97 protein-coding genes, 1 tRNA gene and 1 other RNA gene (2 of these 99 only partly in view) are annotated in these 113,957 nt (G+C 67.7%); 42 read left to right on the plus strand and 57 right to left on the minus strand.

All coding sequences use genetic code 11. The annotated features are described in order from the left end of the window. The 5 genes from ACZLIF_RS16455 to ACZLIF_RS16475 all read right to left on the minus strand — a co-directional run. Positions 1–341 carry the beginning of an alanine/glycine:cation symporter family protein gene (locus ACZLIF_RS16455; protein WP_053517082.1) on the minus strand. The gene continues 1,168 nt to the left of window position 1, outside the view, so the window shows 341 of its 1,509 coding nt (coding positions 1–341); the start codon lies at positions 339–341; the stop codon falls past the left edge of the window. A gap of 252 nt (positions 342–593) precedes the next feature. Then, a complete protein-coding gene (locus ACZLIF_RS16460) occupies positions 594–1,178 on the minus strand; it encodes a GNAT family N-acetyltransferase (RefSeq protein ID WP_128988465.1) in 585 nt (194 codons plus the stop codon). Next, the gene (locus ACZLIF_RS16465; protein WP_065181659.1) at positions 1,171–4,296 is read right to left on the minus strand and encodes an efflux RND transporter permease subunit; all 3,126 of its coding nucleotides are present in this window, start codon (positions 4,294–4,296) and stop codon (positions 1,171–1,173) included. Before ACZLIF_RS16465 ends, ACZLIF_RS16460 begins: the two co-directional genes overlap by 8 nt. Then, the gene (locus tag ACZLIF_RS16470) at positions 4,293–5,399 is read right to left on the minus strand and encodes an efflux RND transporter periplasmic adaptor subunit (protein WP_053517087.1); all 1,107 of its coding nucleotides are present in this window, start codon (positions 5,397–5,399) and stop codon (positions 4,293–4,295) included. The genes ACZLIF_RS16465 and ACZLIF_RS16470 overlap by 4 nt, the downstream gene beginning before the upstream one ends. 351 nt (positions 5,400–5,750) lie before the next feature. Next, positions 5,751–6,734 carry a LysR family transcriptional regulator gene (locus tag ACZLIF_RS16475; RefSeq protein WP_053517088.1) on the minus strand — a complete coding sequence of 328 codons (984 nt, stop codon included), beginning with the start codon at positions 6,732–6,734 and terminating at the stop codon, positions 5,751–5,753. A gap of 206 nt (positions 6,735–6,940) precedes the next feature. Here ACZLIF_RS16475 and cysK point away from each other — a divergent pair, with 206 nt between their 5' ends. Both cysK and ACZLIF_RS16485 read left to right on the plus strand, forming a co-directional pair. Next, positions 6,941–7,900, plus strand: a complete 960-nt coding sequence (cysK, locus tag ACZLIF_RS16480; RefSeq protein WP_065175759.1) for a cysteine synthase A — start codon at positions 6,941–6,943, stop codon at positions 7,898–7,900. Positions 7,901–8,172: 272 nt separating this feature from the next. Then, a complete protein-coding gene (locus ACZLIF_RS16485; RefSeq protein ID WP_053517092.1) occupies positions 8,173–8,772 on the plus strand; it encodes an O-acetyl-ADP-ribose deacetylase in 600 nt (199 codons plus the stop codon). 76 nt (positions 8,773–8,848) lie between these two features. On the opposite strand, the gene ACZLIF_RS16490 is transcribed toward ACZLIF_RS16485, so the two are convergent. From ACZLIF_RS16490 to gap, 8 genes are all read right to left on the minus strand, one after another. Then, on the minus strand, positions 8,849–9,988 hold the full coding sequence (locus ACZLIF_RS16490; protein ID WP_128988467.1) for an ABC transporter substrate-binding protein: 1,140 nt from the start codon (positions 9,986–9,988) through the stop codon (positions 8,849–8,851). A gap of 129 nt (positions 9,989–10,117) precedes the next feature. Then, entirely contained in the window at positions 10,118–11,122 is a 1,005-nt protein-coding gene (locus tag ACZLIF_RS16495; protein WP_053518502.1) for a class I fructose-bisphosphate aldolase, read from the minus strand. 166 nt (positions 11,123–11,288) lie between these two features. Beyond that, positions 11,289–12,755, minus strand: coding sequence for a pyruvate kinase (gene pyk / locus ACZLIF_RS16500; RefSeq protein WP_065175757.1), 1,467 nt, complete (start codon positions 12,753–12,755; stop codon positions 11,289–11,291). Between the two features lie 143 nt (positions 12,756–12,898). After that, positions 12,899–13,585 carry an HAD hydrolase-like protein gene (locus ACZLIF_RS16505; RefSeq protein WP_128988469.1) on the minus strand — a complete coding sequence of 229 codons (687 nt, stop codon included), beginning with the start codon at positions 13,583–13,585 and terminating at the stop codon, positions 12,899–12,901. Further along, positions 13,582–14,757 carry a phosphoglycerate kinase gene (locus tag ACZLIF_RS16510; protein ID WP_053518495.1) on the minus strand — a complete coding sequence of 392 codons (1,176 nt, stop codon included), beginning with the start codon at positions 14,755–14,757 and terminating at the stop codon, positions 13,582–13,584. The genes ACZLIF_RS16505 and ACZLIF_RS16510 overlap by 4 nt, the downstream gene beginning before the upstream one ends. Before the next feature lie 123 nt (positions 14,758–14,880). Next, positions 14,881–16,254 (minus strand): DUF3999 domain-containing protein, encoded by a 1,374-nt coding sequence (locus ACZLIF_RS16515; RefSeq protein WP_128988471.1) that lies wholly within the window; start codon positions 16,252–16,254, stop codon positions 14,881–14,883. Beyond that, positions 16,251–18,905 (minus strand): DUF2339 domain-containing protein, encoded by a 2,655-nt coding sequence (locus tag ACZLIF_RS16520; RefSeq protein WP_128988473.1) that lies wholly within the window; start codon positions 18,903–18,905, stop codon positions 16,251–16,253. The genes ACZLIF_RS16515 and ACZLIF_RS16520 overlap by 4 nt, the downstream gene beginning before the upstream one ends. A gap of 127 nt (positions 18,906–19,032) precedes the next feature. After that, complete coding sequence (gene gap / locus ACZLIF_RS16525; protein ID WP_128988475.1) at positions 19,033–20,037, minus strand: type I glyceraldehyde-3-phosphate dehydrogenase; 1,005 nt, start codon at positions 20,035–20,037, stop codon at positions 19,033–19,035. Between the two features lie 192 nt (positions 20,038–20,229). Between gap and ACZLIF_RS16530 the strand changes: the two genes are divergently transcribed. Then, positions 20,230–20,859: an OmpW/AlkL family protein gene (locus ACZLIF_RS16530; protein ID WP_053518487.1), complete on the plus strand. Its 630-nt coding sequence runs from the start codon at positions 20,230–20,232 to the stop codon at positions 20,857–20,859. Between the two features lie 97 nt (positions 20,860–20,956). On the opposite strand, the gene ACZLIF_RS16535 is transcribed toward ACZLIF_RS16530, so the two are convergent. Continuing rightward, on the minus strand, positions 20,957–22,081 hold the full coding sequence (locus ACZLIF_RS16535) for a GGDEF domain-containing protein (RefSeq protein WP_053518485.1): 1,125 nt from the start codon (positions 22,079–22,081) through the stop codon (positions 20,957–20,959). Between the two features lie 114 nt (positions 22,082–22,195). Here ACZLIF_RS16535 and ACZLIF_RS16540 point away from each other — a divergent pair, with 114 nt between their 5' ends. Both ACZLIF_RS16540 and ACZLIF_RS16545 read left to right on the plus strand, forming a co-directional pair. Continuing rightward, positions 22,196–23,014: a S1/P1 nuclease gene (locus tag ACZLIF_RS16540; RefSeq protein ID WP_128988477.1), complete on the plus strand. Its 819-nt coding sequence runs from the start codon at positions 22,196–22,198 to the stop codon at positions 23,012–23,014. A gap of 11 nt (positions 23,015–23,025) precedes the next feature. Next, complete coding sequence (locus tag ACZLIF_RS16545) at positions 23,026–23,826, plus strand: MBL fold metallo-hydrolase (RefSeq protein ID WP_053518482.1); 801 nt, start codon at positions 23,026–23,028, stop codon at positions 23,824–23,826. Between the two features lie 55 nt (positions 23,827–23,881). On the opposite strand, the gene ACZLIF_RS16550 is transcribed toward ACZLIF_RS16545, so the two are convergent. The 3 genes from ACZLIF_RS16550 to ACZLIF_RS16560 are packed head-to-tail and all read right to left on the minus strand — an operon-like array spanning position 23,882 to position 26,050. After that, positions 23,882–24,442 (minus strand): hypothetical protein, encoded by a 561-nt coding sequence (locus tag ACZLIF_RS16550; RefSeq protein ID WP_128988479.1) that lies wholly within the window; start codon positions 24,440–24,442, stop codon positions 23,882–23,884. After that, entirely contained in the window at positions 24,439–25,692 is a 1,254-nt protein-coding gene (locus tag ACZLIF_RS16555) for a M56 family metallopeptidase (protein ID WP_128988481.1), read from the minus strand. The genes ACZLIF_RS16550 and ACZLIF_RS16555 overlap by 4 nt, the downstream gene beginning before the upstream one ends. Continuing rightward, a complete protein-coding gene (locus ACZLIF_RS16560; protein ID WP_065181668.1) occupies positions 25,685–26,050 on the minus strand; it encodes a BlaI/MecI/CopY family transcriptional regulator in 366 nt (121 codons plus the stop codon). Before ACZLIF_RS16560 ends, ACZLIF_RS16555 begins: the two co-directional genes overlap by 8 nt. Positions 26,051–26,171: 121 nt before the next feature. Between ACZLIF_RS16560 and ACZLIF_RS16565 the strand changes: the two genes are divergently transcribed. Both ACZLIF_RS16565 and ACZLIF_RS16570 read left to right on the plus strand, forming a co-directional pair. Further along, positions 26,172–26,729 carry a flavin reductase family protein gene (locus ACZLIF_RS16565; RefSeq protein ID WP_128988483.1) on the plus strand — a complete coding sequence of 186 codons (558 nt, stop codon included), beginning with the start codon at positions 26,172–26,174 and terminating at the stop codon, positions 26,727–26,729. Between the two features lie 33 nt (positions 26,730–26,762). Then, positions 26,763–28,715, plus strand: a complete 1,953-nt coding sequence (locus ACZLIF_RS16570) for an acetyl-CoA hydrolase/transferase C-terminal domain-containing protein (RefSeq protein ID WP_128988485.1) — start codon at positions 26,763–26,765, stop codon at positions 28,713–28,715. 118 nt (positions 28,716–28,833) lie between these two features. Here the strand turns inward: ACZLIF_RS16570 and tkt are convergent, their stop codons facing one another. The 13 genes from tkt to ACZLIF_RS16635 form a co-directional block, all read right to left on the minus strand. Beyond that, complete coding sequence (tkt, locus tag ACZLIF_RS16575; RefSeq protein ID WP_128988487.1) at positions 28,834–30,831, minus strand: transketolase; 1,998 nt, start codon at positions 30,829–30,831, stop codon at positions 28,834–28,836. A 202-nt stretch (positions 30,832–31,033) separates the two neighbouring features. After that, positions 31,034–32,353, minus strand: a complete 1,320-nt coding sequence (locus tag ACZLIF_RS16580) for a dicarboxylate/amino acid:cation symporter (RefSeq protein WP_128988489.1) — start codon at positions 32,351–32,353, stop codon at positions 31,034–31,036. Between the two features lie 57 nt (positions 32,354–32,410). Next, positions 32,411–34,102, minus strand: coding sequence for a BatD family protein (locus tag ACZLIF_RS16585; RefSeq protein ID WP_128988491.1), 1,692 nt, complete (start codon positions 34,100–34,102; stop codon positions 32,411–32,413). After that, positions 34,099–35,898 carry a tetratricopeptide repeat protein gene (locus ACZLIF_RS16590; protein WP_128988493.1) on the minus strand — a complete coding sequence of 600 codons (1,800 nt, stop codon included), beginning with the start codon at positions 35,896–35,898 and terminating at the stop codon, positions 34,099–34,101. The genes ACZLIF_RS16585 and ACZLIF_RS16590 overlap by 4 nt, the downstream gene beginning before the upstream one ends. Further along, complete coding sequence (locus ACZLIF_RS16595) at positions 35,895–36,899, minus strand: vWA domain-containing protein (protein ID WP_128988495.1); 1,005 nt, start codon at positions 36,897–36,899, stop codon at positions 35,895–35,897. The genes ACZLIF_RS16590 and ACZLIF_RS16595 overlap by 4 nt, the downstream gene beginning before the upstream one ends. Further along, positions 36,896–37,360, minus strand: a complete 465-nt coding sequence (locus ACZLIF_RS16600) for a DUF4381 family protein (RefSeq protein WP_478462120.1) — start codon at positions 37,358–37,360, stop codon at positions 36,896–36,898. Before ACZLIF_RS16600 ends, ACZLIF_RS16595 begins: the two co-directional genes overlap by 4 nt. After that, positions 37,357–38,286 carry a DUF58 domain-containing protein gene (locus ACZLIF_RS16605; RefSeq protein ID WP_128988500.1) on the minus strand — a complete coding sequence of 310 codons (930 nt, stop codon included), beginning with the start codon at positions 38,284–38,286 and terminating at the stop codon, positions 37,357–37,359. Before ACZLIF_RS16605 ends, ACZLIF_RS16600 begins: the two co-directional genes overlap by 4 nt. Positions 38,287–38,294: 8 nt before the next feature. After that, the gene (locus ACZLIF_RS16610) at positions 38,295–39,320 is read right to left on the minus strand and encodes an AAA family ATPase (RefSeq protein ID WP_065175742.1); all 1,026 of its coding nucleotides are present in this window, start codon (positions 39,318–39,320) and stop codon (positions 38,295–38,297) included. A 172-nt stretch (positions 39,321–39,492) separates the two neighbouring features. Beyond that, on the minus strand, positions 39,493–41,463 hold the full coding sequence (locus ACZLIF_RS16615; RefSeq protein WP_053518459.1) for a type IV pilus secretin PilQ: 1,971 nt from the start codon (positions 41,461–41,463) through the stop codon (positions 39,493–39,495). A 21-nt stretch (positions 41,464–41,484) separates the two neighbouring features. Continuing rightward, entirely contained in the window at positions 41,485–42,018 is a 534-nt protein-coding gene (locus tag ACZLIF_RS16620; RefSeq protein ID WP_053518457.1) for a pilus assembly protein PilP, read from the minus strand. Further along, positions 42,018–42,674 (minus strand): type IV pilus inner membrane component PilO, encoded by a 657-nt coding sequence (locus tag ACZLIF_RS16625; RefSeq protein WP_053518455.1) that lies wholly within the window; start codon positions 42,672–42,674, stop codon positions 42,018–42,020. The genes ACZLIF_RS16620 and ACZLIF_RS16625 overlap by 1 nt, the downstream gene beginning before the upstream one ends. After that, positions 42,671–43,507 carry a PilN domain-containing protein gene (locus ACZLIF_RS16630; protein ID WP_128988502.1) on the minus strand — a complete coding sequence of 279 codons (837 nt, stop codon included), beginning with the start codon at positions 43,505–43,507 and terminating at the stop codon, positions 42,671–42,673. The genes ACZLIF_RS16625 and ACZLIF_RS16630 overlap by 4 nt, the downstream gene beginning before the upstream one ends. Further along, positions 43,507–44,565: a pilus assembly protein PilM gene (locus ACZLIF_RS16635; RefSeq protein ID WP_053518451.1), complete on the minus strand. Its 1,059-nt coding sequence runs from the start codon at positions 44,563–44,565 to the stop codon at positions 43,507–43,509. The genes ACZLIF_RS16630 and ACZLIF_RS16635 overlap by 1 nt, the downstream gene beginning before the upstream one ends. 219 nt (positions 44,566–44,784) lie before the next feature. On the opposite strand from ACZLIF_RS16635, the gene ACZLIF_RS16640 reads away from it, so the two are divergent. Both ACZLIF_RS16640 and ACZLIF_RS16645 read left to right on the plus strand, forming a co-directional pair. Then, complete coding sequence (locus ACZLIF_RS16640; protein ID WP_053518448.1) at positions 44,785–47,205, plus strand: penicillin-binding protein 1A; 2,421 nt, start codon at positions 44,785–44,787, stop codon at positions 47,203–47,205. Between the two features lie 155 nt (positions 47,206–47,360). Further along, positions 47,361–48,008: a hypothetical protein gene (locus ACZLIF_RS16645; RefSeq protein ID WP_065175739.1), complete on the plus strand. Its 648-nt coding sequence runs from the start codon at positions 47,361–47,363 to the stop codon at positions 48,006–48,008. 84 nt (positions 48,009–48,092) lie between these two features. On the opposite strand, the gene ACZLIF_RS16650 is transcribed toward ACZLIF_RS16645, so the two are convergent. The 13 genes from ACZLIF_RS16650 to gmk form a co-directional block, all read right to left on the minus strand. Beyond that, positions 48,093–53,792, minus strand: coding sequence for an ESPR-type extended signal peptide-containing protein (locus ACZLIF_RS16650; protein ID WP_164972367.1), 5,700 nt, complete (start codon positions 53,790–53,792; stop codon positions 48,093–48,095). Between the two features lie 57 nt (positions 53,793–53,849). Then, entirely contained in the window at positions 53,850–54,557 is a 708-nt protein-coding gene (locus ACZLIF_RS16655) for a pilus assembly protein (RefSeq protein WP_128988506.1), read from the minus strand. 22 nt (positions 54,558–54,579) lie between these two features. Continuing rightward, positions 54,580–55,710 carry a CfaE/CblD family pilus tip adhesin gene (locus ACZLIF_RS16660; protein WP_128988508.1) on the minus strand — a complete coding sequence of 377 codons (1,131 nt, stop codon included), beginning with the start codon at positions 55,708–55,710 and terminating at the stop codon, positions 54,580–54,582. Next, positions 55,707–58,466 carry a TcfC E-set like domain-containing protein gene (locus tag ACZLIF_RS16665; RefSeq protein WP_128988510.1) on the minus strand — a complete coding sequence of 920 codons (2,760 nt, stop codon included), beginning with the start codon at positions 58,464–58,466 and terminating at the stop codon, positions 55,707–55,709. The genes ACZLIF_RS16660 and ACZLIF_RS16665 overlap by 4 nt, the downstream gene beginning before the upstream one ends. A gap of 52 nt (positions 58,467–58,518) precedes the next feature. Beyond that, positions 58,519–59,037, minus strand: a complete 519-nt coding sequence (locus ACZLIF_RS16670; protein ID WP_053520042.1) for a CS1 type fimbrial major subunit — start codon at positions 59,035–59,037, stop codon at positions 58,519–58,521. Positions 59,038–59,327: 290 nt separating this feature from the next. Continuing rightward, a complete protein-coding gene (locus ACZLIF_RS16675; RefSeq protein ID WP_053520043.1) occupies positions 59,328–60,605 on the minus strand; it encodes a citrate synthase in 1,278 nt (425 codons plus the stop codon). A gap of 296 nt (positions 60,606–60,901) precedes the next feature. Beyond that, the gene (locus tag ACZLIF_RS16680) at positions 60,902–61,144 is read right to left on the minus strand and encodes a type B 50S ribosomal protein L31 (RefSeq protein ID WP_005410871.1); all 243 of its coding nucleotides are present in this window, start codon (positions 61,142–61,144) and stop codon (positions 60,902–60,904) included. Between the two features lie 88 nt (positions 61,145–61,232). Continuing rightward, on the minus strand, positions 61,233–62,171 hold the full coding sequence (locus ACZLIF_RS16685; RefSeq protein WP_128988512.1) for a nucleoside hydrolase: 939 nt from the start codon (positions 62,169–62,171) through the stop codon (positions 61,233–61,235). Between the two features lie 325 nt (positions 62,172–62,496). Further along, entirely contained in the window at positions 62,497–64,548 is a 2,052-nt protein-coding gene (recG, locus tag ACZLIF_RS16690) for an ATP-dependent DNA helicase RecG (RefSeq protein ID WP_478462648.1), read from the minus strand. A gap of 67 nt (positions 64,549–64,615) precedes the next feature. Continuing rightward, positions 64,616–65,002 carry a RidA family protein gene (locus tag ACZLIF_RS16695; RefSeq protein WP_053519454.1) on the minus strand — a complete coding sequence of 129 codons (387 nt, stop codon included), beginning with the start codon at positions 65,000–65,002 and terminating at the stop codon, positions 64,616–64,618. Positions 65,003–65,210: 208 nt separating this feature from the next. After that, on the minus strand, positions 65,211–67,373 hold the full coding sequence (locus ACZLIF_RS16700) for a RelA/SpoT family protein (RefSeq protein ID WP_053519455.1): 2,163 nt from the start codon (positions 67,371–67,373) through the stop codon (positions 65,211–65,213). Between the two features lie 106 nt (positions 67,374–67,479). Continuing rightward, on the minus strand, positions 67,480–67,779 hold the full coding sequence (rpoZ, locus tag ACZLIF_RS16705; RefSeq protein WP_005410877.1) for a DNA-directed RNA polymerase subunit omega: 300 nt from the start codon (positions 67,777–67,779) through the stop codon (positions 67,480–67,482). A 110-nt stretch (positions 67,780–67,889) separates the two neighbouring features. After that, positions 67,890–68,555, minus strand: coding sequence for a guanylate kinase (gene gmk, locus ACZLIF_RS16710; protein ID WP_053519456.1), 666 nt, complete (start codon positions 68,553–68,555; stop codon positions 67,890–67,892). A gap of 351 nt (positions 68,556–68,906) precedes the next feature. Here gmk and fdnG point away from each other — a divergent pair, with 351 nt between their 5' ends. From fdnG to selD, 9 genes are all read left to right on the plus strand, one after another. Beyond that, positions 68,907–71,975 carry a formate dehydrogenase-N subunit alpha gene (gene fdnG / locus ACZLIF_RS16715; RefSeq protein WP_146256248.1) on the plus strand — a complete coding sequence of 1,023 codons (3,069 nt, stop codon included), beginning with the start codon at positions 68,907–68,909 and terminating at the stop codon, positions 71,973–71,975. A 10-nt stretch (positions 71,976–71,985) separates the two neighbouring features. After that, the gene (gene fdxH, locus ACZLIF_RS16720; RefSeq protein ID WP_065175731.1) at positions 71,986–72,903 is read left to right on the plus strand and encodes a formate dehydrogenase subunit beta; all 918 of its coding nucleotides are present in this window, start codon (positions 71,986–71,988) and stop codon (positions 72,901–72,903) included. Continuing rightward, a complete protein-coding gene (locus ACZLIF_RS16725; protein ID WP_053519460.1) occupies positions 72,900–73,547 on the plus strand; it encodes a formate dehydrogenase subunit gamma in 648 nt (215 codons plus the stop codon). Before fdxH ends, ACZLIF_RS16725 begins: the two co-directional genes overlap by 4 nt. Before the next feature lie 110 nt (positions 73,548–73,657). Continuing rightward, positions 73,658–73,834: a hypothetical protein gene (locus tag ACZLIF_RS16730; RefSeq protein WP_164972365.1), complete on the plus strand. Its 177-nt coding sequence runs from the start codon at positions 73,658–73,660 to the stop codon at positions 73,832–73,834. Then, positions 73,815–74,798 carry a formate dehydrogenase accessory protein FdhE gene (gene fdhE / locus ACZLIF_RS16735; RefSeq protein ID WP_128988518.1) on the plus strand — a complete coding sequence of 328 codons (984 nt, stop codon included), beginning with the start codon at positions 73,815–73,817 and terminating at the stop codon, positions 74,796–74,798. The genes ACZLIF_RS16730 and fdhE overlap by 20 nt, the downstream gene beginning before the upstream one ends. 4 nt (positions 74,799–74,802) lie before the next feature. After that, positions 74,803–76,227: an L-seryl-tRNA(Sec) selenium transferase gene (gene selA, locus ACZLIF_RS16740; RefSeq protein WP_128988520.1), complete on the plus strand. Its 1,425-nt coding sequence runs from the start codon at positions 74,803–74,805 to the stop codon at positions 76,225–76,227. After that, on the plus strand, positions 76,224–78,155 hold the full coding sequence (gene selB, locus ACZLIF_RS16745; protein WP_128988522.1) for a selenocysteine-specific translation elongation factor: 1,932 nt from the start codon (positions 76,224–76,226) through the stop codon (positions 78,153–78,155). The genes selA and selB overlap by 4 nt, the downstream gene beginning before the upstream one ends. Before the next feature lie 24 nt (positions 78,156–78,179). Then, positions 78,180–78,275 (plus strand) — tRNA-Sec (locus ACZLIF_RS16750). 26 nt (positions 78,276–78,301) lie between these two features. Further along, a complete protein-coding gene (gene selD, locus ACZLIF_RS16755) occupies positions 78,302–79,381 on the plus strand; it encodes a selenide, water dikinase SelD (protein ID WP_065181687.1) in 1,080 nt (359 codons plus the stop codon). A 33-nt stretch (positions 79,382–79,414) separates the two neighbouring features. Here the strand turns inward: selD and ACZLIF_RS16760 are convergent, their stop codons facing one another. Beyond that, complete coding sequence (locus ACZLIF_RS16760) at positions 79,415–80,275, minus strand: YicC/YloC family endoribonuclease (protein WP_053519464.1); 861 nt, start codon at positions 80,273–80,275, stop codon at positions 79,415–79,417. Between the two features lie 123 nt (positions 80,276–80,398). Between ACZLIF_RS16760 and rph the strand changes: the two genes are divergently transcribed. The 7 genes from rph (at position 80,399) to pepQ (ending at position 87,682) form a co-directional block, all read left to right on the plus strand. Next, complete coding sequence (rph, locus tag ACZLIF_RS16765) at positions 80,399–81,124, plus strand: ribonuclease PH (RefSeq protein WP_053519465.1); 726 nt, start codon at positions 80,399–80,401, stop codon at positions 81,122–81,124. Then, positions 81,121–81,510: a VOC family protein gene (locus tag ACZLIF_RS16770; RefSeq protein ID WP_053519466.1), complete on the plus strand. Its 390-nt coding sequence runs from the start codon at positions 81,121–81,123 to the stop codon at positions 81,508–81,510. The genes rph and ACZLIF_RS16770 overlap by 4 nt, the downstream gene beginning before the upstream one ends. Further along, positions 81,507–82,103, plus strand: coding sequence for an RdgB/HAM1 family non-canonical purine NTP pyrophosphatase (gene rdgB / locus ACZLIF_RS16775; RefSeq protein ID WP_053519467.1), 597 nt, complete (start codon positions 81,507–81,509; stop codon positions 82,101–82,103). Before ACZLIF_RS16770 ends, rdgB begins: the two co-directional genes overlap by 4 nt. A 56-nt stretch (positions 82,104–82,159) precedes the next feature. Next, a complete protein-coding gene (gene hemW / locus ACZLIF_RS16780) occupies positions 82,160–83,386 on the plus strand; it encodes a radical SAM family heme chaperone HemW (protein ID WP_128988524.1) in 1,227 nt (408 codons plus the stop codon). 248 nt (positions 83,387–83,634) lie between these two features. Next, complete coding sequence (locus ACZLIF_RS16785; RefSeq protein ID WP_128988526.1) at positions 83,635–85,905, plus strand: DUF1631 family protein; 2,271 nt, start codon at positions 83,635–83,637, stop codon at positions 85,903–85,905. After that, entirely contained in the window at positions 85,902–86,276 is a 375-nt protein-coding gene (locus ACZLIF_RS16790; RefSeq protein WP_065175725.1) for a PilZ domain-containing protein, read from the plus strand. The genes ACZLIF_RS16785 and ACZLIF_RS16790 overlap by 4 nt, the downstream gene beginning before the upstream one ends. A gap of 74 nt (positions 86,277–86,350) precedes the next feature. Further along, a complete protein-coding gene (gene pepQ / locus ACZLIF_RS16795; protein WP_128988528.1) occupies positions 86,351–87,682 on the plus strand; it encodes a Xaa-Pro dipeptidase in 1,332 nt (443 codons plus the stop codon). A gap of 582 nt (positions 87,683–88,264) precedes the next feature. Here the strand turns inward: pepQ and ACZLIF_RS16800 are convergent. Beyond that, positions 88,265–89,587 carry an aminopeptidase P N-terminal domain-containing protein gene (locus ACZLIF_RS16800; RefSeq protein WP_111186809.1) on the minus strand — a complete coding sequence of 441 codons (1,323 nt, stop codon included), beginning with the start codon at positions 89,585–89,587 and terminating at the stop codon, positions 88,265–88,267. 5 nt (positions 89,588–89,592) lie between these two features. Continuing rightward, a complete protein-coding gene (locus ACZLIF_RS16805; protein WP_053519828.1) occupies positions 89,593–90,141 on the minus strand; it encodes a UPF0149 family protein in 549 nt (182 codons plus the stop codon). A gap of 153 nt (positions 90,142–90,294) precedes the next feature. Here ACZLIF_RS16805 and ACZLIF_RS16810 point away from each other — a divergent pair, with 153 nt between their 5' ends. The 8 genes from ACZLIF_RS16810 (at position 90,295) to ACZLIF_RS16845 (ending at position 94,365) form a co-directional block, all read left to right on the plus strand. Beyond that, the gene (locus ACZLIF_RS16810; protein WP_005410898.1) at positions 90,295–90,516 is read left to right on the plus strand and encodes a TIGR02449 family protein; all 222 of its coding nucleotides are present in this window, start codon (positions 90,295–90,297) and stop codon (positions 90,514–90,516) included. Then, a complete protein-coding gene (locus tag ACZLIF_RS16815; protein WP_053519829.1) occupies positions 90,513–90,809 on the plus strand; it encodes a cell division protein ZapA in 297 nt (98 codons plus the stop codon). Before ACZLIF_RS16810 ends, ACZLIF_RS16815 begins: the two co-directional genes overlap by 4 nt. 98 nt (positions 90,810–90,907) lie before the next feature. Then, a non-coding RNA gene (ssrS, locus tag ACZLIF_RS16820) (6S RNA) lies at positions 90,908–91,093 on the plus strand. A gap of 83 nt (positions 91,094–91,176) precedes the next feature. After that, positions 91,177–91,770, plus strand: coding sequence for a 5-formyltetrahydrofolate cyclo-ligase (locus ACZLIF_RS16825; protein ID WP_128988532.1), 594 nt, complete (start codon positions 91,177–91,179; stop codon positions 91,768–91,770). Further along, positions 91,767–92,246, plus strand: a complete 480-nt coding sequence (locus tag ACZLIF_RS16830) for an EVE domain-containing protein (protein WP_053519831.1) — start codon at positions 91,767–91,769, stop codon at positions 92,244–92,246. Before ACZLIF_RS16825 ends, ACZLIF_RS16830 begins: the two co-directional genes overlap by 4 nt. A gap of 22 nt (positions 92,247–92,268) precedes the next feature. After that, a complete protein-coding gene (gene rpiA / locus ACZLIF_RS16835) occupies positions 92,269–92,916 on the plus strand; it encodes a ribose-5-phosphate isomerase RpiA (RefSeq protein ID WP_065175077.1) in 648 nt (215 codons plus the stop codon). Between the two features lie 23 nt (positions 92,917–92,939). Further along, positions 92,940–93,386: a DUF192 domain-containing protein gene (locus ACZLIF_RS16840; RefSeq protein WP_053519833.1), complete on the plus strand. Its 447-nt coding sequence runs from the start codon at positions 92,940–92,942 to the stop codon at positions 93,384–93,386. Between the two features lie 133 nt (positions 93,387–93,519). Beyond that, positions 93,520–94,365, plus strand: coding sequence for a SirB1 family protein (locus ACZLIF_RS16845; protein WP_053519834.1), 846 nt, complete (start codon positions 93,520–93,522; stop codon positions 94,363–94,365). 39 nt (positions 94,366–94,404) lie between these two features. Here the strand turns inward: ACZLIF_RS16845 and ACZLIF_RS16850 are convergent, their stop codons facing one another. Then, positions 94,405–94,629, minus strand: coding sequence for a rubredoxin (locus ACZLIF_RS16850; protein WP_053519835.1), 225 nt, complete (start codon positions 94,627–94,629; stop codon positions 94,405–94,407). A 34-nt stretch (positions 94,630–94,663) separates the two neighbouring features. Between ACZLIF_RS16850 and thiE the strand changes: the two genes are divergently transcribed. Beyond that, positions 94,664–95,290 (plus strand): thiamine phosphate synthase, encoded by a 627-nt coding sequence (gene thiE / locus ACZLIF_RS16855; protein WP_128988533.1) that lies wholly within the window; start codon positions 94,664–94,666, stop codon positions 95,288–95,290. A gap of 15 nt (positions 95,291–95,305) precedes the next feature. Further along, positions 95,306–96,595, plus strand: a complete 1,290-nt coding sequence (gene hemL, locus ACZLIF_RS16860; RefSeq protein ID WP_128988535.1) for a glutamate-1-semialdehyde 2,1-aminomutase — start codon at positions 95,306–95,308, stop codon at positions 96,593–96,595. 159 nt (positions 96,596–96,754) lie between these two features. Here hemL and azu read toward each other — a convergent pair whose 3' ends face one another. After that, positions 96,755–97,204, minus strand: coding sequence for an azurin (gene azu / locus ACZLIF_RS16865; RefSeq protein WP_128988537.1), 450 nt, complete (start codon positions 97,202–97,204; stop codon positions 96,755–96,757). A gap of 123 nt (positions 97,205–97,327) precedes the next feature. Between azu and ACZLIF_RS16870 the strand changes: the two genes are divergently transcribed. Continuing rightward, positions 97,328–97,930, plus strand: a complete 603-nt coding sequence (locus ACZLIF_RS16870) for an HAD-IA family hydrolase (protein WP_128988539.1) — start codon at positions 97,328–97,330, stop codon at positions 97,928–97,930. A 110-nt stretch (positions 97,931–98,040) separates the two neighbouring features. Here ACZLIF_RS16870 and ACZLIF_RS16875 read toward each other — a convergent pair whose 3' ends face one another. Continuing rightward, positions 98,041–99,267, minus strand: coding sequence for an acetylornithine transaminase (locus ACZLIF_RS16875; protein WP_065175082.1), 1,227 nt, complete (start codon positions 99,265–99,267; stop codon positions 98,041–98,043). Between the two features lie 63 nt (positions 99,268–99,330). Here ACZLIF_RS16875 and ACZLIF_RS16880 point away from each other — a divergent pair, with 63 nt between their 5' ends. Continuing rightward, a complete protein-coding gene (locus ACZLIF_RS16880; protein WP_128988551.1) occupies positions 99,331–100,203 on the plus strand; it encodes an ion transporter in 873 nt (290 codons plus the stop codon). A 105-nt stretch (positions 100,204–100,308) separates the two neighbouring features. On the opposite strand, the gene ACZLIF_RS16885 is transcribed toward ACZLIF_RS16880, so the two are convergent. Both ACZLIF_RS16885 and ACZLIF_RS16890 read right to left on the minus strand, forming a co-directional pair. Continuing rightward, complete coding sequence (locus ACZLIF_RS16885) at positions 100,309–101,289, minus strand: YiiG family protein (RefSeq protein WP_128988541.1); 981 nt, start codon at positions 101,287–101,289, stop codon at positions 100,309–100,311. A 76-nt stretch (positions 101,290–101,365) separates the two neighbouring features. Then, on the minus strand, positions 101,366–102,184 hold the full coding sequence (locus ACZLIF_RS16890) for an SDR family oxidoreductase (RefSeq protein ID WP_128988543.1): 819 nt from the start codon (positions 102,182–102,184) through the stop codon (positions 101,366–101,368). 108 nt (positions 102,185–102,292) lie between these two features. Between ACZLIF_RS16890 and ACZLIF_RS16895 the strand changes: the two genes are divergently transcribed. Beyond that, complete coding sequence (locus ACZLIF_RS16895) at positions 102,293–102,976, plus strand: hypothetical protein (protein WP_111186792.1); 684 nt, start codon at positions 102,293–102,295, stop codon at positions 102,974–102,976. A gap of 34 nt (positions 102,977–103,010) precedes the next feature. Here ACZLIF_RS16895 and ACZLIF_RS16900 read toward each other — a convergent pair whose 3' ends face one another. After that, positions 103,011–103,499, minus strand: coding sequence for a DUF2867 domain-containing protein (locus ACZLIF_RS16900; protein WP_414487636.1), 489 nt, complete (start codon positions 103,497–103,499; stop codon positions 103,011–103,013). A gap of 14 nt (positions 103,500–103,513) precedes the next feature. Further along, entirely contained in the window at positions 103,514–104,176 is a 663-nt protein-coding gene (locus ACZLIF_RS16905) for a serine/threonine-protein kinase (protein WP_111186793.1), read from the minus strand. A gap of 85 nt (positions 104,177–104,261) precedes the next feature. On the opposite strand from ACZLIF_RS16905, the gene ACZLIF_RS16910 reads away from it, so the two are divergent. Then, entirely contained in the window at positions 104,262–106,259 is a 1,998-nt protein-coding gene (locus ACZLIF_RS16910; RefSeq protein WP_128988545.1) for a bifunctional DedA family/phosphatase PAP2 family protein, read from the plus strand. 220 nt (positions 106,260–106,479) lie between these two features. On the opposite strand, the gene ACZLIF_RS16915 is transcribed toward ACZLIF_RS16910, so the two are convergent. The 3 genes from ACZLIF_RS16915 to ACZLIF_RS16925 form a co-directional block, all read right to left on the minus strand. Then, positions 106,480–107,058, minus strand: coding sequence for an LON peptidase substrate-binding domain-containing protein (locus ACZLIF_RS16915; RefSeq protein ID WP_478462124.1), 579 nt, complete (start codon positions 107,056–107,058; stop codon positions 106,480–106,482). Further along, positions 107,055–108,419 (minus strand): UDP-N-acetylmuramate:L-alanyl-gamma-D-glutamyl-meso-diaminopimelate ligase, encoded by a 1,365-nt coding sequence (gene mpl, locus ACZLIF_RS16920; protein WP_065181702.1) that lies wholly within the window; start codon positions 108,417–108,419, stop codon positions 107,055–107,057. The genes ACZLIF_RS16915 and mpl overlap by 4 nt, the downstream gene beginning before the upstream one ends. Positions 108,420–108,741: 322 nt before the next feature. Then, positions 108,742–109,305, minus strand: a complete 564-nt coding sequence (locus ACZLIF_RS16925) for an adenylate kinase (protein ID WP_053519211.1) — start codon at positions 109,303–109,305, stop codon at positions 108,742–108,744. 135 nt (positions 109,306–109,440) lie between these two features. Between ACZLIF_RS16925 and ACZLIF_RS16930 the strand changes: the two genes are divergently transcribed. Further along, positions 109,441–110,697 (plus strand): 6-phosphofructokinase, encoded by a 1,257-nt coding sequence (locus ACZLIF_RS16930; RefSeq protein WP_053519209.1) that lies wholly within the window; start codon positions 109,441–109,443, stop codon positions 110,695–110,697. Positions 110,698–110,705: 8 nt separating this feature from the next. Further along, positions 110,706–111,095: a DUF488 domain-containing protein gene (locus tag ACZLIF_RS16935; RefSeq protein WP_053519206.1), complete on the plus strand. Its 390-nt coding sequence runs from the start codon at positions 110,706–110,708 to the stop codon at positions 111,093–111,095. Between the two features lie 119 nt (positions 111,096–111,214). Here ACZLIF_RS16935 and ACZLIF_RS16940 read toward each other — a convergent pair whose 3' ends face one another. Beyond that, entirely contained in the window at positions 111,215–111,718 is a 504-nt protein-coding gene (locus tag ACZLIF_RS16940; protein ID WP_065175090.1) for a hypothetical protein, read from the minus strand. Positions 111,719–112,000: 282 nt separating this feature from the next. Between ACZLIF_RS16940 and ACZLIF_RS16945 the strand changes: the two genes are divergently transcribed. Next, on the plus strand, positions 112,001–113,957 hold the 5' portion of the coding sequence (locus ACZLIF_RS16945) for a sodium-translocating pyrophosphatase (RefSeq protein ID WP_128990704.1). The gene runs 71 nt beyond the window's last position; only the first 1,957 of its 2,028 coding nucleotides appear in the window; its start codon is at positions 112,001–112,003; its stop codon lies beyond the right edge, outside the window.

The following is a 113,957-nucleotide window of genomic DNA, read 5'->3' on the forward strand; positions in this document are numbered from 1 at the left end:
ATCTGCGCCAGGGTGCATTCCACATACGAGGTGGATGCACCGAGGAAGCCCATCACCCACATCCAGAAGATCGCACCGGGGCCACCGAAGGCGATGGCCGTGGCCACGCCGGCGATGTTGCCGATACCCATGCGCCCGGCCATGGACATGGCCAGGGCCTGGAACGAAGAAACGCCGGCGTCGGACTTTTCACCCTTGACCGTGAGGCGGCACATTTCCACGAAGCCGCGGATCTGCATGAAGCGGGTGCGGGCACTGAAGTAAAGGCCGGCTGCCAGGCACACGAAGATCAGTGCCTTGCTCCAGATGATGCTGTTGACGAAATGTACGGTAGCTTCCACGCGCGCTCTCTCCAGTCGGCGGGGTGAATGGACGTCCCGTCGGCTGGAAGGGACCGGTCGATTCTCCCTGATCGAAGGTCGCTGCGATAGCGCCGGAAGGCATCCGCCGGGCATGGCCCGGCGCTACCGGTTCCGCCGCAGGCATCCGCCGGGCATGGCCCGGCGCTACCGGTTCCGACGCGGGCATCCGCCGGGCATGGCCCGGCGCTACCGGTTCCGCCGCGGGTAGCGCCGGGCCATGCCCGGCGCCGTTCAGGGCAGCTGGGTGCGCACCCGCGCGAACCGGCGCAGGTCATGCAGGGTGCCGCGCTTGTAGATGGCGCAGCGCTCCACGCCCTCTTCGTGGAAACCGTTCTTTTCCAGCACCCGGGCCGACCCCAGATTGAAGTCCACCACGGTGGCCTGAAGCCTGAACAGGCGCAGTTCGTCCATCACCCACGGCGCGAAGACGCCCACCACGCGGGTCATGATGCCCCGCCCCCAGTACGCCCGGCCAAGCCAGTAGCCCAGCTCGGCGGTATGCCCACGCTCGGCCACGCCCGGCTGGGCACCGATGCTGCCGCAGGCCTGGCCGTCGATCTCGATGGCCAGTGCCAGGGTGCCCGGGGTCAACACGCGACCGGCAAGGAACGCCTCACCGTCCTCACGTGTGTAGGGATAGGGGAAGCGGTCGCGCAGACCCCGTGACACCTCGGCATCGTTGGCATGACGCAGCAGCGATTCGAGGTCGCCGCCGCGCCATGGACGCAGCTGGAAACCGTCGCCGCGCAGCACTGGGGTCGGGGCCCTTTCCTGCGGGGAAAGGGATCCGCCCCCGTCGGCGCGACGGTCAGGCATGCCCGCCCACCGAGGGCGACGCTGCTTCCTGCTTTTCCAGCTCGCGCTTCACTGCTTCCGGCGAGCGCGTGTACGGGGCCAGACGTGCGTAGAACGCCGGCACCACGAACAGCGACAGGAAGGTGGACAGGGTGACGCCGAAGATGATCACGATACCGATCGTGCCACGGCTCGCCGAACCCGGTCCACCGGCCACCACCAGCGGAATCGCGCCGACCACGGTGGCGATGGAGGTCATCAGGATCGGACGCAGGCGCACCATCGATGATTCGATGATGGCCTCGCGCACGCTGCGGCCGTCGTCACGCAGCTGGTTGGCGAACTCGACGATCAGGATGCCGTTCTTCGCCGCCAGGCCGACCAGCATCACGATGCCGATCTGGCTGAACAGGTTCACTGTGCCCCCGCTCAACCACAGGCCGACCAGCGCGCCGAGCACGCCCAGCGGTACCGTCAGCATGATCGTCAGCGGATGGATGAAGCTCTCGAACTGTGCGGCCAGCACCAGGTACACCACCAGCAGGGCCATGGCGAAGGTCAGCAGGACCGCACCGCCCGCGCTCTGGTACTCGCGCGACTCGCCCTTCCAGTTCACCTGCGCGTACTGCGGCAGCTCCTCGCGCGCGACGTTCTGTGCCCAGGCAATGGCCTCGCCCAACGGGTAGCCCGGCGCAAGGCCTGCGCTGATGGTGATCGAGCGCAGGCGGTTGAAGCGGTTCAAGGTGCCTGCCTCGGCAACCTCGCTCAGGGTGACCAGGTTCGACAAGGGCACCAGCTCACCGGAGGTGGCACGCACGCGGATCGCGGCCAGATCGGCCGGCGTGGCGCGTCCGTCGCGGCCCGCCTGGACCAGCACGTCGTACTCTTCGCCGTTGTCGACGAAGGTGGTGACGCGACGCGAGCCCATCATCGTTTCCAGCGCCGAGCCGATTGCGGTGACCGGCACGCCCAGGTCGGCCGCGCGCTGGCGGTCGATGTTCACCCGCATCTGCGGGCGGGTTTCCTTGTAGTCCGAGTCGGGGCCGACCAGGCCGGGATTGTCGGCCATGCGCAGCAGGATGCGGTCGCGCCACTGCGCGATCTCGGCGTACTCCGGGCCTCCCAGCACGATCTGGAAGGGCTGGCCGCCGCTGCGGACCAGGCCACCGCCGACCTGCGTGCGCACACGCACGCCCTGGATGGTGTCCAGCTCCTTCTGCAGCTCATTGGCGACCTCCGGGGTGCCTTCGCTGCGCTGGCGCCACGGCTGCAGGAAGATGCTCACCCGGCCGGTGTGCATTTCCTCGCTTGCGCCCCAGCCACCGGGCACGCGCGGGTTGGCGCGCACGATCGGCTTGTCCGCTCCCACGTGGGGCGCCAGCATCGCTTCGACCTGCTGCACCTGCTGCACGGTGTAGTCGTAGCCTGCGCCCTCCGGGCCGTCGATCATGATCTGGAACGAGCCACGGTCTTCGGCTGGCGCCAGTTCCGAGGGCAGCACCTTGATCAGCAGCCAGCTGGCAGCCAATGCCGCCGCCATCACCAGCAGGTAGATCCAGGTGCGGTCGACATGGCGCTGCAGGATGCGGCCATACGCGCCGGCCAGCCGCTCCAGGTTGCGGTTGACGAAGCCATGCAGGCCACGCGGCGCCTGCCCGGTATGCGGCTTGAGCAGTTTGGAGGCCATCATCGGTGTCAGCGTCAACGCCACGAACGCGGACAGCGCCACGGCCGCGGCCAGCGCCACCGCCAGCTCGCGGAACAGGCGCCCGGTGTTGCCCTCGAGGAAACCGACCGGCAGGAACACCGCCACCAGCACCGCGGTGGTCGCGATCACCGCGAAGGCCACCTGCGTGGTACCGCGCTTGGACGCCACCAGCGGCGGCTCACCCAGATCGATCCGGCGCTGCACGTTCTCCACCACCACGATCGCATCGTCGACCACCAGGCCGATGCACAGCACCAGCGCCAGCAATGTCAGCAGGTTGATCGAGAAATCGAACGCGTACAGCGCGATGAATGCGGCCACCAGGCACACCGGTACCGTCACGGCCGGAATCAGCGCTGCGCGGAAGCTGCCGAGGAACAGCCAGATCACCGCCAGCACCAGGATCATCGCCTCCACCAATGTGGCATAGACGCGATCGACGGCCGCTTCGATGAAGGTGGTGTTGTCGAAGGCAACGAAGATCTGCGTGCCCTTGGGCAGCGTCAACGCGACCCGCTCGGCTTCGGCGCGCGCGGTGCGCGCGACGTCCAGCGAGTTCGCGGTGGAGGTCTTGACGATGCCCAGGCCGATGCCCGGCTCGCCATTGCTGCGGTAATAGGCGCGGCGCTCGGCCGACGCCAGCTCGATCTTCGCCACGTCGCCCATGCGCACGACGTAACCGTCGCTGCCCTTGCCCAGCGGGATGGTCGCGAAGTCTTCGGGCTTGATGTAATTGCGTTCCACGCGCAGGGTGAAATCACGGTCGGTGGATTCGATGCGCCCGGCGGGCAGTTCCACGTTCTCGTTGCGCAGCGCGGTTTCCACATCACCGGTGGTCAATCCACGCGCAGCCAGCTGATCGCGGTCCAGCCAGATGCGCATCGCATAGCGCTGGCGACCACCGATACGGACCTGGGCGACGCCATCGAGGCTGGAAAAGCGGTCGACCACATAGCGGTCGGCGTAGTCGCTCAGCTCCAGCGTATCCATGGTCGAGGAGACCATGTTGAACCAGATGATCGGATCGGCATCGCTCTCGACCTTGGCGATCTCCGGCGGGCGCGCCTCTTCCGGCATGCGGTCGGCAACCCGGCTGACGGCATCGCGCACGTCATTGGCCGCGGCCTCGATATCGCGGTTGGAGGTGAACTCGATGCTGACCTGCGAGCGGCCGTTGGTGCTGCGCGCGTTGATGGTATCGATGCCTTCGATGCCGGCGAGCGCATCTTCCAGCACCTGGGTGATCCGGCTTTCGATGACGGCCGCCGAGGCACCGGTGTAGTCGACCGAGACCGACACGATGGGCGGATCGATGGCCGGCAGTTCGCGCAGCGTGAGGCGGGTGAAGGACATGATGCCCAGCACCAGCAGCAGCAGGCTCATCACCACGGCGAACACCGGCCGCTGGATGGAAACGTCGGACAGCTTCATCCGCCCTGTTCCTCGGTCGCGACCGGCGCAGGCGCATCGGCAGGCTTTGCACCGCTGGCCGGCGCCGCATCACGGGCGGCCACCTTCAGACCCGGGCGCAGCTTGCCGGTGCCGTCGACCACGATGCGCTGGCCCGCGGCCAGCCCCTGCTTGATCTCGACCACGCCGGCACGGCGCGCGCCGGTGACCACGTCCACGCGCTCGACGCTGTCGTCGGCGCCGATGCGGTACACGAAACTGTCACGGCCCACCTGCACCACCGCGATCTCCGGGATCACCAGCGCCGGGCGCTCGGGGCGGAACAGGCGCACATCGAGCAGCATGCCCGGGCGCAGCGCATGGTCGGCGTTGGCGAAGTCGGCCCGCACGGTCACCGCGCGGGTGGCCGGGTCGATACGTGCATCGATGGTGGTGACCTCTCCTTCGAACGTGCGCCCCGGCCACGCGACGCTGGTCGCGCTGACCTTGTCGCCCGCCGAAAGCGCGGCCAGTTCCACTTCGGGCACCTGGAAATCGACGTGCATGCGCTCGATGTCGTCCAGGGTGGCAATCACCGTGGTCGGCGTCAGCAGCGTGCCAGGGCTGACCTGGCGGATACCCAGCACGCCTGCGAACGGCGCACGCACACGACGGTCGCCGATGTCGGCCTGCATCTGCGCGACACGGGCCTCGGCGGCATCGCGGATCGACTTCTGCGTATCCAGCGTGGCGCTGGACACCAGCCGCTGCGTGGCCAGTTCGCGCTGCCGGCGGTAAAGCTGGTCGGCCTCGTGGAAGGTGGCCTGCGCCTGCACCAGCGCCGCTTCCTGGGCCTGGCCGCGCAGAGTCACGATCGGCGCACCTGCGGCGATCTGCTGGCCGCTTTCGAAGTGCACCTTCTCCACGATCTCACTGACCTTGGCGGTGACGCTGATCGACTCCCGCGCCTTGGCCGTACCCAGCGCCTGCAGGGTGTCGTTCCATTGCGTGGGCTGCACGATCTGCGCGGTGACCGGCACCGCTTCCCCCTGCCGTCGCGCGGCGGCCTCCTGTTTGCCTGCGCACCCGGCCAGGACGGCCAGGCTGAGGCCAAGGGCCAGGGTCGAAGCGATACGAGCCAACATGAACGGTCCTGATTGATCCACGGCCGCCGAGTGTAGGCATCCCCCCGCGAAGGCGGTATATGCCAAGCGTTTACCGGCGTGGAACCGGCGTCGCGATAGCGGCCTGAACCCGTTCCATGCAAGGGTCTGTGCGGCGGTGTCGGCGTATGTCGGGATGTATCCGGGCGGCCGCCGGCCGTGTTGCTGCCGTAGAGTCGGACAGGTCCGGCGGAGGGCGTCGGACCGGGTCGGATCCTGGCGGGGATCCGATCCGGTTGTTCCTCTCCGCGGCCGATCCATCGGGGCCTGGCCGCGTTGTTGCTGTTGCGCCAGTTCTTCGCAGGTGCAGGGCGCAGCCCTGCCCGAGCACCCTCACACCGTGATGGTCTGGGTCAGCGATTCCCAGGTCGGCGGCAGCGGCCACGCGGCCACCTGGTTGCCGTCCAGCACCCGGCGCAGGTCCCGCGGATCGATCTGCGGTGCCAACACATGCACCAGCTCCAGCGCGTAATCGCGCAGCACGCGGTCACGCGGCAGCACCGCCCAGGCGATGCACTCGGCGATCGGAGCGGGTGCCGGCCATGCCTTGAGGTCTTCGTCGAGGGAACTGACCGCCATTTCGGCCAGCAGGCCCACACCCAGGCCGGTACGCACATAGGTCTTGATCAGATCGGCGTCCAGCGCAGTCAGCGCCAGATCCGGAACCAGCCCGTTGGCAGCAAAGGCACGCTGCAGCGACGAGTTCGGGCGCGTGGACGATTCATAGCTGATCAGCGGCTGGCGGGCGAGCGCCGCCAGGTCCGGTGCGCGGCCCGCGCGATCCAGCGGATGGCCCTTGGGCACGACCACCAGCCGCCGCCAGCGGAACAACGGCACGGCGATGCCATCGCCAGGCTCCCCACCGGCCGTACTGATGATGGCGATGTCCGCATCACCCTGGTTCAACCGATCCAGCGCATCGGCTTCGGCGGCCTGCTGCAGGTGCACGCTGACCTGCGGATACGCCTGCTTGATCGCCGCCACCGCCGGCGGCAGCACGAAGCGCGCCTGGGTATGGGTGGTGGTCAGGATCAGCTGGCCCTGGCTTTCGCGGCGCTGGTTGGCCGCGTAGGTGCGGATGTTGTTGGCCTCGGCCAGCACGGCGCGCGCGCGGGAGATCACCTCGGTACCGGCCGGGGTGACCGACTCCAGGCTGCGACCCTTGCGTACGAACAACAGGAAGCCCAGCTCGTCCTCCAGCTGCTTGAGCTGCTTGGACAGGCCGGGTTGGGTGGCGTGCACGCGCGAGGCAGCCAGCGTGATGTTCAGCTCGGCGTCGGCGATGGCGACCAGATAGCGCAGCTGGGTCAGCGTCATGGGCGGGCAGGCAGCAGGGGCGGAGGTCCACTCTAGGGTCAATTACCGTCACCAGCTTATAACCAAAGGTTGTTTAAGAAAGGCATCTGGTCATTTCCGGGCGTCATATGCCGGCGCTACGGTCAGCCGGCAGCCGCTGGCGTGAACAGCCAGCCCTCCCTCTTCCGCCCGCCGTCCTGGCGCGGCCCCGCCTCCGGAGCGCTTCCATGGCCCTGTACGACTCCATCCTCGACACCGTCGGCAACACCCCCATCGTCAAGCTGCAGCGCCTGGCGCCGCCGCAGGTCAGCCTCTACGCCAAGGTCGAGTCGTTCAATCCCGGCGGTTCGGTCAAGGACCGCCTGGCGCTGGCGATCATCCTCGACGCCGAGGCCCGTGGCCTGCTCAAGCCGGGTGACACCATCGTCGAAGCCACCTCGGGCAACACCGGCGTGGCGCTGGCGATGGTGGCCGCCGCCCGTGGCTACAAGTTCGTGGCGACCATGGTCGAGACGTTCTCGGTGGAACGCCGCAAGCTGATGCGTGCCTACGGCGCCAAGGTGATCCTGACCCCGGCGGCGGAACGTGGCAGCGGCATGGTGCGCAAGGCGCGCGAACTGGCCGAACAGCATGGCTGGTTCCTCGCCAGCCAGTTCGCCAATCCGGCCAACCCGGCCTACCACCGCAACACGACGGCGGCGGAGATCCTGCGCGACTTCGCCGGCAGGCGCCTGGACTATTTCGTCAGCGGCTGGGGAACCGGCGGAACCCTCACTGGTGTCGGCGAGGTACTGAAGGTCGCACGGCCGCAGACCCGCATCATTGCCACCGAGCCAGCCGGCGCCGCGCTGCTCAAGGGCGATGACTGGAAGCCGCACAAGATCCAGGGCTGGACGCCGGACTTCGTGCCGGACGTGCTCAACCGCGACGTGGTGGATGAGCTGCTGAGCGTGGACGACGAACGCGCCATCGCCACCGCGCGCCGGCTGGCCGCCGAGGAGGGCATCTTCGTCGGCATCTCCGCCGGCGCCACGGTCGCCAGTGCGCTGGATGTGGCCAGCCGTGCCGAGCCGGGTTCGGTGATCCTGGCGATGCTGCCGGATACCGGCGAGCGCTACTTCTCCACGCCCCTGTTCGCCGACGTGAACGAAGGTTCCGACGACGACTGGCTGGCCGGCCTGCCGTGATGCACAGGGTCGGATCCCTTTCCCGTCCGGGAAAGGGCTCTGACCCAGCCGGCGCACCTCGGAAACATGGGGTCAGAGCTTTTCCATCCGGAAAGGGATCTGACCCCTTTCTGCTTCAGCCTGCGTGAAGGTGGCGACCGCCATCGTGCGTGAAGACCGTCGGATCGCAGCGCGTGAGACGGTCATGACGCAGCATCGATGGCCTGTCCCCTACGCTGGGTACAGCCGCCGCAGGTACTGCGCGGAACATCCGACAGGCAGGAGACGGACGCATGAAGATCGAAGTGTGGCAGGGCGACATCACGACCCTGGCGGTGGATGCGATCGTCAACGCGGCCAATGAATCGCTGCTGGGGGGCGGTGGAGTGGACGGTGCGATCCACCGTGCTGCCGGCCCCGGCCTGCTGGCCGAATGCCGGCAACTGCCGGAGCTGCGGCCAGGCGTGCGCTGCCCGACCGGTGAAGTGCGCGCCACCGGCGCCCATGCATTGCCGGCGCGGCACGTGCTGCACACGGTGGGCCCGGTCTGGCATGACGGCCTGCGCGATGAACCCGCGCTGCTGGCCAACTGCTACTGGAAATCGCTGCAGCTGGCTGAATCGCTCGGGGTGCAGTCGATCGCGTTTCCGGCCATCAGCTGCGGCGTGTACGGCTATCCGCTGTACCAGGCCGCGCAGATCGCCGTGACGGAAACCCTGGCGTGGCAACGCAGCCATGCACAGCCGATGCGGATCGTGCTGGTTGCTTTCAATACGGCCACGGCCAAGGCCTATCAGCAGGCCCTGGCCAGCGCCGGGCAGAACGCGGACAACGAAGTGCGCGGCACGCTGCTGCCGCCGCTGGGCGATACCGGATTCGCTGCCGCGCATTGAACACGGCAGGCGGCAGCACTGAAGAAAAGGCCGGGCAATGCCCGGCCTTTTCATTACGGCAGTGCCCCTGGACGCGTCAGCGGCTGGCCGCGTCGACCGCGGCGTCACCCGGCACGGCCGCCGCATCCGCCGCTGCGCGGGCCGCCGACGCCGCGACGCCGGCAGCGCTGGCGCCATCGATCTGCACGCGCACCTCGACCAGGCCCTGCTCGTCGCTGAGGCTGGAAATATCGACCGTGTAATGACCGGCCGGCAACGATTCCTGCAGACGCGCGTTGGTGCCGTTGCCGCCGTCGTCGTCGACCAGCTCGACGTCACCGCCGACCACACGCAGCACGGTGTCCACCTGACCGGAGATCGCATCCAGGCGAACGTCGCCCGGACGCTCCAGTGTCAGCAGGAAGCGACGGCGACCTTCGCTGTCGAGCATGGTGAACACGCTGCCCGACTGCGGCAGTTGGGTACCATCGCGCTCGACGATGTTGCCCGGCAGCTCCGTGCGGGCAACGGTCAGCTTGAAGGTGCCGGACGCATCGTCGTCCAGCCCGCGCACGCCCAGCGTGTACTTGCCGGGCTGCAACGGCAGCGAGAGGCGCGAATTGGTGCTGTCACCGCCATCGTCGTTCTCCGCGTCGATCTCGCCGCCCTTCAGCTTCAGCACGGTATCGAACGCATCGGACGACAGGTTGACTTCATAGAGGCCGGCCTTGTCCACCTGCAGGGTGTAGTCCTGCGATCCGGATACCAGCATGTCGACGACTTCGCCACTGCCTGCGATGGGCTTGCCGTCGTAGGGCACCAGCTTCTCCACCCGCAAGCGATACGGGCCGTAGGCGGTCGGGCTGTCGGCGTTGACCGCCACCTGGTAGGTGCCGGCGCCGTTGGCGCGGAACGCCAGCGATACATCCCCGCTGCGCTCATAGCCGGTGCGGCTGCTGGCGACCAGGCTGCCATTGTTGAACACGGCAATCGAGCCACTGAGGGCACCGGTCAGCTTCATGCCTACCAGCTGCTTGTCCTCCAGCGTGATCTGGTACAGCTGGTGGTGGCTGCCGTCATTGAAATTGATGCCGCTGCGCGAGGTGATCTCGCCGGAAACGGGCTTGTCGAACTCGAGCGACGGGGCCTTGCCCACATCCGCATTGCTGCCGGAACGGTTGCAACCGCCTGCGGCGAGGACCGTAGCAACGGCCAGCGTGATTGCTGCCAAACGCATGTTTTTCTCCTTGGCCTTCCATGTGTGTCCCGCGGGCCGGCCGGGCCCGCGGGAGGCGGAAAAGATACCCGCAAAAGCAAACGCCGGCGTGAGGCCGGCGTTGCCCTGTTCATCCTGCGATGGAACCGATCAACCGTTCCACTTGCCCAGTGCAGCCAGGCCGTTTTCCTTGGCGCGCTCGAACACGGTCTTCTGCGCGGCGGCGTAGTTGCCCTTCATGTCCTTGGCCCACAGCTTCAGTGCCGCCTGCTGCATGGCACGGCCGTAGGAGAAGCTCAGCGGCCACGGCAGGTTGCCCAGCTGGTTCATCGCATTGAGGTGGGCGGTGGACTGTTCATCGCTCTGGCCGCCGGACAGGAACACCACGCCCGGCAGGATCGCCGGCACGGTGCTCTTCAGGCACATCACGGTGGACTCGGCCACTTCCTCGACGTCGGCCTGCTCTTCGCAGTCCTTGCCCGAGATGACCATCGAAGCCTTCAGGATGGTGCCTTCCAGCAGCACGTTCTGCTGGTACAGGGCGTCGAACAGCGAACGCAGGGTGGCTTCGGTGACTTCGTAGCAGGTCTCGATGTCGTGGTCGCCGTCCATGATCACTTCCGGCTCGACCATCGGCACCAGGCCGCATTCCTGGCACAGCGCGGCGTAGCGGGCCAGCGCATGGGCGTTGGATTCGATGCAGGTGCCCGACGGAATGCTCTCGCCGATGTTGATGACCGCGCGCCACTTGGCAAAGCGCGCACCCAGCTTGTAATACTCCTGCAGGCGCTCGCGCAGGCCGTCCAGGCCTTCGGTCACCAGCTCGCCCGGGCAGCCGGCCAGCGGATGCGCACCCTTGTCCACCTTGATGCCCGGAATCATGCCGTGGTCGGCCATGTACTTGGCGAACGGCACGCCGTCCTTGGTCGACTGGCGGATGGTTTCGTCGTACAGGATGGCGCCGGAAATGTGCTCGTTGAGCTTCGGCGTGGTCAGCAGCAGTTCGCGATAGGCGCGACGGTTCTCCTCGGTGTTCTCGATGCCCACGCCGGCGAAGCGCTTGGCGATGGTACCGGTGGATTCGTCGATCGCGATGATGCCCTTGCCCGGGGCAACCATGGCCTGGGCGGTTTCAGCCAGCTGTTCGATGCTCATGTACTTCCTGTGGCGGGTGCGGGAAAAACGTAAGTATAGCCCCGCAGCCCGTGGCCTCGACGTGGAGGCCAGACTGGAAACGATTCCAATGTCCGTTCAGGACAGGCGCTGTCCTGCGGCGTTCCGGTCAGAGCCCCGGTGGGGCTCCGACCCGGGTCCGCAGCGGTTACAGATCGCCCAGACCGCTGGCGCGACCGTCTTCGCCCACCTCGAGCAGGCGCAGGGTGTTGGTCGCACCGTGGGTTTCCATGTGCTCACCGCTGGTGAACACCACCCGATCGCCGGCCTGCAGCAGATCCGATTCGACCAGCAGGCGGATGCTGCCACGTGCGGCTTCGCGCGGGGTCAGGCCACGGCTGTCGAAATTGATCGGAAACACATCGCGCATCAGCGCCATCTGCCGGCGTGCGCCGTCATGGCGGGTCACCGCGAACACCGGTGCCTTGGCACGGAAGCGCGACAGGTAGCGCGCGGTACCGCCGGACTCGGTCATGGCCACGATGGCCCGCACGCCCACGTGCTGGGACAGGAACATGGTCGCCATCGCGATGGCCTGGTCGGCGCGCTCCAGGTTGCGCGGCGACGCATTGAAGTCGGTCTCGGTCTGGAACTGGCGCTCGGCGCCCAGGCAGATGCGCGCCATCGCCTCCACGGCCTTGACCGGATACGCACCGGCAGCGGTTTCGGCCGACAGCATCACCGCATCGGTGCCGTCGATCACCGAGTTGGCCACGTCCAGCACTTCCGCGCGGGTCGGGATCGGGCTTTCCACCATCGACTGCAGCATCTGGGTGGCAGTGATCACCACCTTGTTCTGCGCCAGCGAAGCCTTGATGATCTTCTTCTGCAGGCCCGGCAGTTCGGCATCGCCGATTTCCACGCCGAGGTCGCCGCGCGCCACCATCACCACGTCACTGGCCTCGACGATCTCCTCCAGGTTCTCGATCGCTTCGGTGCGCTCGATCTTGGACACCAGCGCGGCGTAGCAGCCGTGCGATTCGGCGATCGCGCGGGCATCGTTCATGTCCTGCGCATTGCGGCAGAAGGAAACGGCGATGAAGTCGACACCAATCTTGGCGACGATCCCGATCAGCTCCTTGTCGCGCTCGGTCAACGCGCCCAGCGACAGGCCACCGCCCTGCTTGTTCAGGCCCTTGCGATCAGACAGCACCCCGTCGTTGAGCACGGTGCTGATGATCCGCTCACCCTGCACCTCGACGACCTGCAGCTGCATCAGGCCGTCATCGAGGAGCAGGACATCACCGGGGCCGACGTCCTGCGGCAGGCCGAGGTAGCTCACGCCCACCTGCGTGGCATCGCCAGCCGGTGCGTTGGGCGAGGCGACCAGATCGAAACGGTCGCCCGCCTTGAGATGGATCTTGCCTTCGGCAAAGCGCTCGATGCGGATCTTCGGGCCCGGCAGGTCGGCCAGGATGCCCACTTCCACGCCCACCCGCTGCGCGGCAGCGCGCACGTCGGCGGCACGCTTGGCCTGGCCGGACGGGTCACCGTGGCTGAAGTTCAGGCGCACCACGTTGACGCCGGCGCGGAACAGATCCTCCAGCACGCCCGGCGGATCGGTGGCCGGACCGAGGGTGGCTAGGATCTTGGTGCGACGCTGACGCTCGAACATGGTGAATGGGCCTCTCCCGTTAAAGCACGGAAATTAGCACATCCTTCACGCCCCATGTATGCGGTTACAACCTTGTGCTGCCTGACTCTGCGGGACATGTAACGGACATCGCCCGGACATACGCCGGCGCAGGGTGTCCGGCATCAGGCCAACAGTGTCGTCAGCTGGACCGGTTCGCGTGCCAGCTGGCCCGCACCGGCTTCAGTGAGCTCCGCTTCGCCACCAAACCCCCACAGCACACCGATGCTGCGCAGGCCGTGGTGACGCGCGCCCTCGATATCCATGCGACGGTCGCCGATCATCCAGCACTGCGTGGGCGACACCTGCAGCCGGCGCAGCGCTTCGCCTACCAGCTCGGGCTTGTGGCTGCGCGAACCATCCAGGGTCGAGCCGATGATGTCCTCGAACAATCCGCCGAACGGCAGATGGGCCAGGATCCGGCGCGCGTGCGGCTCGTTCTTGGCGGTGACCACCGCCAGGCGGTGGCCACGCGCATGCAGGGTGCGCAGGGCGTCCTCCACCTGCGGGTACACCGTGTGCTCGCGCCAGCCCTCGGCATCGAAGCGTTCGCGGTAGTAGCCGACGGCCTGCTCCACCCGCGCCGGTTCGATGAACAGCGGCGCGAACGTGGTGCGCAGCGAAGGCCCGATCCAGCCCAGCAGGGTTTCCCGCGCCGGCACCGGATGCTCCATCTTCTGCAGCGCATAAGCGATGCAGGTGGTGATGCCCACCTGCGAATCGATCAGCGTACCGTCCAGGTCGAAGAAGAGCGTCGCGCGTTCTTCCCGTGCCGGGTGGGCAGAACCGGCCTGGGTGCCGTCCGGGTTCATGCGCCGCGCGCGGCGAGCGCGGCCACGGCCGGCAGGGTCTTGCCTTCCAGGAATTCCAGGAACGCGCCGCCACCGGTGGAGATGTAGCTCACGTCCTTGGCGATGTCGAACTTGTCGACCGCTGCCAGGGTGTCGCCACCGCCGGCGATGGAGAATGCCGGGGACGTGGCGATGGCACGCGCCAGCGCTTCGGTTCCCTTGCTGAAGGCTTCAAACTCGAACACGCCGACAGGGCCGTTCCAGACCACGGTGCCGGCATTGGCGATCAGCTGCGCGTACTGGGCAGCGGTCTGCGGACCGATGTCCAGGATCAGATCATCTTCGGCGACCGCATCCACGGCCTTCACTTCGGCAATGGCGTCGGGCAGGAACTGCTTGGCCGTGACCACGTCCACCGGAAGCGGAATCTCGGCCCCGCGCGCCTTGGCGTCGGCAACGATCTTCCGGGCGGTGTCCAGCAGGTCCGGCTCGTACAGCGACTTGCCGACCTTGTAGCCGGCAGCCGCGATGAAGGTGTTGGCGATGCCGCCCCCCACGATCAGCTGGTCGACCTTGCCCACCAGATTGGCCAGCAGTTCCAGCTTGGTGCTGACCTTGCTGCCGGCCACGATGGCCAGCAGCGGCTTGGCTGGTGCGTCCAGCGCCTGCGCCAGGGCATCCAGCTCGGCCATCAGCAGCGGGCCACCCGCGGCGACCGGGGCGAAACGGATCACGCCATGGGTGGACGCCTGCGCGCGGTGCGCGGTACCGAAGGCATCCATCACGAACACATCGCACAGCGCGGCGTACTTCTTCGACAGGGCTTCGTCATCCTTGCCCTCGCCGACGTTCATCCGGCAGTTTTCCAGCAGCACCAGCTGGCCCGGCTGCACCTCGACGCCGTCGATCCAGTCGCGTACCAGCGGCACCTCGCGACCCAGCAGTTCGGACAGGCGTGCGGCAACCGGTGCCAGCGAATCGGCTTCGCTCCACACGCCTTCCTTCGGCCGGCCCAGGTGCGAGGTGACCATCACCGCCGCGCCCTGCTCCAGTGCGCGCTTGAGCGTCGGCAGCGAAGCGGTGATGCGCTGTTCGGAAGTGATGCGGCCATTCTCGATCGGCACGTTCAGATCCTGGCGGATCAGCACGCGCTTGCCGGAGAGGTCGAGGTCGGTCATGCGGACGATGGACATGGGCAACTCTTGGGCTCAGGGACGGGGTGCCGGCGTTCGGCAGACCGTCATTGTATCGGCTGCGGCAGAACGGATGGCGCCGGCCGCAGCGCCGCTCCATGCGCGGCCGGGATTGGTCGGGATCTACGCCGAAGGCGAAGGCTTCTGCCTGAGCAGGCTGACCGCCAGACCGCCCACGACCAGGACCCCCACGCCCAGCAGCGCCCACAGCAGCCAGGCTTTCCAGTCCCGCTGCGGTTCCAGCGCTGCGTCTCCGGCCAGCGGCTCGGGGCGGCCCTCCAGGCGTGCCAGCGTCGGCTGCCAGGCCGGATCGTTGCGCTGGCGAAGTTCCTCGATCAGCACCCCGATCGGCGCCTCCGCGCGGCGCGCCGTCGCGCTCCCCACCGCCAGTGCATAGGGCGCTGCGCCCTGGCTCAGGAACACCATCACTTCCGGCTGGTAGCCCAGGCGCAGGGTGGGGGCGCCGGCGATCTCCGCCGGGCTTGCCACCAGCTTCCAGTAGCGGTCGCGGTGCACATCGCCCAGCACCTGCGCCGCCGACTGCTGACGCGAGCCCTGCGTTCCCTGCTGCAGCTGATAGGCGATCCACGGTGCACTGCGTCGTTGCCACTCCGCGCCTTCATCGTCGCGGCTGAACAGCGTCCACTGCACCAGGCTGTTGTCGGTACTGGCGACATCGGCGCGCGCGATCGGGAAACGGCCGTCCAGTTCAAATGTGTATTCGCCCTTGCCCTGCGCTATCGGCGTCAGTGACAGCCATTCCCAAGGCAACGTCGCCGGTGCCGGCGGAAGCTCGGCGAGCACGCCATGCAGGGCAGGCAGTCGCGCGTCGCCCTGCGGCAGCACGCGCAGATAGCGCGCATTGCCGTCAACCTGCAGGCGTCGCTGCAGCAACCGTTTGCCGGCGCGCTGCAGGTCCACCAGCGGAATGTCCCGACCGATGGAGCGCCAATGCTGCAGGTCATCGCTGGCATCAAGCTGCACCTGCGCCTGCAGCGGCTGGCCACTGTCGGCCCAATCCAGCACCAGCGCCGCCAGCGGCTGCTGGCCGAGCACGCTGGCATCGATCAGCCAGCCGCCCTGCCCGTTCACCGTTCCGGCGCCGACACGCGCTTCGACCCGGCGCACACGGCCGTCGGTATCGCGCTCGGTCAGCAACTGCAGGTCGTTGCGTTGCGCATCGGCCAGCGGCGGCAGTGCGAACCAGGGCAGCTCGCGCTGCACCGGCGGCTGTGCCAGCGGCGCGTCGGGTGCCAGCAACGCCGACGGCAGGGCCTGTCCGGCCGCGTTGAACACCTGCAGGTCACCCAGGTCTGCTGCGCCTGCACGGCGGTAGATCGCCGGTTCCAGCACCACCCGATAGGCGCCGGACTGCGCACTGGACAGCGTCAGCGGCCACTGCTCGGCGTACTGCGTGCGGTAGTCGGACGCGTGTACGGCCATGGTGGCGAACAGGCCCAGCATCGCCGGCACCACCATCCTGCTCCACATTCTCATTGGTTTTCCTCCACGGATGGCACCGCGCCCGGTGGCGCCGGTGCCAGATAGCCGACGACCGTACACAGCAGGCCATAGGCGATGAACGATGCGATCCCGAGCAGGTTGCCCAGGTGCTGGCGATCGATGAGGACCAGCTTGGCCAGGACCACGCCCATCAGCACCGCACCGACCATCCACAACACACGTTGGCCACGACGCGAGCCCCATACCCAGGCGATCACGCCGAGCACGCTCCACAGCACGGTCAGGCTGGTCTGGGCCAAGCTGTAGCGCGCCATCGACGTACTCCAGGCCAGCCCCCCCCAGTGGTGCACGCCATGCAGGACCAGGCTGGTGAGGGCGATGAAGCCCGCCAGTGCCAGCACCGGCAGGCGCAGCCTGCGCAGCGCGGGCGGTGCCACATCGCTGTACAGCCAGCGCGCCAGCAGCAACAGGCTCAGCCACTGCCCCATCTCGGCCGGGTTCAGCACCGGCAGCCACGGCAGCGGTGCCGCAGTGCCCGGCAGCAGCTGGCCCAGCAGCCATCCGGTCGCCAGCAGCGCGAACAACACGCACTGCAGCGGCACGCGTGCGGCATCGAATGCCGGGCCCAGCGGCCAGCGCAGCCAACCCCAGCGCCACAGTGACAGGGCGGCCAGCAGCAACCAGGGCAGCGTCACCAGCAACAACGTCCAGCCCTGTGCCAGGCCAGCCTCGCCGCCTCCCCACAGGGCCAGCAGCGAAAGCAGCGATGGCCACAGCAGCCACCACAGGAACTGGGCGATGCGCGCCACCGTGTCGCCGCCCTGGCGCAGGCACAGCAACGTGCGCACCCCCAGCACGGCGAACAACGCCCATGCCAGGGCGCCGTGGCCCGCGAACGGTTGCTGGTGTGCATGGCTTTGCGCCAATGCCAATGGGAACGCCATCGCCAGCATCGCCAGTGCGGTCATCCCCAGCGCACGTGCCGGTTGCCGGCGCTGCACCTCGGCTGCCAGCCAAGCGGTCGCCGCCGCCAGCACCAGCAGTGCATCGGCCTGCGAGGCATGCGCGAGGAAACGACCGATCTCGTGCACCCAGCCGCCGAGCCACCACAGCAGGCCCCACAGGTAGTAGACCAGGGCGATCTCATGACGTGCCCGGCGCTGGTAGCTCCAGGCCGACGCCAACCCCGCCACGGCCAGCAGCAGCGCACCGATCGCGGTGGGATTGAGCAGCAGACGCGCGTCCTCGTGCCAGTGGTTGCCACCTGCCACGAAGGCGAATGCCGCCGCCATCTGCAGCAGCGCAGCGGACACCTGTGGCAGCCAGCGCCTCTGGCGCAGACCGAGCCAGGCCAGCCCGGCACCTTCCAGCGCGAACACCGCACCGGTGGCACGGGCGGACAAGGCCAGCGGCACGGCCAGCGTGGCGAAACCCACCGCCAGCACCGCGTGCGACTGCGCCAGCACCGTATACGAGGCCCGGGCGATCAAGGCACGCGCCAGCACCGCGTAGATCACCGCCAGGCCCAGCGCGCACAGTGCCAGTGTCATCGGCTGTTCGTGCAGCATCGCCGCTTGCAGCGAGAAGGCGATCAACGGCGTGCCGAACACCAGGCTGCCATCGACCAGATCGCGGCGACCGGCAGGCTGCCTGCGCGCGTACAGCAGGGGAATCAGCAGATAGAAGGCGAAGAACAGCAGCAGGAACGGTTCGGTGCTGGAGAACTTCTCGGCCCTGTACTGAAGCACGCCCCAGAACGTGCCGATACCGAAGGTGAACGCGAAGCCCAGCAGGTTCAGCGCGCGCCACGGACGGAACCAGGCGATGGCGAAGATGCCGGCGTTGAGCACTGCGTAGTAGCTGAAGAGGCCGACATGGTTGCCACTGCCGGTCGACAGCCACAGCGGGGCCATGAAGCCCGCCAGGATGCCCAGCACCGCCAGGGTGCGCGAGTTCTGCAGCACTGCCAGCACGCACAGGCCGGCGACCAGCGCGATCGAACTGGCGAACGCAAATCCCGGCGCAAGCAGTTCAAAACGCTTGAATGCCGCGAAGATGGTCAGCAGCAGCACACCGATGGCGCCGCCCTGCAGGGCCAGCGCGAACAGACGCCGGCGTTCGCGCTGATGCCAGCCGAAGGCCAGCAGGCCCAGCGCACCAGCGGTGCCGGCCGCCAGCCGGAGTTCGACCGGGAGCACCAGCCAGCCCTGGTCACTGACGTACTTCAGCAGCGCGGCAACACCGGCCAGCAGCACCAGCATGCCGATCTTGACCGGCACGTTGCCCTCGGTGAACCAGCGTTTAACTGAGCCGATGCCTCGCTCGAAGAAGCCCGGCCCGGCCGGCTCGACCGGTGGCGCGGGCGGGGGCGGCGTGGCCGGCAGCGGTGGTGGAGGCGGCGTATGCCGCGGCGGCGCCGGCACGGAGGATTCCGGCGCATGGGCCGCCACGGGAGAAGGTGCTGCCGCAGCCCGCGGTCGCTCCATGGCGGGCGCGTCCGTTGCCGGAACGGGGGCGGGCCCGGGCGGTGGCGCGGCAGCGCGCGGCGATTGCGAAACATCGGCCAGTGCGCTCTCCAGCGCGGTGACCCGGCGCCGCAGGCCGGCGATCATCACCAGCGCGACCACCAGCAGCAGCGGAATCGCCAGCAGTATCAATACGACCAGGGCTATCAGTGCTTCCATTGCGTGCCTTCCCATGCGATCCCGCGCCCCTGCGGCGGCGGTCGGACCGCCCCATGCTACGACAGGGCCGGCCCCTCAAACGACGAACCCCGGCCAGGCCGGGGTTCGTGCGCGATCTTCGCCGGCCTTACTTGGCGGCGACGACCCTGGCCATTTCCAGGCACTTGTTGGAGTAGCCCCACTCGTTGTCGTACCACGACACGAGCTTGACGAAGGTACCGTCCAGGGCAATGCCGGCTTCGGCATCGAACACCGAGGTGTGGGTCTCACCGCGGAAGTCGGTGGCCACGACCTTGTCTTCGGTGTAGCCGAGGATGCCCTTCAGCGCACCTTCGCTCTGTGCCTTCACTTCGGCGCAGATCTCGGCGTAGGTAGCTTCCTTTTCCAGCTCGACGGTCAGGTCGACCACCGACACGTCCGAGGTCGGCACGCGGAAGCTCATGCCGGTGAGCTTCTTGTTCAGTTCCGGAATGACCACGCCGACCGCCTTGGCCGCACCGGTGGAGGACGGAATGATGTTCTCCAGGATGCCGCGGCCGCCGCGCCAGTCCTTGTTGGACGGGCCGTCAACGGTCTTCTGGGTAGCCGTGGCGGCGTGCACGGTGGTCATCAGGCCACGCTTGATGCCCCACTTGTCATTGATGACCTTGGCCAGCGGGGCCAGGCAGTTGGTGGTGCACGAGGCGTTGGAGATGATCGCCTGGCCGGCGTAGGTCTTGTCGTTCACGCCGAACACGAACATCGGCGTATCGTCCTTGGACGGGGCGGACAGGATGACCTTCTTGGCGCCGGCATCGATGTGCTTCTGCGCGGTTTCCTTGGTCAGGAACAGACCGGTGGACTCGATGACCACTTCCACGCCCACTTCGTCCCACTTCAGGTTGGCCGGATCGCGTTCCTGGGTCAGGCGGATCTTCCTGCCGTTGACCAGCAGATCGTTGCCCTGCACCGACACGTCAGCCTTGAAGCGACCGTGCACGGAGTCGTACTTGAGCATGTAGGCCAGGTAATCCGGCTCCAGCAGATCGTTGATGGCCACGATTTCGATGTCGTCGCCGAAGTTCAGCACCGCCGAGCGCAGGACGTTACGCCCGATGCGACCGAAACCGTTGATACCAACCTTGATTGCCATTTCTCAAGCTCCTGCAGCCGCGACGGGTGCGGCGGGGTGGATAGGGCCCACAAGTCTAGCAGGCCCGGCCTGGCCACCGCCGGCCAGACCGGGCCGGTGGCGGGCGGGCTGGCCGGATTTGATCCGGATCAAAGCGTTAGCGCGGCGTGAGGCCGAGACTGGCCCCATCCACCCCGCAACGAGAACACCCCCATGCGCAAGACCTCTCCCCTGATCGTGGCCAGCCTGGCCGCCGCCCTGTCCCTCGCCGCCGCCCCGGCGATGGCCCAGTCCAAGGGCGACTGGACCCTTTCGGCCGGCGTGCACCAGGTGGCACCGAAGTCGAACAACGGCTGGCTGGCCGGTGGCACGCTGAAGGTCGACGTCGACAACGACGTCAAGCCGACCATCACCGGCGAGTACTTCATCGCTGACAACCTGGGCATCGAAGTGCTGGCGGCACTGCCGTTCAAGCACGACATCAACATCAACGGCCTCGGCCGTGTCGGCAGCACCAAGCAACTGCCCCCGGTAGTGACCGTGCAGTACCACTTCAACAGCAAGGGCAAGGTGTCGCCGTTCATCGGTGCGGGCGTGAACTACACGACCTTCTTCAGCGAAGACACCACGGGCGCGCTCAAGGACAGCCGGCTGAAGCTGCAGGACTCCTGGGGTCTGGCCGCACACGCCGGCGTGGACTTCGCGATCGGCGAGAAGGGCGCGCTGCGCGTGGACATGCGCTGGATCGACATCGACAGCAAGGTGAAGCTGGACGGCCAGAAGATCGGTACGGTCAACATCGATCCGCTGGTCTACGGCGCCTCCTACGTCTTCAAGTTCTGAGCGCTGCCTCCGGCGTGGCGGGCCTGCCCCGCCCTCCGGCCAACCGCTGAACCCTCCGCAGCATGTTGCCCCGGTGATCGCCGGGGCTTTTTTCGGCTTACCCATCCGTGGCCACCTCGACCCGGTTGCGCCCGGACGCCTTGGCCCGATACAGCGCGGCATCCGCACGCGCCAGTGCCTGCTCCAGCGAATCGGCGCCATCGTCATGCCACCGCGCCACACCAATACTGACGCTCACCACCGGCGCGGCGTCCGAATCGGCATGGGCGATCGCCAGCGCCTGGACCTGCTGGCGCATCCGCTCGAACGGCGCGGTTTCCGGCTCGCCTGGCGACCACTGCCCCAGCGCCACGAACTCCTCACCGCCGTACCGCGCCACCACCGAGTCAGCGCCGCGAAGCTGCGCGGCCAGCGTCACCGCCACCGCATGCAGGACCGCATCGCCCGCCGGGTGACCATGATGGTCGTTGTAGCGCTTGAAGTAGTCGATGTCGATCATCGCGATGCGCAAGGCGCCACGCGCGTGCGGCCGGCGGAGATAACGCTGGAAGATCTGGTTGGCACGTCGGTCAAATGCGCGCCGGTTGAGCAATCCGGTCAATCCGTCGTGGTTGGCCAGTGCGTCCAGCCGCTGCTCGGCGCGCCAGGTTGCACGCGCCTGCCTTTCCAGGATGTAACTGCCGAAGATGCCAGCCAGGTTGCTGGCCAGCACGAACGTCACGCTCTGCAGCATCTGCGCCCAGTGCCGGCCGACCTGCAGCTCCGCCAGCACGAACGCCGATGCGATCAGGGTTCCGGTCAGCGTGGCGACGCCGAAGCGCAGGCCACACAGGAAGTAGTTCAGCAGCAGGAACAGGCTGACGCCTTCATAGGGATAATCCACGCCGGCGCGATGCGCCGTCCAGATCATCGTCACCAGCGCCAGCCCGCTGATCAGCACAGCACCGCCCCCCAGCCATTGCAGATGGCGGCGGAACGCCGGGACGAAGGTGAGTGCTACCGCCACCAGCAGTACCGGCAGCAGCAGCCCGAGCCGCCAGCGCAGCACCTGTGCATGCACATCCGGCGGAAGCCAGAAATGGTCCAGCACGGCAAAGCCGATTGAAAAGATGCCGGCAACGGCACAGGCCCAGCGCATCCGCCAGACCACCTGTTCATCGAACGCGCGGGCAAAGCCGTCGTCCGCATGTATTGCCGTGATGCGCCGGTCCGTGATGCTCATCGCGATGTCCCCGCCCGTGGCCGCGCCACCGTAACGGTCCGCGCATCAAGGGCGCGTGGCGAGCGGCCATGCTGGATCAAACGCGTCCGGCCGCCGCCCCGCTAGAATGCCGGCATGAAAGCCCTGCATTCCCTGTTCCTCGCCGCCGCGATCGCGCCGGCTCTGCTGTCCGCCTCCGCCCCTGCCCATGCCTGGGGCGCGCAAGGTCATCGCCTTGTCGCTGAGGTAGCGGATTCCCGCCTCTCGCCCGCTGCACGCGCCGAAGTCGACCGCCTGCTGGCCACCGAACCCGGTGCCACCCTCGCCAGCGTGGCGCCCTGGGCCGACCAGCTGCGTGCCAAGGACCCGGGCCTCGGCCGCCGTTCCGCCGGCTGGCATTACGTCAACATCGCCGAAGACGGCTGCCACTACGAAGCGCCCAGGCACTGCACCAACGGCAACTGCATCGTCGAAGCGCTGAAGGCGCAGAGCGCGATCCTCGGCGATCGCAGCCTGACCGACGGCGAGAGGCTGCAGGCCCTGAAGTTCGTGGTGCATCTGGTCGGCGACATCCACCAGCCAATGCATGCCGGCTACGGTCACGACAAGGGCGGCAACGACTTCCAGCTGCAGTACGGCAACCGCGGCACCAACCTCCATTCGCTGTGGGACAGCGGCATGCTCAACACCCGCAAGCTGGACGACAACGGCTATCTGCCGGTGCTGCGGTCGCTGCCGGCGCCGAAACTGGCGCGCCAGTCCAATCCGCAGCGCGATCCGCAGGCGTGGGCTGAAGCCAGCTGCCGCATTTCGATGCAAGCCGGCGTTTATCCAGCCTCGCGTAAGATCGGCGATGAATACACCGTGCGCTACCGCCCGGTGGCGGAAGCGCAGCTGCGGCTGGCCGGCGAGAATCTGGCGCAGCTGCTGAACCGCGTGCTCGCCGCACGCTGAGGAGGTTGCCGATGCCGGTCCAGGTCCAGTCGTTCTTCCATCGTGACAGCAATACCTTCAGCTACCTGGTCAGCGACCCGGCCAGCGGTGAGGCTGCGCTGATCGATCCGGTCCTGGACTACGACCCGGACACCGATGCCAGCAGCGAGTCGCCGGTCCAGCCGGCACTGCACGCGATCGAGCAGCAGGGGCTGCGGCTGAGGTGGCTGCTGGAGACCCACGCCCACGCCGACCATGTGTCGGCCGGGCGGCGGCTCAAGCAGCGTTTCCCTCACGCCACGCTGGCCATCGGTGAAGGCATCCGCGCCGTGCAGGCGACCTTTGCGCCGCGGTTCGGCCTGCAGCTTCCTGCCGCAGACGACATCTTCGACCACCTGTTCGCCGACGGCGAGACCTTCACGCTGGGCGAAGTGCGCGGCCAGGTCATCGCCGTGCCCGGCCACACCAGCGACAGCATCGCCTACCTGATCGGCGACGCACTGTTTACGGGCGATTCGCTGTTCATGCCCGACGGCGGTACCGCCCGCTGCGATTTCCCCGGCGGCGATGCGGCGCAGCTGTACCGCTCGATCCAGCGCCTGCTGGCGCTGCCCGAGTCCACCCGCGTGTTCGTCTGCCACGACTATGGCCCGGGCGGCCGCGACATCGCCAACGAGACCACCATCGGCGAGCAGCGCGCGCGCAACATCCACGTGCATGACGGCGTGGCCGAAGCCGACTTCGTCAGCGTGCGCCAGGCCCGCGACGCCACGCTGGCCGAGCCGGCGCTGATGCAACCGGCGGTGAAGGCCAACATCCAGGGCGGCGCCTGATCGACGCCGCTGTACTGGCCGGGCATGGCCCGGCGCTACCCGGCATCACGCGCGATCATTTTCCCTGCGTACGGACCGTCTGCCGGCCCTTCACGATCTCGAAGGTGAAGGCGTACAGCAGGCTGACCGGCACCGGCTCGATGCGCTCGGCGCTCCCGCAGTCGCCGCGGTCGGATGGGACCTTGCCGACCGGGTAGTGGCAGACCGCGGCAGCGCTGTACTTCCACATCGCCACCGCCTCCTGCGCCGCCTGCAGCAGCGGCGCGTTCTCCGCTGCAGCGCCGGCGGCGCACTCGGGGCGGTCGGTCAGCGGCAGGCTGCGCTCGACCATGCCTTCCGCATCGACCACCACCTGCAGGCAGATGGTGGTGGGCGCCAGTTCGGTACGCGGATCGCGGTCGCCCACCTTCGGATCAGGCGCCGCATACAGCTGCGGCATCCGATAGCCTTCGCCCGCTGCCAGCGCATAGGCCTGCACCTGACCGCTGCCGCCCGCCGCTGTGGGCTGCAACCGCTGATGGCCGACACTCTCGCTGCGGGTGTCAACCGTGCCCAGTCGCTCCTGGGTGGCACAGCCGGCCAGCAGCGTGGCCAACAGCAGCGCGGCCTGCCTCACCGCGCGCGCTCCGCTTCCCTCTCGTCCTCACTCATGGAGAACGTCAGTGGAATCCGCACGGCGGAAGCCACCGGACGCCCATCCTTCAGGGCCGGCCGGAAGGTCCAGCCCTTGGCGGCCGTGACCGACACCGAATCGAACACACCGGGATTGGTGGCACTGAGCACCTGTACGTCGGTCGGCCTGCCCTCTGCGTCGATCTCGACCTTCAAGGTGACGACGCCGGTCAGGCCCTGCTGGAACGCAGACTCCGGATACTTCGGCGGTGCCATCCTCTCGACCTGTGCAGAACGCTGCAGGCCGGCCACAGCGGCATCGGCCTGCGCGTACTCGGCGGGCTCGACGCCGATCGACGACACGCCGGCCATCCCGAGCTGGCTTGCCCACGCCACCGTGGCCAGGCCCGCGCACACCCCGACCACCAGCACCTGCCCGGACACCCACGGCAATGCCTTCCGCTTGGACTGCTTCAACATGGCGATTCGCTCCTTCAACACGGGTTGGCTGCGCCAGTGACACACTGCCGGCGCAACCGGGTGAACCAGCTGCGCCTTCAGCAGCGTGCTGGCGTAAAGTCCGCGCAGCGCAGGCTGCGTGGCAATGGTGCGGGCATCGCAGGCCAGTTCCTGGTCGCGCAGGAACCTGCGTGTTGCCCACGGCAGCAACGGATGGAACCAGAACGCTGCGCGTGCCAGCAGCAACGCGCCGTTCGCCCAGTGATCGCCATTGCGGCGATGGCTGCGTTCATGTGCCAGGATCAACCCCTGCTCGCGTGCATCGAACTGCTGGTCGAAATCGGGGCCGACCACGATGCGCGGCCGCCACAGGCCGACCAGGGCCGGCAGACCGGGATCGGCACTGGCCTGCCAGCTGCCGTCGGCACGCGCCTGCAGACGGCCCAGGACACGTTCGAAGCGCTGCTGCGCACGCAGGCCGCGCAGCAGACTGATCGCCACGCCAAGCATCCAGGCCAGCAGCAACCATTGCGGCCAGCGCATGACCTGGGTGGGCTCGCCCTCCGGCGCGACAGGCATCACGTTCAGGGGCAGGGTCGGCACATGCTGCAGCAGGGGCAGCGCAGGCAACGGCAGCAACAGGCCTGCCAGCAGCAGGGGCAACAACCACCAGCTGCGATAGGCCAGCGAGGGCCCTCCCAGCCGCAGCAGCAGCGGCCGCATCGCCGCCAGCAGGATCACCGCCAGCGCCAGCCACACGCTGGCCCGCCACACGCTGTCGAGCACCTCACTCATGGTCCAGCTCCTGGATCAGCTTCTTCAGTTCGGCGATGTCCTGCGCGCTGAGCTGGCCGCGCTCACTGAAATGGGCAACCAGTGGCGCCACCCGTCCTTCGAACACTCTGCCCAGAAAGTCCTGGCTCTGCGCCGCGACCCAAGCCTCGCGCTGCAGCAGCGGCCGATACAGATAGCGGCGGCCTTCGCGTTCGGCAGCGATCGCGCCCTTGGTCAGCAGGCGGTTGAGCAGCGTCTTGATGGTCGGTTCGGCCCAGTCCCGGTGGGCCAGTGCGGCAACCACCTCATCGGCACCGCGGGGCGCCTGCTGCCACAGCACTTCCATCACGACCGCCTCGGCTTCACTGATCGGATTCATTGTTTACGTCCGTAATCGACAATTCGATTACGCACGTAATCAAAACCGCTGTCAAGCCCTGCATCGACCTGCACTTCATGCGCCCTGGCCCAGCATCGGCCGTCCCGGCCCCGGAGTGCGCATGAAACCGCTACCCAAGAAGGATTTCCCCGTCGAACAGGCCCGCCGCTTCCTCGAACCCGGCCCGATCGTGCTGGTCAGCACCGCATGGCGCGGCCAGCGCAACCTGATGACGATGGGCTGGCACATGGTGATGGGCTTCTCGCCATCACTGGTGGCGACCTATCTGTGGAACGAGAACCACAGCTTCGCGCTGGCGCGGGGCAGCGGCGAGTGCGCGATCAATGTACCGGGCGTGGAGCTGCTCGATACCGTAGTGGACATCGGCAACTGCAGCGGGCGGGAGGTCGACAAGTTCGCGCACTTCGGCCTGGATGCCCTGCCCGCCCGCGAGGTCGGCGCGCCGCTGGTCGGCCAGTGCCATTCGTGCTTCGAGTGCCGCCTGTACGACGACAGCCAGATCGAGACCAGCAACCTTTTCATCTGGGAGATCGTGCGTGCCCACGTCGCGCCACGGCCGAAACTGCCGCGCACCGTGCACTACCGCGGCGATGGCCGCTTCATGGTGGCCGGTGCGGAAGTCTCGCGTCGACGGCGGTTCAAGCCCGACATGCTGTAATGCCGGAACTCCCCTTACGCAGGACTGCCCCGGATGACCGAACACCTCACCGACCTGGACGCCGCCGTCGATTGGCTGTTCGCGCGCGTGGAAGGGCCGCTGCGGATCGGAGCACCGCTGGCGCTGGGCAAGCCACACCGGTTGCTCAATGCACTGTATGCACGGGTCGAGAACGATCCCTCGCACCCCCTCCAGCTCTACACTGCCCTGTCGTTGAATCCGCCGAAGGTGCGGGGCAGCGGCCTGGAGGCCCGCTTCCTGGGCCCCTTCGCGCAGCGCCATTTCGGCGAGGATTTCCCCCGCCTGGCCTATGCCGACGCGATCGCCCGTGACGCACTGCCCGCCCATGTGCAGGTGGAGGAGTTCTACATGCAGTCCGGCGCCCTGCTCGGTTCCCGGCAGGCGCAGTCCAGCTACACCAGCCTCAACTACACCCATGCCGCTGATGCAGTGGCCCAGCGCGCGCCGCAGGTGATCGTGCAGAAGGTGGCGATGCGCCCGGACGATCGCCGCCTCTCGTTGTCCTGCAACAACGACATCACCCAGGACACGCTCGATGCAATCGCCGCACGCGGCCTGCCGCGTCCGCTGATGGTGGCCGAGATCGATCCGCAGCTGCCTTATCTGGGCGGCACCGCCACGGTCGATGTGTCCTTCTTCGACCTGGTCATCACCCCGCCGCCGCCGTATCCGGCGCTGTTCGGCCTGCCGCGGCAGCCGGTCGCCGACGCCGACTATGCGATCGGCCTGTATGCCAGCACCCTGGTGCGCGATGGCGGCACGCTGCAGATCGGCATCGGCACGCTGGCCGATGCACTCAGCCATGCACTGGTGCTGCGGCATACCGACAACGCGCGCTACCGGCGCGTGCTGCACGCGCTGGATCCGCAGCTTGCGCGGCATCCGCTGGTGCAGGAAATCGGCGGCCTGGAGCCGTTCGAGATCGGCCTGTACGGCTGCAGCGAGATGCTCAACGAGGGCTTCCGGCGGCTGGTCCAGACCGGCGTGATCAAGCGCAAGGTGCACGACGACCTGGCGCTGATGCAGCGCATCGAGAACGGCAGCACGCTGTCCATCGACCATGCCACGCTGGCCGCCGAAGGCGAATACCTGCATGGCGCGTTCTACCTGGGCTCGCCGGAGTTCTACCAGTGGCTGCGCGAGCTGCCGGCGGATGAACGCCGCGCCATCGGCATGCGCCGCATCAGTGAGATCAACCAGCTTTACGGCGGCAACGAGACGCTGGAGCGCCTGCAGCGCCGCCATGCACGCTTCTTCAATTCCTGCATGATGGCCACTGCGCTGGGCGCGGCGGTCTCCGATGCCCTGGACGATGGCCGCGTGGTGTCCGGCGTCGGCGGCCAGTACAACTTCGTGGCAATGGCCCATGCCCTGCCGGAAGCACGCAGCGTGCTGATGTTCCGCGCCGCGCGCGATGACAAGGGCCAGCGCGAATCGAACGTGCGCTGGAACTATGGCCACACCACCATTCCCCGCCATCTGCGTGATATCTACCTGGACGAGTACGGCATCGCCGACCTGCGCGGGTTGACCGACGAGGACTGCGTGCAGGCGATGATGGCGATCACCGAGGCGCCGTTCCAGCAGGGCCTGCTGCAGCAGGCACAGGCCGCACGCAAGCTGCTGGCCGCACCGCAGCCCGATCCGCAGCGGCTGCAGCGCAATACACCGCAGGCCCTGGCCGCAGCGTTGGCACCCTTCCGTTCCGACGGCACCCTGCCCGACTACCCGCTGGGCAGCGACTTCAATGAGATCGAGCAGGTACTGGTCAAGGCGCTGGGTTGGTTGAAGGCCAACACGCAGACCCGCGGCGACAAGCTGCGTACCGTCTGGGCAGCGCTGCGGCAACCGGCCGGCGATGGCGATGCGGTGTACCTGCAGCGCATGGGCCTGCAGTCACCGAAGGACTTCAACGAGCGGCTGGACGCGCGCCTGCTGCGGCTGGCGCTGGCACGCACGGCCTGAAGCCGGTAGCGCCGGGCCACGCCCGGCGAGCAGCCGATCCGCCGGGCATGGCCCGGCGCCAGCCCAAAAGGAAAGGCCGGCTTGCGCCGGCCTTTCCTGCATCACATCGCGATGCTGCTTACAGCGCCTTGGCGGCGTCCACCACGAGCGCGGCGGTGATGCCGAAGTGCTTGTACAGCTGATCGGCCGGGGCCGAGGCACCGAAGGTGTCGATACCGATCACCGCACCGTCCAGGCCGACGAACTGGCGCCAGAAACCAGTGACGCCGGCTTCCACCGCCACGCGCTTGCGCACGGCGTTCGGCAGCACCGATTCACGATATGCCGCATCCTGGCGCAGGAACACATCGGTGGACGGCATCGAGACCACGCGGGTCTTGAGGCCGGCCGCGTCCAGCTGGGCTTTCGCTTCCGTGGCCAGCGAGACTTCCGAACCGGTGGCGATCAGGATCACGTCCGGGGTACCGGCGGCGTCGGCCAGCACGTAGCCGCCACGCTCGATCTGCGCGATCTGCTCAGCGCTCCGTGGCTGGTGCGGCAGGTTCTGACGGCTGAACACCAGGCAGCTAGGGCCGTCCTGGCGGGTGATCGCCGCCTTCCAGCTCACCGCCGACTCGACGGCATCGCACGGGCGCCACACGTCGTTGTTCGGGATGTAGCGCAGCGAGGCCAGATGCTCCACCGGCTGGTGGGTCGGACCGTCTTCGCCCAGGCCGATCGAATCGTGGGTGTAGACGTGGATGGCATGGGCCGGGATCAGCGCGCTCATGCGAACGCCGTTGCGGGCGTAATCGCTGAACACCAGGAAGGTGGCATCGAACGGAATGAAGCCGCCATGCAGCGCCAGGCCGTTGGCGATCGCGGTCATGCCGAACTCGCGCACGCCGTAGTACACGTAGTTGGCGTTGGCGTCGTCGCTGGCGACCGAGGTGCTGCCCTTCCACAGGGTCAGGTTGGAGTGCGCCAGGTCGGCCGAGCCGCCGACGATTTCCGGCAGCAGCGGCGCGAAGGCCTCGATGGCCAGCTGCGAGGCCTTGCGCGAGGCGATCGTCGGGCCTTCAGCCGCGACCTTGGCGATGTACGCGTCGGCCTGGGCAACGAAGTCGGCCGGCAGTTCGCCGTGCGAACGACGGGTCAGTTCAGCGGCTTCGGCCGGATACTGGGCCGCATACTTGTCGAACAGCTGTTCCCATTCGGCCTGGCGCAGGGTGCCGGCACCGTTGGCGCGCCAGCCATCGTAGATGGCCTGCGGGATTTCAAACGGGCCGTACTCCCAGCCCAGCTGCTTGCGGGTGGCTTCCAGCTCGTCCTTGCCCAGCGGGGCACCGTGGCTGGATTCCTTGCCGGCCTTGTTCGGCGAACCAAAGCCGATCGTGGTGCGGCAGCAGATCAGGGTCGGCTTGTCGCTCTGCGACAGCGCGGCCTCGATGCCGGCCTTGATGCTCTCCGGGTCGTGACCATCGACATCGCGGACCACGTTCCAGCCATAGGCCTCGAAACGCTCCGGCGTGTTGTCGGTGAACCAGCCTTCGACGTTGCCATCGATGGAGATGTGGTTGTTGTCCCAGAAGCAGACCAGCTTGTGCAGGCCCCAGGTGCCGGCCAGCGAAGCGGCTTCATGCGAGACGCCTTCCATCAGGCAGCCATCGCCCATGAACACCCAGGTGCGATGGTCGACGACTTCCAGTTCCGGACGGTTGAAGCGCTGCGCCAGCAGCTTCTCGGCCAGGGCGAAGCCCACGGCATTGGCGAAACCCTGGCCCAGCGGGCCGGTGGTGGTTTCCACGCCGGGGGTTTCATGGCGCTCCGGGTGACCGGCGGTGTGGCTGCCAAGCTGGCGGAACAGCTTGAGCTGCTCGATCGGCAGGTCGTAACCGCTCAGGTGCAGCAGCGCGTACTGCAGCATCGAGCCGTGGCCGTTGGACAGCACGAAACGGTCGCGGTTGAACCAGTGCGGATTGCTCGGGTTGTGGCGAAGGTAGTCGTTCCAGAGCACTTCGGCAATGTCGGCCATGCCCATGGGCATGCCGGGGTGGCCGGACTTTGCGGTTTCAACCGCATCGGCGGCAAGGAAGCGGATGGCGTTGGCCAACTGGCGACGGGTAGGCTGCGTCATGGTTCTGTCGGAATCGGGAGGCGGCCGCGGACGTGCGGGCGGCCTATTGTCCCATAGTCACCGGGTGGGGGTCAGTTCCACTTGCCCGGTCGTGCGGGCGCTGGCCGGCAACGTCGTGATCTCCGCCGGATTCCGCATGTGAAAAGGGGTCGGAGCCCTTTCCGTGCGGAAAGGAATCCGACCCCGATCAGGTCGCCAGGACTCAGTCGCGGTCGGGAACCAGCGCCGGGCCGTCGTGGCCCTCGCCCTTGGCCACCAGGGTGGTCAGCGCCAGATCGCCGGTCACGTTCAGCGCCGTGCGGCACATGTCCAGGAAATGGTTCACGCCCAGGATCAGGCCGATCCCCAGCGGGTTGACCCCCACCATGGCGCAGATCATCGCCACCACCGGCAGCGAACCCGACGGCACGCCCGCGGTACCGATGCCCCCCAGGATGCACACCGCCATCACCATGATCTGCTGGCCGATGCTCAGGTCCACGCCGAAGAACTGGGCCAGGAAGATCACCGTCACGCCCTCGAACAGCGCCGTGCCGTTCTGGTTGGCGGTGGCGCCCACGGTCAGCACGAAGCGGGACACGCGCTGCGGCAGGCCCATCTGGTCGGCCACGCGCAGCGCGGTCGGCAGGGTGGCGTTGCTGGAGGCGGTGGAGAAGGCCATCACCGTCGCTTCCTGGGTATCGCGGAAGAACGACAGCGGCGAACGGCCCGACAGCCACACGGCGGCGCCGTAGGTCACCACCATGTGCAGGCCCAGTGCCAGCACCACCACGCCCACGTAGGCGCCCAGGCGGATGATCAGCTCGAAACCGAACAGCGCGGCCAGGTTGAACATGAAGCAGGCCACCGCATACGGTGCCAGGCGGATGACCAGGTTGATCAGGGTCATCGAGATTTCGAACACGCCTTCGATAGCGCGGCGCAGCGGGGCGACCTTCTCGTCATCGGTCAGCACCATGCCGATGCCGAACATCAGCGCGAAGAACATCAGCGAGAGGATCGCGCCGTTGTCGGAGGCCGCCTGCAGCACGTTGCTCGGCACGATCGACAGCAGCATGTCCATGCCCTTCGGCGTGCCATGGATGCCGGCGACGATCTCCTTGCTGCGTTCGGCGTTCTCCGAGAGCATCAGCGCGGCGGTCTGCGGATCGACGCCGACGCCGGGCTTGAGCAGGTTGACCAGCACCAGGCCGATGGCCACGGCGATGCCGGACAGCAGCACGGTATAGGCCAGCGTCTTCCAGCCGATGCGGCCGAGGGCGCGGATGTCGCCCATCTCCGACACGCCCATGATCAGCGCCGAGAAGATCAACGGCACGATCAGCATGAAGATCAGGTTGAGGAACAGCCCCGATGCAGGCGTGGTGATGTAGTCCATGACCCACTTGGCACCGCTCTGCAGACCATCGACGCTGCCACCCAGGGCGTGCACGGTCAGTCCCAGGATCAGGCCGATCGCGAAGCCGATGCCCATCTTCCAGTGCAGGGGCAACGTCTTCTTGCCGGCGGCAGCTGCTGTCATACGCAGGTTTCCTCGAAAAATGAATGCACTCTAACAAAGCGCGCAAGCGGCGCCGGTTCAGGTTCGGCGCTGCGGATACAGCGGCGCCAGCCCAGTGTCGGTGCCGCGGGCGGTACCCGACCAGTGTGGACCGTCACGGAAGGCCTCGCGCAACCGCACACGCAGCGGTGCCGGCTCTCCCTGCCCGCCCCATCGCACCTGCTGGAGGTCCTGCAGCACTCGGCGCTGGATCGGATCACCCAGCCTGGCGATGACCTGCTCCAGCCGCGGTACACCTGCCATCGCGCACAGCTGCGCTTCGACCTGGTCGAAGCCCTCGCCGTCCAGCACCCGGCGCAGTTCGGCGACGCTGCCGCGTCCTTCGCTGGCTTCCGGCCCGGACGGCGGCCCCGGCGGGCGAGTGGCACCGCGCATGGACGGCCCACCGCGTCCGCGCTGCCAGCCCCACAGCAGGGTCAGCAGCCACAGCAGCGCCAGGCCGATCACCGCGGCAATCCAGGGCCAGGGCTGGCTCGGCGTCCCCGAGGCGATCGGATCGGTGGCCGCAATGCGCGTGTCGTCGTCGGGCAGCGCTGCATCGGTGTCGATCGGCGGCGGCGCGGCGGGCGCCACAGTGCCCGCACCGGCGCTGACCGTCAGCGCCAGGTCCGGCAGTCGTGCCTGCTGCGCGCTGCCGTCGCGCACGTTCCACCATGACACCCTCGGCCCCGGCACCTGCAGCGGACCCGGCTGGCGTGGCACGACGGAGTAACGACGGGTGATCTTCAACCGCGGGGTGCTGCCATTGAAGGTTTCTTCGTACTGCGCCGGTTCGGCGAACACCTGCGCCGCCATGCCGAGGTCCGGAACCGGAAGGTCGGTGAACTGGGCACGGGTGGCACCTTCGGCGATCGCTTCGACCACGATGGTGGCGGCCTCGCCGGTACGCGCAGTACTCGGCGCGCTGGTATAGCGCAACTGCAGGCCCTGCAACGGCAGCCACGGCTGCGGCGCCTGAGCCGGCTGTGCCTGCACCTGCAGCGTGCGGTCGGCGCCGGTGGCGTTCATGCGGCCATCGCCCCCTCCGAAGAAGTCATCGAAGAAGCCGCCCGCGCTGCGGCCGTTGAAGCGCGCGCCGGCCAGGCGCAGTGTCCCGCTGCGCTCGGGAATCAGCAGGAAGCGGCGCTCGACCACGTTGTAGCGGCGTCCATTGACCTGCCTCACGTCGGTGCGGTCGTCGCCCACCCGCTGCAGCGAGGCACCGGCGGGCGTATCCACGATGAGCTCGCCGGAGGCCAGCTGCGAGGCGAAGAACAGGCGCACGACCACGCCAACGCTCTGCTGCACGTAGGGCGTGTCATCGTCGACATCGGTCTGGATGAACGCCATGGCCGCACCGTTGGCAGCGGTGACCGGGGCGGCGGCGTCCACCTGCAACGTCAGCGGTGCGGTCTGCGCAGTACCCACCTGCAGGGCCGGGATCGTCAGCGCGCCACTGCGTCGCGGTGTCAGCGCCACGCCATACAGACTGCGTTGCTGCATGCTGCCGTTGCTCCACTCCACCTGGCGGCTGCTGGTCTGCCCACTGAGATCGAAGTCACCGCGCAGCGGCGCGAAGTCCGGCGCACCGGCATCACTCTGCACGTTGAGGGTGACCGTATCGCCCATCGCGATGCGATCGCGGTCCAGCCATGCCCGCGGCTGTGCCCAGGCCATCAATGGCAGCCACAGCAGCATTGCCGCACACCGGCGTAGGCCGTGCATGTTCATCGCCCTTCCCTCTTCCTGCGTTCGTTTTCCAGCTGGAACTTGGCACGCAGCAACGCGCCCGGATCATCCGGCACGCGCCGCATCCAGGCGTCCACCGCCTGTTGTTCCTCGCGCTGGCGCGGCGTGCGGCCGTCATCGCCCGCCACGGTCGGATCATTCTTCTCCCGGCCCTCGCGCCCCTGTTCGATGGCCTGCTGCATGCGCTGTCGCTGCTGCGCGTCGGCCTCGGCCTGCGCATGGGCGTCCTCGGCCTGGGGCGGTGACGGCGGTCCCTGATCACCACGCTCACCGGGCCGCGGTTGCGGCTGGGCGCCGGCGTCTGAGGGCGGGGGGCGCTGCGAGGGCGCCTGCGGCTGTCCCTGCCCCGACGGCTGGCCCTGCTGTGGCTGGCCCTGCTGATCCTGCGGCGTCGAGGACGGCTTCCGGGGCGGATTCTGCTGTCCCGGGTTCTGCCGCTGGCCACCCGGCGGCTTGCGCTTGCGTGCAGCATCGACAACAGCCCGGTTGGCCACCGCGTCGGCCATCCCCGGCTGCAGGGCCAGTGCGCGATCGTAGGCGGCTATGGCATCGTCGTACTGGCCCTGGCGGGCCAGCACATTGCCGAGGTTGTACCAGCCGGCCGCGGTGTCGAGCCCTTCGAACTGCTGCCGGGCACGTGCGAAGTCACCCTGGCGGTAGGCCTGTACGCCTTCGGCCAGACGCTGATGCTGCACCTGGTCCGCCCGCTTCCACAGCGTGCCCTGCACCGGCCGCGTCTGTGCCTGCGCCTGCGCGCCGTCCGTCCACGGCAACAGGCCGACCGCCAGCACGGCAGCCAGCAGCGCACGCCGTCGGAACGCCAGCAGCGCAAGCAGCATCAACGGCGGCAGCAACCAGAAGCCTTCGTCGCGCCATTGGTGACCGGTACCCGGCCGCTGCAGCGCTGTGCCTTCACGGGCATCGAGCACACCCAGCGCGCGCAGGTCGCGATCATCGGCGGCGATCCGCACATAGCGGCCGCCGCCGGCCGTCGCCACGGCGCGCAGGCGGCCTTCGTCCAGCGCGGCCTGGCGGATCTGGCCGCTGCTGTCGCGGTACGCGGCACCGCCCGGAGTTCCCAGACCCAGCACCGACACCTGCAGCCCCAGGCTGCGGGCCTGCGAAGCAGCGAGTTCGGCCTCATCGTCAGCCTGGTCGGTGACCACCAGGATCTGCCCCTGGGGCGCGCCGGTCTGCCGCATCAGCCGTGTCGCCCAATCGATGCCACGATCGGCACGCTGGCCATCGCGCGGCATGATATCCGGCGACAGCGCGTCCAGATAGAGCGCGACATTGCTGGCATCCTCGGTCAACGGAGCGACGGTATAGGCATCGTCCGCATAGACGATCAGCCCAACCTGGCCGCCCTCGCGGGCGCGCAGCAACGTGCCGATCTTGGCCCGCGCCTGCAGCAGGCGCGACGGCGGCAGGTCGGTGGCGGTGATCCGGCTGGACAGGTCCAGCACCACCAGCAACGGTGCGCTGGCCTGGAACATCGGCTGCGCCTGCTGTCGCCAGCTGGGCCCGGCCAGGGCCAGGCACGCCAGCGTCCAGCCCAGCAGCTGCGCCCACGGCAGGCGCATGCGACGGCGCGGCTCCGACGCCAGCAGATGGGGCAGCAGATGGGCATCGACCGCCTGCCGCCATGCATCGCTGCGGCGCTGTCGATACACCGCTACGGCCACGATCAACGGCAGCGCGGCCAACGCCCACAGCCAGTCAGGCCGCAGGAAATGCAGCGCGTTCCAGTCCGGCAGATGGGATGCCAGGGCGATCATCGACGACGCTCCGGCCATGCCCACGCAAGCGCACCGAGCAGCAGCGCCACGCCCAACGGCCAGGGATAACGCTCATCGCGCGGGCGCAGGGCCGGCCCCTTCTCCGCGATGGGCTCCAGCCGGTCCAGCTCGGCATAGATGCCTGCAAGCTCGGCCGTGTCGCGGGCGCGGAAGAACTGGCCGCCGGTCATCCGGGCGATCTGCCTGAGCGTCGCCTCGTCCACCGGGTCCTGGTCGGCGGAAATCGGAATGCCGAGAAAGCGCATGCTGCCATCGCCGCCAAAGGCGACGGTGTGGATGCGCACGCCCTCGGCACGCGCTACCTCCGCCGCACGCAGCGGTTCCAGCACGCCTGCATTGCTGACGCCATCGGTGAGCAGGATCAGCACACGCTGGCCCTCGGGCTGGCTGCGCAGGCGCTTGACTGCAAGGCCGATGGCATCGCCGATGGCGGTCTCGCGCCCGGCCAGGCCGACCACGCTGTCGCGCAGCTGGTCGCGGACGCTGGCCAGGTCGGCAGTGAGCGGGGTCAGCGTATAGGCCCGATCACCAAAGATCAGCAGGCCGATGCGATCGCCTGCACGACGGTCAAGAAAGTCGGCCAGCACGGCCTTGGCGGCGGTCAGCCGATCGACGGCCTGACCGCCGAGCACCATGTCGGCCTCGCCCATGCTGCCGGACACGTCCATCGCCAGCATCATCTGGCGCCCCTGCTGCGGCGGTGTGATCGCCTCGCCCAACCGCTGCGGCCGCGCCAGCGCCACGCACAGCGCGATCCAGCCCAGCCACAGCAGCAGCGCACGCCACCTGTGCGCATCGATACGACCCGCTCCGGCCAGGGCCTCCAGTTCGGTCGCGGCATAGGGCACGCGCAGCGCAGCGCCGGGGGCGGCACGGCGCTTCCAGGCCAGCATCAGCAACGGCAACGGCACCGCCAACAGCGCCAATGGCCAGGCCAGCTGCAGGTCCGGCCAGGGCCAGTAACTCGCCAGCGCACTCATCGGCGCCGCTCCTGCAGCATCGCCAGGTAACGTCCGCGTGCCCAGCGGCGCAGCACTGCGACATCGGCCGCATCCACCTGCGGCCGGTACGCGCCCTCGGCAAGCAGATCGCGCTGCGCCGCCGGCAACGTCGCCTGCGGATCCACCCGCAGCCACCAGGCGTGGTCATGCAACGCTTCGCTGCCCGGCCGTGCCTGACGCGCGGCACGGCGCAGCAGGCCCGCAATGGCCGCCACCTCAGCGGCGGCATCGGTCGAGCCCGCCAGCTCGCGATCAAACGCCTGCAACCAGCGCTGCTGACGCCGACGGCGACGCCACCACAGCAGGGCGAGGATCAGCAGGGCGAGGATCAGCAGCGCCAGCAGCAGGACCGCCCCGATCATCAGATAGCCGGGGGCCGGTGGCCACCACGACGGTGCCGGTGGCAGCTGCACATCGCGCAGGGGCAGGGCTGCGCTCATGCGGGTACCTCGGTAGGCGCCAGCGCCAGCCAGGCATCGCTGGCCGCATCACTGCTCAGTACCTGCACATTGATGCGGCGTGCCCCCAGCTGGCGCTGCAGTTCCTGCAGCGGTTCAACGAAATGCGCATGCCACTGCGCCTGCACGTCGCCGCGGCGCAGGTCCAGTCCGATGCGCTGCTGGGCGGCAAGGAACTGCAGGGGCGCCGACGGCGGCTGCAGCTCCAGCGGATCGACCAGCAGCACCAGGCTGAGGTCGTGATGCTGGGCCAGCGCTCCCCATCGCGCCGGCGCAATGCGGATGGCCTGCTGCGGGTCGGCCAGCACCAGCAGCCGTGCACCCGGACGCAGTACGCGCGCCGCGTGGTCCAGCGCGCGCTCCAGACCCAGGTCATCGGCCGGAGGTTGCGCATACCAGCGCGTCAGCGCGTCGAGCACGCGCAGCACGCCGCGTGGTCCGCCGGCTGGCGCTACCGGCGCTTCGCGGTCACTGCCGCGCAGCGCACCGATGCGGTCGCCGCGGCGCTGCGCCGACCAGGCGGCGACTGCACCGGCACGCGCAGCCTGCACCGACTTGAAGCGCACGCGGGTGCCGAAGTACAGCGTGGGTGAGGTATCGGCCACGATCAGACTGACCCGTTCGCGTTCGGCCTGGAACAGCTTGGTATGGGCACGACCGGTGCGCGCGGTCACGCGCCAGTCGATATGACGGGCATCGTCACCGGCGACGTACTCGCGCGATTCGGCGTACTCCATGCCGCGCCCGCGCAGCGGCGACGGTGCCTGCCCCGCATTGCCGGCGCGGCCGCGACGGGGCGGCGGCGGACGCTGGGCCAGACGGCGCAGCGCCACCAGCTCGGCCAGCTGCGGGCGCAGTCCATCGCCTTCGCTGGCAGACACTCCATGCTCCTGGGATGTATCGGTCATGCGCAGGCTCAGGGTGCCGGCACCCGGGCCAGCAGTTCCTGCACCAGCCGTTCGCCATCCCAGCCTTCGGCGGTCGCCTCGTAGCTCGGCAGCACGCGATGGCGCAGCACGTCCGCAGCCACCGCACGCACATCATCAGGGGTGACGAAGTCACGGCCGGCCAACCATGCGCGCGCACGCGCGCAACGCTCCAGCGCGATCGAACCGCGCGGGCTTGCGCCCCACGCGATGCGACGGCCCAGCGCGGGGTCGTAGCGGGCCGGATCGCGGGAGGCCAGCACCAGCTCCACCAGGTAGCGTTCCAGGGCCGGTGCCATGTGCAGGTCCAGTACCTGGCGACGCGCCTGGAAGACATCCTGCATCGGCATTTTCTCCGGGGCCGCCGGGGCTTCACCCAGCGCGCCGCGCGCACGTTCGCGCGCCAGCCGCAGGATTTCCGCCTCGGCCGTCTGGTCCGGATAACCGATGCGCACATGCATCAGGAAGCGGTCCAGCTGCGCTTCGGGCAACGGGAACGTGCCCTCCTGCTCGATCGGGTTCTGCGTGGCCATCACCAGGAACAACGAGGGCAACGCATAGGTGTGGCGACCCACGGTGACCTGGCGCTCGCCCATCGCTTCCAGCAGCGCCGACTGCACCTTGGCCGGTGCACGATTGATTTCATCGGCCAGCAGGATCGGATGGAAGATCGGGCCCGGCACGAATTCGAAACGGCCTTCCTGCGGGCGCCAGATCTCGGTACCGGTCAGATCGGCAGGCAACAGGTCCGGGGTGAACTGCACGCGCGCGAAATCGGCCTCCAGGCGCGCTGCCAGGGCGCGGATGGCGGTGGTCTTGGCCAACCCGGGCGCGCCCTCCACGAGCAGATGGCCATCGGCCAGCAGCGCGATCAGCAGGCGCTCGACCAGGGCGGCCTGGCCGACGATCTCGGCCGACAGCGCCTCGCGCAACGTGTTGAACGCCGCGTGCAGGTGGGACGTGGCCGGCGTGGCAGCCGGCATTGCAGATTCGGGCATCGGCGGGGGCAGGTTCATGAGGGCCTTTGACCGGCACAGGACGGCACGGGTTCCCGACATCATCGCAGGGTGCCCCGGCGATGGCATCAAGAGACGCTGAACAGCGTCCACGCCCTGCGTGGATGCATGGCCGCAACGCAGACGGGGCCGCACATGGCGGCCCCGTTTCGCACCTGCTGCAGGCGGTGGCTCAGTTCTGCTTGGCCACGCGCAGCACCTTCGGCGTCACGAACACCAGCAGCTCGGCCTTGTCCTTGTTGCGACCGCGCTTCTTGAACAGATTGCCCAGGAACGGCACATCGCCCAGGAACGGCACCTTGCTGATGCTGTTGCGATCGGTGAACTCGTACACACCGCCGATCACCACGGTCTGGCCGTCCTCGACCAGCACCGCGGTATTGACTTCGCGGCGGTTGATCGACGGCACCGTACCGTAGCCCTGCAGTTCGATCAGGCGATCGACTTCATCCTTCTTGACCTGCATGTTCAGGAACACGCGGTTGTCATTGGTGATCGTCGGGGTCACCCGCAGCTCCAGCACGACTTCCTTGAACTGCACGTTCGGCGTCGAACCCGCGCCCCCGGCGGCACCGGTACCGCTGATGGTGACGTAACCGATCTCCTTGCCCTGCTTGATCATCGCCTCGCGCTGGTTGGTGGTGACCACGCGCGGATTGGAGATCACTTCGCCACGCGATTCCTCCTGCATGGCCGACAACTCGACATCCAGCAGGTAGCCCGCGTTGAGGATCGACAGCGCCAGCGAACCCGGGTTGTTGGCCAGGGCCACCGGCAGGTTCCAGTTCAGGCCACGCTCGATGGTCGAGCCGGTCGGCACGGGTGCCGGACCGACACTGCCACCGGCCTGCCACTCACGCACGGCCTTGGCGTTCTCCAGCGCGGTATCGACCTGCGATTTGCGGGTCTTGGCGTTGGCGTCGAGGCTGCCGCTGAAGTAGACATTGTCGCGGCTGCCGCTGATGCCGAACTTCGCACCCAGTTCGCGGGCGAAGGTGTCGGTGGCGATCACGATGCGGCTTTCGATCAGCACCTGGTCCACTGGACGATCGATCACCCCGATCAGTTCGCGCATGCGTGCGATCTTCTTGGGGATGTCGCTGATCATCAGCGTGTTGGTGCGCTCGTCGGCAACGATGCGGCCGCGCGTGGACAGGAACCCGCTTTCCTCCTGCGACGAGGAACCGCCACTTCCACCACCGCCACCGCCGCCGATGCCCTTGGCCTCGGTCAGCGCTTTGAAGATCTGCGTCGCGCTGTGGTAGTTGATCTGCACGTAATCGGTCACCAGGTCTTCGCGGTTCTCGATGGCGATGCGGGCGTCTTCCTTCTCCTGCTCGAACTTGGCCAGCTCGGCCTGCGGCGCGACCCAGATCACGCTGCCATCGCGACGCTTGTCCAGGCCCTTCGCGCGCAGCACGATGTCCAGCGCCTGGTCCCACGGAACGTTGACCAGGCGCAGGGTCACGTTGCCCTGTACCGAATCGGACGCCACGACATTGAGGTTGGATTCTTCGGCGATCAACTGCAGCACCGTGCGCACCGGCACGTCCTGGAAGTTGAAGGTGACCGGCTTGCCCGAGTAGCCACGCTGGCCGACGGCCTTCGCCGCCTGGGTGACCGTACCGGCGTTGACCGCACCGACGGCGGCGGGCGCCTGTCGCGGACTGATCTCGACCACGTATTCGTTGCCGCTCTGGTAGGCCAGCGACTCCACCGTACCCGCCGTGCTCAGCACCAGCTGGGTCCCGGCGCCCGATGGCTTGGCATCGATGCGCTGCACGGGCGTGGCGAAGTCGACCACGTTCATCGGCTTCTGCAGGTTGGCCGGCAGGCGCGCGTTGCCCACGTCGACCACGACGTTGCTGCCCTGCGTGCGCAGGTCGGGAATCGCGCCCTGGCCGTCGAACTGCAGGATCAGGCGGCCGACGCCGTCATCGCCGCGCTTGAAATCGATCTTGGACACCGACAGGCCAGTTGTCGCCGGGGCCGAAGGGGCCACCGCGGTGCTGGCCGGTTTCTCCGCCGGTGCGGCGGCCAGCGCCGGAGCGCAGGCCAGCATCAGCGCGACTCCCAGCGCGCTGACACGGTTCAAGGTAGAGCGCCGGATGGGACGCAGCCCCTTGGCTTGGTGAAAGGTCATCGTGCTATCCCCAGTAAACGATCATTGATCTTCCAGCGCGAGCGTCGCTGGCCGTTCCAGCCAACCACCCGCGCCATCCGGCACCAGTTCGATCAGTTCAACGCGGTCCTCGAAGACCGCGGTGACCCGCCCGTCGCTCTGCCCCAGGTAGCCGCCTGGGCGGACCCGGTAGGTGACCTTGTCCGGCCCCATCACCAGCGCGACGGTGCTGCCGCCGGTGCCGATGGTGCCGACCATGTCCAGTGCGTCCAGCGGGAAGCCCTCCAGGGGCTCCTTGCGCCGGTTCGGGTCCGGTCGCAATCCGCCGTTCCCCTGCTGCGGATTGGTCCAGGCATCGGTGAACGGATCGCGCATGCCCTGCGCGGAGTATTCGAAGGTCTCGAACTGCTGCATCACCGGCAGCGGCTCCAGCGGCTGCGCCGGTCGCGCACGCTCGCCCTCCACCCACTTCTCCAGGTTCGGTGCATCGCCCGGCGTGCTGGTCACGCCGCGGCCACAGCCGGCCAGCAGCAGGACCGCCAGCACCATCGACCCGCGTACGATCTGTGCGCGCATCACTTCCCGCCCTCCTTGCCGGCGTCAGCGCTCTGCTGCGCCTGCACTTCGGCTTCGTCCAGATACCGGTAGGTCTTGACCGTGCCGGACAGCTCCAGCGCACCTGCGCGGACGTTGCCGCTGGTCTTGTCCTTGGGCTTGAGGTTGATGTCGTGCATGGTCAGGATGACCACCCGCGGCAACGAAGCCACGCCGCTGACGAACGCACCGAACTGGTGGTAGCTGCCCACCATCCGCAGCTTGATCGGCTTCTCGGCGTAGAACTCCTTGATCTGCTCGGACTCGGGTTCGAACAGCTCGTTGGACAGGCCGCTGGACAACGCGGTCTGCGAGATGTCGATGATCAGGTCCGGCATTTCGGTCTTGCTCGGCAGCTGCCGCAGCATCTGCTGCAGCACCTGCTCCATCTGTGCCAGCTGCTGCTTCAGCGGCGCCAGGTTCACCGCACGTTCCTGCTGCTTGGTGAACTCGGTGCGCAGCTCGGTCTCCTGCCGCTCCAGGCCCTCCAGTTCCTCGCGCTTGCCACTGATCAGCAGCATCCACGCCACGAACATGATGACCAGCGCCAGCAGCGCGCAGAAGACGATCTTGGCCTTCTGCGGCCAGTTGCCGATGTCGTTGAAATCCAGGTTCTTGAGATCGATCTTCTGGCTCATGCGCGATCCCCCTGCAACGGGGCGTGGAAGGCCTGCGGCGGCTGTGCCAGGCGGCTGCCCTCCGGCTTGGCCGGCGCAGCGGCCGGCGGGGCCGTTGCCGGGGGCGGCGTGGTGGCGGGTGCGGGTGCGGTGGCCGGTGCCGCGGGTGTGGCCGCCTCGGGTGCGGCCGACAGCGGTGCGACCGGTTCGGCGGCTGCGGCCGGTGCCACGGTGCCATCGGCATTCAGGCCCGGCGGCGCGGTGGCCTCCTCGCTCTGCGCCGGCAGCTTCACCTTGACCACGAACACATACGGCAGCGCCTTGATGTCCGATACCGGGCCCGGGCGACCGTCCTTGTCCTTGTCCGGCTCACGCGCCTCGATGATCGACAGCTCCGGACTGGCCATCCAGCCGGACGTCTCCAGGTTGCGCATGTACGCCGAAACGCGGGCGTTGGACTGGGTGCGGCCTTCCAGGGTAAGGGTGTCCCCTTCCTGCTTCAGGGCGGTCAGCACGACGCCATCGGGAATGGTGCGCACCAGCGCGTCGAACAGGTGGACCATCTGCGAGCGCTTGGCCTGCAGTTCCTCGATCACCTTCTTGCGCGCCAGCAGCCGCTCCTTCTGCGCGTCGAGGCGGTCGATCTCCTTGTTCTGCTCCTTGACCTTGTCGATCTCGGCCTGCAGGTAGGCATTGCGGTCCATCTGGCCGCTGACCTGGCGGTCGTAGTAGAACCAGATCATCAGCGACAGCAGCAGGCCACCCACGGCGGCCATGCCCAGCATTGCGTAGAACTCGCGCTGGCGTTGCTTGCGCCGTTCGGCGCGCCAGGGCAACAGGTTGATGCGTGCCATCAGTCGAAGCTCCTCAGCGCCAGACCGGTCGCGATCATCAGCGCGGGAGCATCCTGGGCCAGCGCATGCGCGTTCACCTTCGGTCCCAGCGTCATCTGCGCCAGCGGATTGGCGACCACGGTCGGCACACCCAGCTGCTCCTCGACCATTTCCGGCAGGCCCCCAAGAACCGCGCAGCCTCCGGCCAGCACGATGTGATCGACACGATTGAATTCGCTGCCGGCGTAGAAGAACTGCAACAGGCGGCTGATCTGCTGGACCGTGGCTTCCTTGAACGGCTCCAGCACTTCCATCTCGTAGCTTTCCGGCAGCCCGCCCTGGCGCTTGGCCAGGCCGGCTTCCTCGTAGCTCAGGCCGTAGCGGCGCATGATCTCGTCGGTCAGCTGCTTGCCGCCGAACACCTGTTCGCGGCTGTACAGGCTGCGCCCGCCGCGCAGGACGTTCAGGGTGGTCATCGTGGCGCCGATGTCGACCAGCGCGACCACGCCGTCGGTGGACACCGGCAGCTCACTGGCAACCAGGGCGAAGGCGTTCTCGACCGCGAAGGCCTCCACGTCCATCACCTTGGCCTGCAGGCCGCCGAGTTCCAGCGCCGACTGGCGCAGTTCCACATTCTCGGACCGCGACGCGGCCAGCAGCACCTGGACCATCTCCGGGTTGTTCGGGATCACCCCGATCACCTCGAAGTCCAGGTTCACTTCCTCGATCGGATAGGGAATGTAGTTGACCGCTTCCAGCTCGATCTGCGCTTCCATGTCGTTCTCGTCGAGCTCGGCCGGCATCGGGATCACCTTGGTGATCACGGCCGAGCCGGCCACGGCGGCGGCGGCCTGCTTCGCCTTGCTGCCGGAACGGTTCAACGCCCGGCGGATGGCCTCACCCACGGCCTCCACCTCGACGATGTTCTTCTCCACGACCGCATTCGGCGGCAGTGGTTCCACGGCGTAATGTTCCACACGGAAACGATTGCCACTGCGGGAAAGCTGCAACAGCTTTACCGCAGTCGAACTGATGTCGACGCCAATAAGCGGCGACTGACTTTTTGGGATGAGCCCCACGGTTTCTCCCCTGCCGACGGGCACTTGGACGCAAGAACTGCGACCGCGCATTAATAACGTATTCTTAGCAAATGGCAACCGCCCTGCTGTGAATTCCCTCACAGGTTCACGATGCAGCCCCTGGCGTTTCCCCTTGCGCTCCCCGGTGCCGACCCCAGCCGCCACCTTGCGTAATCTATACTCTGCGACCACGAAATTCGCAATCGGAATCTGAACCCGATGACTCGACTCCGCCGCTGGCTGCGCTGGATCTTCCTGATTGTCCTGGTCCTGGCGCTGATCGGTGCGGCCGCTGTGGGCGGTCTCTACTACGCTGTGTCCTCCAAGCTCCCCGACGTGCAGACCCTGCGCGACGTGGAGATGCAGGAGCCGATGTACGTCTATGCCGCCGACGGCAAGCTGATGGCGGTGTTCGGCGAGACCCGGCGCACCCCGGTCACCATGAAGGAGGTGCCGGAGAAGCTCAAGCAGGCTTTCCTGGCCACCGAGGACGCCCGCTTCTATGAACATGGCGGCGTGGACTACAAGGGCATCGCCCGCGCGGTGTGGCTGCTGGCCACCACCAACGACAAGCGCGTGCCCGGCGGGTCCACCATCACCCAGCAGGTGGCCCGCCAGTTCTTCCTCAGTTCCGAGTACAGCTACACCCGCAAGCTGGCCGAGATCCTGCTGGCCCGCAAGATCGAGTCCGAGCTGAGCAAGGACGAGATCTTCGAGCTGTACCTGAACAAGAGCTTCTTCGGCAACCGTGCCTACGGTGTGGCCGCGGCAGCGGAGTTCTACTACGGCAAGAAGCTGGCCGAGCTGGACCTGGATGAGATGGCCTCGCTGGCCGGCATCCCGAAGTTCCCCTCCTCCGGCAACCCGATCTCCAACCCGGAACGCGCCCGCCAGCGCCGCGACAACTATGTGCTGCAGCGCATGGCCGATCTGAAGTTCGTCAGCCAGGCCGAGGCCGATGCGGCCAAGGCCGTGCCGATGCATGCCACCGCGCATGAGCCGCCGGTGCAGGTCGAGGCGCCCTACGTGGCCGAACTGGTGCGCCAGGAGATGATCGCGCGCTTCGGCGGCGACGTGGTCAACAAGGGATACCACGTCACCACCACCATCGATTCGACCCTGCAGACCGCGGCCAACCTGTCGGTGCGTGACGGCCTGCTGCTGTATGACCACCGCCACGGCTGGCACGGCGTGGAGAAGCAGGTGCAGCTGGGGGCCGGCGACGATGCCGCAGCCCTGGCCGAACATCTGCGCGGCATCCCGGCGCAGGCAGGCCTGCTGCCGGCGATCGTTGCCAGCGCCGGTGCCGATGGCAGCGCCACGGTGGTGCTGGCCAACCGCAGCGAGATCGTGCTGCCGGCCGGTGCCGCCCGGTGGACCAACAAGACCCCCGGCAAGCTGGTGCAGCGCGGCGACATCGTGCGTGTGCGCGCCGGCGACAAGGAGGGCGAGTGGCTGCTGGACCAGATCCCGCGCGGCCAGTCCGCGCTGGTCTCGCTGGATGCCCACAGCGGTGCGCTGAAGGCGCTGGTCGGCGGTTTCAGCTTCTCCGGCAACAAGTTCAACCGCGCCACCCAGGCCCGTCGCCAGCCCGGTTCGAGCTTCAAGCCGTTCGTCTATGCCGCAGCGTTCGACAAGGGTTACAACCCGGCTTCGATCGTGCTTGATGCCCCGGTCGTGTTCCGCGACCGCCGCGGCAAGACCTGGGCACCGCAGAACGATGGCGGTGGCTTCCGCGGCCCGATGCGCCTGCGCGAAGCCCTGGTGCAGTCGCGCAACCTGGTCTCGGTACGCCTGCTCGACGGCATGGGCGTGGACTACGCCCGCAAGTACATCAGCGAGTTCGGCTTCGCCGAATCGGAGCTGCCGCCGAACCTGTCGATGTCGCTCGGCACCGCCTCGCTGACCCCGCTGTCGGTGGCCCGTGGCTATGCCGTGTTCGCCAACGGCGGCTCGCGCGTGGACACCTGGCTGATCGATCAGGTGAACGACCGCGACGGCAACCTGGTGTTCAAGGAAAACCCGGCGCTGGCCTGCCGCGACTGTGCCGGCAGCAGCGACCAGCCGGTCAGCCAGGTCGTGGACGGCTTCAACTTCGGTGCCCCGGCCCCCACGCCGGACCCGGCCGCCGCCAAGGCGCAGGCCACGACCGAAACCGCTGCCGCACCGGTCAACCCGGATGCGCGCACCGCGCCGCGCGCGATCGATGCACGCACCGCCTACCAGCTGGTGTCGATGATGCGCGATGTGGTCCAGCGCGGTACCGGCACCCAGGCCAAGGTGCTCGGCCGCGAGGACGTGGGCGGCAAGACCGGCTCCACCAACGACCACCGCGACGCCTGGTTCTCCGGCTTCGGCGGCCCGTACGTAACCACCGTGTGGGTGGGCCGGGATGACTTCCGTTCGCTGGGTTACCGCGAATACGGTGGCAAGGCCGCGCTGCCGATCTGGATCGAGTACATGCGCACCGCGCTGAAGGACACGCCGATCGCGCAGAACGACCCGCCCAGCGGCATGGTGCAGACCACGCTCAACGGCGCGACCGAGTGGGTCAAGGTGGAGGACATGGATCGCCTGACGGACTACGACCTCAACCTCAATACCCCGCAGGCCGACGCGGCTGCGTTCGATATCTTCTGACGCGTGCCGCGGGCGTCACCGTCGAGCCGGCGCATGCCCGGCTCGACGGCCCGCCCAGCCGAGCGTGGGCCCGGCCCCGCATCCCTTCTCCATTGCCCACGCAGATGTCACACCGTTGCGCTAGTCTGTAGCCAGGTCGCAACAGGAGTTCCCGCATGCATCGCGCCCGCCAGCATGCCACCACCCAGACCCGTGAGCGTCGTCACCGCCTCGCCCACGAAGCCGCCCGCCTGATGGCCGAAGGCGGCATCCGCGACTTCCACCAGGCCAAACTGAAGGCGGCCAGCCGGCTCGGCATCCATGACGATGCCTCGTTGCCCCGCAATGTCGAGATCGAGGATGCGCTGCGCGAGTACCAGCGCCTGTTCGCTGGCCCCCAGCACGGCAACGAGCTGCAGCGCCGTCGCGAAGCTGCGCTGCGCGCACTGGAATTCCTGCATGCCTTCGCCCCGCGCCTGGTCGGCCCGGTGCTGGACGGCACCGCCGATGCCAACAGCCCCGTGCAGGTGCATCTGCACAGCGACGACCCCGAAGCCGTGCATCGCTTCCTGGACGAACAGGGCATTCCGGCCGAGTCGCGCGTGCGCCGGCTGCGCCTGGACCGCGAGCGCAGCCTGGACGTGCCGGTCTGGGTGTTCAGTGCGGAGGAACTGACGTTCGACCTGGCCGTGCTGCCGTATGACGCCCTGCGCCAGGCACCGCTGTCACCGGTCGACGAGAAGCCGATGCGGCGCGCCTCGCAGGCCCAGCTGCGCGAACTGCTCAGCCAGGAGCAGATCGAAAGCTATCTCGGCAGCATCTGAGCCCCACAACGCAGACGCCCCACGCGGCGGACCGCGTGGGGCGTCGTCATGCATCAGGGCGACCGGACCGCGTCGCCCTGCCGGTTACCAGCCCACGCCGAAGCCCACGCCCACGGTGCGCTCACCGCTGTTGGTGAAGGCACCATTGAGGCTGAAGGTGGCCGAGCCGCGCTCGTTGAGCACGCGCTGGTAACCCACCGCCAGCGCCGACTCGCCTTCGGCATGGCCCACACCCGCGCCGAGGCGGTTGTAGGTCTGCAGGCCGGCGGTGTTCATCGCCATCGCCGCCTGCGCACTGCCCATTGCCGCCATGCGGTTCAGGCGCTTGTCCATCCGGTCCAGCCGGCGGTCCACGCTGGCCATCGCCTGGTCGGTATAGGCCTGCGCCTGGTTCACCGCCTGATCCACGGCACGCGAGTCCACCTGCGGCAACGGATCGTCGGCTTCCGGCTTCGGCTTCGGCGTGTCGGTGGAGGCCACCGACGGCGCGTCCTTGACCGGCGGGGCCGGGGTCTGGCTGTCCGCCGGCGACTCGCCAGCGACGTCGTCCACCGTTGCCTGGCGGCTGGCCGTCGCCGACCCGTCGATCTGCGACTGCAGTCCGTCGATGCGGCCGTTGAGCTGCTGCTGCACGGCGTGCAGCTGACCACCATTGACTGCATCGCGGCTGCCCGGCGCGATCATGCCGTTGGCCACGTTGCCCAGCACCCTGCCGTGTTCCCCGGCCAGCCGCAGCTGGCCGGTACCGTCACTGCGGAGGCCGCCATCGTCGAACAGGCGCTCGAAACGCGCATCGATGCTGGCCAGATCCCGGCGCGTGTCGACCACCGCGCCGTCGAGCGACTTCAGCGCATCGCCGACCGTGGCCTGCCGCTGGCCCTGCACGTGGAACTCCGGCGCGATGATGTTGCCGTCGGCATCCATGCGCATGTCGCCGCCGAAGGCCGCGAAGGCACTGCGGAGCTGGGAGACGGTGGTGAGGTCATTGGCGTTGATGCCGTTCATTGCGTTGGTGACTCTACGCAGAATTCCTCCGCCACCCAATGAAACTTCATTGGCAACCGTAGCGACGGATCCCCAACCCAACGCGACGCTGTTGAGGGCACCTTCCAGCACCTTTGTCGAACCACCCAACGCAATGCCGTTATCGACTCGAACCTGAGAGCGAGCACCCAACGCGAAGCCATCCTCTGCACCCTCATGCACGTACGCGGCCCGGCCCAACGACACGGAGTTCTTGCCACGAGCGAGCGCATAGCTCCCGATGGCCGTTGCGCCTTCCGCAAGCGCTCTGGCATCGCTGCCCATTGCAGTACCCAGGAGCGCCGCTTCCGCTGGCTTGCTCAGCTCGTCATAGCCAACGACCGCGTACAGGTGCTTCTCCTCCAGGCCCGCGATCCGCTGGTTGCTGGCATGAAGCTGCCCGCCCGTGACAACCTCCCGGCTGCCCGCATGGCTGATATCACCCTCGCCAACGTTGATGAGGCGCGCGCCACCGAAATCGACGGCGGAACGGTCGGCGCCGAAGCGCACGGCACTGGCATCCGCCATCGCCCGGGCCTGATCCAGCGTATCCAGGCGCGCGTCCATCGCATCCAGTCCGCCACGATTGCTGTCCACGCCTGCATCCAGCGCAGCCAGTGCATCGCCTACGGTGCCGTGTACAGCGCCCTGCACACCATAGGAAGGAGCAATCACGCTGCCGTCCACGGCAAAGCCCGCGCCGCCGCCGAGAGCGTTCACCACGCCGGAGAGCTGCTCGACAGTGGTTACGTCATAGGCGTGAACACCATTCATCGCATTAGTAACTCGCCTCCTGAGACCTTGACCACCTAGCGATACCACACCCGCCTCAGTAGCGACAGATCCGTAGCCTAGCGCAACACTGTTGGTTGCTCCCTCCCAAATTTGGGTAGAGCCACCGATCGCCAACCCGTTCTCGGCACTGACACGTGAGCGTGCACCCAGTGCGAATCCGTCATCGGCACCCGCCAAGACCTGAGCCGCACGTCCCAGCGCAACTGAATTGGTTGCCTGCGCATCAGCGAAGCTGCCAATTGCGGTAGATCCGGAGCCGAGAGCCTTTGTATCACTGCCCATCGAGGTAGCCAGATGGCCGGCGCGCGCCGCGAGGCTCTCTCCATCGGCACCAACGACTGCATACTTCTGCGCCTCCTCCAGCACCGACACCCGCTCATGGGTCACGAACAGCTGCCCGCCCGTGACCGCCTCGCGGCTGCCTGCCGCAATCTCGCCATCAGCCAGAGCGACCAGACGCGCAGCCTTCAGGTCCACCGTGCCGTCCTCGCCGAACTGCACGACGCTGCCCAGGTCAGGCGTGTAGTTGTCGAAGTCCACGCGCAACGCGTCCAGGTCGTCCCGGGCGGATGCGATCTGCGCGCCCTGCTCGGCCACCTTCGTATTGGTGGCGAACAGCTGCGCGCCATTGACCGCCTCGCGGCTGTCGGCACTGAGTTGCCCGTCGCCTACGGCGAGCAGGCGCCCACCCTCCAGGTCGACATTGCCGCCTGCGTCGAAACGCACCACATCGGACAGGTCCGGATCGAAGCCCTCGAAGTCCTCGCGCAGGCGGTCGATGTCCGTACGGTTGCGGGCGATCTGCGCGTTGCTGTCGAACAGCTGGCGGCCGCTGACTGCATCGTCGCTGGTGGCCGACAGTTGACCGGCGGCAACGCCGTGCACGCGACGCGCCTGGTTGCCCTGGTTGCGCACATCCAGCACGCCGCCGCTGTTGGCGGCTCCCAGTCGTACGTCGCCGGTGGACGAGGTCTGGCTGAGCAGGCCACCGAGCACGTTGGCCTTGCCCTGTGCATCGTTGGCGGTGGACTGGGCGGCGTTGGCCACGCTGTGCGCCGTATTGGCCAGGGTGGTGGCCGTGGTCACGTTCTGGTTGGTGGTGTTGAGCTGGCGACCACTCACCGCGTCGGTACTGGCTGCACTCAGCACACCATCGGCGACGCCACTGATACGACGGCTGGCGTTGCCCTGGTTACGGACATCGAGGACGGTGCCACTGTTCTGCGCGCCCAGCCGCAGATCGCCGCCGGCTGCCGCCTGGCCGACCAGGCCACTGAGCGTGGCGGCGGTGGCGGTGACCTGCGTGACGTTCTGGTTGGTGGCATGCAGCTGCCGGCCACTGACCGCATCGGCACTGGTGCTGCTGAGTGCCGCGTCGGCCACGCCGATGACGCGACGGTTGGCGCTGGACTGGTTGCGCATGTCCACCGCGCCACCGGTATTACTGGCACCGACGCGAACGTCGCTGTTGCCGGCACTCTGACTGAGCAGGCCCCCCAGCGCGTTGGCCTTGGTCTGCGCATCGTTGGCGATGCTGTGCGCGGTGTTGGCCAGCGCATTCACCGTGGCGAGGTTCTGGTTGGTGGCATGCAGCTGCCTGCCGGTCACCGCCTCGGCGCTGGTGGTGCTCAGCGTTCCGTCAGCCACATTGACGATGTTCCGCTTCACCGTGGCACTGCCCACCGAGACCTGGTTGGCGCCGGTCGCCACCGAGCCCGCGCCCAGCGCGACGCTGTTGCCCGCCTGCGCATTGACCTTGGCGTTGGTGCCCAGTGCGATGGCGCCGCTGGAGGTGGCATCCACGGCGGCACGATTGCCCAGCGCCACCGAGGAGTCAGCCGCGGCGCCCGCCAGGGTGCCCGCGCTCACCGCGTTGGCGCCGCCCGCGCTGGCCTGGTAACCGAAGGCATTGCTGTGGGAGCCCTCCGCTTTCGCCGAATGGCCCACCGCCACGGCATTGCTGCCGGCCGACGCGCCTTGGCCGACGGCGGTGGTGGTGCTGGCCAGGGCCGTCAGCGCGCGTGTGGCATCGGCCTGGGCCGCAGTAGCTGCCTGGGTGACTGCGGTGACATTCTGGTTGGTGGCATGCAGCTGCTTGCCTGTCACGGCTTCGGCACTGCTGGTGCTCAGCGTGCCATCGGCCACATTGACGATGCGGCGCTTGAGCGTGGCATTACCGACTGAGACCTGGTTGCTGCCGGAGGTGGTGGAGGAACTGCCCAACGCCACCGAACCGGTGTGGTTGGCCAGCGCGCGGTCGCCAAAGGCGGCACTGCTCTCGGCCGTCGCTTCGGACAGATTGCCGACGGATGTAGCGAAGCGGGCGCTTGCCACACTGCCGCGGCCCAGCGCCGTGGCCTGGTTGGCGGTGGCCGCCGCCTGATAGCCCAGTGCGGTGGCATGGATCACGTCGGCCTTGGCGTCGTTGCCGATGGCCACGGCACGGTCGCCGGTGGCCGAGGCACGCAGGCCCGATGCCACGCCGCCATTGCCGCTGCGCGAGCCGGTGCCGAGCGCCACGCCGCCGTTGGACGCGGCAACGCGCTCACCGGCCGCATTGACGCCGCTGCGGGCATTGTTGCCCAGTGCAAGACCGTCATTGTTGTAGGCCAATGCCGCATTGCCGATGGCCACGCCGTTGTCGCCCCCCTCGGTCCGCGCGCGGTTACCCAATGCCACTGCACTGCTGCCGTCCGCAGATGCCAGGGTGCCCATCGCCACGGCGTTGCTGCCGGCGCTGGACGCCTGGAAACCCAGGGCGTTGCTGTAGCCACCGGACGCATCGGCGGCATTGCCGATGGCGGTGCTGTTGGTGCCCGTTGCAGTGGCACCGGTCCCAATCGCGATGCGGCTGCCATCCAGCCTGGCCAAGGCCTGCCCGGCTTTCGTCGCAGCCTGGTCTGCGGCCGTCTTCGCCGCGTTCGCCGTGCCCGTCGCGCTGGCGATGCTCTGGTTGGTGGCGTGCAGCTGCTTGCCGGTCACTGCTTCGCTGCTGGTGGTGCTCAGGGTGCCATCGGCCACATTGACGATGCGGCGCTTCAGGGTGTCATTGCCCACCGAGACCTGGTTGCCGGCACTGGTGACCGAGCCGGCGCCCAGGGCCACTGCATTGCTCTGCCCGGCATTGGCGTTGGCACCCAGCGCCACGGCCTTGCCGTGGCCGTCGGTCACGGCGTTCTGGCCGATGGCGATGCCCGCATCGTAGCCGCCGGAGCGCGCACCGCTGCCGATCACGATGGCGTGGTGTGCGTTGCCATTGGCGAGCTTGCTGCCGTCGCCGATGACGATGGAACCCTGTGCCTGTGCCTGTGCGTTGTTGCCCAGCGCAACCGATCTGGATCCCGACGCCTGTGCCCCCGGCCCCATCGCCGTGGCATCGCTGCCCTCGGCCCGGGCATTGCGCCCGACCGCGACCGCACTGTTGCCAGGCGCCCCAACGTAACTGTTGAGGCCGATCGCGACGGCCCCGACTCCCAGCGCTGTGGCGCTTTTGCCGATCGCAGTCCCCCCTTCGCCGATTCCCGTGCCCGCATTGATGCCGATGGCCACGCCACCGGCAATGCCCTTGGCATTGTTGCCGATACCGATGCCGTCGAACGCCGTGACCGAACCCACGCCGATGGCCACGCCCTTGGTGCTGTTGACCGTGGAACCCCCACCGATCAGCACGTTCTGGTAGCTGGTAGTGCCGACACTGCGCGACGTGGCAGGCGAGCCGATGAACGCGCTCATCAACGCGTCCCACTCTGCCGGTGCTGCGTCAGCCTCCGCTGCAATGGCGTCGGGTACGCTCGACGGATCCGACGCAACCTCGGTCGCGAATGCGGGAGCGGCCAGCATCACGCACAGGGCGGCGGCAAGCGGGCGTGCCGCCGAAGCCGGCTTGCCGCGCGAACGGGTGTGCTCGCTGGCCACGGCCCAGCAGCGCAGGCGGGTATTCCAGATCAAACGGTAGATGCGATTCATCGATGTCTCGGTGGTTGGGAAACGGGAACCTGGGGGCGCAAGGCCAGTCATGGGCGGTCAGGGCTGCAGCGTCTGCCGGTGTTCACGGAAGCCGGCGTGGCTGAGCCGGTAGTCGATCTCCACGCGCCCGCCGACGCGGGGCACGAACGGCAGCGTCATCGCCGCGCCGGGGTAAAGGCTGCGTTTGATCTCGTGCGTGGTGCAGCGGCCGTCCGCGTCGCAGTCCTGCACCTGGTTGACGCCGAGCCGCAGCGTGCCGCGGTTCAACAGGCGATCACCGTCCAGGGCCATCTCGACGCGCCCCTCGGCGGGCAGCACATTGACCAGCACGCCCCAGACCAGGCTGACGCCCAACGTGGCGCTGGCGCCCTGCACCGGCACCTCCGGCGTGCTGTCATCAGGACCGCGTACGCCTTCGAAGTAGATGCGGAACGCGGTTTCCTGCTCGACCGGTTGCAGCGGAATGATCCGTATCAGGCGCGTACCGCCCCCTGCCAGACCGAAGCGTCCGGGCGTGACCGCCATGACGGCGGCGGTGCCGACGGCCTCATCGACTTCTTCCTCGTGGTCACTGGCCGGATGCAGGATGCGTTTCACCGTGGCCTGCACGTACTGCGGCTGCGGTGATTGCGAATGCACGCGCACGGTCGTGGTCTTGCCGGCCTCGGCGTGCACGCGCATGGGGTGGACGTTGAGATTGGCCAGCACCGGTGCCGCTGGCAGAAGGGCCAGCAGCAGCGCGCCGGCCAGGGGAATCTTGCTCATGGGATCGGGTTCCAGGGGAAGGTCAGAGGCGGTCGGTCGGCAGGCGCATTTCGAGCTTGAGGCGGCCGTCGTAGTAGCCCTCGCGTTTCTCGGATGCCGGCACACGGGGGGTTTCCAGGGTCAGCGGCGTGGGCACGCAGTACACCCACTGGTTCATGTCGGGCAGCATCACCAGCCGCAGCTCGGCGGTATCGATGCCGTGCAGCAGCACTTCCTCGTTGTTGTGCAGGGCGATCTTCTGGCCGCTGTGGTCCAGGGTGAGCTGGTAGTCCAGGCGGTCCTGCGCCTCGCGCCCACCGTCGCGGTGCCAGACCGAGTACTGCGATGGCGGACGGCCCGGCGCGGCGGGGCCCATGTCACGCGCGGTGATGGCCAGATACTCGCTCTGCGAGCCCATGCCGTCGTACAGGCACATGTCCAGCACGGCGGTGCCACCGATCGTGCCGGGTGAGGGAATCGGCCGGTAGTCCAGCTGCAGGCCCACCAGCGGCTCGGCCATGCCGAACTCGGGCAGGTAGATCATGGTGCGGTCGCGATCGGTGATGGTCAGATCGAACCGGAACACATGGGTGGCGACGATCGGGCCGTCGGGATCGATGCGCAGGTTGAGGCGGAGTTCTGCTCTCCAACGACCCGCAACGAGATTCCCGACGTCTTCACTGTGAATGATGAGCCGCGCAGCTGTACCACCTGGAGGTATCTGGCAATCGCGAGTCGTGGAACTCCAGAGCGGATATCTGTTCTTATCCCAGAAATCATCGCTGCAAGTGCGCTGCCACTCGGCCCGCTCTATCCACCCTACAACGTCGATGCCGATGTCCTGACCGCTTCTCAGTTCGCGAAACTGAAGTGGGAAGGATGCGTGGGACACAGGCCCCTCCTGCGTATCACGCGTCGGACAACGCCCATACGCAGGGTCTTCATCACACGTCAGATGGATCTTCCCGTACCCCAGCTCCACCTCCCCATACCCGAGCACCGTCCGCGGCGCCCACAGCTCCAGCGCTTCGGGCGCGGAGCGGTCGAAGGTGCGGACGATGTCCGTGGTGATCACGCCGGTGGCCGGCGTCGTTGCCGGTGGGCGCTGTGCCAGCGCCTGTGCACTGCCAAGCAGGCAGGCCGCGGCCAGCAGCAGCCTCCATGCGGTCCTCATCGCGCACCTCCACTCATCACGTTGCGTTCGTTGCGCCCCGCCACCGGGGCCAGTTCGTTGAGCAGCCGCTGTACCCGCGCCTGGTGGCGGATCGGTGCCGGCAACTGCTCCAGCGCCAGCGGTTCGCACTGCACCTGGCCGACCAGCAGCACCACGCTGCGGCGCTCACGCACGGTGAGCGGGCACTTCAGCAGGTCGCCTGCACGCAGCAGGTAGAGCACCGGCTCGCGCTGCGGGAATTCGGCGATGAAGCCGCCGTCGCGGCCCAGCGAGGGCACCGGTGCATTGAGGATGCGGGCGCCTTCCAGCGGGGTACCGGCGATGTCGCGTGCGTTGCCGATGAAGGTGTAGGTCACGTCCAGCGTGACCGGAAGCGCGATCACCTTTCCCGGCAGCAGGAAGGCGTGCTGCGCCGCACCCAGGCGGGCGACACGCACTGCGGCGTCGCTGTCGTGCGCACTGGCGTCCTGCACGTCCACGCGGTGACGCTGGTAGCCGCCCAGCGGCAGCAGCCGGCGCTCGCCGAAGCCGAGGATGCGGCGCCGGTTGCTGCCGGCGCGGATGTCGGCAGCCGCGCCACTCAGCTCCAGATCGCGCGCATCGTCCACGCTGACCACTACCCCGGCATCGGCGCCATGGGCGCCGCCCCAGTGCAGCCCGCGTGCGGACAGCGACAGCCCCGACGTGTGGTTGCCGCTGTAGGCCAGTTCACCCCCACCGTGGTGCTGGTAGTACGACACCGATGCACCGCTCTGCCCGAAGCGGTTGTCGATACGGGCGCTGGCCAGCGCGCTGTAGCGGTCGTCGTTGTACGCGCTCAGCTCGGCGCCCAGATCGCGCGCGTCGCCGTCGCGCTCCTGCCGCAACGAATGCGACAGGCCCAGGCGGGCATCCGGGCGGCTGTGCTGGGGCTGGCGCATGTCCAGCGCCACGCGCTGCTGCACGCTGCCGTCGTCGATCCGCTGCAGCCGCGAGACTGCAATGTTCAGGTAGAGGCCGCGATCACGGGCAGGCCCGCGCCCGCTGCCGGTATCGGTGTCCTGCTGCCACACCCCCAGCCGGCTGCCGATGCTCAGTCCACGCCACTGCCGGGTACGGCTGTAACTGGCCTGCAGGCTGCGCGAGGTCTGCGCAGGACGCAGCGCCGGCACATGCGGCGGCTGCAGGCCCGGCGGCAGGCCCGTCCAGGCATCGTCGTCTTCGCCGGGCAGGCTCCACTCCGGGGTGAAGCTGCGCCGGCGCGTGTATCCCAGGTACAGGCTGCCGCCGAACAGGGGCGCCGATACCGAGGCACTGAGCGCATCGACACAACCGAAACGGTCATGCAGCACCGGCGTGCTGCTCTGGCACGCACCGCCGCGCAGGCGTTGCCGATAGACATTCCAGGACGCGTAGTGGCGATAGCTCAGCTGCTGCTGCAGGCCGCGGCTGCCGTCGCCTCCGTTCAGCACGCCGACCATCGCCTGCAGGTCATGCCGCCCGAACTGCTGGCGTCCCTCCAGGCGCAGTTCGCCGTAACCGGTATCGGCGACGCGGGCGATACCCGCTGTCATGCCGTAGTTGCGCGCAAGGGGGATGCGCAACCCCGCCTGTACCGCCGTGTCGGACGCATCGCCGATGTCACTTGCACGTGTCGCATGCGCACGACGCCGCCCGCCCTGCACGAACCACTGCAGGCTGCGCTCGGACCAGTCGCCGCCCCGGCTGAAGGGTGCCTCCTCGCTGCGCACGAAGCGGCCATCCTCATAGATGCGCAGGGTGACGGTGTAGCTGCCGAGCGGAAACCGGCGCGTATCGAGATCGTTGACACCGGCCTGCAGGTAAAAGGTCTGCAGCAGGCGATCACCGTCGAAGGCGTCCACGCGTGCATCGCGGCCGAGCAGCACGGTCAACGGGGTGGAGGTGACGTTCGCGTCGGTATCGACGTAGGCCTGCGTGGTCCCCACGCGCAGCCCCTCGAAGCGATCCAGCGGCAGCATGCCGAACCCGAAGGTGCCGCCCTGCTGGCTGGACAGATTGCGCCGGTCCATGCGGCCCAGCTGCACGTAGTGGCGCTGGGCAAGATCGTGGCGATAGTAGAGATCGTCCAGCTGGAAGCGGTCATGCGCGCGATAACCCTGCCGCGCCTGGCGGCTGTAGTTCCAGCTGCTGGCGACATGGCCATCGCGCAGCACGCCAAGCACCGTGCTGCCCTGCACGCTCAACGCCTGATAGCCATCGCCCCCGCTGAAATTCACGGTCTGCTGCTGCAGCAGCGCGTTCTGTGCCTGCTCGGACACCTGGTGGAACGGCGAGCGCTGCGCGCTCTGCTGTGGCAGCCACCGGCGTGCCGGAAACAACATCAGCACGCCATCGCTTTCATCGAAGATGGCGTGCACCTGCGCAGGATCGTCCGGACTGTCGATCCAGCCGCAGCCGGGATCCGGTTGGCCGTAGGGACAGGCCAGATGACTGTTGCGCGGCAGCGGTGCAGCCAGTGCCGCCTGCAGCGCGTCGCGCGCATCGGCGCTGAGACCCAGGGCTTCCAGTACCTGCGCGGGCTGATCCAGCTGCACCGTATCCAGCGTGACCCAGGCGGACCACAGGCCGGCCGACTGCCCGAACAGGCGTACCTCGACACGCTCGGTCTGGCCGCTGGCGAGGTCTTCGAAACCGGCCGGTACCGGCCGTGCGTGGACAGTCGGCAGGGCCGGAATGGCCAACGTCAGGGCGAGCGCGACCGCCAGCCGGCTGTGGGCAGGTGCAGGTATCAACATGGGGAGACAACCGATGGCCGGCCGGCCCGCGCACGGGCCGGCGCGGTGGGGATTACGGCGCGGCGGTGTTCTGCGACACGACCAGCGCAACGGTGCCGCTGTACAGGCCCGCGAAGTTGATCTCGCCGGACACGGTCTGCTGCACGCGCAGCGGCATGGCGATCGACGCACCCGGAATCGCGCTGTCGAACAGGTCGTCTGCAGCGAAGTCGATCGGGGTGGTCTCCAGGGCGCGGCCGTTGAGGCTGACCGTCAGCGGCACGTTGATGGCACCCGGTGCGGCCAGGTCGGGACGCAGCACGGCGTCGGCCGCCAGGCGCACGCTGACGTCCTTCTCGGTGTCATTGGTGAAGATGCGCACATCTTCGGTCCACGACGACAGGCCGGCACCGCCGGCGCGGTAGACCAGCTGCACCGCGTCCGGCAGCGCGGTGCCGTCGGCCTTGAGCAGGGACAGGGTCGGATCGACGTTCGCCCACACGGTGATGTTGGTTTCCACGGCGGCCTGCGCGGTCAGCGAAGCGCCGGCGAGCGCCACGGCCAGGGCGGCCTTCTTGAACATGTGCGACATGGTTTCTCTCTCTGATGGATTGGGTTGCCTCCTGGATGGAAGCACTGCCGGCACGGACCTGCCCTGCCAGCAGCGCGGTCAAGGTATTGATCGGCTCCTGCGGTGTACATGCAACGTTTCTTGATTGCCGATTACGCGTACTTCTGCGACATCACACACGCATCGCGCGTGCCGTGACCAGCAGAATGCGACGCTTTCGGCATTGCTACAGCCAGAGGGGGGACCACGGCATGGGCAAAAAAAAACGCCCCCTTGCGGGGGCGTTCTTCCACGTTGCGATTGCGGGGCGATCAGCCCTGGTAGTCGCGCACGTCGCTGCCGGTGTAGACCTGGCGCGGACGGCCGATCTTCATTTCCGGATCGACCTGCTGTTCCAGCCAATGCGACACCCAGCCGGAGGTACGGCCCAGGGCGAACATGACGGTGAACATCTCGGTCGGAATCTGCAGCGCCTTGTAGATGATGCCGCTGTAGAAATCGACGTTCGGGTACAGCTTGCGGGCGACGAAGTAGTCATCCTGCAGCGCGGCCTGCTCCAGCTTCACGGCCACGTCCAGCAGCGGGTCCTGCACGCCCAGCTGCTTGAGCACCTTGCTGGTCATCTCGCCGATGACCTTGGCGCGCGGGTCGAAGTTCTTGTAGACGCGGTGGCCGAAGCCCATCAGGCGGAAGCCGGAGGTCTTGTCCTTGGCCTTGAGCACGGCCGATTCCACGTTGTCGGCCGAACCGATTTCTTCCAGCATCTTCAGCACGGCTTCGTTGGCACCGCCATGGGCCGGACCCCACAGCGCGGTGACGCCCGCGGCAACCGACGCATACGGATTGGCACCGGTCGAGCCGACCAGGCGCACCGTCGAGGTGGACGCGTTCTGCTCGTGGTCGGCGTGCAGGATGAACAGCAGGTCCAGCGCCTTGACCACGTCCGGATTCAGTTCGTACTGGCCGTCGGCCGACTCGAAGGTCTGCTTCAGGAAGCGGCTGACGTAATCCAGCGAGGTGTCGGGCGTGTTGGCCGGCAGGCCCTTGCCGTGACGGTAGATCAGCGCCGAGAGGGTCGGCACCTTGGCGATCAGGCGCACGGCGGCCTGACGGCGCTGTTCGGCGTCGGACAGGTCCAGCGCGTCGTGGTAGACGGCCGACAGCTGCGCGATCGCGGCAGCCAGGATGGCCATCGGATGGGCATCCTTGGCGAAGCTGCCGATCAGGGTGTTGATCGAATCGGGGACGTTGGCCTCGGCAGCCAGCTCATCGGTGAAGGCCTTCAGCTGCTCGGCGCTCGGACGCTCGCCGTTGATCAGCAGGTAGGCCACTTCGACGTAGCTCGACTTTTCCGACAGCTGTTCGATCGGGTAGCCGCGGTACAGCAGCACGCCCTTGTCGCCGTCGATGTAGGTGATGGCGGACTTGCAGCTGGCCGTCGCGGTGAAGCCGGAATCGTAGGTGAAGTACCCCGTTTCCTTGGTCAGCTTCGCGATGTCGACGCAGTCGTTGCCAAGGGTGGGTTTGATGACGGGCAGAACGACCGACGTGTCGCCGGCGTTGAGCGTGACCTGATCAAGATCGGACACTGTGTGCGCTCCTTCATGGGAAGGCGCCTGCCCAAGCGCATTGGTCAGGCACGTGAATGACGTCCACGACCTGTGTCGTGGATCACGCCATTATCGCACAGCAGCATTTGCCCGGTGCTAGACGGAAGTCGTAGACGGCAGGCGGCCGGAACCCGGCCAGCGAGTGGCCCGGATCGGCAAAAGCGTTGTCACGCGAACGCAGTGTTCTGTCCATCCAAACGCCTGTTGGGCAGGCGCCGGGGAAAAACAAACGGCCGCGCAGAGCGCGGCCGTCGGTTCGGAGCGGGATCGACAGATCAGCGCGCGTAGCGCTTCTGGAACTTGTCGATGCGGCCCGAGGTGTCGATGACCTTGTGCTTGCCCGTGTAGAACGGATGCGAAGCCGAGGAAATTTCAACCTTGACCAGCGGGTATTCGTTGCCGTCTTCCCACTGGATGGTTTCCTTCGTCGCCATGGTGGAGCGGGTCAGGATCTTGAAATCGGAGGTGACGTCATGGAAGACGACGTCGCGGTAGTTCGGATGGATATCGGCCTTCATGGGCTCACACCGTAAATGGGCTGGTGGTCAAGAGCGGCATTATAAGCACCGGCCGCCCCTTGGGGCAACCGGTTGCGTGGATCCGCGCTCAGTCCGCGCCAAGTGCCTGCCGCACAAGGCTTTCGAAGCGGGCCTGGTCGTAGGCCATCAGAAGGTCGCAGTTGTCCGGCTGGCCGGTCTGGCGGTTCCAGTCGACGAGGGTCGCGCCGCGACTGAACGTGCCGTTCAGTTCCACGTTCAGCGGCCGCGATTCCACCCGCAGCTGCCCTTCCGGGTTCAGCGCCCAGGCCATGGCCAGGGCATCGGCGGTGTACCAGCGTCCGCCCTTGCTGTCTTCGGACAGGCCACGGGTCTTGCGCGAGATCAGCTCATAGAAGCGGGCGCGCTCCGAATCGGCCTGCAGCCACGTCTCGGCCTCCTGCAGCGGCAGGCCGTGGGCGACGGTGGCTTCCCAGTCCGACACCAGCAGGTGCTTGAATGCGGTGAACACCACGTGCGCCGCTTCCGGATCGAAGGCGATGTTGAACTCCGCCGCCGGCGTGATGTTGCCGTGGCAGGTGACCGCGCCGCCCATCACCACGATGCGCTTGATGCGCTCAGGCAGGGTCGGGTCCAGCTTCAGCGCCAGCGCCAGGTTGGTCAGCGGGCCGAGCATCACCAGCATCAGTTCGCCGGCATGTTTGTGCGACAGGCGCAGGATCGCCAGCGCGGCATGCTCGGCTTCGGCCTGTCGGCCCGGCGGTGGCAGATCGACATCGCCGTAGCCATCACGGCCGTGCACATGCGCGGCATCGACGGAGGGATGCAGCAGCGGATCGGGGCTGCCGGCAAACACCGGCACGTCGGGACGGCCGACGATGTCGCAGAGCTTGAGGGCGTTACGGACGGTGTACTGCAGGCCGACATTGCCGGCGGCGATGGTCAGGGCGACCACGTCATGCCGTTCATCGGCAAAGGCCATCAGCAGGGCCAGGGCGTCGTCCACACCGGGATCGGTGTCGATCAACAGGGGGATCTTGTGGGTCATCGTTGCCGTCTTCAGATCGGCAACGAAGTGTGGACCGGGATGATGACCGTTGCAAGTATGGGGATTCTGGCAGGGCTGTGCCCTGCACCTGCCGGATCAACGGCAAACGCCAGAGCAACGGCAAAAGCTGGTTTTCTGGGGGATGGCGGGGGTGGGTCCGCCTCCGACAGTTTCCCGCGGCCTGTCGGAACGGCATTTTGCTCTGGTAGGTGTCGACCTTGGTCGACACATCCACGCAATGCGTGGATGAACATGGAAATGATCGAAAGCGCTGTCTGTAGAGTCGAGCCATGCTCGACTCCCGCGCGCAGCGCACAGAGGCCGCTTACGCCGAGGCGTAGCGTACGGCCGCGCCGATCCAGCGCTTGACCACGCGGTCGGCCAGTGCGGGCTGCTGCGCCAGCAGGCGCTCGGCCAGGTCATGCACGCCGGGCAGCAGGCCGGCGTCGCGTGCCAGATCGGCGATGCGGAAGCCGGCCAGGCCTGTCTGCCGCGTGCCAAGCAGTTCGCCCGGCCCGCGCAGTTCCAGGTCCTTCTCGGCGATGACGAAGCCATCGTTGGTTTCGCGCATGGTCTGCAGACGCTCGCGCGCCATCTGCGAAAGCGGCGCCTGGTACAGCAGCACGCAGCGCGACACCGCCGAACCGCGGCCGACGCGACCGCGCAGCTGGTGCAGCTGGGCCAGGCCCAGACGCTCGGCGTTCTCGATCACCATCAGCGAAGCATTGGGCACGTCCACACCCACTTCGATCACCGTGGTCGCCACCAGCAGGTCGATGTCACCGGCCTTGAACGCGACCATGGTCGCCTGTTTCTCGGCGGCCTTCATCCGCCCGTGCACCAGCCCCACGCGCACGCCCGGCAGCAGCGCCTGCAGCGATTCGAAGGTGGCCTGTGCGGGCGTGGCGTCCAGCTCTTCGCTTTCCTCGATCAGCGTACACACCCAGTACACCTGCCGTCCTTCCGCGCAGGCCAGGGCGATACGTTCGATCAGCTCCGGACGGCGGTCGTTGTTCAGGGCCACGGTCTGCACCGGCGTACGGCCCGGTGGCAGTTCGTCGATGGCCGATACGTCCAGGTCCGCGTACTCGGACATCGCCAGCGTGCGCGGAATCGGCGTGGCAGTCATCACCAGCTGGTGTGGCACGCTGTTGCCACCGGCGCCCTTGTCGCGCAGCGCCAGGCGCTGGTGCACGCCGAAGCGGTGCTGTTCGTCGACGATGGCCAGGGCGAGGTCCTGGAACACCACCGCCTCCTGCATCAGCGCGTGGGTACCGACCACCACCTGCGCTTCGCCATTGGCGACCTGTTCCATCACCTTCGCGCGCGCCTTGCCGGTGACCTTGCCGGCCAGCCAGGCGATACGTACACCCAGCGGCTCCAGCCAACCGCGCAGATTGTTGAGATGCTGTTCGGCCAGCAGTTCGGTGGGCGCGGCCAGCGCGACCTGCTTGCCCTGCTCTACCGCCAGCATGGCGGCCAGCGCGGCCACCACGGTCTTGCCGGAACCCACGTCGCCCTGCACCAGCCGCAGCATGGGACGGGGTCGCGCGAGGTCTTCGCGGATCTGCTTGAACACGCGCGCCTGCGCACCGGTGAGGGCGAACGGCAGCTGCTTCAGCAGGGCCTTGGCCAGCGCACCGGGGCCGGCCAGCGGCGGCGCATGATGCGCCTGCAGCGCGATGCGTTGGCGACGCAGGCTGAGATGGTGTGCCAGCAGTTCTTCCATCGCCAGCCGGCGCTGCGCCGGATGGGTGCCGGCGGCCAGCGCGGCCAGGTCGGCATCCGGTGGCGGCCGGTGCACCGTCAACAGCGCACTGCGCAGCGACGGCAGGCCGAGGCCATCGAGCCAGCCAACGGGCAGCAGTTCCAGCGCGGCTTCTTCAGGCAGGCGATCCAGCGCCTGGCCGATCAGCCTGCGCATCGTCATCGGGCCCACCCCTTCCACCGTGGGATACACCGGATCGAGGCGGTCGCCAAGTTCAGGATCATCGTTGCGCCCCAGCACCTGGTAGCTGGGATGAACGATTTCCAGGCCAAGGTGGCCCGGCTTGGGCGTACCGAAACAGCGCAGGCGGTTGCCGACCGCGAACTGGCCGACCTGCTGCTGGCGGAAATGGAAGAAGCGCAGCACCAGGGTGCCCTGCCCCTCGTCCTCGACCGCCACCTTCAGCATCGGCCGGTAGCGCATGCCGCGCTCGACCGCGACGACGCGCACTTCCACCTGTGCCGGCACGCCGGATCGCAGGTCTTCGATGCGGGTCAGCCGGGTCCGGTCCTCATAGCGCAGCGGCAGGTGAAGCCAGAGATCCTGCAGGGTGGCCAGGCCACGCGCCTGCAGCTTGGCGGCCACGGCCGGACCCACGCCGGCGAGCATCGCCAGGGATGCTTCGCCGGACGGTGACAGGACCGGAGTGACCGCCGCCTTGCGTGCCACGGGGGCGTCAGTCGATGACCATCACCGCGTCGACCTCGAAGTTGGCGCCCTTCGGCAGGCCGGAGACTTCGATGGTGGAACGGGCCGGGAACGGAGCCTGGAAGTAGTCCTGCATGACCGCGTTGACCTTGGCGAACTCGCCCAGGTCGGTCAGGTACAGGCCAAGGCGCACGACCTGGTCCAGCGAACCGCCGGCAGCTTCGGCCACGGCCTTGAGGTTGTCGAACGCGCGGCGGGCCTGGGCTTCGACATCACCGGCACCGACGATGTCGCCGGTCGCCGGATCAAGCGGGATCTGGCCGGAGAAGTACACGGTGTTGCCGGCGCGCACGGCCTGCGAGTAAGGGCCGATGGCGGCAGGCGCCTTTTCGGTGTTGATGATCTGGCGGGACATGGTCGCTCCGGTACATTGGGGAAAACAGAGCGGTGATTGTAGCAACCCGGTAGCGCCGGGCCATGCCCGGCGACGTTTGGTTCATGCTTCGTGGCGCGCTCGCCGGGCATGGCCCGGCGCTACCGGTGCACCATCCACCCATGGCCTCCAGGCCGGGCGCATCCTCGTGCGTCGTGTGCGCGGAACATCTTCCACGCATGGCGTGGCTTTACTGGCGGCGCACCGACTGCACGACCGACAGGCGGCGCAGGCGCCGCATGACCTCGGCCAGGTGGTTGCGGTCGCGCACCTGGATGTTGAACGCCAGCACGGCAGCGTTGAAGTCGCGATCCAGATAATCCACGCGCTCGATGTTGGACTGGCTCTGCGCGATCGCGGCGGCAAGCTGGGCCAGCACGCCGGTGCCGTTCTCCACTTCCACCACCAGCGAGGTGTCGTAGTCACCGGAAACGGTGGTATCCCAGCCGATCAGCACCCAGCGCTCGGGCGACTTGCGCAGCTCGGCCAGGTTCGGGCAGTCCATGCGATGCACCACGATGCCCTTGCCGGCGGTGTGGTACCCCATGATGTCGTCGCCGGGAATCGGCTGGCAGCAGCCCGCGAAGGTGACCACGCCGCGCTCGCTGCCATTGATCAGGATCTTCTCCTGCGAGTGGTGGCGCGAATGCGGGCCGCCACGCAGTTCCGCATAGGCCATCAGCGCCTGCGCGGCCTGGGTCGGCATCCAGTTGCCGAGCGCGACTTCGGCCAGCAGCGCCTCCAGGCGCGGGAAACGGTGTTCGGCCAGGAATGCGTCCAGGCGCCCCTTCGGCAGCCGCTCCAGCGAGGAATCCATCGCCTCCAGCGCACGGTCAAGCATGCGGTGGCCCAGCTGCACGGCGTCCTCGTGCTCCAGCTGCTTGAGCTGGTGGCGGATCGCGGTGCGTGCCTTACTGGTGACCACGAACTCCAGCCACTGCGGTTTGGGCGTGGCCGAACGCGCGGTGATGATCTCCACCGACTGCCCGGAGACCAGCTTGGTGCGCAACGGCACCAGCTTCTTGTCCACGCGCGAGGCCACCGCCATGTTGCCGACATCGGTATGCACGGCGTAAGCGAAATCGAGCGCGGTGGAATTGCGCGGCAGGGCCAGGATCTTCCCCTTCGGCGTGAACAGGTAGACCTCGTCCGGGAACAGGTCGACCTTCACGTTGTCGAGGAATTCCAGCGAGGAGCCGGCCGCGCGCTGCGAATCGATCAACTCGACGATCCACGCGTGGGCACGGCTCTGCGCGCTGTTGGGAGAATCGCCACCGAACTTGTAGGTCCAGTGTGCGGCCACGCCTCGCTCGGCAATCAGGTCCATTTCCTCGGTACGGATCTGCACCTCGATCGGCGAGCCGTACGGTCCGAAGAGCACGGTGTGCAGCGACTGGTAGCCGTTGGCCTTGGGAATGGCGATGAAGTCACGGAAGCGACCGTCCAGCGGCTTGAACGTGGCATGCACCGAGCCCAGTGCGTGATAGCAGGTGGGCACGCTGCGCACGACCAGGCGGAACCCGAACACGTCCATCACCTGGTCAAAGCTCTTGTTCTCGTCGCGCATCTTGTTGTAGATGCTCCACGGCGTCTTGATGCGGCTGACCAGGCGGTGTTCGATCCCCTCCTTCGCCAGTCGCTGCGAGAGCTGCACTTCCACCTGCGCCATCGCCTCGCGGCGCACCACCGGCTGGCTGCGGATGTGCTTTTCCAGGATCGCGTGGCGCCACGGATACAACGCCTTGAAGCCCAGGTTCTGCAGCTCGCTCTTGACCAGGCTCATGCCCAGCCGCTGCGCGATCGGCGCGTAGATCTCCAGCGTCTCGCGGGCGATGCGGCTCCTCGCTTCGCGGCTCTGGGCGCCCAGCGTACGCATGTTGTGCAGGCGGTCGGCCAGCTTGATCATGATCACGCGCAGGTCGCGCGACATCGCCAGCAGCATCTTGCGGAAGCTCTCCGCGGCAGCTTCCTGGCGGTCCCGGAACTTCAGCTTGTCCAGCTTGGTCACGCCATCGACGAGTTCGGCAACCGGCTCGCCGAACTCGGCGGCCAGCGCCTCGCGGGTCAGCGGCGTGTCCTCGATGGTGTCGTGCAGGATCGCGGCGATCAGCGCTTCGACATCCAGGCCGAGCTCGGCCAGCACCTGCGCAACCGCCACAGGATGGGTGATATAGGGCTCGCCCGACTTGCGTGTCTGCCCAGCGTGCGCAGCGGCCCCGACTTCCCAGGCACGGCGCAGCAGCGGCAGCTGCTCCGGCGGCAGGTAATGGGCGGCGCGTTCAAGCTGGAGGACGTAGTCGGGTACGGCGGCAGTGGGGGCTGCGGCGACCTTGGCAGTGGGGCCTGGGTTCATGCCCGAAGCCTATTCCAGCGCGACGTTTACGGCAAATCCTGAATGCGAAACAGCCCGCACGGGGCGGGCTGTTCGGCGTGTCCAGCGATGACGTTGATCGATGCGATCAATCGTCGTTCTTGGACATGTCTTCATCGGCGACCACTTCCGCGGCGGCCCACTCCAGCGCTTCGCGCTCGGCGCGCTCACGCTCGGCCTTCTCGACTTCGTCGATCAGCGCGTTGTCGATCTTGCGGGCAGCGATCTCGCGCAGCGCCAGCACGGTCGGCTTGTCCTCGGTCTCGCTGTTGTCCAGCGTGGCCTGCACGCCATTGGCGAGCTGGCGGGCACGCTTGGAGGCCATCATGACCAGCTCGAAACGGTTGTTAACGACTTCCAGGCAATCTTCTACGGTGATGCGGGCCATACGGGCTCCCGGCGACCGGTCGGCCGCTCAGTCGAATGAGGGAAAGGGGACGGAGTGTACCGGCAGGGGCTGGACAAAATCAAGCCAACCCTCACCCGATTCTTTTGGAATCAGTCAGTTGCGCCCGGATCAGGGGTCAACAGGGCCTGGATCAGCCCGGCGTGGCGGACCTTCTGGGCCTCGCGGCGCAGGCGGCTGGCGGTGAAGATCGCGCACAGCTCGTCCACGGCGGTGTCGAACACCTCGTTGACGATGACGTAGTCGAACTCGTTGAAGTGCAGCATCTCGTCGCGGGCGGCGCCCAGGCGCTGGGCGATCACCGCCTCGCTGTCCTGCCCACGCTTGCGCATGCGGTCCTGCAGGGCCTGCTTGGACGGCGGCAGGATGAACACGGTGACCGTGCCCGGCACCAGCTGCCGGACCTGCTGCGCGCCCTGCCAGTCGATCTCCAGCAGCACATCCTGGCCGGCCGCCAGCTGCGGTTCCACCGACTGCCGCGCCGTGCCCTTCCAGTCTCCGTGCACCCATGCATGCTCGAAGAAGTCGCCCGCAGCAATCATCTGCTCGAACTTCTCTGCGGTGACGAAGTGATAGTGCTCACCGTTCACTTCACCCGGTCGCATGGCTCGCGAAGTGAAAGAGATCGACAGGGCGATCTGCGGGTCGCGGGCCAGCGTCGCGTTGACGATGCTGCTCTTGCCGGCGCCTGAAGGGGCGGCAACGATGTACAGCGTGCCGCGCGCGATGGTGGCCGACGGGGTGGACGGGGCGCTCATGCACGGAACCCAACTGGTTGATTTCGCAAAATTTTTCCTCGATGTTCCAGACATGGCGCGGAGGATCGCGCCAGGACGGCGGGGACTGCGCGGAACATCCTGGAACCAGGCCCGGCAGACGGCTCCCCGGGGTGCGGGCACGCAACTTTACCAGAGCGGCCCATCCCCGCGCCCGGCCACACCCGGCCGGCCTTGTGCCACATGGGCATGCGGGGGGCTGTGCTATAACCGGGGCATTGCGGTCGTTCCCGGAAAGACGCTCGCGGCATGCTGGCGGTTCTCCCCTTCGACGGCCGTACCCACCGACAGCCCGGAGGCCTGCACGCCTCCCCGCCATCCAAGGAGAACGGCATGCCCTCGATGAGTCGCCGCCAGTTCCTGAAGGTCACCGGGACAACCCTGGTGGGCTCCAGCCTGGCCCTGATGGGCTTCGCGCCCGGCATCGCGCTCGCGGAGGTGCGGCAGTACAAGCTGACCCGCGCCACCGAGACCCGCAACACCTGTACGTACTGTTCGGTGGCCTGCGGCATCCTGATGTACAGCCTCGGCGATGGCGCCAAGAACGCCGAGCCGAGCATCTTCCACATCGAGGGCGACCCGGACCACCCGGTCAACCGCGGCACGCTGTGCCCGAAGGGCGCCGGCCTGGCCGACATCATCCACAGCAAATCGCGCCTGCTCTACCCGGAATACCGTGCACCGGGTACGAACGAATGGAAGCGCCTGAGCTGGGACGACGCTCTGGACCGCATCGCGCGGCTGATGAAGGAAGACCGCGACGCCAACTTCGTGCAGAAGAACGAGGCGGGGCAGACGGTCAACCGCTGGCTGACCACCGGCATGCTGGCGGCCTCGGCCACCAGCAATGAAACCGCGGTATTGACCCACAAGGTCGTCCGCTCGCTTGGAATGCTCGCATTCGACAACCAGGCACGTGTCTGACACGGCCCGACGGTGGCAGGTCTTGCCCCGACGCTAGGCCGAGGTGCGATGACGAATCACTGGGTCGACATCAAGAATGCCGACCTGATCCTGATCATGGGTGGCAATGCCGCCGAGGCACACCCGTGCGGGTTCAAATGGGTGACCGAGGCCAAGGCACACAACAAGGCCCGCCTGATCGTCATCGATCCACGCTTCAACCGCTCGGCCGCGGTGGCCGATGTCTACGCGCCGATCCGCACCGGCACCGACATCGTGTTCCTGGGTGGCCTGATCAACTACCTGCTGGCCGAGGACCGCATCCAGCACGAGTACGTGCTGAACTACACCGACATGTCGTTCCTGGTGAAAGACGAATTCGCCTTCACCGACGGCCTGTACTCGGGCTATGACCCGCAGAAGCGCAGCTACGACCGCTCCAGCTGGGACTACCTGTATGGCGACGACGGTTACGTGCGCAGCGACCCGACCCTGAAGGACCCACGCTGCGTCTACAACCTGCTCAAGCAGCACTACGCACGCTATACCGTGGAGATGGTCGAACGCATCTGCGGTACGCCCGCCGACAGCATCCGCCAGATCTGGGACATGATCGCGTCCACCGCCGGCAAGGACAAGGCGATGACCATCCTGTACGCGCTGGGCTGGACGCAGCACTCGGTCGGTGCGCAGAACGTGCGCGCCGGCACGATGGTGCAGCTGCTGCTGGGCAACATCGGCGTGGCCGGTGGCGGCATGAACGCCCTGCGTGGGCATTCCAACATCCAGGGCCTGACCGACATCGGCCTGATGTCCGACCTGCTGCCGGGCTACCTGACACTGCCCAGGCAGGACGAGCAGGACTACAACGCCTACATCGCCAAGCGCACGCAGAAGCCGCTGCGCGCCAACCAGATGTCGTTCTGGCAGAACTACCCGAAGTTCCATGTCAGTCTGATGAAGTCGTGGTGGGGCGATGCCGCCACCGCCGACAACAACTGGTGCTTCGATCACCTGCCCAAGCTCGACAAGCCCTACGACATGCTGCAGGCCTACGAGCTGATGAACGAAGGCAGGATCCATGGCTACATCTGCCAGGGCTTCAACCCGCTGGCCTCGGCACCGAACAAGGGCAAGCTGATCAGCGCGTTCTCCAAGCTGAAGTTCATGGTCAGCATGGACCCGCTGGAAACCGAAACCATCGCCTTCTGGCAGAACCATGGCGCACTGAACGACGTCGACCCGAGCACCATCCAGACCGAAGTGTTCCGCCTGCCGACCACCTCGTTCGCCGAGGAGAACGGCGCGGTGGTGAACTCCTCGCGCTGGCTGCAATGGCACTGGAAGGGCGCCAACGCACCGGGCGAAGCGCGCAGCGACATCGAGATCATGTCCGAGCTGTTCCACCGCATCAAGGCGCTGTACGAGAAGGACGGCGGCGCGTGGTGGGAGCCGGTGCGCGACCTCGCCTGGAATTACGCCGACCCGAAACTGCCGACGCCGGAAGAACTGGCGATGGAGTACAACGGCAAGGCCCTGGTGGACGTGTTCGATCCGAAGGACCCGACCCGGCTGGTGCGCAAGGCCGGCGAACAGCTGGCCGCGTTCGGCGACCTGCGCGACGACGGCAGCACGTCTTCCGGCTGCTGGATCTACATCGGTGCGTGGGGGCCGACCGGCAACATGATGGCACGGCGCGACAACAGCGATCCCACCGGTATCGGCAACACGCTGGGCTGGGCCTGGGCGTGGCCCGCCAACCGCCGCGTGATGTACAACCGCGCCTCGTGCGACGTCGCCGGGCAGCCGTTCGATCCACGACGCACCCTGCTCGCCTGGAACGGCAGGAACTGGGGCAACATCGACGTGCCCGACTTCAAGGCCGATGAAGACCCGGCCGGCGGGATGGGCCCGTTCATCATGAACCCCGAGGGCATCGCCCGCTTCTTCGCCAAGGCCGGCATGGCCGAAGGCCCGTTCCCGGAACACTACGAGCCCTTCGACACGCCGTTGCGCAGCAACCCGCTGAGCCCGGGCCAGGCGCTGACGCTGAACAATCCGGCCGCGCGCGTGTTCGACAGCGACCGCGCGCAGATCGGCTCGCCGGACGAGTTCCCGCATGTGGCCACCACCTACCGGCTGACCGAGCATTTCCACTTCTGGACCAAGCACGGCAAGCTCAACGCCATCATCCAGCCGGAGCAGTTCGTCGAGATCGGCGCAGCCCTGGCCGACGAGCTGGGCATCGGCAACGGCAGTCGCGTGCGGGTCAGCTCCAAGCGTGGCCACATCGAAGCCGTAGCGATGGTGACCAAGCGGATCAAGGCACTGCAGATCGATGGCAGGACGGTGCACCAGGTGGGCGTGCCGATCCACTGGGGCTTCCTGGGTGCTGCCAAGCCCGGTTACATCGCCAATACGCTGACCAACGCCATCGGTGACGGCAATTCGCAGACGCCTGAATCGAAGTGCATCCTGGTCAAGGTCGAGAAGGTGTAGGAGACACGCCATGTCACTGCAATCGCTGGACATCATCCGCCGCTCGGCCACCACCACGCCCTCGCCGCAGGCGCGCGGCGCCCACACCGGGCAGGTCGCCAAACTGATCGACGTGAGCAAGTGCATCGGCTGCAAGGCCTGCCAGGTCGCCTGCATGGAGTGGAACGACCTGCGCGACGAGGTCGGCAGCTGCGTCGGCAGCTATGACAACCCGCCGGACCTGAGCGACCAGTCGTGGACGGTCATGAAGTTCCGCGAGTACGAGGACGAGAAGGGCAAGCTGGAGTGGCTGATCCGCAAGGAGGGCTGCATGCACTGCAGCGACCCGGGCTGCCTGAAAGCCTGCCCGTCGCCGGGCGCGATCATCCAGTACGCCAACGGCATCGTCGATTTCCAGGAGGAGAACTGCATCGGCTGCGGCTACTGCGTGACCGGCTGCCCGTTCGACGTGCCGCGGATCTCCAAGAAGGACCACAAGGCCTACAAGTGCACGCTGTGCTCGGACCGCGTGGCCGTGGGCCAGGAACCGGCGTGCGTGAAAACCTGCCCGACCGGGGCGATCACGTTCGGCAGCAAGCAGGCGATGACCGAGCACGCCGCCGGCCGCGTCGAGGACCTGAAGTCACGCGGCTACGGGAATGCCGGGTTGTACGACCCGCAGGGCGTCGGTGGCACCCACGTGATGTACGTGCTGCAGCACGTGGACAAGCCCGAGCTGTACGCCGACCTGCCAAAGGACCCGCGCATCAGCCCCATGGTCGAGGTCTGGAAGGGGGTGGCCAAGCCGCTGGGCGTGCTGGCAATCGCCGCGACAGCCTTCGTGGGCTTCCTGCACTACATCGGCATCGGCCGCAACACGGTCAACGATGAGGAGGAAGAGCAGGCCGAGCACGAAGCAAAGAAGATCGAAGAGGAGCAGCGGCCATGAAGTACGCCCCGCACCCCCGCCAGATCGTGCGCTACCGCGCTCCGACCCGCATCAACCACTGGATCGTGGCGATCTGCTTCGTGCTGACCGCGCTGTCCGGCCTGGCCCTGTTCCACCCTGCGCTGTTCCCCTTGACGGCGCTGTTCGGTGGGGGGCCGTGGACACGCATCCTGCATCCCTTCGTCGGCCTGGCCATGGTGGTGGGCTTCGCCCTGCTCGCCTTCCGCATGTGGCGTGACAACCTGCCTACCGCCGACGACCGCGCATGGCTGCGCGGCATGCGCGAAGTGCTGCGCAACGAGGATGAGACACTGCCACCGGTTGGCCGCTTCAACGCCGGCCAGAAACTGCTGTTCTGGGCGATCATCGGCTGCCTTTCGGCGTTGCTGCTGACCGGCTTCGTGATCTGGCGGCAGTATTTCAGCCATCTGTTCCCGATCGGCGTGATCCGTTTTTCGGTGCTGGTGCACGCACTGTTTGGCTGGGTACTGGTGTGCGCCATCGTGGTGCACATCTATGCCGCGATCTGGATCAAGGGTTCGGTGCGCGCGATGACCCAGGGCAAGGTGACCTATGGGTGGGCCTACAAGCACCATCGGCAGTGGTTCAGGGACATCCTGCGCGGGCGGCGCGGAGAGGGGTAACGGCAGGGCCTGCGGCCCTGCACCCGCCGGATCAACGTCAACGTCAACGTCAAAAGCAGGTTGCCGCCGGATGGCGGGGTGGGTCCCGCTGCTGTTGGTGGGTGTCGACCTTGGTCGACACGATGAACACGGCAACAACCAATGGGGTCAGATCCGTTTTCCAGAGGAAAACGGATCTGACCCCGACCTTTCAGATGGCCGGCAACACGCTGGACGCCAGCGTCGACAACGGCGAGGATGGAGGCTGGTTCTTCCGGCTGGCCCCGCATGGCGCAACGCATCCTTGAACCCGGTGAGATCGAGACGCTGGCCTCGCGCGATGTCCCGCGCATCATCCTGCCGGATATCGCCTCGCTGTTCGGCGGACGTGCAGACCGGTTGCGCAGCCTGGCAGGACGCAGTGCCATCGGTGGCTACCTGCAGCTGCTGGCGGCACTGGCCGATGCACAACAGGCGCTGCTGGACGAACTGACGCCGCAGCAACGCGAGGCGCTGCAGGCGCAGGCCCGCGCGCAGCAGTCGAGCGCGGCGGCCAGCGCCGGCATGCCATTGCGGCCCGCCAACACACTTCAGCTCGATGGCCGATGGCGCGACTGGTTGCGCGCGCTGTGCCGGCACTGCGCCGATGAAGCCGGGCTGCCTGCGGAGACCCGACAGGAACTGCAACGGGTTGCCGCGGCCGCTGACGCCTGGCTGGATGCACAGGCGCATGCGGTGCTGGAGCGCGACGACGCACCGTCGCTGGACGCGGTCGCTGCCCTGCTGGTGATGAACGCGCTGCAGGTGTACTGGGCCGTACTCGCGGCCAGCTTCCGCCCCACCGACCTGAAACCGCTTGCCGATGCACCCGGGCTGTGCCCGCTGTGCGGCTCGTTGCCGGTGGCCAGTGTGGTGCAGGCGCGCCCACCCTACGCCTCCTACCGCTATCTGTCGTGCTCGCTGTGCGCCTGCCAGTGGCACTACGTGCGCGTGCAGTGCAGCCAATGCGGCGCGGCCGGCAAGGACATCGCCTATCGCGCGCTGGCCGAGGTCGACGGCGATGCTGGCGAGGTGGTGCGTGAAGGCGCGATCCGCGCCGAGACCTGCGATCACTGCCACAGCTACCGCAAGATTCTGTATCTGGAGAAGGATCCGGCGCTGGAGCCGGTCGCCGACGACCTCGGCACGCTGGCGCTGGATCTGTTGCTGGGCGAGGAAGGCTACATGCGCGCCAGCCAGAATCCGCTGCTCTGGCAGTCCGACGGCGACTGAACCGATGCCTCGCGTGCACGCCCCCACCGCCCCGGCCAGCGCCCTGCCCTCGCTGGACCGCCTGCTGCGCCTGCCAGCGTTGTCGACGCTGATCAGGGACCACGGCCGCAGCCGCATCGCCCATCTGCTGCGCGAGCACGTGCAGGGGTTGCGCGAGCGCAGCGGCTGCGGCCAGCTGTCACCGGAACAGCTGCAGCGGGCCGTCGCGGAACCCGGCGTGGTCGCGGCCCTGCAGTCGGCGCTGGCAGCCGATGCACGCCTGGATCTGCAGCCGGTATTCAACCTCACCGGCACGGTGCTGCATACGAATCTCGGCCGCGCGCTGTTGCCGGACGCCGCGGTACGCGCAGTGACCCGCGCGATGACGGCGCCGGTGGATCTGGAATTCGACATCGCCCTGGGCCGTCGGGGGGACCGCGATGCGCGCGTGCGGGCACTGGTCTGCGAACTGACCGGCGCCGAAGCGGCGACCGTGGTCAACAACAACGCCGCAGCAGTCCTGTTGCTGCTCAACAGCCTGGCCAATCGCCGCGAGGTAATCGTGTCGCGGGGCGAACTGGTGGAAATCGGCGGCGCCTTCCGCATTCCCGATGTAATGCGCAGCGCCGGTGCGCGGCTGCGCGAAGTGGGCACCACCAACCGCACCCATCCGGCCGACTTCGACAGCGCCATCGGCACGCGCACCGCGCTGCTGATGGAAGTGCACGCCAGCAACTACGCCATCACCGGCTTCACCGCCAAGGTCGATACTGCACGGATGGCATCGATCGCGCACGGGCACGGGCTGCCACTGGCGGTGGACCTTGGCAGTGGCAGCCTGTGCGACCTGTCTGCCCACGGTCTGCCGCGCGAACCTACAGTGCAGGAAGCGCTGGCGGCGGGCGCCGACCTGGTCTCGTTCAGCGGCGACAAGCTGCTCGGTGGACCGCAGGCCGGGATCATTGCCGGCCGCGCCGACCTCATCGCACGCATCAACCGCAATCCGCTCAAGCGCGCCCTGCGCATGGACAAGATGGGCCTGGCCGCGCTGGAAGCGGTACTGGCGCTGTACCGCGAACCGGAACTGCTGCCGCAGCGGCTGCCGACCCTGCGCACGCTGTCCCGCGAACAGGCAGACATCCATGCGCAGGCACAGCGCCTGCTGCCTTCCGTGCAGCCGGTGCTGGCCGCGCATTACGCGGTTGAAGCGGTGCCGATGTACAGCCAGGTCGGCAGTGGCGCGCAGCCACAGGCGCAACTGGCCAGCGCCGGCCTGCGCATCCGCGTCGCTGCAGCTGCCGGGTTGGACCGTCTGGCCAAGCGCCTGCGCGGCCTGCCACGGCCGGTGCTCGGGCGCATTGCCGAGGATGCGCTGTGGCTTGACCTGCGCGGGCTTGAGTACGGGGATGAGGCTGCTTTCCTCGCCCAGTGGAGCGCGCTGCAGGCATGATCGTCGGTACCGCCGGGCATATCGACCATGGCAAGACCAGCCTGGTGCGGGTACTGACCGGCATCGAAACCGATCGCCTGCAGGAAGAGCGCGCGCGCGGCATCTCCATAGAACTGGGGTATGCCTATGTGCCGGTGGAGGCCGCACGCGGAGAGGGGCCTCCGGCGATGCTGGGCTTCGTCGATGTGCCAGGTCACGAGCGCTTCGTGCACACGATGGTGGCCGGTGCCACCGGCATCGATGTGGCGCTGCTGGTGATCGCCGCCGATGACGGCGTGATGCCGCAGACCCGTGAGCATCTGTCGATCCTGCAGCTGCTGGGTGTGGACCGCGCTGCAGTGGCATTGACCAAGATCGACCGTGTGGATGCGGCGCGCATTGCCGAGGCCGAAGCGGAGATCGTTGCCCTGCTGGCCGGCACACCGCTGCAGGGGTCTGCAGTATTCGCCTGCAACAGCACCGACAGCGCGGATGCCGGCATCCATGCGCTGCGCGCCCACCTGCATGCGTGGGCCGCCGGCAACGACAGCAGCGGGACGGCCCAGCGCCGCAGCGAGCTGTTCCGCATGCCGGTGGATCGCGCGTTCTCGCTGGCCGGTCACGGCACCCTCGTCACCGGTGCGGTACAGGGCGGCGTGGCCGTGGTCGGCGCGCATCTGCGGTTGATGCCGGCCGCCATCGACGTGCGCATCCGCAGCATCCATGCGCAGAACCAGGCCAGTGGACAGGCTGCCGCGGGACAGCGCTGTGCCCTGAACCTGGCCGCCATCGCCCGCGACGGCATCACCCGCGGCGACTGGATCGCCGATCCGCGCGCGCTGCAGGCCACCACCCGCGTCGACGTACGCCTCCGCCTTGCGGCACAGGTGCGGCCCCTGCGCGACTGGACACCGCTGCACATCCACTGGGGCACGATGCACCGGCAGGCCCATGTGGTGCTGCTGGAGGATGAAGACAGTGGCAACGGCCAGCTGGTGCAGCTGGTGTTCGATGCCCCGGTCTGCGCGATGTGCGGCGACCGCTTCATCGCCCGCGATTCGGCCGCAGCGCATACGCTGGGCGGCGGCACCGTGCTCGATCCCGATCCACCGCAACGACGTCGGCGCAGCCCGGCACGCCGGGCGTGGTTGGCAGCCCTGGAGCAACTGGCCGCAGGCACGGGAATCGGCCCGCTGCTGCAGCAGGCACCGGCCGGCATCGCGCTGGCCGCACTGCAACGCTACTGCCGGCGTGAGGCCGCACAGATCGATCTCCCTGCAGATGCCCGGCGCATCGCCACCCGCGAGGACACGGTGATCATCCTCGCCTCGCACTGGCAGGCGCTGCGCGAACAGGTGATCCGCTCGCTGCATGACTGGCACGAGCGACGGCCGGACGAGCCCGGTGTCGACAGCGGGCGCCTGCAGCGCAGCACCCTGCCCGCGCTCTCGACCAGTCTCTGGAACGCGCTGCTGCAGAACCTGTTCGACGATGGCGCGTTGCAGCGCGTGGGCGCGTGGTGGCGGCTGCCAGGCCACGACCATGCGCCGCCGGAACGCGAGCGCGCGCTTCTCGAACGCGTGCTCCCGCGCCTGGATGCCGGTGGTTTCGATCCGCCCTGGGTGCGCACGCTTGCGGCCGATCTCGGCTTCGCCGAGGAGGAGATGCGTGCGGTCCTGCGTCGCGCCGCCGCGCGCGGCGAGCTGTTCCAGGTGGTGCCGGACCTGTTCTACGCACCGGCCCGCATCGACGCGCTGGCGGCAACGGTCGCCCGGCTGTCACAGGCAACCGGCATGGTGGATGCTGCAGCATTCCGCGATGCCATCGGCCTGGGCCGCAAGCGCAGCATCCAGATCTTGGAGTTCTTCAATCGCGTTGGCTACACTCGACGCGTCGGTGACCAGCATCGGCCGCGCGGCGACCTGCAATGGAACACCGCCCACGGTTGACTGCACCGGTACCGCCGTACCTTCGGAAGGCATGCGCATCCGGGCATGCGGCTGGGCTTCAAACCCAGCAGGGGGCGTCGATCGCTCCCTGGTAGGTTCGACTCCTGCTGCCTTCCGCCATTCGTGTTCCTGCAGGAGATGCCGGCATGGCCTCGCATGTGCAGTCCCCACTCCCCCCGTCGGCCGAGGCTCCGCAGCGATTGACTTCGCTGGCCCACGGCGGCGGTTGTGGCTGCAAGATCGCACCCGGCGTGCTGGCCGAACTGCTGCGGGGCACCCCGGCGTTCCCTGCGCCGGCCGAACTGCTGGTCGGCCGCGAGACCAGTGACGATGCCGCGGTCTACCGGCTTGATGATCGCCAGGCGATCGTCGCCACCACCGACTTTTTCATGCCGATCGTCGATGACCCGTTCGACTTCGGCCGCATCGCCGCCACCAATGCGCTGTCGGACCTGTATGCGATGGGCGCGCGGCCGCTGTTCGCACTGGCCATCGTCGGCATGCCCATCAATACGCTGCCACAGGACACGATCCGCGGCATCCTGCAGGGCGGCGAACGTGCCTGTGCCGACGCCGGCATCGTGGTGGCCGGGGGCCACAGCATCGACTCGGTGGAGCCGATCTATGGTCTGGCCGCGATCGGCGTGCTGGATCCGCAGCGGCTCAAGCGCAATGCCGATGCCCGCGCCGGCGATGTGCTGGTGCTGGGCAAGCCATTGGGCGTGGGCGTGTATTCGTCGGCGCTGAAGAAAGAAGTGCTGAATGCCGAGGGCTACCGGCAGATGGTCGAGTCGACCACCCGCCTGAACAGCGTGGGCCTGCCCCTTGCCGCGCTGGACGGCGTGCATGCCATGACCGACGTCACCGGCTTCGGCCTGCTCGGCCATCTGCTGGAGGTGTGCCGTGCCAGCGGGGTCGCCGCCGAGGTGGACAGCACACAGGTGCCTCTGCTGCCGCAGACCCTGGACCTGCTGCAACGTGGCTGCGTTACCGGCGCATCCAACCGCAACTGGGCCTCGTATGGCGGCCAGGTGCATTTCGCCGAAGGCGTGGCCGCCCACTGGCAGCCACTGCTGACCGACCCGCAGACCAGCGGCGGCCTGCTCGTATCCTGCGCAGCGGACGCCGTGGATGCGGTGAATGCCGTTTTTGCCGGCGCCGGGTTTGCCCAGGCCGCGGTGATCGGCCAGCTGCTGGCGGGGCCCGCCGGCGTCAGCGTGCGCTGAAACGATGAGGGCGCCCGAAGGCGCCCCGCAGCATCACTCGATGTTCTGCACCTGCTCGCGGATCTGGTCGATCAGCACCTTCAGCTCGACTGCGGCATTGGACGTGCGGCTGTCCACCGACTTCGAGCCCAGCGTGTTGGCTTCACGATTGAACTCCTGCAGCAGGAAGTCCAGGCGGCGGCCGACCGGCTCGCGCTGCGTGAGCACGCGGCGGATCTCGACGATGTGGCTCGACAGGCGGTCCAGCTCCTCATCCACATCCAGCTTCTGCAGCCACAGCACCAGCTCCTGCTCGGCGCGGCCGGGATCGACCGGATGCGGCAGATCGGCCAGGCGCGCAGCCAGCTTGGCACGCTGGCCATCACGGATGGCGGGAATCAGCGTGCGGACGTCACCCGCGATGCGCTCGATGCCATCCACGCGCTCGGCAATGGCCGCGGCGAGCTTGCCGCCCTCGCGCTCGCGGGCCTCGACGAATCCGTCCAGCACCTGATCCAGCAAGGCCAGCGCCTCGACCTGCAGGGCCGCCGCATCGGTGGCCTCGCCTCGGGTCACACCCGGCAGCTGCAGCAGATCGGTGAAGCTCACCTGCAGGTTGGGAAAATCCGACGTCAGGCGGTGGGCCAGATGCCCGAGCTGGCCCAGCAGGGCCTCATCGACCTGCAGATTCCCCGCCGCGTCCGGCGCACGCAGTCGCAGCACCAGATCCAGCTTGCCGCGGCTCAGGCGCGCGGCGATGCGCTCGCGCAGCTGCGGCTCCAATGCCCGCAGCTCTTCGGGCAGGCGGGTGCCGACCTCCAGGAAGCGGTGGTTGACCGAGCGCAGCTCGCAGCCCAGCGTGCCCCACGGGGTGACCCGCTCGCCACCCGCGTAGGCGGTCATGCTTCGAATCATGGAATGTGTCCGGTGCGTGCAAAGGGGGAATGGTACCCTAGCGCCCTCACCAGAGCCCCCCTGCCCGCCCCGTGAAGGTCGCGGGCATGGCGGCGTACTCCCCGCCCTTACGGAACCCGCATCATGTCCGATTCCCGCCCCAGTGGCCGCCAGCCCGACCAGCTCCGCCCGGTCGTCATCCAACGCGGCTTCACCCGCCACGCCGAAGGCTCGGTACTGGTGTGCTTCGGTGAAACCCGCGTGCTGTGCACGGCCAGCGTCGAGAACCGGGTTCCGGGCTTCCTGCGCGGCAAGGGCGAAGGCTGGGTGACCGCCGAGTACGGCATGCTGCCGCGCGCCACCCACACCCGCAGCGACCGTGAAGCGGCGCGTGGCAAGCAGGGCGGCCGCACGCTGGAGATCCAGCGCCTGATCGGCCGCAGTCTGCGCGCCTGCGTGGACCGCAACGCGCTGGGCGAGCGCACCATCACCCTGGACTGCGACGTGCTGCAGGCCGACGGCGGCACCCGCACCGCGGCCATCACCGGCGCCTACGTGGCCCTGGTCGACGCCGTGAACGTGCTGATCAAGCGCGGCGAGATCAAGCGCAACCCGATCCTGGGTGCCGTGGCAGCGGTGTCGGTGGGCGTTTACCGCGGCACTCCGGTGCTGGACCTGGACTATGCCGAAGACAGCGACTGCGACACCGACATGAACGTAGTGATGAACGATGGCGGTGGCTTCATCGAGCTGCAGGGCACCGCCGAAGGCCACGCCTTCCGCCGCGATGAACTGGACGCGCTGCTGGGACTGGCCGAAAAGGGCGTGAACGAACTGCTGGCCGCACAGCAGGCGGCGCTGTCGGCATGAACCGGCGCCTTGCCCTGACCACCCTGGTGGTGGCCGACTATGACGAGGCCATCGCCTGGTATACCGGCAAGCTCGGCTTCGCACTGCTGGAGGACATCGACCAGGGCCACAAGCGATGGGTCGTGGTCGGACCGACAGACGGCAGCGCCGCTGCCCTGCTGCTGGCGCGCGCCAGCAACGAGGAACAGCGCAGCCGCATCGGCAACCAGACCGGTGGACGCGTTGCGTTCTTCCTCAACACCGACGACTTCCACCGCGACCATGCGGCGATGCTGGCCGCCGGGGTGGAGTTCCTGGAATCGCCGCGCGAAGAACCCTATGCAACGGTCGCGGTGTTCCGCGATCTGTATGGCAACACCTGGGACCTGCTGGAGCCCCGTCAATGAAGAAACTGGTACTGGCCAGCCACAACGCCGGCAAGCTGGTGGAGATGCAGGAGATCCTTGCCGACCTGCCGCTGCAGATCACCTCGGCCGCCGAACTGGGCCTGGGCGACGTCGACGAGACCGGCCTGACCTTCGTCGAGAACGCGCTGCTGAAGGCGCGCGCAGCCTGCGAAGCGACCGGCCTGCCGGCGTTGGCGGATGATTCGGGGCTGATCGTCGATGCGCTCGGCGGCGCACCCGGCCTGTACAGCGCGCGCTATGCCGGCCACCCGACCAATGCCGCCGCCAACAACGCCAAGCTGCTGGACGCGATGGCCGACATCCCCGATGGCCAGCGCAGCGCCCGCTTCTATGCGGTGATCGTGCTCCTGCGCCACGCCACCGACCCGCAGCCGCTGATCTGCGAGGGCCGCTGGGAAGGGCAGATCATCCGCGAACTGCGTGGCACGAACGGTTTTGGCTACAACCCGGTATTCCTGGACACCACCCACGGCCTGACCGCTGCGGAAATGGAGCCGGCCCTGAAGAACGCCATCAGCCACCGTGCCATTGCCCTGCAGCAGCTCAAGCAGCAGCTGGCGACGCTGTACTGAAGCCATCCGATCGAACCAGGGAAGCCGGCCAACGGCCGGCACTACCGATGAAGCCCATGCCGCACGCCCACGACCACTGCAACCACCTGCCCGGCGAAGCCTGCTCCGCTGACCACGACAGCCCACCGCGACTGGTGCCACCGCCGCTGTCGTTGTACGTGCACCTGCCGTGGTGCGTGCGCAAATGCCCGTACTGCGATTTCAACTCGCACCAAGCCAAGGGCGAGCTGCCGTTCGAGGCCTACATCGATGCTCTGCTGCGCGACCTGGACCAGGACCTGCCGCTGGTCTGGGGCCGGGTGGTGCACAGCGTGTTCTTCGGCGGTGGCACGCCCAGCCTGTTCCCGCCGGAGGCGATCGATCGCTTCCTGCAGCAGGCCAGCGCCCGCCTGCGCTTCGCGCCGAACGCCGAGATCACGCTGGAAACCAATCCCGGCACCGCCGAGCATGGCCGCTTCGACCGCTACCGCGCGGCTGGCGTGAACCGCCTGAGCTTCGGCATCCAGAGCTTCGACGACGAAGCGCTGAAGCGGCTGGGCCGCATCCACGACAGTGGCGAAGCCGAGCGTGCGGTGAAGATGGCCCAGGATGCGGGGTACGACAATTTCAACATTGACCTGATGTACGCACTGCCCGAGCAGACGCTGGCCGGTGCCGAATCGGACCTCGAGCGCGCCTTTGCACTGCAGCCGGCGCACATCTCGCACTACCAGCTGACCCTGGAACCGAACACGGTGTTCTTCGCGCGCCCGCCGCAGGGCATTCCCGATGAAGACAACGCCTGGGACATGCAGGAACACTGCCAGGCGCTGCTGGCGCAGGCCGGCTTCGGCCAGTACGAGGTCAGCGCCTACGCGCGCCCCGGCCGGCAGAGCGCGCACAATCTGAACTACTGGCGCTTCGGCGATTACCTGGGCATCGGCGCCGGTGCACACGGCAAGATCAGTTCCGGCGCCGAAGAGCACGTGCTGCGGCGCTGGAAGCTCAAGCATCCGCAGGCCTACCTGGACAGCGCTGGCACCCCGGCGTCGTTCGGTGGCGATGACGTGATCACGCCCGCGCGGCTTCCGTTCGAGTACATGCTCAACCTGCTGCGCCTGCACGAGGGCTTCAGCCTGCGTGATTTTGAATCGCGCACCGGCCTGCCGCGCAGCGTGCTCGACGCACCGCTGGCCGAGGCCGTGCAGCGCGGCTGGCTGGAGACGGCCGATGGCCAGGTCCGCCCGACCGAACTGGGCCGCCGTTTCACCAATGATGTGGTGAGCCTGTTCCTGGACGAATGAGCGCCCCGTCGCATCCGCCGGGCATGGCCCGGCGCAACCTACACGCCAGCATGCCGCCGCATCCGCCGGGCATGGCCCGGCGCTACCTACACGCCAGCATGCCGTCACATCCGCCGGGCGGCCAGCATGCGGTAGCGCCGGGCCATGCCCGGCGTGCAGCGTGTGCATTCACCCTAAAGTAGCGCCGGCCTCGGCCGACACGGTAGATTCACAGGATCGCTCCGCGGGAATCCGGGTACCGCACGCCGATGTCAGCTGTCTTCTCCCTCTCCGCCACCGACGCTGCCCGCCTGGCCAGCACCGACCTGCCACCGCGGGTACGTGAACTGCTGGGGGCGTTGACCGGCCTGTGCCGGCAGGCACTGACCGCGCCGCTGATCCTGACCGTCGAAGCGCTGGAACAACTCCTGTTGCACGATGCCGACCGCGCGCGCAGTCCGCAGCAGCAGGCTGAACTGATGGCGCAGCGTAGCCAACTGCATGCCTTCGCCGGCCACTTCAGCGAGCGCATGCTCGATGCGGTGGCCGAGGCACTGGCGCGGCTGCGCGAACCGACCGCCTTCACGGCAGCAGCACCACCGCCCGCACTGCCGGGCACGATCGGCCTGTCGCTGGTCGACGAGCACGAGGTCGACCGCGACCTGCTGCTCACCGAAATGGTCCGGCGCGAGACGCAGCGCTCGGCCAACGCCCTGAACCTGCTCGGCCAGCGCCTGGGCGTGCTGGCTGCGGCGCCTGCGTTCGAAGCCGATACCCTTCCGCTGGCACCACAGGCGCTGTGCGCGATGGTGCGCAGGGTCGCCGAACAGGATGGCCTCGGGGCAGAGGTGCAGCTGGCGCTGTATCGCAGTTTCGAGCGCCAGGTGCTGGAACGCCTGGGCGACCTGCTTGATCGGGCCAATGCCCTGCTCGCCCAGCAGGGCGTGCTGCCGGGCCTGGTCTACACCCCGTATCTGGCCCGCTCGTCGAGTACGCGACGGATCATCACCCAGTCCGTCGCCGGCGGCCGTGCCACGCAGCCAGCCAGGCGCGCGGCGGCCCCCATGACCGGCTGGGGCGAGAACCTGCCTGCCGGCTCCTGGTCGACCCTGATGCAGGATGCCTTCCAGTCCGGTTCCGCATCCGCTGCAGCGCCCCCCGGGCTGACCACCGCCACCGGCACCCTGCTGCACGACCTGCTGCAGCGCGCGCGTACCACGCCGGCGGCAGACGTGCCTGCGGTACCGACGGCTGCCGTCGATGCGGTATTGGCAAGGCTGCAAAGCCAGGCCAGCGCCGCTACCGGTGTGGTCGACCTGCAGGCCGCCGTGGTCGCGCAACTGCGCAGCGAGCATGGCCCGCATGCGCAGATCGGCAGCCATGATCGCGACAACCTGGACCTGCTGCGCCTGTTGATGCAGCAGATCCAGCAGCAGCAGCGTCCCGACCCGGTGCCCGCCGCCCTGCTGGCGCGCCTGCAGGTACCGTTGGCACGTGCAGCGATGGCCGATCCGGGCTTCTTCGTACGCGACGAGCATCCTGCGCGCGAGCTGCTCAACCATATCGCCGAAGCCGGTGCCCGCTGGCTGGGGGACGACGACGTCGATCCGCAGTTTCTGCAGCGCATGGCACAGAGCGTGCAGAGCCTGCTCGGCGAGGATGCACGCACGCCGGAAGCCTTCGCTGCTGCCAACGAAGAGGTGCAGCAGCACCAGCGCGCGGCCGCCCATCGCGCCGAACTGGCCGAACGCCGCCACGTCGAAGCCGCGCGCGGCAGGGAGCGCCTGGAACTCGCGCGGCGCCAGGCCAGCGCCCAGATCGAGCAGTGCTGCAGCACGCAGCAGCCGCCGCGCTTCGTCCAGACCCTGCTGCGCCAGGCCTGGTCCGACGCGCTGACCCTGACCCGGCTGCGCCATGGCGAGGACTCGCCCCAGTGGCAGGAGCGGCTGCAGCAGACCGAGCGCATCGCGGCCGTCACCGCAACCGCCGCCAACGGCGTGGATGGCACCGATGGCCCCTTGGCCGCCGATGTGGAGGCCGCGCTGCTGCAGGTGGGCTATCACGCCGAGGAAGCCTCAGCGGTGGCCCGTCGCCTGGCCACACCCGGGGGCGAGGACGACAGCACGTCGCGTACCGAACTCAGCGCGCGGCTGAAGGCCCGCGCCCGGCTGGGCGAGCACACCGACAGCCGCAGTGCGTCCGCCCCTGCCGCGCCACGCAGCAGTGCGGAGGAGGCCGCCTACGAGCAGCTGTGCTCCCTGCCCTTCGGCAGCTGGTTCGACATCGACAACGGCGACGGCACGCTTCGCCGCCAGCGCCTGTCCTGGTACAGCCTGCTGACCGGCCATGTGCTGTTCGTCAATCCGCGCGGGCAGAAGATTGCCGAAACCGACCTCGACAGCCTGGCGCGGCAGATCAGCGCTGGGCGTGCGCATCTGGTCACCGAAGACAAGGGCCGGCTGGTCGACCGCGCCTGGAAGGCCAGTCTGGGCGCCCTGCGTGCCCTTGCCGGCCGCAACCCGCAGGACACCCCCGCATGAGCATGACGCCGCCGCAGGACACCCGCCGCGCCCCCCGACGCCAGGTGTCGGACCTGGTGCCGGTGACCGACCAGATGCGCGACTGCGTGGTCGGTCGCCTTGGCAATGTGTCCGAAACCGGCATGCTGATGCTGGCCAGCACTGCGCTGCGCGACGACGCGCTGTATCAGTTCCGCTTCCCGCTGCCGCTGGGCGATGGCCAGCAGGCAGCCATCGACGTGGGCGTGCACCTGTTGTGGAGCGAGCCGGCGCACGCCCCGGGACAGAGCTGGGTGGGCTTCCGGTTCCTCACCCTGTCACGCGAACACCGCCAGCTGCTGCGGCAGTGGGTAGGCGAAGACAGCGACGAAGGACCGCTTTCGACGGACTGACTGCCGGTTCCGGCACAGCGGTTTCTGCCGGTATGCGGCAGAATCTAGGGCCGTTTCCGTGTCGAGCCACCGCAATGATCCAGCAAGACCCCGGCGCCCTGTATCCCGATCACCTGGCCGTGCTGTGCCGACGCGCCGAGCAGGCGCTGGCGCGCGGCGGCTTTGATCACCTCGTGGTGCCCAGCGGCACCCTGCACTACCAGGTTTTTGATGATCGCGACTATCCCTATGCGGTGAATCCGCAGTTCAAGGCATGGTTGCCGCTGACGCGCGTGCCCAACAGCTGGATCGTGTTTACGCCCGGCAAGCGGCCGGTGGTGATCTTCCATCAGCCGTTCGATTACTGGCACGTAGTGCCGGACGCGCCGAGCGGCTGGTGGGTGGAGCACTTCGACATCCACATCATCCGCACGCCGGATGAAGCGCTGGCGTTGCTGCCGGCCGATCCGTCGCGCTGCGCGATCCTGGGTGAGCCGCAGAGCGCACTGGGCAGCCACGTGCCGAACAATCCTCCGGCGGTGGTGAATTACCTGGAATGGCACCGTGGCAGCAAGACGCCCTACGAGATCGCCCTGATGCGCCAGGCGCAGGTGCTGGGCGTGCGCGGCCATCGCGCCGCCGAAGTCGCGTTCCGCAACGGTGCCGACGAGTTCAGCATCCACATGGCGTACTGCCAGGCGGTGGGCCAGGACGCCAATGAACTGCCCTACGGCAACATCGTGGCGTTGAACGAGCACGCCGCCGTTCTGCACTACACCGAACTGGGCCGCAAGGCACCGCAGCCGCTGCGCAGCTTCCTCATCGATGCCGGCGCCAGCGCGCACGGCTACGCCAGCGACATCACCCGTACCTACGCGGCGCACGGCCACGACGAATTTGCTGCGATGATCGCTGCCGTCGATGCCGCCCAGCAGCAGATGTGCGCGGCGGTGCGCCCGGGCGTTGATTACAGGACGCTGCACGTGGACGCGCACCTGTCGCTGATGGGCGTTCTGAAGGACTTCGGCGTCATCAGGGTATCGCCGCAGACCGCGCTGGAGACCGGCGTCAGCGCCGCATTCTTCCCGCACGGCATCGGCCATCTGATCGGCCTGCAGGTGCATGACGTGGCCGGATTCGCCGCCAGCGACGAAGGCGGCCGGATCGAACGTCCGGCGGGTCATCCCTATCTGCGTCTGACCCGCGTGCTGGAACCGGGGATGGTGGTGACCATCGAGCCGGGCCTGTACTTCATCGACATGCTGTTGAACGAGGTCAAGGACGCCGGCCATGGCGATGCGATCAACTGGGAGCGCGTGGACTTCTTCCGTCCGTATGGCGGCATCCGCATCGAGGACGAAGTGCTGTGCACCGATGGCGAAGCGGACAACCTGACGCGACCGGAGTTTGCGGCAGCCAACGGCTGAGCCCCTCGTGGTTGGCCTCAAAGGTAGAGTCGACTGTTAGTCGACTGGCATCATGCGTGATGCGCGCTGGGCGGGGCGGGTAGGCCATGCAGGGGACGCTGCAAGTACGTCCCTGTAAGCTCGATGGCGCCATCCATGGCGCCAACGCCCCTGCATGGCCTACCCACCCCACCTTTGACAGTTTCCTGCCGCGTCCAACCACGGAAAAGAAAAAAGAAAAGCAGAAGCGGGTCGCTCGCTGCGCTCGCTCCGTGTCGACCAAGGTCGACACCTACCAGCAGCCGCAATTACCGGTAGATCCACGCCATGCGTGGATGATTCATTCGATATCCGACAGATGTGCCGACCAACGGTCGGCCCCCACCAACAGCCGCGTGAACCTGTCGAAGGCGGGGCACTGTGGGTTTGCGGGGTGTGAGCCGCATGGATGCGGCGACCAAGCCTCCAGGGATGGATTCACGGCGTCCCCGCAAACCCACAGTGCCCCGCCATCCCACGGATAGCCCGCTGTTGCTGTTGCTGTTGCTGTTGCTCCAGCTGTTGCGTTTGCGGGTGCAGGGCTGCAAGCCCTGCCGGCAACCCTCAACCCGCCATCACCGCTTCGATCTCGTCCGCACTCCGCGCCAGCCCTTCGGTCAGCACGCGATGGCCATCGTCGGTGATCAGCACATCGTCCTCGGTGCGGATGCCGATGCCACGCCATCGCGGCTCCACCGTCGTATCGTCCACGCCGATGTACAGGCCCGGCTCGATCGTGAATGCCATACCGGGCTCCAGCAGCCGCGAGTCGCCGGCCAGGCGGTAGTCACCCACGTCGTGCACATCCAGCCCGATCCAGTGGCCGGTCTTGTGCCGGTAGAAACGCTGGTACAGGCCTTCGGAGAGATTCTTCTCCAGCGTGCCCTTCAGCAGGCCGAGCCGCAGCAGGCCTTCGGTCAGCGTCTGCACCGCCGCCAGGTGGCCGGCTTCGTAGGGTACGCCGGGCCGGGCCTGGGCCAGCGCCGCCGCCTGGGCCTGGCCGACCAGATCATGCAGCGCGCGCTGCTCGGCGCTGAAGCGCCCGTTCACCGGGAAGGTACGGGTGATGTCGCTGGCGTAGCCACGGTACTCAGCACCCGCATCGATCAGCACCAGCTCGCCGTCGCGCGCACGCCCGTTGTTGTCGCGATAGTGCAGGATGCACCCGTTGCGGCCGGCGCCGACGATGCTGCAGTACGCCGGCACCGCATCGCTGGCGCGGAACACGCGCTCCAGTTCGGCCTGCAGTTCGTACTCATGGATGCCCGCTTTCGCCGCCTTCATCGCTGCCAGGTGCGCACGCACGCTGATCTGCGCGGCGTGCTGCATCAGCGCCACCTCCGCGCCGGACTTGAACAGGCGCTGCTCATGCAGCAGGTGGCCCAGCTCCAGGAACTCGTGCGGCGGCTGCGCACCGTGGCGCACCTGGGAGCGGACACGGTTGACCCAGCCGATCAGCTTCAGGTCGAAGTCCGCGTCACGGCCGAAGTGGTAGTAGACGCGCGAGCGTCCCTCCAGCAGGCCCGGAAGGATGTCGTCCAGATCATCGATCGGATAGGCATCGTCCATGCCGAACTGCGCCACGGCGCCCTCCTGGCCGGCGCGGCTGCCGTCCCAGGCCTCGCGCTCGGCATCGCGTTCGCGGCAGAACAGGATCGCCTCGCCGTGACGACGCCCGGGAATCAGCACCAGCACGGCTTCCGGCTCCGGGAAGCCGCTCAGGTACTGGAAGTCCGAATCCTGCCGGTACGGGTAATGGGTATCCAGGCTGCGCACCTTCTCGGACGCGGCGGGCAGCACCAGGATGGCGTCTTCGCCGGCCATGTCCATCAGCTGCCGGCGACGACGCTTGTACTCGCCGGCCGCGATGCCGGTGCGCTGCTTGATGTCCATCAGTTCAGGCGCTGCCGGTGGCGCGCGGCCAGCACCACATCGCCGTGCAGCAGCAGCACCGCCACGCGGATGAATTCCTCGATCTCCGACAGCGCCTCATCGTCGTCCTCGCCACCCGCCTCGAAATCCTCGCTGGAAGCACGCGCCAGGCTGGCCATGTCGGTCAGCGCCTCTTCGCCCTCTTCGGACAGGGCCGGACGACGGCCGCCACTGCCCAGTCCGAATCCACCCAGGAAGGCGCGGGTCCAGCTGAACATGGCGTCAGCCTGCGCAGCGACGTCCTCGCTGTCGCTCAGCAGCAGCTCGAACGCGAAATCGCGGTCCTCCAGCTGCTTGATGGTGGCCTGCAACAACTGCCCGAGGGCGCTGTCGGCCGCCACCGGCGGCAGGCTGTCGTCGGCCAGCACACGCGCCGGCCAGTCGTTGCCGGGAGCTCCACCGGCGGCCAGCCAGCCGCACAGGCCGCCATGCAGCTCGGCAGCGGTGGCGCCCAGGCCCAGGTCCTGGCTGGCGCGGGAAACGTCGTCGACGGAGGGAAGTTCGGTCATCGTGCGGCTCGTTCGGAGAAGGAAACCCCGAGCGCGCACGCGCGCGCCCGTGAGCCCTGTAGTGTAGCAACCCGATAGCGACCTCCCCGTGGCCATCCGGGCCTCCTGCGACAGCGCTTGACCGTCCTGACCCGGCTTGCCTATCGTGCCTGCATGGAACCCGCCGATCCCCTTGCCCAGCTGCAGGACTTCGCCGCCCGCGTGGAAGCGTTGCTTGAACGCAACCAGCGCCTGGCCGAAGAGAACCGCAGCCTGCGCCACCAGCAGGAACAGCTGGTCGCCGAGCGCTCGACGCTGCTGGCCAAGAACGAACAGGCGCGCTCGCGGGTGGAAGCGATGATCAGCCGGCTCAAATCCCTGGAGCAGCACACATGAGCGCCGAACCGGTCAGCGTCCGCATCCTCGACCGCGAGTACACCGTCGGCGTGGGTGCCGATGAACGCGACAGCCTGATGGCGGCCGCGCGCCTGCTCGACGCACGGATGCGCGAGATCCGCGGCAGCAACCGCATGGCGGCGGTCGACCGCATCGCGGTCCTGGCGGCACTGAACCTGGCCCATGAACTGCAGCTGCTGCGTGACGAGAACGCCCGCCAGGCCGTGGCCCTGCAGCAGACGCTGGCCGACCTGAACCGGCGGCTGGACCGCGCCATCGACGGCAATCCCTGACAGATCGCGCGACACGCGTCTTCTCATTTCTGAATTGGCACGGACTGTTGCCGACGAACGGCCTATCCAGATCAGGACCGGCCGCTATAATGGCCCTGCGTTCTCTGCGGTACTCGACGGCATGTGCAAACATTCGCCTTGTCCCTTAAGAACGACACCGGGAGCGCGACAGCGCCGGGAGTGCAGGTCCGCCTTGTAGCGGGAAGCCCGATGGTTCTCCAGCGTTCCCACTTGAGCCCCCGGGTTCAAGGTCGTTTCGCATGCATCGACATTGCGGAGAATGCAATATTCCAGCAAGGGCGGCGTCTTCGGGCGTCGCCCTTGTTCTTTCCGGCACAATGACGGCTGTTCCTTGCCGCACGCTGCCATGACCGACCCGCGCCAGGCCCTGCGCCACGACCTGCGGCAACGCCGCCGCGACCTTTCCGCCAGCGAGCGCATCGCCGCCGCCGATGTCCTTGCCGATGGGCTGCTGGCGTTGCCGTTTGCGCCGCTTCACGGCCACGTTGCCGGCTATTGGGCGCTGGACGGTGAGATCGCGCTGCATCGCTGGCAGCTGCAGCTGCCCGATGGACTCACCTACTGCCTGCCGGTGCTGGCCGGCGACACGCTGCGCTTCGCGCCCTGGCGGCCCGGTCAGCCCCTGACCCGCAACCGCTACGGCATTCCGGAACCGGACGTGGCCGTGGAAGACACGCTGGAACCGGCGCAGATGGCGCTGGTAGTGACCCCGCTGGTGGGTTTCGACACACAGTGCCGGCGGCTGGGCATGGGGGGCGGCTGGTATGATCGCAGCTTCGCCTTCCGCCACGACCGGCCGGCGCCGCCCTGGCTGGTCGGTGCTGCCTTCGCGGTGCAGCAGGTCGAGTCCTTGCCGGTGGCGTCGTGGGACGTGCCGGTGGATGCGATCTGCACCGAAGCCGGCACCCTGTTCCCCTCCGCTGCCCCCGTGAACGCATGACCGCCCGCAAGCGCTATTGGCTGATGAAGTCCGAGCCGGACGCCTTCTCCATCGATGACCTGGCCCGGGTCAAGGTCGAGCCGTGGAACGGGGTACGCAACTACCAGGCGCGCAACTTCATGCGCGATGGCATGCAGGTCGGCGACGGCATCCTGTTCTACCACTCCAATACCAAGGTCCCCGGCATCGTCGGCCTGGCCACGGTCGCCAGCCCGGCCTACCCGGACGATACCCAGTTCGACCCGAAATCCGACTACCACGACCCGAAAAGCACGCGCGAGAACCCGCGCTGGATGCTGGTGGACGTGGCCTTCGACCGCAAGCTCAGGCAGGTGATCGCGCTGGACGAGATCAAGCTGCACGCTGAAGCGCTGGGCGAGGGCTTCCCGCTGGTTGCCAAGGGCAACCGCCTGTCGGTGTTCCCGGTGACCGCCGCGCAGTGGAAGCTGCTGCTGTCGCTGGAAAAGAAATCCTGATTCCCTGCTGAGAGTTGCTCCCATGTCCGAAGCCAAGCGCCTGGCCGCCGAGAAAGCCATCGAGTACGTCGAAGACGGCATGATCGTCGGTGTCGGCACCGGTTCCACCGTCGCCTATTTCATCGATGCGCTGGCGCGCATCCAGCATCGCATCAAGGGTGCGGTGTCCAGCTCGGAACAGAGCACCGCGCGCCTGAAGCAGCACGGGATCGAGGTGATCGAGCTGAACCACACCGGCAACCTGTCGCTGTACGTCGACGGCGCCGACGAGTGCGATCCTGGCAAGTGCCTGATCAAGGGCGGTGGCGCTGCACTGACCCGCGAGAAGATCATTGCCGAGGCCAGCGAGCGCTTCGTCTGCATCGTCGACCCGAGCAAGCAGGTCCCGGTGCTGGGCAGGTTCCCGCTGCCGGTGGAAGTGATTCCGATGGCACGCAGCCTGGTGGCCCGGCAGATCCGCGACATGACCGGGGGCCAGCCGACCTGGCGCGAGGGCGTGGTCACCGACAACGGCAACCAGATCCTGGACATCCACAACCTGCAGATCACCGATCCGGAAAAGCTCGAGCGCGAACTCAACCAGCTGCCGGGCGTGGTCTGCGTCGGCCTGTTTGCCCGTCGCCGTGCCGACGTGGTGATCATCGGCGGCGAACCGCCGGTCGTGCTCTGACCCTCACGCGAAGGATCCTGACGATGTCGCTGCTGCGTTCGCTGCTGATGCTTCCCTTGCTGGCCCTGGCCGGCTGTGCCACCGATGCGGCCCGTCACTGGGTCGAACTGGACGGCGCCCGCTACCACGTGGAGCTGGCAACCAATGACGAGACCCGTGCACGCGGGCTGATGTTCCGCGACCAGATGCCCGTTGACCACGGCATGCTGTTCATCCATGACCGCGAGGAAATGCAGGCGTACTGGATGAAGAACACCAAGATCGCGCTGGACATCCTGTACTTCGACAGCCAGCGCAGGCTGGTGAGCCAGCAGCGCGACGTGCCGCCCTGCTCGGCCGGCGACATGTGCCCGCCCTATCCCAGCGGCGGCCCGGCCCGGTACGTGCTGGAACTCAACGCCGGCCAGGCCGAGAAGCTCAAGCTGAAGGATGGTACCGAACTGACCTTCGGCCCGGGCATCGAGAAGTAGGCCCACGGGGCCCGGCGGCCGGCCGGCACCCCGGTCGGGGTCGGATCCCTTTCGCACGCGGACGGGATCTGCCCCCTGGATTTTTCACGCCACACCGCTTGAATCCGTCTGCGATTGCCGCCAGTCTGTGACCATGCCGGACCGGATCACACTCCCCGACTGGGATGCACTGGCCGACCTCGAAGACGAGGCGCTGCCGTTGTTGCCGACCGCGCTGCTGATCGCGCGCGATGAATATCCGGATCTGCAGCCGTCCACCTACGACGCGCTGATCCAGAGCCATGTCGACCACCTTCGCGCCGAAGTGGACAGCATCGAGCGCAGTCCGCTGAAAATGGCCGCGATCAATCGCCACCTGTTCGACGAACTGGGCTACAGCGGCGACCACGACGAGTATTACGATCCGCGCAACAGTTATCTCAACCAGGTATTCGAGCGCAGGCTCGGCAATCCGATCTCGCTGGCGCTGGTACAGATGGAGGTCGCGCGGCGGCTGGGCATTCCGCTGGACGGCGTGTCCTTCCCCGGCCACTTCCTGGTGCGCCTGCCGGTGGATGACGGTGTCCTGGTGATGGACCCGTTCAACGGCGGTCGGCCGCTGGATGTGGACGAACTGCGGGAGCGCGCAAAGTCACATCTGGGCGGGCAGATGCCCGACGACCAGGTGCTGGCGCAGATTCTCGATCCGGCACCGTCCCGCGCGATCCTGATGCGGATGCTGCGCAACCTGCACGGCGTGTATGCCGAGGCCGGTGAATGGGACCGTGCCGCGCGCAGTGCCGACCGCCTGCTGAAGCTGGCGCCGGAGCAGGACGACGCCCTGCGCGACCGGGGCCTGGCCTACCTGCAGCTGGAGTACCTGACGGGAGCCCGGCACGATCTGGGGCAGTACCTCAAGCGCAATCCCGAGGCCAGCGACGCGCAGTGGCTGCGCGAGAAGCTGATCGATCTGGGCGGGCCGATGCCACGGCTGCATTGAGGCGGCCGGTGCGCGGACCTGCGGCCCGCCCCACTTCCGTCAATCGACCTCGACCATCTCGAAATCGGCCTTGGTAACGCCGCAGTCCGGGCAGGTCCAGGTGTCCGGAATGTCTTCCCAGCGCGTGCCCGGCGCAATGCCCTCTTCCGGCAGGCCGTCGGCCTCGTGGTAAAGGAAGCCGCAGACCACGCACATCCAGGTACGCAGGGTGGTGGGGGTGGCGTCGCTCATCGGATAATCGGGGTTGAATTCACGGGCCGCCATTGTCCCATCGCGGTCCACTCACCGGTAGCCATCGATGACCTCTGCTTTCCCGGCGCCCCGTGGCGTCTACCTCATCACCCCGGATGAGCCCGACACCGCACGCCTGCTGGCCCGCACCGCGCCCTTGCTGGCCGCCGGCGCCACCTGGCTGCAGTACCGCAACAAGACCGCCAGCGACGCGCTGCGGCTGGAACAGGCCACCGCACTGCAGGCGCTGTGCGCAGAGCACGGCGTGCCGCTGATCGTCAATGATGACCCGGTACTGGCCCGGGCCGTGGGCGCAGCCGGCGTGCATCTGGGCGGTACCGACGGCGACATCGCCAGCGCGCGCGCCCTGCTCGGTGCCGACGCCATCATCGGCGCCTCCTGCTACGACCAGCTGGCCAACGCCGAGGCCGCCGCAGCCGCTGGCGCCAGCTATGTGGCCTTCGGCGCCTTCTTTCCGACCACCACCAAGATCACCACCAGCCGTGCCCACATCGATCTGCTGCGGCAGAGCGCCGCACTGGGCGTACCGCGGGTGGCGATCGGCGGCCTGACGCCGGACAATGTCGGTCCCCTCATCGAGGCCGGCGCCGACCTGGTGGCCGTGGTCAGCGGCATCTACGCCGCAGCGGACCCGGTCGCCACCCAGCGCGCCTACCTCGCCCAGTTCCGGTAACACCCAGGAAACCCGATGAACCACGACCAGTCCCACGCCCTGTTCTCCCGTGCCCAGCACTTGCTGCCGGGCGGCGTCAATTCGCCGGTCCGCGCGTTCAAGTCGGTCGGCGGCGAGCCCTTCTTCGTCGAGCGCGCCGATGGCGCCTACCTGTACGACGTGGACGGCAACCGCTACATCGACTATGTCGGTTCCTGGGGTCCGATGATCGTCGGCCACAATCATCCGGCCGTACGCCAGGCGGTGAAGAAGGCCGTCGAACAGGGCCTCTCGTTCGGTGCGCCGTGCGCCGCCGAAGTGACGATGGCCGAGACCATCACCCGCCTGGTGCCATCCTGCGAGATGGTGCGGATGGTCAACTCCGGCACCGAAGCGACGCTGTCGGCGATCCGCCTGGCGCGCGGTGCCACCGGGCGCAACCGCATCGTCAAGTTCGAAGGGTGTTACCACGGCCATGGCGACTCGTTCCTGGTCAAGGCCGGCAGCGGCATGCTGACCCTCGGTGTGCCCACCTCGCCGGGCGTTCCGGCAGGCCTGAGCGAACTCACCCTGACCCTGCCCTACAACGACTTCGAGGCCGCCACCGCACTGTTCGAGGCACAGGGCAACGAGATCGCCGGCCTGATCATCGAACCGGTGGTGGGCAACGCCAACTGCATCCCGCCACGCGACGGCTACCTGCAGCACCTGCGCAAGCTGTGCACGCAACACGGCGCACTGCTGATCTTCGATGAAGTGATGACCGGCTTCCGCGTGGCACTCGGCGGCGCGCAGGCGCATTACGGGATCACGCCGGACCTGACCACCTTCGGCAAGATCATCGGCGGCGGCATGCCGGTGGGCGCCTATGGCGGTCGCCGCGACCTGATGCAGCAGATCGCCCCCGCCGGCCCGATCTACCAGGCCGGCACGCTCAGCGGCAATCCGGTAGCGATGGCGGCCGGCCTGGCAATGCTGGAACTGGTCCAGCAGCCCGGCTTCCACGCCGACCTGGCCGAGCGCACCGCACGCCTGTGCGAGGGCCTGGAAGCTGCGGCCGCAGACGCCGGAGTGGCCGTGACCACGACCCGGGTCGGGGCGATGTTCGGGCTGTTCTTCACCAGCGAGAAGGTGGAGACCTATGCGCAGGCCACCGCCTGTGACATTCCGGCGTTCAACCGCTTCTTCCACGCCATGCTGGACCAGGGCGTGTTCCTGGCGCCGTCGGCGTACGAGGCCGGCTTCCTGTCCAGTGCGCACGACGATGCGGTGATCGAAGCGACGCTGGCCGCTGCACGCGTGGCGTTCAAGGCCGCCAAGGGCTGAGCCCTGCCCATGGCAGGTGCCGACCTTGGTTGGCACTGCCTTGCACCGTATCCACGCATGGCGTGGATCTGCCGCACCGTGTAGAGCCGAGCCATGCCCGGCTCATCGTACGCAGCGCGGAAAAGAGCAGTCGAGCATGGTGCGACGCTGCAAACGGCGTCAACCAAAGGCGAACGTGCCCTTCATCATCGCGAAGTGGCCGGGGAACGAGCAGAAGAAGGTGTAGTCACCGCCCTTCTGCAGGCCCTGGGTAGAGAAGCGCACGCGCGTGGTCTCGCCGCCGCCGATCACCTTGGTGTGCGCCAACACGCGCTTGTCGGCCTTCGGCAGGTAGCTGTCGGCCAGGGTCATGCGCATGCCCGCCATCGCCACCGGCTGGTAATCGGCACTGCGGGTCAGCACCCAGTTGTGGCCCATGGCAGTGGCGGCCAGCTTGCCAGTGTGGCGCAGGGTCAGGTCCACGGCGGTGCAGTCGGCGGCGACCTTGATCTCGCGGCTGCTGAAGCTCATCTGGTCGGTGCTGTCGATGCTCACCGCACACACCCGCGCCATCGCCGACGGCGCCAGCATCAGCGCGCCCAGTCCCACTGCCACCATCCAAGCCTTCATCGTTGCCTCTCCTGCGGATTCAAGCGCCATTCTAGGCAGCCCCCTGTGGCCGCGTCTGCGACCGTCTGTCGCATGCCCACTCCAGGGTTTCCCGCACACTTGCCGCAATGGCATGCTCGGCCGATGCGGATCGACCTGTTGCTGCTGGATGTAGACGGCGTGCTGGTGCATTACCAGCGCGCGCAACGCGTGCTGCATCTGGCGAAGGCGCTGGGGGTTCCGACGCAGGCCGTGCAGGCCGCGTTGTACGACAGCGGGCTGGAAGCCGCGCATGACAATGGCTCGCTGGGCGGCCCTGCCTATCTGGCGCGATTGGGAGAGCTTCTGCACAGGACCATCGACGAGGACACCTGGACCGCAGCGCGGCAAGCCGCGAGCCATCCGCAGCGCGCAGTCCTGCAACGGCTGCAGGCCCTGCAGCTGCCGATGGCGGTGCTGACCAACAATGGCGCGCTGATGAAGCAGGCGTTGCCTTCCCTGCTGCCGGAGCTGTTCCCTGCCCTGCTGGGTCGCGTGTTCTGCAGCGCCGATTTCGGCCTGCGCAAACCGGCGCCGGAGGTGTTCCTGCGCACGCTGGAGATGCTGGATGCAGCGCCTGCGCACACGCTGTTCGTCGATGACCTGTTCGCCAACGTGCGCGGCGCACGCGCCGCTGGGCTGCACGCGGAAACGGTGCACGATGGCCGTGGGCTGGGCAAGGTGTTGAAGCGCTACCGGATCACGTGACCGCTGTAGAGCCGAGCCCATGCTCGGCTGCTGTTGCCTGACGTGGAGATGAGCCGAGCATGGGCTCGGCTCTACAGCGATTCCGCGGCAACGGGGTCAGCGCCAAGGCTTCAGCGCGCGGCGATGAACGCCGCAACAGCGGCACGCAGGCGCTTCAGGCCCTCGGCCACTTCCTCGTCGGTGATGTTCAACGACGGCACGAAGCGCAGCACGTCCGGACCGGCCTGCAGGGTCAGCAGGCCGTGTTCGGCCGCGTGATCGAGGATGGCACCGGCCTGCCCGGCGAAGTCCTTGGCCAGGACCGCACCCAGCATCAGGCCGCGACCGCGTACGCCACTGAACACACCGAATTCCTCGCTGATGCGGGCGAAACCATCGCGCAGCGCCTTCGACTGGCGGCTGACATTGGCGGCGATCTCAGGCGAGGACAGTTTGCGCAGCGCAACGCGGGCGACGGCAGCAGCCAGCGGATTGCCACCGAAGGTGGTGCCGTGCGCACCGAACTGCATGGTCTCGGCGACCTTCGGGCCGGCCAGCATCGCGCCGATCGGGAAGCCGCCTCCCAGCGCCTTGGCCAGGGTGACCATGTCCGGCACCACGTCATCCTGCCAGTGCGCGAACAGCGTGCCGGTACGGCCCATGCCCGCCTGGATCTCATCCAGCACCAGCAGCGCGCCGTGCTGGTCGCACAGCTCGCGCACGCGCTTGAGGAAACCGGACTTGGCCGGCATCACGCCACCTTCGCCCTGCACCGGCTCCAGCATCACCGCCGCCACGTCGCCCGCGGCCATCGCCGTTTCCAGCTGCACCTCATCGTTGAAATCGATGTAGCGGAAGCCACCGGGCAGCGGCTCATAGCCTTCCTGGTACTTCGGCTGGGCGGTGGCGGTCACCGCGCCCAGGGTGCGGCCGTGGAAGCTGCCGCGGAACGTGATGATCACCCGCTTGTCAGCCGGCCGCCCCTGGCTGGAGGCCCACTTGCGCACCATCTTGATCGCCACTTCATTGGCTTCGGCGCCGGAATTGCACAGGAACACGCGCTCGGCGAAGCGGCTGGCCTTCACCAGCTCTTCCGCCAGGTGCAGCGGCGGTGCGCTGTAGAACACGTTGCTGGTGTGCCAGAGCTTGCCGGCCTGCTCGACCAGCGCCGCCACCAGATCCGGGTCGTTGTGGCCCAGGCCGCACACGGCGATACCGGCCGCCAGGTCGATGAACTCACGGCCCTGGCTGTCCCACACGCGGGCGCCCTGGCCACGCTCCAGCACCACCTGGCGAGGCTTGTAGACCGGCAGGTAGTAGTGCGAAAGGGAGATCAGCGGGTCGGTCGCGGCGGTCATGGCAGTCGGCAGGATTCAGGAATGCCCATTCTCGCGCCGGAACCCCTGCGGCACAATGCGCCCATGCGACCGTTCTCCGCCCCCCAGCTGAACCCCGCCACCGAATCCGGCTGGCGCCGCCAGTGGTTCGACATCATCTACCGGCACGATACCCGGCCCTCGCGCAATTTCGACCTGCTGCTGGTGGTGACCATCATCGCCAGCATCCTGGTGGTGATGATCGACAGCGTGCAGCACCTGCATGCCGAGTGGTCCACCGGCCTGTACGTGCTCGAGTGGGGCTTCACCCTCATCTTCACCGCCGAGTACCTGCTGCGGCTGGCGGTGGTCAAGCGTCCGCTGCGCTATGCCGTGAGCGTCTGGGGCATCATCGACCTGCTGTCGATCCTGCCCGCGTACCTGTCGATGTTCATCCCCGGCGCGCAGAGCCTGCTGGTGGTGCGTGCACTGCGCATCCTGCGTGTGTTCCGCATCCTCAAGCTGACCCGCTACATCGAAGAAAGCGGCGTGCTGATGCAGTCGCTGTGGCGCAGCCGGCGGAAGATCCTGGTGTTCCTGTTCACGGTGATCACCATCACCATCATCGCCGGCGCGCTGATGTACGTAATCGAAGGACCGGAGAACGGCTTCAGCAACATTCCTGTCAGCATGTACTGGGCGGTGGTGACCATGGCCACGGTCGGCTTCGGCGACATCGTGCCGCAGACCGTGCTCGGCCGCTTCGTCACGTCCGTGCTGATCCTGATCGGCTACAGCATCATCGCCGTGCCCACCGGCATCTACACCGCCGAACTGGCCAGTACCATGCGCGAGGCCGAGCTGGCGGCACGCCGCGATGCCCGGGGCTGCCCGCACTGCGGGCTGGAAGGCCACGAACCGGATGCACGCCACTGCCGGGCCTGCGGCAACGCGCTGCCGGAAGCCTTCAACCGCTGACCCGTACCTGCGCGGGGCGGTGAGCAGCCTGCCGCCGCTCCCGCCTCAGCGCATCTGATTGCTGGCACTGACCAGTGCGTCGGCACACTGGACTGTCACCCGGATCTACTGCCGGTTGCTCTGGAACACCAGCGCGTTGTAGACATGCAGCAGTCGCCCGGCCGAACCCCGCGGGGCCATCGACGGCGAATCCAGCATGCGCCGCTCGAAGTCGTTGTACGGGGTCTTGCTGCTGACCCGCTGCAGGCGCTCCTTGCCCTCGCGACGGAAGTTCTCGGCTTCGCGCTCGAAGCTGTTCCAGTCCAGCTTGCCCGGCTCCTGATCGGCCACCTTGGCATGTGCTTCGTCGGAAATGCGATTGAAGGCCTGCAGCCGTTCATCGGCCTGCGCCGGATCGAAATCGTCGTCGCCCATCAGGTCCATGATCGCTTTCGCTTCCAGCATCATCGCCAACCGGTAGTACTCGCGGGTGCGGCCCTCGGCCTGTTCCAGCGCCTTGAGCTGCTCGCGCTGGGCAGCATCGTTCTGGCGTTCCAGTTCAGTGTTGAACGTCTCGCTGGCGCCGGCGAAGTCCTTGAACGCAGCCATCAGCGGCGCGTGCAGCTGCTTGCCCTTGGCGAACTGGTCGTCCTCGTAATCCTGGCGCTCGTAGTAGTCGTGTGCCTCATGGCTGACCGGCACCAGTGCCTTGAGCGCCTGCAGGTAGCGGCCAGCCGCCGCATCGAGTTCCGGCAGCGCGGGCTGGGCCGCGATCGCCTCGGTGATCGGTGCGTCGCACTGCTTCATGTCGTAGTCGTCGATCTCGCTCGGTCCGTACACACGGGTCTCGCGTCCGCTCGGACCGGCCTCCAGATCCTTGATCCATCCCGTGTACGAGCGGGCGCTGCCATGCACCTCGGAATCGACCGCGTTGAAGCAGCCGATATAGGCGTTGAGCTTGGCGGTCAGCTGCTGCTGGGCATCCTGCGTAGGCGCGGCATCGGCGTTGTCGGACGTGCCGGACGAGGAGGGCGGCTTGCCACCACAGGCGACCAGGGCAAGCGACAACGACGCAGCGAGCAGCGCTGCAGTGGTACGACGGAGCATCTACGCACATCCTTGTTGGAAACGATTACAGCCGCGAATTCTATCGCAGTTGGCCGATCATGACACTCGCATCGGATCAGTCGAGGAACAGATCCGGCTGCAGCGGCCGCGACGGATCCACCGCGTAGCCGGACAGGTCGGTGATGCCGGCCTGTGCCAGCACCTCGTCATCGATCAGGAACTGGCCGTGGAAACCCGCGGCTTCGCGTACCAGCACTGCATGCGCGGCATCGGCCATGATCTGCGGCGTGCGGCATCCCGCCGCGTCAACGCCGGGGATCATGTTGATGGCGTCGGTGGCGATCACCGTGCGCGGCCACAGCGCATTGACCGCCACGCCCTGCGGCCCGAACTCGGCGGCAAGACCGAGGGTGACGAAGCTCATGCCCATCTTCGCCAGCGTGTAGCCGGTATGCGCGCCCCACCACTTCGGTTCCAGGCTCGGCGGCGGCGCCAGGGTGAGGATGTGTGGATTCGGGGCCTGCCGCAGGTACGGCAGGCAGGCCTGTGCGCACAGGAAACTGCCACGCGCATTGACCTGCTGCATCAGGTCGAAGCGCTTCATCGGTGTCTCCAGCGTGCCGCGCAGCCAGATCGCGCTGGCATTGTTGACCAGGATGTCGATGCCACCGAAGGTATCGACCGTAGCGGCGACGGCCGCCTGCACCTGCTCTTCCTCGCGGATGTCGCATTTCAACGCCAGGCCCTGGCCGCCGGCCGCAGTCACCGCATCGGCAGCGCTGTGGATGGTGCCCGGCAACTTCGGGTTCGGCACCGACGACTTGGCCGCGATGGCCACGTTGGCACCATCGCGCGCGGCACGCAGCGCGATCGCCAGGCCGATGCCACGCGAGGCACCGGTGATGAAAAGGGTCTTGCCCTGCAGACTGCCCACGTTCCAGACTCCAGCGTATGCAATGAGCGGCTAGTATGCCGCGCCGACGCGGAGTTCACCCGGTCTTGACGATACTCGGGGCTCCAGTCAACGCACGAGGTCCACGCCATGCGCCGTTCCCGTCTGCTGCTGCCTGCCCTCGCACTCGCCCTGATGACCGCCTGCCAGGGCAGCTCGCCCGAGCCCGGCAAGGAACCTGTCGCCACGGACACCCCCAGCGCGGAGAAGGCAGCGACCGATGGCCGGATGCGCTGGAGCGAGGCGGTGGTGTGGGACGGCGACCTCAACGCCTGCCGTCAGGGAGGCGATGCGGCGACGCGCGACTGCCTGCGCGATGCGATGCGCAGCGGCGGCGCCAGCTCGGATGCAATCACCGCCGCCGAGCAGCTTTCCACCGGCGGCGAACTGGCCTATGTCAGCGCGTGGCATGAGCATGACGGACTGGGCGTGGCCACGGTTGAATATCCCTTCCGCGCCAACACCAACCAAGGCACGCGCCTGGTGGATGCAGGCGGCAAGCGCATCGATGTCGATGCGGTGCAGCTGGACGATGCGCTGCGCGCCGACCCGACTGTGCAGGCAGTGCTGAAGGCCAACCCGCAGGCGACGCCGTTCGCACCGGCGCAGGCCGCAGGCACCGCACCACTGGAAGGCGGCGGCATCCGCCTGCTGTACCGCACGCCGCTGCGCGACTGCCATGCCTGCCCGGATGTGGGGCAGCTGCAGATCGGCTATGACTTCGATGCCAAGCGGAACTTCATTGGCCAGCAGCTGGTGCCGGCAACGCCCTAGCGCTCCGGTGGCGCCGGGTGCCGCCGGGCCCGGCCTACCCGTACGCGCGTACCTGCCTGCGCAGCAGATGCGGCACGATCAGCCGGTGCATCGGGTCCACCGGCAGCATGTACAGGCGCCCGAACGCGTTGTGCGTATGCACCACCGTCGCCACTTCCAGCGTGTCACCCTGCCACTGCAGCGCCAGCTGCACGTGCAGGTGCCGGTCGTCATCCTCCAGCACGATGGCATCATCGTGCAGCGACTGCAGGGTGAAAATGCCGAGCCGCTGCCCGGGACTCGGATGCTGCGCAGCCTGCACCGCACGCAGCGAACCCAGATCCTTCATCCCGAGCAGGCGCATGCCCTGGTTGCGCAGCGCCATCAGCCCGTCAAACCACGCGGGGACCGTCGCTGCCATGTCGCGATAGGCCTGCAGTGCACTGCGCCCCTGTCGATGGGTGGCGACGCGGCAGGCATGCACGAAACCCGCACCCGCCAGCTGCGGATGCAGGACGCTGGCCGCGCTCGGCAGCGTGGTCACTACGTTCCACCGTCTCACGGCTTCGGCCCCTGCCCTTCGTTGTCTTCCCAGTGCAGGATGCGCCGTGTGACGAAGCGGTAGACCGGCTTGCCGGTGGCGAACCACAGTTCGCGTACCCACGACGTGCGCTTGAGCACGCGCTTCTCCACCGGCGTCAATGACTCGCGGCAGTACATGCGTTTGTGCTTGAGCAGATGGCGCAGATCCTCGCGGGCCAGCAGGCGCATCCAGCGCGAGCGCGGATTGCCGATCACCGCCAGCTGGAAGTCGATCAGCGCCGGACGACCATCGTCGGTGACCAGCCAGTTGGCCTCCTTGGCCAGGTCGTTGTGGGCGACGCCGCGCCGGTGCAACTGCTGCAGCAGGCGCCGCGCGGCGCGGAACCAGGCGAGGTCGCCGCGCGGCGGGCGCTGGTACATGGCATCGCCGGCCATGAAACTGCGATCCAGGTGGCGGCCATCCCAATCGATCAGCTGCGGGACATCGGCCATGCCGTGGATATGGCGCAGCGCGCGCGCTTCGCGCCGGGCCAGCCACCACGCCGGCAGGCGCAGCCACAGCGGCGTCGCCCCCAGATCGCGGCGCACGAACGGCCCGTCGGGGCCCTCCATACGAAGGATGCGGCCGAAGCTGTCGGCCTTCAATGCATGTGGTGGGACGTCTGGCGAATGCGGCATGGCGCCATTCTAGGCGATGCCGACGGTGGCAAACGGTCGGCAAGCGGCTGGGAACCAGTCACCTTCACGCCTTTATAATCGGGCAATGGACTCTTCATGGATCGACGCCACCCTCGCGTGGATTGCCGCTCATCCCGTGCTGGCGGGCGCGGTCATTTTTCTGATCGCGTTCTGCGATGCGGTCATCATTCTCGGCGCCATCGTGCCCGCACTGCCCCTGCTGTTCGCCGTGGGCGTGTTCATCGGCCTTGGCCAGATCTCCGGGCCGTACGCGGTCGCTGCGGCAGCGCTGGGTGCGTTCGCGGGCGACGGCATCAGCTACTGGATCGGCCGCCGCTGGGGCGATCGCCTGCGCGGCGTGTGGCCGTTCAGCCGCTACCCGCAACTGCTGGACCGTGGCGAGAACCTGTTCCGCCGCAATGCCTTCAAGAGCATTCTGGTGGCCCGCTACGTCGGCGCGATCCGGCCGTTCGTCCCCGCCATCGCCGGCATGATGAACATGCCCGCCAGCCGCTACATGCAGGCCAGCGGCATCGCCAGCATTTCCTGGGCCGTGCTGTTCCTGGCGCCAGGCTGGATCCTGGGCGAAGCCTATGACGCGGTCGCGGCCGTGGCAGGTCGCCTGGTGGTGGTGGTCGGCCTGCTCGCGGTGATCCTCAGCCTGGTCTGGGCGATCGTGCTGTACGGCTATCGCTGGTCCGCCGCGCGCATGGATCATTGGCTGTCGCGCCTGCTCGACTGGTCCAACCGCCATCCGACCCTGGGCCGTTACACGGTCGGCGTGCTCGACCCGAAGCGCCGCGAGTCGGTGCCGTTGGCGATGCTGGCACTGATGCTGCTGCTGCTCGGCTGGGGCTGGTTCGCACTGCTCACCCTGGTGGTCGCGCACGGTGAACCGCTTGCGGTCGATCTGCTGGTGCACCAGGCCATGCTGGCGCTGCGCAACCCGCTGGCCGACTACCCGATGGCGGCGCTGGCCTCGCTCGGCGCATGGCCGGTACTGCTGCCGGCCACCGCCGCGGCGATGGGCTACCTGATCTGGCGCCGGCGCTGGATGGCTGCGGCGCACTGGCTCGCCGCGCTCGCCTTCGGCCTGGCCCTGACCCTGCTGCTCGGCGCGACCGTGGATGTGGTCCGCCCGGTCGACGCCAGCAGCGGCTTCGGCTTCCCGTCGGTATCGGTGACCATGGCCACCATCACCTTCGGCTTCTTCGCGGTCCTGATCGCGCGCGAGATGCCCGGCCGCACCCGCGTCTGGCCGTACCTCGTATCGGGCATCGTGGTCAGCCTGATCGGCTTCTCGCGCCTGTATCTGGGCGCACACTGGCTGAGCGATGTGATCGGCGGCATGCTGTTCGGCACGTTCTGGCTGCTGGTGCTGGGCATCGCTTACCGCCGCCGGTTCAACCGGTCGTTCTGGGTCAAACCGGTCGCCTGGCTGTTCTACGGCGTCTTCGCCGTTGCCGCGATGTGGTATGCGCCGCGCAACATCCCGGTGAAGCTGGAACGTTTCGAGCCGTCCCTGCCCGCCGCGCAGGCGATGGATATGCAGGCGTGGTGGCAGCACGACTGGTCCGCGCTGCCGGCGCGCCGCAACGAGTTCGACGATGACCAGCGCTGGCCGCTCGATGTGCAGGTTGCCGGTCCCCTGGCCCCGTTGCAGGCACAGCTGGAGGCACGTGGCTGGACGCTGCAGGAGCAGGCCGGCTGGCAGGAAGCACTGCTGATGCTGGACAAGGACACCGGTGCGGAGCAGCTGCCGGTCTTGCCGGCAACGCTGGACACGCGCGTGGAAGCATTGCTGATGGTGCGCCAGGGGGCGCGTCCGGACGAGCGCTACGTGCTGCGCCTGTGGCCGGCCGCCGTGCAGCTGCAGCCGGGCGACACGCCACTTTGGCTGGGCAGCGCACAGACCCTGCGCTACGAGCGCCACTTCCAGTGGATCGGTATGTGGCATCCGCTGCGCGGCGTGGATCCAGCCTTGAACGCGGTGAAGGACGCCGTGCAGGACCTGCCGCAACGCGAGGATGTGCACGGCGAAACCGGGTTGCCGGTACTGCGGCTGAAGACCATCGCGCCGTGAGGATGCCGCCGGGCATGGCCCGGCGCTACCGCGATGCCGTGTGGTAGCGCCGGGCCATGCCCGGCGGATCCAGCAACCCGGTCGGTAGCGTCGGGCCATGCCCGGCGGATCCAGCAACCCGGTCGGTAGCGCCGGGCCATGCCCGGCGGATCCAGCAACCCGGTCGGTAGCGCCGGGCCATGCCCAGCGGCACCAGTTCCAAGCGCTGCGCGAATGATTCTTACGGCATCCAGCCCAGCAGCTGCTGCAGGCGCTGATGCGGATCGTCCGTCTGCAGCAGTTGCAGGCGCTGCTGTTCGCTCAACGGCAGCAGCTCGGCCAGGCGCCAGCCGACCCAGCTTGCCTGGTCCAGCAACGCAGGGTTGGCCGGAGCGTAGGCTTCGCCGGCCTGCTCGATGATGTGACCCAGCACGGTGGCCAGCAGCGCATGCTGTGGACGCAACTCGTCATCCGGGTCTTCTTCGCACCAGCGCACATCGGCCACCACCAGGCCGTTGTCGCGCACCCGGGTGCGCTCGACATGGAAGCGGCGGGTACCGCGCAGGCGCAGCTGCAGCACGCCGTCGGCGCCGACATCGAAGTCCTCGATGCGTACCTGCACACCGTAGGCGGCCGGCGTTGCCGGCGCACCGACCTCCTGGCCATCAAGGATCAGGCAGACGCCGAATCCCTCCGCACTGCGGCCACTGTCGCGGATCAGGTCCAGATAGCGGCGCTCGAACACGCGCAGGCCGATCGCCGCGCCAGGCAGCAGGGTGGCGTGCAGCGGGAACAGGGGCAGTGACGCGTCCGTGCTCATCGCGCCTGCAATGCTGCGAGGAAACGGCGCGGCGCGCCGTCGAAGCCACCATTGGACATGAACACCACGTGGTCACCGCGGTGCACGCGCTCCTGCAGCTGTGCCAGCAATGCGTCGGTATCGGGTACCGCGTGCGCGTGGCCGCGCACCGCTGCGATCACCGACGCTGCGTCCCAGGCCAGCTCGGGACGATGCAGGAACACCACCTCGTCGGCCAGCGCCAGCGAGGGCGCAAGCGCGTGTGCATGTGCGCCCAGCCGCATCGAATTGCTGCGCGGTTCCATCGCCACCACGATGCGTGCATCGCCCACCTTGGCGCGCAGGCCCTCGAGGGTGGTGGCGATCGCGGTGGGATGGTGCGCGAAGTCGTCGTAGACGGTGATGCCGTCGTGGCTGCCGATCACTTCCATGCGCCGCTTGACGCTGCGGAAGCGCGCCAGCGCCGGGATCACCTCGGCCGGTGCCACGCCCACCGCATGGGCAGCGGCCAGCGCAGCCAGGCCATTGAGAACGTTGTGCCGCCCCAGCAGCGACCATTGCACATCGCCCAGCGCTTGCCCGTGATGGTGCACGCGGAAGGCGCTGCCATCGGCGGCCAGCAGTTCGGCATGCCATTCCAGCGCCGGATCGAATCCGAAACGCTCGACCGGCGTCCAGCAGCCCATTGCCAGCACTTCGGCCAGGTGCACGTCCTCGCCGTTGACGATCAGGCGGCCGCGCGCCGGCACGGTGCGCACCAGATGGTGGAACTGGCGCTGGATCGCGGCCACGTCCGGGAAGATGTCGGCGTGGTCGTATTCGAGATTGTTGAGGATGGCGACCAGCGGCCGGTAGTGGACGAACTTGCTGCGCTTGTCGAAGAAGGCGGTGTCGTACTCATCGGCTTCCACCACGAACTCACGGCCCTGGCCGAGGCGGGCGGAAACGCCGAAATCCTCGGCCACGCCGCCGATCAGGAAACCCGGTGCGCGACCGGCATTCTCCAGCAGCCAGGTGAGGATGGTCGTGGTGGTGGTCTTGCCGTGGGTGCCGGCCACAGCCAGCGTGTCGCGGCCCGGCAGCACCTGCTCGGACAGCCACTGCGCGCCGGAGCTGTAGCGCTGGCCGGCGTCGAGCACCGCCTCCACGGCCGGGTTGCCACGCGAGAGCGCGTTGCCGATCACCACCTGGTCGGTGCCCGCCGGCACGCTGTCGACCCGGTAGCCCTGGTCCAGGGTGATGCCCAGCTGCTCCAGCTGGGTCGACATCGGCGGATAGATGGCCTGGTCACTGCCGCTGACCGTATGGCCCAGTTCCCGCGCCAGGGCGGCCACGCCACCCATGAAGGTGCCGGCGATTGCAAGGATATGTACGCTGCTCATGAGCGAGGATTGTGACCGATCACGGCTGTATAGGGCCAATGTCCGTAATGGGGTCAGACAAGTCCTACACCCGATGTGAGAAAACTCCAGCCACCTGTCAGGGAATTCCCGATAGCGATGTTCTGTGAACCCGGACACAATTCGGATTGCCAGCCGCAGTACCCGAACCGGTCCTACTCCCCAAGAGGCCATCCCCAAGGGAGCTCATGCTGCGGGGCCCTGAGCAAGCCCTCCGCTGGCACCTATGAAAACGACACAGGCCTGGTCCGCAAGGACCAGGCCTGTGTTCTGCATGCCGACCGCAGCCGGCCGCGCGCCTGGTTCAGGCCTTGATCGCGGCCAGGATGCGGGCTTCGATCTCGTCGAGCTCGCCGACGCCATCGACGCGGGCCAGGGTGCCCCGGCCTGCATAGAAATCCACCACCGGCGCGGTCTGGTCGTTGTAGACCTGCAGGCGCTGGCGCACCGATTCGGGATTGTCGTCGGCGCGGCCCTGCTCCTTGGCGCGGCCGGCGATGCGTTCGACCAGCAGTTCGGTGGCCACATCCAGCTGCACCACCGCATCCAGCGGCTGACCGATCTTGGCCAGCAGGCCGTCCAGCGCATTGGCCTGCGCCACGTTGCGCGGGTAGCCATCCAGGATGAAGCCCTTGGCGACATCCGCCTGGGCCAGCCGCGACTCAAGCATGCCCAGCAGGATCTCGTCCGACACCAGGTTGCCGGCATCCATCACCGCTTTCGCCTGCTTGCCCAGCTCCGAGCCCGCAGCGATCTCCGCACGCAGCATGTCACCGGTCGAGATATGGGCGATGCCCAGCTTGTCCTTCAGGCGCGTCGCCTGTGTCCCCTTGCCCGAACCGGGCGGTCCCAACAGAACCAATCGCATTGACCTGACTCCAACGTGTTGAAAACAAAGAAGGTTCGCGCCCCGGACGGTCCGGTATCGCTGCACCGCAATAGCGCCACTTTACCGCATCCGGGTAATGTCCCTGCAATGTCCCTCCCCTGAGCAGGTAGAAGCATGCGCAACGGTACCCTCCTCTATGCCCAGTCCGGTGGTGTCACCGCGGTCATCAACGCCACCGCTGCGGCGGTGATCGAACAGGCCCGGGCCAAGGGCATCAAGGTCCTGGCGGCCCGCAACGGCATTCTGGGCGCCCTGCGCGAAGAGCTGATCGATACCAGCAGGGAGAGTGCGGCGGCCATCCGCGCCCTCGCCCATACACCGGGCGGTGCCTTCGGTTCGTGCCGCTTCAAGCTGAAGTCGCTCGATGCCGACCGTGCGCGCTACGAACGTCTGCTGCAGGTCCTGCGCGCGCACGACGTGCGCTGGTTCCTCTACAACGGCGGCAACGACTCGGCCGATACCGCGCTGAAGGTCTCGCAGCTGGCCAAGGCCTCCGGCTACGACCTGACCTGCATCGGCGTGCCGAAGACCATCGACAACGACCTGGCTGTTACCGATACCTGCCCCGGCTTCGGCTCGGCGGCCAAGTACACCGCGGTGTCGGTGCGCGAGGCGGCGCTGGATGTCGCGGCGATGGCCGAGACCTCCACCCGCGTCTTCATCTACGAAGCGATGGGCCGCCATGCCGGGTGGCTGGCCGCTGCCGCAGGCCTGGCCGGCAATGGCGACGATGAGGCCCCGCACATCATCCTGCTGCCCGAACGTGCCTATGACGAGGCGGCCTTCCTGGCCAAGGTCAAGGCGGTGGTCGAACGCGTCGGGTACTGCGTGGTCGTGGCCTCCGAGGGCATCGCCACGGCGGATGGCCGCTTCGTCGCCGATGCCGGCGGCAGCAAGGATTCATTCGGTCATTCGCAGTTGGGCGGCGTCGCCGCGCACCTCGCTGGCCGGGTCAAGGACCAGTTGGGGCTGAAGGTGCACTGGGCCCTGCCCGATTACCTGCAGCGCTCGGCACGTCACATCGCCAGCCGCACCGACTGGGACCAGGCGCAGGCCGTGGGCAAGGCGGCCGTGCAACTGGCATTGAAGGGTCAGAACGGGGTGATGCCGGTGATCGTGCGCAGCAGCGACGCACCGTACCGCTGGAAGATCGAGTCCGCGCCGCTGTCGAAGATCGCCAACCACGAGAAGAAGATGCCAGCCGGCTTCATCCGGCGCGACGGCTTCGGCATCACTGCCCGGGCGCGCGCCTATCTGTCACCGCTGATCAAGGGCGAAGCGCCACTGCCGTACGGCGCCGATGGCCTGCCGAAGTATGTGACGCTGAAGAACGTGGCAGTGAAGAAGACGCTGCCGGCCTTCGAGGTCTGACTGCGATCATGGCCCTGCGGATCGTCCGCCTCGGTTCTCCGCGCGTTCCGGGCGAAGGCCTGCGCATCGGCACCGTACGCCGCCCGCCGCGCGGCGTGCCACGCAGCGAGTTCGCCCGCCAGGACTGGTACGACGTGTGGTTCCCGACGTTGTCGCCCAGCGCGGAACGGGTGAAACAGGCTCGCGGGGCGACCACCGCGGCCGACTGGAATGCCTTCTTCCGCAGCTACCGTGCCGAGATGAAGGCGCCCGACGCAGCCCACGCGCTGGATCTGCTGGCCGCGCTGTCGCAGCACACCGACATCAGCGTGGGCTGCTACTGCGAGGATGAGGCGCACTGCCATCGTTCGGCACTGCGTGACCTGCTGGTGGCCCGCGGTGCGAAGCTGGCCGAGTGATGGCAGGGGTGCCGGCCAGCGGCCGGCACTACCGGGTTCTCCGCCGGGCATGGCCCGACGCTACCGGTGCGCGCCGAAGTACATCCACGCCCTGCGTGGCTTCGCCCTGCCGGACGGCGTCAGTTGCAGGCCTTGCCTTCCACCTGCAGCTGCGCGGCGAACATCGTCACCTGCGGAATCTTGCCGGCGGCGGCCTGCTTCTTTGCTTCTTCCAGATAGATGCGCGACTGCCCCTGGCCGTCCAGCGCCTGGCGGTTGTCGACCGGCAGACGCCACACCCGCACCACCGCCTGCTGTGCCGGGCACGTCGCGCTGGGCACGCGGATCACGTCATTGAGCTTCCAGCCCTTGTCGACAGCGGGCTGCGCCTTGGCGAAGTCGACAAAACGAGCGCGCGGCTGGCACTGCTCGCTGGTACGGACCACGGCGAATCGATACGGCTCGGCAGCCTGGCCGGTGAAGGCGCCCTCCAGCCGCGCACAGGCTTCGGGAATCTGCCGCAGCGTGTGTACCGCTCCCACCGCCTGCGGCGCACCCACCGCGCGTTGCAGTTCCGGGGTCTCGGCGGCAGATGCAGGCATTGCCGGCACAAGGGCGGCAAGCATCAACAGGGACAGACGCATGGGAGGGTCTCCTTCAGGACTGAGCGCAGGCTTGCAGAGGAAGGCTTAACAGGGTGCAAAGGCGCGTCGGTGGAGGGGCAAGCGCTGCGCCTTCCACGCACGGCGCTACCATCCGGGCGCATGTGCACGCATACTGCGGCCACCAGGGAATGCTGAACACCGCCATACGTCGGACGACCGCCACGGTCGGCACGGGTTGGTTCCAGGCTGCAGCCCGTCGTCCCCCTCGTGGTGAAGTTCATCGCCACTGGATGCTCATCATCCATTCTGCGGAGGGGTCTAATGCTGGAACGTCACGGGCTGTCATTGGCGCTGGGCTGCGCCATTCTCGCGATCCTGTTCGGAATCGTCTCGGCGCGCTGGATCCTGCGCCAACCCACCGGCAATGAGCGCATGGTCGCGATCGCCACCGCGATCCAGGAGGGCGCACGCGCCTATCTGAACCGCCAGTACCTGACCATCGGCATCGCCGGCGTGGTGTTGTTCGTGCTCGTAGGCGTGTTCCTGAGCTGGTACACCGCTGTCGGCTTCGCGGTGGGTGCGGTGCTGTCCGGCGTTGCCGGCTACATCGGCATGAACGTGTCGGTGCGCGCCAACGTGCGGACCGCTGAAGCCGCACGCAACGGCATCAGCGCCGCGATGGACGTAGCGTTCCGTGGCGGTGCGATCACCGGCATGCTGGTGGTCGGCCTGGGCCTGCTGGGCGTGGCCGGCTATTACGCCCTGCTGCTGCGGCTCGGGCTGCAGATGGACCAGGCGCTGCATGCGCTGGTCGGCCTGGCCTTCGGCTCTTCCCTGATCTCGATCTTCGCGCGCCTGGGCGGCGGCATCTTCACCAAAGGCGCCGACGTCGGCGCCGACCTGGTCGGCAAGGTCGAAGCCGGCATTCCCGAAGACGATCCGCGCAACCCGGCGGTGATCGCCGACAACGTCGGCGACAACGTCGGTGACTGCGCCGGCATGGCCGCCGACCTGTTCGAAACCTACGCGGTCACGGTGATCGCAACCATGCTGCTGGGCAGCCTGATGCTCGCCGAAGCCGGCGCCAACGCCGTGCTGTATCCGCTGGTGCTGGGAGGCGTGTCGATCATCGCATCGATCATCGGCGCGCTGTTCGTCAAGGTGAAGCCCGGTGGCTCGATCATGGGGGCCCTGTACAAGGGCGTGATCGTGTCGGGTGTTCTGGCGGCGATCGCCTTCTACCCGATCACCACGGGGCTGATGTCCGACAACGTGCACGGTCCATTGGCGCTGTATGGCTGCGCCCTCATCGGCCTGGTCCTGACCGGCCTGATCGTCTGGATCACCGAGTACTACACCGGTACCCAGTACAAGCCGGTGCAGCACGTCGCCCAGGCGTCGACCACCGGACATGGCACCAACATCATCGCCGGCCTCGGCATCTCGATGAAGTCCACCGCGCTGCCGGTGGTGGCGGTCTGTGCCGCGATCTGGGGCGCCTACGCGCTGGGCGGCCTGTACGGCATCGCCATCGCCGCTACTGCCATGCTGTCGATGGCCGGCATGATCGTGGCCCTCGACGCCTACGGACCGATCACCGACAACGCGGGCGGCATCGCGGAGATGGCCGAACTGCCCTCGGAGATCCGGGACATCACCGATCCGCTTGACGCGGTGGGCAACACCACCAAGGCAGTGACCAAGGGCTATGCGATCGGCTCGGCGGCGCTGGCGGCGCTGGTGCTGTTCGCCGACTACACGCACAATCTGCAGGCGGCGAACCCCGGGCAGGAGTTCCGCTTCGACCTCAGTGACCACACGGTGATCATCGGCCTGCTGATCGGCGGCCTGATTCCGTACCTGTTCGGCGCGATGGCCATGGAGGCGGTGGGTCGTGCCGCCGGCGCGGTGGTGGAGGAAGTGCGCCGGCAGTTCCGCGACATCCCCGGCATCATGCAGGGCACCGGCAAGCCGCAGTACGACAAGGCCGTGGACATGCTGACCCGTTCTGCGATCCGCGAGATGATCCTGCCCTCGCTGCTGCCGGTGGTGGTGCCGGTGGTGGTCGGCCTGCTGCTGGGCCCACGCGCGCTGGGGGGCCTGCTGATCGGTACGATCGTCACCGGCCTGTTCGTGGCGATTTCGATGACGACCGGCGGCGGTGCCTGGGACAACGCCAAGAAGTACATCGAGGATGGCCACTTCGGCGGCAAGGGCAGCGAAGCGCACAAGGCCGCGGTGACCGGCGACACGGTCGGCGACCCGTACAAGGACACGG

The sequence above is a fragment of the Stenotrophomonas sp. 2201_Sma genome (assembly GCF_056486685.1).

Coding starts and splice junctions, on each gene's coding strand:
- ACZLIF_RS16505 (WP_128988469.1), bottom strand. CDS start 13,585: ATGAACCCGGACGGCACCCAGGCCGGTTCTGCCCACCCGGCACGGGAA.
- fdxH (WP_065175731.1), top strand. CDS start 71,986: ATGTCACTGCAATCGCTGGACATCATCCGCCGCTCGGCCACCACCACG.
- ACZLIF_RS16540 (WP_128988477.1), top strand. CDS start 22,196: ATGAAAGCCCTGCATTCCCTGTTCCTCGCCGCCGCGATCGCGCCGGCT.
- selD (WP_065181687.1), top strand. CDS start 78,302: ATGGCCTCGCATGTGCAGTCCCCACTCCCCCCGTCGGCCGAGGCTCCG.
- ACZLIF_RS16665 (WP_128988510.1), bottom strand. CDS start 58,466: ATGTTGATACCTGCACCTGCCCACAGCCGGCTGGCGGTCGCGCTCGCC.
- ACZLIF_RS16790 (WP_065175725.1), top strand. CDS start 85,902: ATGAGCATGACGCCGCCGCAGGACACCCGCCGCGCCCCCCGACGCCAG.
- cysK (WP_065175759.1), top strand. CDS start 6,941: ATGGCCCTGTACGACTCCATCCTCGACACCGTCGGCAACACCCCCATC.
- ACZLIF_RS16640 (WP_053518448.1), top strand. CDS start 44,785: ATGACTCGACTCCGCCGCTGGCTGCGCTGGATCTTCCTGATTGTCCTG.
- ACZLIF_RS16625 (WP_053518455.1), bottom strand. CDS start 42,674: ATGAGCCAGAAGATCGATCTCAAGAACCTGGATTTCAACGACATCGGC.
- ACZLIF_RS16460 (WP_128988465.1), bottom strand. CDS start 1,178: ATGCCTGACCGTCGCGCCGACGGGGGCGGATCCCTTTCCCCGCAGGAA.
- tkt (WP_128988487.1), bottom strand. CDS start 30,831: ATGACGCAGCCTACCCGTCGCCAGTTGGCCAACGCCATCCGCTTCCTT.
- ACZLIF_RS16830 (WP_053519831.1), top strand. CDS start 91,767: ATGACCGCCCGCAAGCGCTATTGGCTGATGAAGTCCGAGCCGGACGCC.
- ACZLIF_RS16925 (WP_053519211.1), bottom strand. CDS start 109,305: ATGCGATTGGTTCTGTTGGGACCGCCCGGTTCGGGCAAGGGGACACAG.
- ACZLIF_RS16935 (WP_053519206.1), top strand. CDS start 110,706: ATGGCCCTGCGGATCGTCCGCCTCGGTTCTCCGCGCGTTCCGGGCGAA.
- ACZLIF_RS16770 (WP_053519466.1), top strand. CDS start 81,121: ATGAACCGGCGCCTTGCCCTGACCACCCTGGTGGTGGCCGACTATGAC.
- ACZLIF_RS16530 (WP_053518487.1), top strand. CDS start 20,230: ATGCGCAAGACCTCTCCCCTGATCGTGGCCAGCCTGGCCGCCGCCCTG.
- ACZLIF_RS16660 (WP_128988508.1), bottom strand. CDS start 55,710: ATGAGGACCGCATGGAGGCTGCTGCTGGCCGCGGCCTGCCTGCTTGGC.
- ACZLIF_RS16605 (WP_128988500.1), bottom strand. CDS start 38,286: ATGACCGATACATCCCAGGAGCATGGAGTGTCTGCCAGCGAAGGCGAT.
- ACZLIF_RS16670 (WP_053520042.1), bottom strand. CDS start 59,037: ATGTCGCACATGTTCAAGAAGGCCGCCCTGGCCGTGGCGCTCGCCGGC.
- ACZLIF_RS16475 (WP_053517088.1), bottom strand. CDS start 6,734: ATGACGCTGACCCAGCTGCGCTATCTGGTCGCCATCGCCGACGCCGAG.
- ACZLIF_RS16560 (WP_065181668.1), bottom strand. CDS start 26,050: ATGAATCCGATCAGTGAAGCCGAGGCGGTCGTGATGGAAGTGCTGTGG.
- ACZLIF_RS16875 (WP_065175082.1), bottom strand. CDS start 99,267: ATGACCGCCGCGACCGACCCGCTGATCTCCCTTTCGCACTACTACCTG.
- ACZLIF_RS16600 (WP_478462120.1), bottom strand. CDS start 37,360: ATGAGCGCAGCCCTGCCCCTGCGCGATGTGCAGCTGCCACCGGCACCG.
- ACZLIF_RS16930 (WP_053519209.1), top strand. CDS start 109,441: ATGCGCAACGGTACCCTCCTCTATGCCCAGTCCGGTGGTGTCACCGCG.
- gmk (WP_053519456.1), bottom strand. CDS start 68,555: ATGAGCGCCCCGTCCACCCCGTCGGCCACCATCGCGCGCGGCACGCTG.
- ACZLIF_RS16585 (WP_128988491.1), bottom strand. CDS start 34,102: ATGAACATGCACGGCCTACGCCGGTGTGCGGCAATGCTGCTGTGGCTG.
- ACZLIF_RS16845 (WP_053519834.1), top strand. CDS start 93,520: ATGCCGGACCGGATCACACTCCCCGACTGGGATGCACTGGCCGACCTC.
- hemW (WP_128988524.1), top strand. CDS start 82,160: ATGCCGCACGCCCACGACCACTGCAACCACCTGCCCGGCGAAGCCTGC.
- gap (WP_128988475.1), bottom strand. CDS start 20,037: ATGGCAATCAAGGTTGGTATCAACGGTTTCGGTCGCATCGGGCGTAAC.
- ACZLIF_RS16510 (WP_053518495.1), bottom strand. CDS start 14,757: ATGTCCATCGTCCGCATGACCGACCTCGACCTCTCCGGCAAGCGCGTG.
- ACZLIF_RS16870 (WP_128988539.1), top strand. CDS start 97,328: ATGCGGATCGACCTGTTGCTGCTGGATGTAGACGGCGTGCTGGTGCAT.
- ACZLIF_RS16615 (WP_053518459.1), bottom strand. CDS start 41,463: ATGACCTTTCACCAAGCCAAGGGGCTGCGTCCCATCCGGCGCTCTACC.
- ACZLIF_RS16590 (WP_128988493.1), bottom strand. CDS start 35,898: ATGATCGCCCTGGCATCCCATCTGCCGGACTGGAACGCGCTGCATTTC.
- ACZLIF_RS16760 (WP_053519464.1), bottom strand. CDS start 80,275: ATGATTCGAAGCATGACCGCCTACGCGGGTGGCGAGCGGGTCACCCCG.
- rpoZ (WP_005410877.1), bottom strand. CDS start 67,779: ATGGCCCGCATCACCGTAGAAGATTGCCTGGAAGTCGTTAACAACCGT.
- ACZLIF_RS16515 (WP_128988471.1), bottom strand. CDS start 16,254: ATGAGAATGTGGAGCAGGATGGTGGTGCCGGCGATGCTGGGCCTGTTC.
- ACZLIF_RS16905 (WP_111186793.1), bottom strand. CDS start 104,176: ATGCCGCATTCGCCAGACGTCCCACCACATGCATTGAAGGCCGACAGC.
- recG (WP_478462648.1), bottom strand. CDS start 64,548: ATGCTCGCCGGCGTGGGTCCGGCCGTGGCCGCCAAGCTGCAGGCGCGT.
- ACZLIF_RS16825 (WP_128988532.1), top strand. CDS start 91,177: ATGACCGACCCGCGCCAGGCCCTGCGCCACGACCTGCGGCAACGCCGC.
- ACZLIF_RS16580 (WP_128988489.1), bottom strand. CDS start 32,353: ATGACAGCAGCTGCCGCCGGCAAGAAGACGTTGCCCCTGCACTGGAAG.
- ACZLIF_RS16620 (WP_053518457.1), bottom strand. CDS start 42,018: ATGCGCGCACAGATCGTACGCGGGTCGATGGTGCTGGCGGTCCTGCTG.
- rph (WP_053519465.1), top strand. CDS start 80,399: ATGTCCGATTCCCGCCCCAGTGGCCGCCAGCCCGACCAGCTCCGCCCG.
- ACZLIF_RS16700 (WP_053519455.1), bottom strand. CDS start 67,373: ATGAACCCAGGCCCCACTGCCAAGGTCGCCGCAGCCCCCACTGCCGCC.
- ACZLIF_RS16495 (WP_053518502.1), bottom strand. CDS start 11,122: ATGAGCATCGAACAGCTGGCTGAAACCGCCCAGGCCATGGTTGCCCCG.
- ACZLIF_RS16680 (WP_005410871.1), bottom strand. CDS start 61,144: ATGAAGGCCGATATCCATCCGAACTACCGCGACGTCGTCTTCCATGAC.
- ACZLIF_RS16815 (WP_053519829.1), top strand. CDS start 90,513: ATGAGCGCCGAACCGGTCAGCGTCCGCATCCTCGACCGCGAGTACACC.
- ACZLIF_RS16850 (WP_053519835.1), bottom strand. CDS start 94,629: ATGGCGGCCCGTGAATTCAACCCCGATTATCCGATGAGCGACGCCACC.
- ACZLIF_RS16785 (WP_128988526.1), top strand. CDS start 83,635: ATGTCAGCTGTCTTCTCCCTCTCCGCCACCGACGCTGCCCGCCTGGCC.
- ACZLIF_RS16695 (WP_053519454.1), bottom strand. CDS start 65,002: ATGTCCCGCCAGATCATCAACACCGAAAAGGCGCCTGCCGCCATCGGC.
- azu (WP_128988537.1), bottom strand. CDS start 97,204: ATGAAGGCTTGGATGGTGGCAGTGGGACTGGGCGCGCTGATGCTGGCG.
- ACZLIF_RS16555 (WP_128988481.1), bottom strand. CDS start 25,692: ATGAGTGAGGTGCTCGACAGCGTGTGGCGGGCCAGCGTGTGGCTGGCG.
- ACZLIF_RS16630 (WP_128988502.1), bottom strand. CDS start 43,507: ATGGCACGCATCAACCTGTTGCCCTGGCGCGCCGAACGGCGCAAGCAA.
- ACZLIF_RS16610 (WP_065175742.1), bottom strand. CDS start 39,320: ATGAACCTGCCCCCGCCGATGCCCGAATCTGCAATGCCGGCTGCCACG.
- ACZLIF_RS16485 (WP_053517092.1), top strand. CDS start 8,173: ATGAAGATCGAAGTGTGGCAGGGCGACATCACGACCCTGGCGGTGGAT.
- ACZLIF_RS16465 (WP_065181659.1), bottom strand. CDS start 4,296: ATGAAGCTGTCCGACGTTTCCATCCAGCGGCCGGTGTTCGCCGTGGTG.
- ACZLIF_RS16915 (WP_478462124.1), bottom strand. CDS start 107,058: ATGAGCACGGACGCGTCACTGCCCCTGTTCCCGCTGCACGCCACCCTG.
- ACZLIF_RS16655 (WP_128988506.1), bottom strand. CDS start 54,557: ATGAGCAAGATTCCCCTGGCCGGCGCGCTGCTGCTGGCCCTTCTGCCA.
- mpl (WP_065181702.1), bottom strand. CDS start 108,419: ATGAGCAGCGTACATATCCTTGCAATCGCCGGCACCTTCATGGGTGGC.
- ACZLIF_RS16895 (WP_111186792.1), top strand. CDS start 102,293: ATGCGCCGTTCCCGTCTGCTGCTGCCTGCCCTCGCACTCGCCCTGATG.
- ACZLIF_RS16470 (WP_053517087.1), bottom strand. CDS start 5,399: ATGTTGGCTCGTATCGCTTCGACCCTGGCCCTTGGCCTCAGCCTGGCC.
- rdgB (WP_053519467.1), top strand. CDS start 81,507: ATGAAGAAACTGGTACTGGCCAGCCACAACGCCGGCAAGCTGGTGGAG.
- ACZLIF_RS16805 (WP_053519828.1), bottom strand. CDS start 90,141: ATGACCGAACTTCCCTCCGTCGACGACGTTTCCCGCGCCAGCCAGGAC.
- ACZLIF_RS16885 (WP_128988541.1), bottom strand. CDS start 101,289: ATGCTCCGTCGTACCACTGCAGCGCTGCTCGCTGCGTCGTTGTCGCTT.
- ACZLIF_RS16840 (WP_053519833.1), top strand. CDS start 92,940: ATGTCGCTGCTGCGTTCGCTGCTGATGCTTCCCTTGCTGGCCCTGGCC.
- ACZLIF_RS16650 (WP_164972367.1), bottom strand. CDS start 53,792: ATGAATCGCATCTACCGTTTGATCTGGAATACCCGCCTGCGCTGCTGG.
- ACZLIF_RS16570 (WP_128988485.1), top strand. CDS start 26,763: ATGACCGAACACCTCACCGACCTGGACGCCGCCGTCGATTGGCTGTTC.
- ACZLIF_RS16725 (WP_053519460.1), top strand. CDS start 72,900: ATGAAGTACGCCCCGCACCCCCGCCAGATCGTGCGCTACCGCGCTCCG.
- pyk (WP_065175757.1), bottom strand. CDS start 12,755: ATGTTCGAGCGTCAGCGTCGCACCAAGATCCTAGCCACCCTCGGTCCG.
- ACZLIF_RS16685 (WP_128988512.1), bottom strand. CDS start 62,171: ATGACCCACAAGATCCCCCTGTTGATCGACACCGATCCCGGTGTGGAC.
- ACZLIF_RS16535 (WP_053518485.1), bottom strand. CDS start 22,081: ATGAGCATCACGGACCGGCGCATCACGGCAATACATGCGGACGACGGC.
- ACZLIF_RS16545 (WP_053518482.1), top strand. CDS start 23,026: ATGCCGGTCCAGGTCCAGTCGTTCTTCCATCGTGACAGCAATACCTTC.
- ACZLIF_RS16490 (WP_128988467.1), bottom strand. CDS start 9,988: ATGCGTTTGGCAGCAATCACGCTGGCCGTTGCTACGGTCCTCGCCGCA.
- selA (WP_128988520.1), top strand. CDS start 74,803: ATGCCTCGCGTGCACGCCCCCACCGCCCCGGCCAGCGCCCTGCCCTCG.
- ACZLIF_RS16940 (WP_065175090.1), bottom strand. CDS start 111,718: ATGCGTCTGTCCCTGTTGATGCTTGCCGCCCTTGTGCCGGCAATGCCT.
- ACZLIF_RS16520 (WP_128988473.1), bottom strand. CDS start 18,905: ATGGAAGCACTGATAGCCCTGGTCGTATTGATACTGCTGGCGATTCCG.
- ACZLIF_RS16910 (WP_128988545.1), top strand. CDS start 104,262: ATGGACTCTTCATGGATCGACGCCACCCTCGCGTGGATTGCCGCTCAT.
- ACZLIF_RS16880 (WP_128988551.1), top strand. CDS start 99,331: ATGCGACCGTTCTCCGCCCCCCAGCTGAACCCCGCCACCGAATCCGGC.
- ACZLIF_RS16645 (WP_065175739.1), top strand. CDS start 47,361: ATGCATCGCGCCCGCCAGCATGCCACCACCCAGACCCGTGAGCGTCGT.
- fdhE (WP_128988518.1), top strand. CDS start 73,815: ATGGCGCAACGCATCCTTGAACCCGGTGAGATCGAGACGCTGGCCTCG.
- ACZLIF_RS16565 (WP_128988483.1), top strand. CDS start 26,172: ATGAAACCGCTACCCAAGAAGGATTTCCCCGTCGAACAGGCCCGCCGC.
- thiE (WP_128988533.1), top strand. CDS start 94,664: ATGACCTCTGCTTTCCCGGCGCCCCGTGGCGTCTACCTCATCACCCCG.
- hemL (WP_128988535.1), top strand. CDS start 95,306: ATGAACCACGACCAGTCCCACGCCCTGTTCTCCCGTGCCCAGCACTTG.
- selB (WP_128988522.1), top strand. CDS start 76,224: ATGATCGTCGGTACCGCCGGGCATATCGACCATGGCAAGACCAGCCTG.
- pepQ (WP_128988528.1), top strand. CDS start 86,351: ATGATCCAGCAAGACCCCGGCGCCCTGTATCCCGATCACCTGGCCGTG.
- rpiA (WP_065175077.1), top strand. CDS start 92,269: ATGTCCGAAGCCAAGCGCCTGGCCGCCGAGAAAGCCATCGAGTACGTC.
- ACZLIF_RS16810 (WP_005410898.1), top strand. CDS start 90,295: ATGGAACCCGCCGATCCCCTTGCCCAGCTGCAGGACTTCGCCGCCCGC.
- ACZLIF_RS16595 (WP_128988495.1), bottom strand. CDS start 36,899: ATGAGTGCGCTGGCGAGTTACTGGCCCTGGCCGGACCTGCAGCTGGCC.